General features: G+C 67.4%; 112 protein-coding genes and 1 pseudogene (1 of these 113 running past the window's edge). 68 read left to right on the top strand and 45 right to left on the bottom strand.

The features are described from left to right. Positions 1–348: the 5' portion of a DoxX family protein gene (locus ACFVVC_RS11645; protein WP_285243489.1), read on the bottom strand. It extends 87 nt beyond the left edge of the window; 348 of the gene's 435 nt are visible here — the first part of the coding sequence; the start codon lies at positions 346–348; the stop codon falls past the left edge of the window. A 107-nt stretch (positions 349–455) separates the two neighbouring features. Between ACFVVC_RS11645 and ACFVVC_RS11640 the strand changes: the two genes are divergently transcribed. From ACFVVC_RS11640 to ACFVVC_RS11630, 3 genes are all read left to right on the top strand, one after another. Beyond that, positions 456–1,808, top strand: coding sequence for an MATE family efflux transporter (locus tag ACFVVC_RS11640; protein WP_387452993.1), 1,353 nt, complete (start codon positions 456–458; stop codon positions 1,806–1,808). A 67-nt stretch (positions 1,809–1,875) separates the two neighbouring features. Beyond that, positions 1,876–2,466: a hypothetical protein gene (locus tag ACFVVC_RS11635; protein WP_387452992.1), complete on the top strand. Its 591-nt coding sequence runs from the start codon at positions 1,876–1,878 to the stop codon at positions 2,464–2,466. A gap of 99 nt (positions 2,467–2,565) precedes the next feature. Next, a complete protein-coding gene (locus ACFVVC_RS11630; protein WP_387452990.1) occupies positions 2,566–2,931 on the top strand; it encodes a hypothetical protein in 366 nt (121 codons plus the stop codon). A gap of 19 nt (positions 2,932–2,950) precedes the next feature. Here the strand turns inward: ACFVVC_RS11630 and ACFVVC_RS11625 are convergent, their stop codons facing one another. Beyond that, a complete protein-coding gene (locus ACFVVC_RS11625) occupies positions 2,951–3,496 on the bottom strand; it encodes a CGNR zinc finger domain-containing protein (protein WP_387452987.1) in 546 nt (181 codons plus the stop codon). A 71-nt stretch (positions 3,497–3,567) separates the two neighbouring features. Here ACFVVC_RS11625 and ACFVVC_RS11620 point away from each other — a divergent pair, with 71 nt between their 5' ends. Next, positions 3,568–4,596, top strand: coding sequence for a DMT family transporter (locus ACFVVC_RS11620; protein WP_387452984.1), 1,029 nt, complete (start codon positions 3,568–3,570; stop codon positions 4,594–4,596). Positions 4,597–4,693: 97 nt separating this feature from the next. Here ACFVVC_RS11620 and ACFVVC_RS11615 read toward each other — a convergent pair whose 3' ends face one another. Then, positions 4,694–4,960, bottom strand: coding sequence for a WXG100 family type VII secretion target (locus ACFVVC_RS11615; RefSeq protein ID WP_387452981.1), 267 nt, complete (start codon positions 4,958–4,960; stop codon positions 4,694–4,696). 213 nt (positions 4,961–5,173) lie between these two features. On the opposite strand from ACFVVC_RS11615, the gene ACFVVC_RS11610 reads away from it, so the two are divergent. Continuing rightward, positions 5,174–5,446 carry a DUF2277 domain-containing protein gene (locus tag ACFVVC_RS11610; RefSeq protein WP_387452978.1) on the top strand — a complete coding sequence of 91 codons (273 nt, stop codon included), beginning with the start codon at positions 5,174–5,176 and terminating at the stop codon, positions 5,444–5,446. 2 nt (positions 5,447–5,448) lie between these two features. On the opposite strand, the gene ACFVVC_RS11605 is transcribed toward ACFVVC_RS11610, so the two are convergent. The 6 genes from ACFVVC_RS11605 to ACFVVC_RS11580 form a co-directional block, all read right to left on the bottom strand. Beyond that, positions 5,449–7,722, bottom strand: coding sequence for a heavy metal translocating P-type ATPase (locus ACFVVC_RS11605; RefSeq protein WP_387452975.1), 2,274 nt, complete (start codon positions 7,720–7,722; stop codon positions 5,449–5,451). A 26-nt stretch (positions 7,723–7,748) separates the two neighbouring features. Continuing rightward, positions 7,749–7,988, bottom strand: a complete 240-nt coding sequence (locus tag ACFVVC_RS11600; RefSeq protein WP_387452972.1) for a heavy-metal-associated domain-containing protein — start codon at positions 7,986–7,988, stop codon at positions 7,749–7,751. Positions 7,989–8,037: 49 nt separating this feature from the next. After that, on the bottom strand, positions 8,038–8,388 hold the full coding sequence (locus ACFVVC_RS11595; protein WP_387452970.1) for a metal-sensitive transcriptional regulator: 351 nt from the start codon (positions 8,386–8,388) through the stop codon (positions 8,038–8,040). A 297-nt stretch (positions 8,389–8,685) separates the two neighbouring features. Then, positions 8,686–9,198: a universal stress protein gene (locus ACFVVC_RS11590; protein WP_387452967.1), complete on the bottom strand. Its 513-nt coding sequence runs from the start codon at positions 9,196–9,198 to the stop codon at positions 8,686–8,688. Between the two features lie 93 nt (positions 9,199–9,291). Next, positions 9,292–10,041, bottom strand: a complete 750-nt coding sequence (locus ACFVVC_RS11585; protein WP_387452964.1) for a class F sortase — start codon at positions 10,039–10,041, stop codon at positions 9,292–9,294. A 104-nt stretch (positions 10,042–10,145) separates the two neighbouring features. Beyond that, positions 10,146–10,922 (bottom strand): hypothetical protein, encoded by a 777-nt coding sequence (locus ACFVVC_RS11580; RefSeq protein ID WP_387452962.1) that lies wholly within the window; start codon positions 10,920–10,922, stop codon positions 10,146–10,148. A gap of 277 nt (positions 10,923–11,199) precedes the next feature. On the opposite strand from ACFVVC_RS11580, the gene ACFVVC_RS11575 reads away from it, so the two are divergent. From ACFVVC_RS11575 to ACFVVC_RS11565, 3 genes are read left to right on the top strand one after another with little or no spacing between them, the layout of a single operon-like run. After that, a complete protein-coding gene (locus ACFVVC_RS11575; RefSeq protein ID WP_387452959.1) occupies positions 11,200–11,400 on the top strand; it encodes a hypothetical protein in 201 nt (66 codons plus the stop codon). A 51-nt stretch (positions 11,401–11,451) separates the two neighbouring features. Beyond that, complete coding sequence (locus ACFVVC_RS11570; RefSeq protein WP_387452955.1) at positions 11,452–12,558, top strand: WD40/YVTN/BNR-like repeat-containing protein; 1,107 nt, start codon at positions 11,452–11,454, stop codon at positions 12,556–12,558. Further along, positions 12,551–12,838 carry a MoaD/ThiS family protein gene (locus tag ACFVVC_RS11565; RefSeq protein WP_285246456.1) on the top strand — a complete coding sequence of 96 codons (288 nt, stop codon included), beginning with the start codon at positions 12,551–12,553 and terminating at the stop codon, positions 12,836–12,838. The genes ACFVVC_RS11570 and ACFVVC_RS11565 overlap by 8 nt, the downstream gene beginning before the upstream one ends. 70 nt (positions 12,839–12,908) lie before the next feature. Here ACFVVC_RS11565 and ACFVVC_RS11560 read toward each other — a convergent pair whose 3' ends face one another. Both ACFVVC_RS11560 and ACFVVC_RS11555 read right to left on the bottom strand, forming a co-directional pair. Next, on the bottom strand, positions 12,909–13,145 hold the full coding sequence (locus ACFVVC_RS11560; RefSeq protein WP_018762891.1) for a hypothetical protein: 237 nt from the start codon (positions 13,143–13,145) through the stop codon (positions 12,909–12,911). A gap of 123 nt (positions 13,146–13,268) precedes the next feature. Continuing rightward, positions 13,269–14,495, bottom strand: coding sequence for a pyridoxal phosphate-dependent aminotransferase (locus ACFVVC_RS11555; RefSeq protein ID WP_387452951.1), 1,227 nt, complete (start codon positions 14,493–14,495; stop codon positions 13,269–13,271). Positions 14,496–14,650: 155 nt separating this feature from the next. Between ACFVVC_RS11555 and ACFVVC_RS11550 the strand changes: the two genes are divergently transcribed. Both ACFVVC_RS11550 and ACFVVC_RS11545 read left to right on the top strand, forming a co-directional pair. After that, positions 14,651–15,574 (top strand): AEC family transporter, encoded by a 924-nt coding sequence (locus ACFVVC_RS11550; RefSeq protein WP_387452948.1) that lies wholly within the window; start codon positions 14,651–14,653, stop codon positions 15,572–15,574. Between the two features lie 50 nt (positions 15,575–15,624). Beyond that, positions 15,625–16,713: an ATP-dependent DNA ligase gene (locus ACFVVC_RS11545; protein ID WP_387452945.1), complete on the top strand. Its 1,089-nt coding sequence runs from the start codon at positions 15,625–15,627 to the stop codon at positions 16,711–16,713. Positions 16,714–16,819: 106 nt separating this feature from the next. On the opposite strand, the gene ACFVVC_RS11540 is transcribed toward ACFVVC_RS11545, so the two are convergent. Beyond that, positions 16,820–18,139: an MFS transporter gene (locus tag ACFVVC_RS11540; protein WP_387452942.1), complete on the bottom strand. Its 1,320-nt coding sequence runs from the start codon at positions 18,137–18,139 to the stop codon at positions 16,820–16,822. Between the two features lie 230 nt (positions 18,140–18,369). On the opposite strand from ACFVVC_RS11540, the gene ACFVVC_RS11535 reads away from it, so the two are divergent. The 12 genes from ACFVVC_RS11535 (at position 18,370) to ACFVVC_RS11480 (ending at position 29,800) form a co-directional block, all read left to right on the top strand. Beyond that, positions 18,370–19,245 carry an IclR family transcriptional regulator gene (locus ACFVVC_RS11535; RefSeq protein WP_387452939.1) on the top strand — a complete coding sequence of 292 codons (876 nt, stop codon included), beginning with the start codon at positions 18,370–18,372 and terminating at the stop codon, positions 19,243–19,245. A gap of 165 nt (positions 19,246–19,410) precedes the next feature. After that, positions 19,411–20,292 (top strand): shikimate dehydrogenase, encoded by an 882-nt coding sequence (locus ACFVVC_RS11530; protein WP_387452936.1) that lies wholly within the window; start codon positions 19,411–19,413, stop codon positions 20,290–20,292. After that, positions 20,292–22,160 (top strand): bifunctional sugar phosphate isomerase/epimerase/4-hydroxyphenylpyruvate dioxygenase family protein, encoded by a 1,869-nt coding sequence (locus tag ACFVVC_RS11525; RefSeq protein ID WP_387452933.1) that lies wholly within the window; start codon positions 20,292–20,294, stop codon positions 22,158–22,160. The genes ACFVVC_RS11530 and ACFVVC_RS11525 overlap by 1 nt, the downstream gene beginning before the upstream one ends. A gap of 53 nt (positions 22,161–22,213) precedes the next feature. Then, positions 22,214–23,086: a protocatechuate 3,4-dioxygenase subunit beta gene (pcaH, locus tag ACFVVC_RS11520; protein WP_387452930.1), complete on the top strand. Its 873-nt coding sequence runs from the start codon at positions 22,214–22,216 to the stop codon at positions 23,084–23,086. Positions 23,087–23,090: 4 nt separating this feature from the next. After that, positions 23,091–23,648 carry a protocatechuate 3,4-dioxygenase subunit alpha gene (pcaG, locus tag ACFVVC_RS11515; RefSeq protein WP_387452927.1) on the top strand — a complete coding sequence of 186 codons (558 nt, stop codon included), beginning with the start codon at positions 23,091–23,093 and terminating at the stop codon, positions 23,646–23,648. A gap of 20 nt (positions 23,649–23,668) precedes the next feature. Then, a complete protein-coding gene (locus ACFVVC_RS11510; protein ID WP_387453453.1) occupies positions 23,669–25,120 on the top strand; it encodes a lyase family protein in 1,452 nt (483 codons plus the stop codon). Continuing rightward, on the top strand, positions 25,113–25,931 hold the full coding sequence (locus ACFVVC_RS11505; protein ID WP_387452924.1) for an alpha/beta fold hydrolase: 819 nt from the start codon (positions 25,113–25,115) through the stop codon (positions 25,929–25,931). Before ACFVVC_RS11510 ends, ACFVVC_RS11505 begins: the two co-directional genes overlap by 8 nt. After that, entirely contained in the window at positions 25,928–26,365 is a 438-nt protein-coding gene (gene pcaC, locus ACFVVC_RS11500; protein ID WP_387452922.1) for a 4-carboxymuconolactone decarboxylase, read from the top strand. The genes ACFVVC_RS11505 and pcaC overlap by 4 nt, the downstream gene beginning before the upstream one ends. Continuing rightward, entirely contained in the window at positions 26,362–27,576 is a 1,215-nt protein-coding gene (locus ACFVVC_RS11495; protein WP_387452919.1) for a thiolase family protein, read from the top strand. The genes pcaC and ACFVVC_RS11495 overlap by 4 nt, the downstream gene beginning before the upstream one ends. A 4-nt stretch (positions 27,577–27,580) precedes the next feature. Further along, positions 27,581–28,270 (top strand): 3-oxoacid CoA-transferase subunit A, encoded by a 690-nt coding sequence (locus ACFVVC_RS11490; RefSeq protein ID WP_387452916.1) that lies wholly within the window; start codon positions 27,581–27,583, stop codon positions 28,268–28,270. 1 nt (position 28,271) lies between these two features. Continuing rightward, the gene (locus ACFVVC_RS11485; protein ID WP_387452914.1) at positions 28,272–28,952 is read left to right on the top strand and encodes a 3-oxoacid CoA-transferase subunit B; all 681 of its coding nucleotides are present in this window, start codon (positions 28,272–28,274) and stop codon (positions 28,950–28,952) included. Positions 28,953–28,987: 35 nt separating this feature from the next. Continuing rightward, entirely contained in the window at positions 28,988–29,800 is an 813-nt protein-coding gene (locus tag ACFVVC_RS11480) for an IclR family transcriptional regulator C-terminal domain-containing protein (protein WP_387452911.1), read from the top strand. Positions 29,801–29,807: 7 nt separating this feature from the next. On the opposite strand, the gene ACFVVC_RS11475 is transcribed toward ACFVVC_RS11480, so the two are convergent. Then, complete coding sequence (locus ACFVVC_RS11475; RefSeq protein WP_387452908.1) at positions 29,808–30,242, bottom strand: hypothetical protein; 435 nt, start codon at positions 30,240–30,242, stop codon at positions 29,808–29,810. Between the two features lie 301 nt (positions 30,243–30,543). On the opposite strand from ACFVVC_RS11475, the gene ACFVVC_RS11470 reads away from it, so the two are divergent. Genes ACFVVC_RS11470 through ACFVVC_RS11455 form a run of 4 tightly spaced genes read left to right on the top strand, consistent with a single transcriptional unit; the run spans position 30,544 to position 34,469 of the window. Continuing rightward, positions 30,544–32,076: an efflux RND transporter periplasmic adaptor subunit gene (locus tag ACFVVC_RS11470; RefSeq protein WP_387452905.1), complete on the top strand. Its 1,533-nt coding sequence runs from the start codon at positions 30,544–30,546 to the stop codon at positions 32,074–32,076. After that, a complete protein-coding gene (locus ACFVVC_RS11465; protein ID WP_387452902.1) occupies positions 32,073–32,798 on the top strand; it encodes an ABC transporter ATP-binding protein in 726 nt (241 codons plus the stop codon). Before ACFVVC_RS11470 ends, ACFVVC_RS11465 begins: the two co-directional genes overlap by 4 nt. Next, positions 32,795–34,036 (top strand): ABC transporter permease, encoded by a 1,242-nt coding sequence (locus ACFVVC_RS11460; RefSeq protein WP_387452899.1) that lies wholly within the window; start codon positions 32,795–32,797, stop codon positions 34,034–34,036. The genes ACFVVC_RS11465 and ACFVVC_RS11460 overlap by 4 nt, the downstream gene beginning before the upstream one ends. Before the next feature lie 7 nt (positions 34,037–34,043). Beyond that, on the top strand, positions 34,044–34,469 hold the full coding sequence (locus tag ACFVVC_RS11455) for a hypothetical protein (RefSeq protein WP_387452896.1): 426 nt from the start codon (positions 34,044–34,046) through the stop codon (positions 34,467–34,469). A gap of 88 nt (positions 34,470–34,557) precedes the next feature. On the opposite strand, the gene ACFVVC_RS11450 is transcribed toward ACFVVC_RS11455, so the two are convergent. After that, positions 34,558–35,895 carry an MFS transporter gene (locus ACFVVC_RS11450; RefSeq protein ID WP_387452893.1) on the bottom strand — a complete coding sequence of 446 codons (1,338 nt, stop codon included), beginning with the start codon at positions 35,893–35,895 and terminating at the stop codon, positions 34,558–34,560. A 137-nt stretch (positions 35,896–36,032) separates the two neighbouring features. Between ACFVVC_RS11450 and ACFVVC_RS11445 the strand changes: the two genes are divergently transcribed. The 6 genes from ACFVVC_RS11445 (at position 36,033) to ACFVVC_RS11420 (ending at position 41,717) form a co-directional block, all read left to right on the top strand. Then, entirely contained in the window at positions 36,033–36,872 is an 840-nt protein-coding gene (locus ACFVVC_RS11445; protein ID WP_387452890.1) for a shikimate dehydrogenase family protein, read from the top strand. A gap of 90 nt (positions 36,873–36,962) precedes the next feature. Then, positions 36,963–37,745, top strand: a complete 783-nt coding sequence (locus ACFVVC_RS11440) for an IclR family transcriptional regulator C-terminal domain-containing protein (RefSeq protein ID WP_387452887.1) — start codon at positions 36,963–36,965, stop codon at positions 37,743–37,745. A gap of 116 nt (positions 37,746–37,861) precedes the next feature. Beyond that, a complete protein-coding gene (locus ACFVVC_RS11435; protein WP_387452884.1) occupies positions 37,862–39,043 on the top strand; it encodes a Re/Si-specific NAD(P)(+) transhydrogenase subunit alpha in 1,182 nt (393 codons plus the stop codon). After that, positions 39,043–39,351: an NAD(P) transhydrogenase subunit alpha gene (locus tag ACFVVC_RS11430; RefSeq protein WP_018762915.1), complete on the top strand. Its 309-nt coding sequence runs from the start codon at positions 39,043–39,045 to the stop codon at positions 39,349–39,351. Before ACFVVC_RS11435 ends, ACFVVC_RS11430 begins: the two co-directional genes overlap by 1 nt. After that, complete coding sequence (locus ACFVVC_RS11425) at positions 39,348–40,721, top strand: NAD(P)(+) transhydrogenase (Re/Si-specific) subunit beta (RefSeq protein WP_387452881.1); 1,374 nt, start codon at positions 39,348–39,350, stop codon at positions 40,719–40,721. Before ACFVVC_RS11430 ends, ACFVVC_RS11425 begins: the two co-directional genes overlap by 4 nt. Positions 40,722–40,796: 75 nt before the next feature. Further along, positions 40,797–41,717: a diacylglycerol/lipid kinase family protein gene (locus ACFVVC_RS11420; RefSeq protein WP_387452879.1), complete on the top strand. Its 921-nt coding sequence runs from the start codon at positions 40,797–40,799 to the stop codon at positions 41,715–41,717. Positions 41,718–41,735: 18 nt separating this feature from the next. Here the strand turns inward: ACFVVC_RS11420 and ACFVVC_RS11415 are convergent, their stop codons facing one another. From ACFVVC_RS11415 to ACFVVC_RS11390, 6 genes are all read right to left on the bottom strand, one after another. Continuing rightward, positions 41,736–42,461 (bottom strand): aspartate/glutamate racemase family protein, encoded by a 726-nt coding sequence (locus tag ACFVVC_RS11415; RefSeq protein WP_387452876.1) that lies wholly within the window; start codon positions 42,459–42,461, stop codon positions 41,736–41,738. Between the two features lie 8 nt (positions 42,462–42,469). Next, complete coding sequence (locus ACFVVC_RS11410; protein WP_387452873.1) at positions 42,470–43,894, bottom strand: amidohydrolase family protein; 1,425 nt, start codon at positions 43,892–43,894, stop codon at positions 42,470–42,472. A gap of 35 nt (positions 43,895–43,929) precedes the next feature. Then, positions 43,930–44,718: an aspartate/glutamate racemase family protein gene (locus ACFVVC_RS11405; protein WP_387452870.1), complete on the bottom strand. Its 789-nt coding sequence runs from the start codon at positions 44,716–44,718 to the stop codon at positions 43,930–43,932. Continuing rightward, entirely contained in the window at positions 44,715–45,398 is a 684-nt protein-coding gene (locus ACFVVC_RS11400) for a GntR family transcriptional regulator (protein WP_387452867.1), read from the bottom strand. Before ACFVVC_RS11400 ends, ACFVVC_RS11405 begins: the two co-directional genes overlap by 4 nt. A gap of 81 nt (positions 45,399–45,479) precedes the next feature. Beyond that, positions 45,480–46,835 carry an MFS transporter gene (locus tag ACFVVC_RS11395; protein ID WP_387452864.1) on the bottom strand — a complete coding sequence of 452 codons (1,356 nt, stop codon included), beginning with the start codon at positions 46,833–46,835 and terminating at the stop codon, positions 45,480–45,482. A gap of 176 nt (positions 46,836–47,011) precedes the next feature. Further along, positions 47,012–47,845 carry an ACT domain-containing protein gene (locus ACFVVC_RS11390; protein ID WP_387452861.1) on the bottom strand — a complete coding sequence of 278 codons (834 nt, stop codon included), beginning with the start codon at positions 47,843–47,845 and terminating at the stop codon, positions 47,012–47,014. Between the two features lie 156 nt (positions 47,846–48,001). On the opposite strand from ACFVVC_RS11390, the gene ACFVVC_RS11385 reads away from it, so the two are divergent. The 3 genes from ACFVVC_RS11385 (at position 48,002) to ACFVVC_RS11375 (ending at position 51,188) form a co-directional block, all read left to right on the top strand. Further along, positions 48,002–49,066 carry an FUSC family protein gene (locus ACFVVC_RS11385; RefSeq protein WP_387452858.1) on the top strand — a complete coding sequence of 355 codons (1,065 nt, stop codon included), beginning with the start codon at positions 48,002–48,004 and terminating at the stop codon, positions 49,064–49,066. Between the two features lie 69 nt (positions 49,067–49,135). Then, positions 49,136–49,879, top strand: coding sequence for an IclR family transcriptional regulator (locus ACFVVC_RS11380; protein ID WP_387452855.1), 744 nt, complete (start codon positions 49,136–49,138; stop codon positions 49,877–49,879). Between the two features lie 121 nt (positions 49,880–50,000). Further along, entirely contained in the window at positions 50,001–51,188 is a 1,188-nt protein-coding gene (locus ACFVVC_RS11375; RefSeq protein ID WP_387452852.1) for a 4-hydroxybenzoate 3-monooxygenase, read from the top strand. Between the two features lie 37 nt (positions 51,189–51,225). On the opposite strand, the gene ACFVVC_RS11370 is transcribed toward ACFVVC_RS11375, so the two are convergent. Continuing rightward, positions 51,226–51,765, bottom strand: a complete 540-nt coding sequence (locus ACFVVC_RS11370) for a TetR/AcrR family transcriptional regulator (protein ID WP_387452849.1) — start codon at positions 51,763–51,765, stop codon at positions 51,226–51,228. A 55-nt stretch (positions 51,766–51,820) separates the two neighbouring features. Between ACFVVC_RS11370 and ACFVVC_RS11365 the strand changes: the two genes are divergently transcribed. Next, positions 51,821–52,897 carry an FAD-dependent monooxygenase gene (locus ACFVVC_RS11365; RefSeq protein ID WP_387452846.1) on the top strand — a complete coding sequence of 359 codons (1,077 nt, stop codon included), beginning with the start codon at positions 51,821–51,823 and terminating at the stop codon, positions 52,895–52,897. On the opposite strand, the gene ACFVVC_RS11360 is transcribed toward ACFVVC_RS11365, so the two are convergent. Continuing rightward, the gene (locus tag ACFVVC_RS11360) at positions 52,836–53,270 is read right to left on the bottom strand and encodes an acyl-CoA thioesterase (RefSeq protein ID WP_387452843.1); all 435 of its coding nucleotides are present in this window, start codon (positions 53,268–53,270) and stop codon (positions 52,836–52,838) included. The genes ACFVVC_RS11365 and ACFVVC_RS11360 overlap by 62 nt on opposite strands. 67 nt (positions 53,271–53,337) lie before the next feature. Continuing rightward, positions 53,338–53,841, bottom strand: coding sequence for a GNAT family N-acetyltransferase (locus ACFVVC_RS11355; RefSeq protein WP_387452840.1), 504 nt, complete (start codon positions 53,839–53,841; stop codon positions 53,338–53,340). A 155-nt stretch (positions 53,842–53,996) separates the two neighbouring features. Between ACFVVC_RS11355 and ACFVVC_RS11350 the strand changes: the two genes are divergently transcribed. From ACFVVC_RS11350 to ACFVVC_RS11340, 3 genes are all read left to right on the top strand, one after another. After that, positions 53,997–54,512, top strand: coding sequence for a MarR family winged helix-turn-helix transcriptional regulator (locus tag ACFVVC_RS11350; protein ID WP_387452837.1), 516 nt, complete (start codon positions 53,997–53,999; stop codon positions 54,510–54,512). A 71-nt stretch (positions 54,513–54,583) separates the two neighbouring features. Continuing rightward, entirely contained in the window at positions 54,584–54,931 is a 348-nt protein-coding gene (locus tag ACFVVC_RS11345; RefSeq protein WP_387452834.1) for a hypothetical protein, read from the top strand. Next, entirely contained in the window at positions 54,928–55,860 is a 933-nt protein-coding gene (locus tag ACFVVC_RS11340; RefSeq protein ID WP_387452831.1) for a serine/threonine-protein kinase, read from the top strand. Before ACFVVC_RS11345 ends, ACFVVC_RS11340 begins: the two co-directional genes overlap by 4 nt. Here ACFVVC_RS11340 and ACFVVC_RS11335 read toward each other — a convergent pair. Together ACFVVC_RS11335 and purB are read right to left on the bottom strand one after the other, a co-directional pair. Continuing rightward, entirely contained in the window at positions 55,857–56,534 is a 678-nt protein-coding gene (locus tag ACFVVC_RS11335) for a histidine phosphatase family protein (protein WP_387452828.1), read from the bottom strand. The two genes, ACFVVC_RS11340 and ACFVVC_RS11335, sit on opposite strands and share 4 nt — an antisense overlap. Positions 56,535–56,672: 138 nt before the next feature. Beyond that, complete coding sequence (gene purB / locus ACFVVC_RS11330) at positions 56,673–58,115, bottom strand: adenylosuccinate lyase (RefSeq protein ID WP_387452825.1); 1,443 nt, start codon at positions 58,113–58,115, stop codon at positions 56,673–56,675. 168 nt (positions 58,116–58,283) lie between these two features. Between purB and ACFVVC_RS11325 the strand changes: the two genes are divergently transcribed. Together ACFVVC_RS11325 and ACFVVC_RS11320 are read left to right on the top strand one after the other, a co-directional pair. Next, on the top strand, positions 58,284–58,586 hold the full coding sequence (locus tag ACFVVC_RS11325) for a hypothetical protein (protein ID WP_387452823.1): 303 nt from the start codon (positions 58,284–58,286) through the stop codon (positions 58,584–58,586). Continuing rightward, a complete protein-coding gene (locus ACFVVC_RS11320) occupies positions 58,586–59,932 on the top strand; it encodes a hypothetical protein (RefSeq protein WP_387452820.1) in 1,347 nt (448 codons plus the stop codon). Before ACFVVC_RS11325 ends, ACFVVC_RS11320 begins: the two co-directional genes overlap by 1 nt. Before the next feature lie 27 nt (positions 59,933–59,959). Here ACFVVC_RS11320 and ACFVVC_RS11315 read toward each other — a convergent pair whose 3' ends face one another. Both ACFVVC_RS11315 and ACFVVC_RS11310 read right to left on the bottom strand, forming a co-directional pair. Beyond that, positions 59,960–60,859, bottom strand: a complete 900-nt coding sequence (locus ACFVVC_RS11315; protein WP_387452817.1) for a hypothetical protein — start codon at positions 60,857–60,859, stop codon at positions 59,960–59,962. 194 nt (positions 60,860–61,053) lie between these two features. Beyond that, positions 61,054–61,479 carry a phage holin family protein gene (locus tag ACFVVC_RS11310; RefSeq protein ID WP_387452814.1) on the bottom strand — a complete coding sequence of 142 codons (426 nt, stop codon included), beginning with the start codon at positions 61,477–61,479 and terminating at the stop codon, positions 61,054–61,056. A gap of 104 nt (positions 61,480–61,583) precedes the next feature. On the opposite strand from ACFVVC_RS11310, the gene ACFVVC_RS11305 reads away from it, so the two are divergent. The 5 genes from ACFVVC_RS11305 (at position 61,584) to ACFVVC_RS11285 (ending at position 67,154) form a co-directional block, all read left to right on the top strand. Further along, positions 61,584–62,702, top strand: coding sequence for a histidinol-phosphate transaminase (locus ACFVVC_RS11305; protein ID WP_387452812.1), 1,119 nt, complete (start codon positions 61,584–61,586; stop codon positions 62,700–62,702). Between the two features lie 150 nt (positions 62,703–62,852). Next, the gene (gene pdhA / locus ACFVVC_RS11300) at positions 62,853–64,085 is read left to right on the top strand and encodes a pyruvate dehydrogenase (acetyl-transferring) E1 component subunit alpha (RefSeq protein ID WP_387452809.1); all 1,233 of its coding nucleotides are present in this window, start codon (positions 62,853–62,855) and stop codon (positions 64,083–64,085) included. Further along, a complete protein-coding gene (locus ACFVVC_RS11295) occupies positions 64,085–65,065 on the top strand; it encodes an alpha-ketoacid dehydrogenase subunit beta (protein WP_387452806.1) in 981 nt (326 codons plus the stop codon). The genes pdhA and ACFVVC_RS11295 overlap by 1 nt, the downstream gene beginning before the upstream one ends. Positions 65,066–65,072: 7 nt before the next feature. After that, complete coding sequence (locus ACFVVC_RS11290; RefSeq protein WP_387452803.1) at positions 65,073–66,533, top strand: dihydrolipoamide acetyltransferase family protein; 1,461 nt, start codon at positions 65,073–65,075, stop codon at positions 66,531–66,533. Between the two features lie 3 nt (positions 66,534–66,536). Continuing rightward, positions 66,537–67,154 carry a phosphatase PAP2 family protein gene (locus ACFVVC_RS11285; protein WP_387452800.1) on the top strand — a complete coding sequence of 206 codons (618 nt, stop codon included), beginning with the start codon at positions 66,537–66,539 and terminating at the stop codon, positions 67,152–67,154. A 37-nt stretch (positions 67,155–67,191) separates the two neighbouring features. On the opposite strand, the gene ACFVVC_RS11280 is transcribed toward ACFVVC_RS11285, so the two are convergent. From ACFVVC_RS11280 to ACFVVC_RS11265, 4 genes are all read right to left on the bottom strand, one after another. Further along, positions 67,192–67,527 (bottom strand): hypothetical protein, encoded by a 336-nt coding sequence (locus ACFVVC_RS11280; RefSeq protein ID WP_018763688.1) that lies wholly within the window; start codon positions 67,525–67,527, stop codon positions 67,192–67,194. A gap of 157 nt (positions 67,528–67,684) precedes the next feature. Beyond that, on the bottom strand, positions 67,685–68,113 hold the full coding sequence (locus ACFVVC_RS11275; protein WP_387452796.1) for a universal stress protein: 429 nt from the start codon (positions 68,111–68,113) through the stop codon (positions 67,685–67,687). Positions 68,114–68,157: 44 nt separating this feature from the next. Beyond that, positions 68,158–69,450 carry a PLP-dependent aminotransferase family protein gene (locus tag ACFVVC_RS11270; RefSeq protein ID WP_387452793.1) on the bottom strand — a complete coding sequence of 431 codons (1,293 nt, stop codon included), beginning with the start codon at positions 69,448–69,450 and terminating at the stop codon, positions 68,158–68,160. Between the two features lie 141 nt (positions 69,451–69,591). After that, positions 69,592–70,149, bottom strand: a complete 558-nt coding sequence (locus ACFVVC_RS11265; RefSeq protein ID WP_387452790.1) for an NAD(P)H-dependent oxidoreductase — start codon at positions 70,147–70,149, stop codon at positions 69,592–69,594. Between the two features lie 121 nt (positions 70,150–70,270). Here ACFVVC_RS11265 and ACFVVC_RS11260 point away from each other — a divergent pair, with 121 nt between their 5' ends. From ACFVVC_RS11260 to ACFVVC_RS11235, 6 genes are all read left to right on the top strand, one after another. Continuing rightward, on the top strand, positions 70,271–70,882 hold the full coding sequence (locus tag ACFVVC_RS11260) for a TetR/AcrR family transcriptional regulator (RefSeq protein WP_387452788.1): 612 nt from the start codon (positions 70,271–70,273) through the stop codon (positions 70,880–70,882). A gap of 356 nt (positions 70,883–71,238) precedes the next feature. Then, on the top strand, positions 71,239–72,222 hold the full coding sequence (locus ACFVVC_RS11255) for an ABC transporter permease (RefSeq protein ID WP_387452785.1): 984 nt from the start codon (positions 71,239–71,241) through the stop codon (positions 72,220–72,222). A 2-nt stretch (positions 72,223–72,224) separates the two neighbouring features. Then, complete coding sequence (locus ACFVVC_RS11250) at positions 72,225–73,214, top strand: ABC transporter permease (RefSeq protein ID WP_018763682.1); 990 nt, start codon at positions 72,225–72,227, stop codon at positions 73,212–73,214. Continuing rightward, positions 73,211–75,448 (top strand): dipeptide ABC transporter ATP-binding protein, encoded by a 2,238-nt coding sequence (locus ACFVVC_RS11245; RefSeq protein ID WP_387452781.1) that lies wholly within the window; start codon positions 73,211–73,213, stop codon positions 75,446–75,448. The genes ACFVVC_RS11250 and ACFVVC_RS11245 overlap by 4 nt, the downstream gene beginning before the upstream one ends. A 52-nt stretch (positions 75,449–75,500) precedes the next feature. Continuing rightward, positions 75,501–77,216, top strand: a complete 1,716-nt coding sequence (locus ACFVVC_RS11240) for an ABC transporter family substrate-binding protein (protein ID WP_387452778.1) — start codon at positions 75,501–75,503, stop codon at positions 77,214–77,216. 120 nt (positions 77,217–77,336) lie between these two features. Beyond that, complete coding sequence (locus tag ACFVVC_RS11235; protein WP_387452775.1) at positions 77,337–78,398, top strand: Gfo/Idh/MocA family oxidoreductase; 1,062 nt, start codon at positions 77,337–77,339, stop codon at positions 78,396–78,398. Positions 78,399–78,469: 71 nt separating this feature from the next. Here ACFVVC_RS11235 and ald read toward each other — a convergent pair whose 3' ends face one another. Further along, positions 78,470–79,588 (bottom strand): alanine dehydrogenase, encoded by a 1,119-nt coding sequence (ald, locus tag ACFVVC_RS11230; RefSeq protein ID WP_387452772.1) that lies wholly within the window; start codon positions 79,586–79,588, stop codon positions 78,470–78,472. Positions 79,589–79,822: 234 nt separating this feature from the next. Here ald and ACFVVC_RS11225 point away from each other — a divergent pair, with 234 nt between their 5' ends. Continuing rightward, positions 79,823–81,043 carry a CdaR family transcriptional regulator gene (locus ACFVVC_RS11225; RefSeq protein WP_018763677.1) on the top strand — a complete coding sequence of 407 codons (1,221 nt, stop codon included), beginning with the start codon at positions 79,823–79,825 and terminating at the stop codon, positions 81,041–81,043. A 15-nt stretch (positions 81,044–81,058) separates the two neighbouring features. Here ACFVVC_RS11225 and ACFVVC_RS11220 read toward each other — a convergent pair whose 3' ends face one another. From ACFVVC_RS11220 to ptsP, 3 genes are all read right to left on the bottom strand, one after another. Continuing rightward, positions 81,059–81,793, bottom strand: coding sequence for an alpha/beta fold hydrolase (locus ACFVVC_RS11220; protein WP_387453450.1), 735 nt, complete (start codon positions 81,791–81,793; stop codon positions 81,059–81,061). Positions 81,794–81,876: 83 nt separating this feature from the next. After that, positions 81,877–82,299 (bottom strand): helix-turn-helix domain-containing protein, encoded by a 423-nt coding sequence (locus ACFVVC_RS11215; protein ID WP_387452769.1) that lies wholly within the window; start codon positions 82,297–82,299, stop codon positions 81,877–81,879. Between the two features lie 53 nt (positions 82,300–82,352). Further along, complete coding sequence (gene ptsP / locus ACFVVC_RS11210; protein ID WP_387452767.1) at positions 82,353–84,038, bottom strand: phosphoenolpyruvate--protein phosphotransferase; 1,686 nt, start codon at positions 84,036–84,038, stop codon at positions 82,353–82,355. A 159-nt stretch (positions 84,039–84,197) separates the two neighbouring features. On the opposite strand from ptsP, the gene ACFVVC_RS11205 reads away from it, so the two are divergent. The 6 genes from ACFVVC_RS11205 to ACFVVC_RS11180 all read left to right on the top strand — a co-directional run bounded on the left by ACFVVC_RS11205 (position 84,198) and on the right by ACFVVC_RS11180 (position 90,708). Further along, positions 84,198–84,926, top strand: a complete 729-nt coding sequence (locus ACFVVC_RS11205) for a TetR/AcrR family transcriptional regulator (protein ID WP_387452764.1) — start codon at positions 84,198–84,200, stop codon at positions 84,924–84,926. Positions 84,927–85,014: 88 nt separating this feature from the next. After that, complete coding sequence (locus ACFVVC_RS11200) at positions 85,015–87,069, top strand: PTS mannitol transporter subunit IICBA (RefSeq protein ID WP_387452761.1); 2,055 nt, start codon at positions 85,015–85,017, stop codon at positions 87,067–87,069. Continuing rightward, positions 87,069–88,232 carry a mannitol-1-phosphate 5-dehydrogenase gene (locus tag ACFVVC_RS11195; RefSeq protein WP_387452758.1) on the top strand — a complete coding sequence of 388 codons (1,164 nt, stop codon included), beginning with the start codon at positions 87,069–87,071 and terminating at the stop codon, positions 88,230–88,232. The genes ACFVVC_RS11200 and ACFVVC_RS11195 overlap by 1 nt, the downstream gene beginning before the upstream one ends. Positions 88,233–88,482: 250 nt before the next feature. After that, positions 88,483–88,974 (top strand): GNAT family N-acetyltransferase, encoded by a 492-nt coding sequence (locus tag ACFVVC_RS11190; RefSeq protein WP_387453447.1) that lies wholly within the window; start codon positions 88,483–88,485, stop codon positions 88,972–88,974. Between the two features lie 41 nt (positions 88,975–89,015). Beyond that, positions 89,016–89,453: a MarR family winged helix-turn-helix transcriptional regulator gene (locus ACFVVC_RS11185; protein WP_387452755.1), complete on the top strand. Its 438-nt coding sequence runs from the start codon at positions 89,016–89,018 to the stop codon at positions 89,451–89,453. Between the two features lie 28 nt (positions 89,454–89,481). Beyond that, entirely contained in the window at positions 89,482–90,708 is a 1,227-nt protein-coding gene (locus tag ACFVVC_RS11180) for an MFS transporter (protein ID WP_387452752.1), read from the top strand. A gap of 81 nt (positions 90,709–90,789) precedes the next feature. Here ACFVVC_RS11180 and ACFVVC_RS11175 read toward each other — a convergent pair whose 3' ends face one another. The 3 genes from ACFVVC_RS11175 to rraA all read right to left on the bottom strand — a co-directional run bounded on the left by ACFVVC_RS11175 (position 90,790) and on the right by rraA (position 94,729). Continuing rightward, on the bottom strand, positions 90,790–92,229 hold the full coding sequence (locus tag ACFVVC_RS11175; RefSeq protein WP_387452749.1) for a sugar porter family MFS transporter: 1,440 nt from the start codon (positions 92,227–92,229) through the stop codon (positions 90,790–90,792). Between the two features lie 212 nt (positions 92,230–92,441). Then, the gene (locus ACFVVC_RS11170) at positions 92,442–94,106 is read right to left on the bottom strand and encodes an MDR family MFS transporter (RefSeq protein WP_387452746.1); all 1,665 of its coding nucleotides are present in this window, start codon (positions 94,104–94,106) and stop codon (positions 92,442–92,444) included. A gap of 128 nt (positions 94,107–94,234) precedes the next feature. Next, positions 94,235–94,729 (bottom strand): ribonuclease E activity regulator RraA, encoded by a 495-nt coding sequence (rraA, locus tag ACFVVC_RS11165; protein WP_387452743.1) that lies wholly within the window; start codon positions 94,727–94,729, stop codon positions 94,235–94,237. Between the two features lie 116 nt (positions 94,730–94,845). Between rraA and ACFVVC_RS11160 the strand changes: the two genes are divergently transcribed. The 5 genes from ACFVVC_RS11160 (at position 94,846) to ACFVVC_RS11140 (ending at position 99,985) form a co-directional block, all read left to right on the top strand. Continuing rightward, positions 94,846–96,129 carry an MFS transporter gene (locus ACFVVC_RS11160; RefSeq protein ID WP_387452740.1) on the top strand — a complete coding sequence of 428 codons (1,284 nt, stop codon included), beginning with the start codon at positions 94,846–94,848 and terminating at the stop codon, positions 96,127–96,129. A gap of 136 nt (positions 96,130–96,265) precedes the next feature. After that, a complete protein-coding gene (locus ACFVVC_RS11155; protein WP_387452737.1) occupies positions 96,266–96,874 on the top strand; it encodes a TetR/AcrR family transcriptional regulator in 609 nt (202 codons plus the stop codon). Positions 96,875–97,160: 286 nt separating this feature from the next. After that, positions 97,161–98,360: an NADP-dependent malic enzyme gene (locus ACFVVC_RS11150; RefSeq protein WP_387452734.1), complete on the top strand. Its 1,200-nt coding sequence runs from the start codon at positions 97,161–97,163 to the stop codon at positions 98,358–98,360. A gap of 95 nt (positions 98,361–98,455) precedes the next feature. Then, a complete protein-coding gene (locus tag ACFVVC_RS11145) occupies positions 98,456–98,959 on the top strand; it encodes a DUF456 domain-containing protein (RefSeq protein ID WP_387452731.1) in 504 nt (167 codons plus the stop codon). Positions 98,960–99,001: 42 nt separating this feature from the next. After that, on the top strand, positions 99,002–99,985 hold the full coding sequence (locus tag ACFVVC_RS11140; protein ID WP_387452728.1) for a hypothetical protein: 984 nt from the start codon (positions 99,002–99,004) through the stop codon (positions 99,983–99,985). On the opposite strand, the gene ACFVVC_RS11135 is transcribed toward ACFVVC_RS11140, so the two are convergent. Beyond that, positions 99,982–100,623, bottom strand: a complete 642-nt coding sequence (locus ACFVVC_RS11135) for a LysE family translocator (protein ID WP_387452725.1) — start codon at positions 100,621–100,623, stop codon at positions 99,982–99,984. The genes ACFVVC_RS11140 and ACFVVC_RS11135 overlap by 4 nt on opposite strands. A gap of 106 nt (positions 100,624–100,729) precedes the next feature. Between ACFVVC_RS11135 and ACFVVC_RS11130 the strand changes: the two genes are divergently transcribed. Beyond that, entirely contained in the window at positions 100,730–101,185 is a 456-nt protein-coding gene (locus ACFVVC_RS11130; protein WP_285245686.1) for an Lrp/AsnC family transcriptional regulator, read from the top strand. Positions 101,186–101,192: 7 nt separating this feature from the next. Here ACFVVC_RS11130 and ACFVVC_RS11125 read toward each other — a convergent pair whose 3' ends face one another. From ACFVVC_RS11125 to ACFVVC_RS11115, 3 genes are all read right to left on the bottom strand, one after another. Further along, positions 101,193–101,846 carry a hypothetical protein gene (locus tag ACFVVC_RS11125; protein ID WP_387452722.1) on the bottom strand — a complete coding sequence of 218 codons (654 nt, stop codon included), beginning with the start codon at positions 101,844–101,846 and terminating at the stop codon, positions 101,193–101,195. After that, positions 101,843–103,336 carry a WXG100 family type VII secretion target gene (locus tag ACFVVC_RS11120; protein WP_387452719.1) on the bottom strand — a complete coding sequence of 498 codons (1,494 nt, stop codon included), beginning with the start codon at positions 103,334–103,336 and terminating at the stop codon, positions 101,843–101,845. Before ACFVVC_RS11120 ends, ACFVVC_RS11125 begins: the two co-directional genes overlap by 4 nt. A gap of 84 nt (positions 103,337–103,420) precedes the next feature. Further along, positions 103,421–103,888 carry an Lrp/AsnC family transcriptional regulator gene (locus ACFVVC_RS11115; RefSeq protein WP_387453444.1) on the bottom strand — a complete coding sequence of 156 codons (468 nt, stop codon included), beginning with the start codon at positions 103,886–103,888 and terminating at the stop codon, positions 103,421–103,423. A gap of 330 nt (positions 103,889–104,218) precedes the next feature. Between ACFVVC_RS11115 and gluQRS the strand changes: the two genes are divergently transcribed. Both gluQRS and ACFVVC_RS11105 read left to right on the top strand, forming a co-directional pair. Then, a complete protein-coding gene (gluQRS, locus tag ACFVVC_RS11110; protein ID WP_387452716.1) occupies positions 104,219–105,115 on the top strand; it encodes a tRNA glutamyl-Q(34) synthetase GluQRS in 897 nt (298 codons plus the stop codon). A gap of 9 nt (positions 105,116–105,124) precedes the next feature. Continuing rightward, positions 105,125–105,742: an HD domain-containing protein gene (locus ACFVVC_RS11105; RefSeq protein ID WP_387452713.1), complete on the top strand. Its 618-nt coding sequence runs from the start codon at positions 105,125–105,127 to the stop codon at positions 105,740–105,742. Here ACFVVC_RS11105 and ACFVVC_RS11100 read toward each other — a convergent pair. Both ACFVVC_RS11100 and ACFVVC_RS11095 read right to left on the bottom strand, forming a co-directional pair. Further along, positions 105,739–107,055, bottom strand: coding sequence for an ATP-binding protein (locus ACFVVC_RS11100; protein WP_285246375.1), 1,317 nt, complete (start codon positions 107,053–107,055; stop codon positions 105,739–105,741). The genes ACFVVC_RS11105 and ACFVVC_RS11100 overlap by 4 nt on opposite strands. Positions 107,056–107,180: 125 nt before the next feature. Next, on the bottom strand, positions 107,181–108,131 hold the full coding sequence (locus tag ACFVVC_RS11095; protein ID WP_387452710.1) for an L-lactate dehydrogenase: 951 nt from the start codon (positions 108,129–108,131) through the stop codon (positions 107,181–107,183). 87 nt (positions 108,132–108,218) lie between these two features. Here ACFVVC_RS11095 and ggt point away from each other — a divergent pair, with 87 nt between their 5' ends. Beyond that, positions 108,219–110,063, top strand: a complete 1,845-nt coding sequence (gene ggt, locus ACFVVC_RS11090; RefSeq protein WP_387452707.1) for a gamma-glutamyltransferase — start codon at positions 108,219–108,221, stop codon at positions 110,061–110,063. An 87-nt stretch (positions 110,064–110,150) separates the two neighbouring features. Here ggt and ACFVVC_RS11085 read toward each other — a convergent pair. After that, positions 110,151–110,543 (bottom strand): annotated as a pseudogene (locus ACFVVC_RS11085) (L-asparagine permease); the annotation flags it as partial.

Genomic DNA, 110,543 nt, shown 5'->3' with positions numbered 1-110,543 from the left:
GAAGGCTGCGGCGGCCAGGAGAAGGACCAGTTCGTAGCCTCCGTTTGCCGCGAAGACGCCGGCCGGAGCGTGGACAAGGAAGAGCGCCCCGAGCATGTCGAGGACCAGGAGCGCAGCCACCACGCGGGTGAGGATGCCCAGGATCAGGGCAGCACCGCCTGCCAGCTCGAGGACGGCGACGGCCGGGGCCATGACGTCCGCGGCGGGAACGCCCATCTTGGCGAAGGAGGCCTGGGTGCCGGCGATGGTCCATTCATTGAACTTCTGCCAGCCGTGGGCCGCGAAGAGGAAACCCAGGATGACACGCAGGACGGTAAGGGCAACTGTGGTCAGTCGTGACTGGTTCATGGATTCCACCGTTGCCCACATATTATTGAAGTGTCAACTAAATCCGGCCGATTGTGGGCTTTGTCATGCTCTCTCTCCAGGACATTGCGCCCGGTTAAGCTGGCACGATGCCAACAGAATCCGCCTCCGCCGCGACGGCCGCCCCCCGCAGCCATTCCCGGGAAATACTCCGCCTCGCCGTGCCCGCCTTTGGAGCCCTGGTTGCCGAGCCGCTCTTCCTGCTGGCGGATTCGGCCATAGTGGGGCACCTCGGCGTTGCCCAGCTCGCAGGCGTGGGCCTGGCCTCTGCGGTGCTGCAGACCGTCGTCGGACTCATGGTGTTCCTTGCCTACTCCACGACTCCCGCCGTGGCCCGCGCCATTGGCCAGGGCCAGGTGGGGAAGGCCCTGGCCGCCGGCCGCGACGGCGCCTGGCTGGCATTGCTCCTGGGCGTGCTGCTGGCGGTGGCAGGGTTCATCGCTGCGGAACCGATCGTCGGCCTGCTCGGCGCCGATGGCAGCGTGCGCGGCTTTGCCATCGACTACTTCCGGTGGTCCATGCCCGGACTCGTGGCCATGCTGCTGATCTTTGCCGGTACCGGTGTGCTGCGCGGGTTGCAGGACACCAGGACCCCGCTGGTGGTGGCCACCACCGGGTTCGGCGTGAATATCGTCTTGAATTTGTGGCTGGTGTACGGGCTGGGGCTGTCCGTGGTGGGTTCGGCGTTGGGCACCAGCCTCGCGCAGTGGGCCATGGCCGCCGTCTACCTGGTGATGGTGCGCAGGTATGCGGTCCACCACGGCGTCACCCTGGTGCCCAGCTGGCGGGGCATCAGGAGCATGGCGCGTGTCGGGTCCTGGCTGATGCTGCGCACCCTCAGCCTGCGGACGGCGATCCTGGCCACCGTGGTGGTGGTGACGGCGCAGGGTGAGGTCAACCTTGCCGCGCACCAGTTGGCCATGACCATCTTTTCCTTCCTGGCGTTTGCGCTGGACGCCCTGGCCATCGCCGCCCAGGCACTGATCGGCAAGGAACTGGGCGCCTCCAATGCGGCCACGGCCCGGGTGTTGACCGGGACCATGATCCGCTGGGGAGCGGGGTTCGGGGTGGTGACGGGGCTGCTGCTCGCCGCGGTGGCCCCCTGGGCGGGGGTCTTGTTCACCCCGGATGTCCAGGTGCAGTCGGTGCTCACCGTTGCCCTCTGGGTGCTGGCAGCGGGCCAGCCCCTCGCCGGGTATGTCTTCGTCCTGGACGGGGTGCTGATCGGTGCCGGCGACGCCCGGTACCTGGCGCTGGCCGGCCTGGTGAACCTTGCTGCCTACCTGCCGCTGCTGGCAGCGGTGGCTTTGTCCGGTGGCTCGGGCGCTGCCGGCCTGGGGTGGCTTTGGGCTGCTTTCGCCCTGGGCTATATGGCGGCGCGCGCCGCCACCCTGGGACTGCGCGCCCGGTCGGACCGCTGGATGGTGCTTGGTTCGGCCTGAATGCCCGGCTGGTCCCGCGGATGGGCGCCCGGTTCGAGCTTCCAGCTGCCCCCACTAAACTGGACCGGTGACGCAACCATCGACTCCCGCGGGCGCAGTTCCCGGAACCACCCCCCGCCCTGATCTCTGGAAGCCGGTCCTGCTCCGTTCCGCGGTGGCTCTGGTGTTCGGCGCTGTAACAGTTTTCTGGACCTCGCCGTCCGTTGAGGTTATGGGCTGGGCGGGAGGGCTCTACCTCCTGGCCGCCGGCGTCGTGTCCCTCCGGGCCATCCCGGCCGCCGGATTCGCCCGGAACTCGGCTCCCGGCAAGCTGCTGTCCGCAGCAGGGTCGGCGCTGGCCGGCGCCGGTGTGGCGGTGATCCTGCTCCACAGTGACCTGCTGTTTGGCGTCATCGCCGCCTTGGGACTGGGCGTGGCCGGGGTTCTCGAGCTGGCGTGCGGCCTGAAGCATCGGGGGCGTCACGTCCTGGCGCGGGACTGGATCGCATCCGGGGCAATCGGGATTGGGACAGCAGTCCTGCTGCCGTTCTTCATCAACCTTGGTGCCCATGCGCTGCTGGGCGTGGCCGGCGGCGGCGCGATTATTTCAGGTGTGCTGTGGGTGCTTTCCGGCCTGACGCTGCGCCACGATGCCCGCGCCGGTGCCGTCAAGCCGTAAACTAGGAAGAGCGCCCTTCTACTAGCTGTAGAAAATTTGGCGCTACACCGCAATTCGTGAACCAGGCCGGCCGTGTGCCGCCTGCAGGGAGGAACCACCGTGGCTGACCAGCATCCAGGAAAACCGCGCAAGCTGCGGACCTCGGTGAAGGGGCCGCTGATGTTCTCGGCATTCTGGGCCGTCGTCGCCTTCGTTGCCGTGTTGATCTTCGCCTCCGGCGGCAGCGCCCGCGCCCCCCGCTTCGATCTCGCGTTCACCGCGGCCGGCATCGCCTTCATCGTCACCCTGGTGGTGGCTGCCATGTTGTCCATGAGCTACAAGGAAAACGCTGAACACCTCGGCAAGGGATCGGGCGTGAACCTCAGTTCCGCACCCAAGCCCGGCCATGGTTTCGGTACTCCCACCACCCAGGACCCCGCGTCCCCCGAGGGTGACGCGGACGGCACCTCACGGCCCCAGGGGTAGTACCGCTGCGGCGGAACGCCTAACCCGCCGCTGCCTGCCTGGCACGGTAGGCGGCAACGTGCGCCCGGTTGGCGCAGTTTCCGGTATCGCAGTACCGCTTGGAGCGGTTCCGGCTCAAGTCCAGGACGGCAGCATCGCAGTCCTCCGACTCGCACGTCCGCATGCGGTCCATTTCCTTGCTGCGGATCACATCCGCCAGGGCCATGGCAGCCTCGGTGCTCATCCGGTCCGCCAGCGGGGCCTCGGGGGCCGTGGCATGCAGGTGCCAGTCCCAGCCGTCGTGCTTCATCAGCTGCGGAAGGGCGTTGGCGTCACGCAACAGCCGGTTGACGGTGTCCACGGCGGCGTCCTCACCCGCTGTCCACACCCCGGCCAGTAAGCCGCGCAACTGCCGGACGCTCCGCAATTCCGCGGCATCCCGTGTCCTGGCCCCGGAAAAGCCCTCGGCCGCCAGGAAGCTGTCCAGGTCTCCGACCGAGGTCAAGCCTTCCCTGCCGTTCGCGGCCGTATTGATCAGGTTCACCACCGTGCGGAGGGCCACCTCAGTGTCAGGGGCGAAAACCATGTTGACTCCTTACAGTGCCGAAGCGTACTGTCATGACCATTACCCCACTTTACTCCTGACAGGAGGCGACGGTGCCTGCCGCCACGAACCACACACACCCCCAAGGGCCCTTCAGGCGGCCCGGCTTCCTCGCTTCCGGGCTTGGCATCGCCCTCTTTTCCTCCGCTGTCTTCGGCCTGTCCGGGTCCTTTGCCAAAGTGCTCCTTGAGACCGGCTGGTCCCCCGGGGCGGCCGTCACCGCCCGCCTGACGGGCGCCGCGCTGATCCTTGCCCTGCCGGCGGTGGCCGCGCTCAAGGGCCGCTGGCACCAGTTGCGGGACAACTGGCTCACCATCGGGCTGTTCGGGCTGATCGGCGTGGCTGCCTGCCAGCTGTTCTACTTCAACGCCGTGGCCCGGCTGTCCGTCGGGGTCGCGCTGCTGCTCGAGTACCTCGCCCCGGTGATCATCGTCCTGTGGCTCTGGGCCGCAAGCCGGCGGCGCCCGCGCGCACTGACCTCCGGCGGGACGCTGCTCTCCCTGGCCGGGCTGGTCCTGGTCCTTGACCTCACCGGCGCCGTCAAGGTGGACCTGGCTGGGGTCCTGTGGGGCATGGCCGCCGCAGTCTGCCTGGCCATCTACTTCTTCATCACCGCAAAGGAAAACGACACCCTGCCGCCCATCGTCCTGGCCTCGGGCGGACTCCTGGTGGGTGCGGCCGTGATGTGGCTGGCGGGTGCCGCGGGTGTGTTCCCCATGGCATTCAGCACGGCGGATACCCGCCTGGGCCCCTGGACCATGCCATGGTGGGGGCCACTGGCGGGGCTGGTGGTGCTGGCCACCGTCCTGGCCTACACCTCCGGCATCATGGCGGCCAGGGCCTTGGGCTCCAAGGTGGCATCCTTCGTGTCGCTGACCGAGGTTCTGTTCGCCGTCGTCTGGGCGTGGCTGCTGCTGGGGGAGCTCCCGGGCGCCGTCCAGCTGCTGGGCGGCACGTTGATCGTCGGCGGCGTCATCCTGGTGCGGCTCGACGAGCTCCGCGCCCCAGCCGGGGAAGCGCCCCTGGCTCCCGTGCCGGCGTCGCCCCTGAAGCATGCGAACGACGTCGAACCCGTGCCGTAGCCGCTACCGTCCAACGGAACCTTCGCTTTAAAAGAAGAGGCCCGGGCACCTTCCGGTGCCCGGGCCGTTCCGGCGGCACGTCGTGCCGCCCAAGGCATCAGCCGTTCGAGGCCTGGCTCTGCTGCTCAGCGTTGCGCTTGGCCTGGTTGCCGGCGTCCTTCAGGGCCTCGGCAACCTTGGTCAGCATGGTGACGTGCTGCCCATCCCATTCGCCCTTGAACTTGTCCGCGTCCGGGCCCTTCCAGTCGGTCCCGTGCAGAAGCTTGGTAAGTGTGGATTTCTGCGTCTCGATCTCGGACGCCCCTGCCTGAAGCTTGCTGCCGAGCTGGCGAAGCTGCTCAACGTCTGCACCCCAAATAGCCATCAGTTTCTCCTAGTTAGAACGTGGATCCGAACCTGGTCGGCATCCCCAGCGGCCCCCCGGCTCATCCGGAAGATCCATTGCCTAAAACCTACCCCGGCCCGTAAAACGGTGTCGATGGGCAGCTCTGCCCATGCAGGCCTCCCCATGCCCCCGTGGTTGGACCATGAAAAAAAGGGGTCGATCCCAAGCGTTCGAAGAGCCTAGCATGGCGGTATGTGCCGGAATATTCGAACCCTTCACAACTTTGAACCGCATGCCACATCGGAGGAAGTCCATGCTGCCGCGTTGCAGTATGTCCGCAAAATCAGTGGCAGCACCAAACCGTCCAAGGTCAATGAGGAAGCCTTTGACGATGCGGTGCACGAGATTGCGCACATTACGCAGCACCTGCTCGATGCTTTGGTGACGCAGGCGCCGCCCAAGGACCGTGAGGCCGAAGCGGCCAAGGCCAGGGCGCGCGCGTCAGTGCGGTACGGGACCGCCTGAGCTCAAGGCCGCGGTGTGCCGAAGCTGCGCAACCGCAGCGAGTTGGCAACCACCAGGACCGAGCTGGCAGCCATTGCGGCCCCGGCAATCATCGGGTTGAGCAGGCCAAGTGCGGCCACCGGGATGCCCACCGCGTTGTAGAAGAATGCCCAGAACAGGTTGGTCTTGATGGTGGCCAGGGTCTTCCGGGACAGCTCGATGGCCTGCGCCACCTGGGCCAGGTCGCTGCCCATGACGGTCAGGTCTGCGGCTTCGATGGCGACATCGGTTCCGGACCCCATGGCAATCCCCAGATCCGCCTGGGCCAGGGCTGCGGCATCATTCACGCCGTCGCCGGCCATGGCCACCGTGGCACCCCCGGCCTGGAGTTTGCGCACCGCTTCGACCTTCCCTTCGGGCAGGACGCCGGCGTGGACATCGTCCGCGGCGATGCCGACGGCGGCAGCCACCCGTGCGGCGACGGCGGCGTTGTCCCCGGTCAGCAGGATGGGCCGCAGGCCCAGCGCCTTCAACCGGGCGACGGCGGCCGCGGAACCTTCCTTGACGGTGTCCCGCAGGCTGATGATTCCGGCCGGCGTGCCGCCCACCGCGACGCAGATGGCCGTGGCCCCGCTGTCCTCGGCGGCGGCCAGTTGGGCCCGGTGGGTGGCGTCCAGGAGGACGCCGTTCTGCGCCAGCCAGCCGCTGCGCCCCGCCAACACAAATCTGCCCTGCACGGTTCCGGACACCCCGCCGCCCGGGGCGGAACTGAACCCTTGCACGGGCGGCAGTCCGCCGTCGTCGTCCGTTGTGCCCGCAGGATCTGGGGCGGAAGCCGCAGCCGCCGCAATGGCGCGGGCCACCGGATGCTCGGAAGCGGCCTCGACGGCGCCGGCCAGCCGCAGGAGTTCGTACTGGTTGAAGCCGGGAAAGGCCAGCACGGCGTCCACGGACAAGGCGCCGGTGGTGACGGTTCCGGTCTTGTCCAGCAGGATGGTGTCCACGGTGCGCGTATCCTCCAGGACCTGCGGGCCCTTGATCAGCAGGCCCAGCTGCGCTCCGCGGCCGCTGCCCGTCAGCAGGCCGACCGGTGTGGCCAGGCCCAGGGCGCACGGGCAGGCAATCACCAGCACGGCGACGGCGGCGGTGAACGCCTGCCGAAGGTGGCCGCCGTCCGTGTCCGGACCGGCGAGCAGGAGCCACAACACGAACGTGAGGACGGCAATGGCCAGGACCACCGGAACGAAGACGGCACTGATGCGGTCCGCGAGGCGCGCGATCGGTGCCTTGCCGGTCTGGGCCTGGGATACCAGCCGCGCCATCTGGGCGAGGGTGGTCTGGGACCCCACCCGGGTAGCCCGGACCAGCAGGCGTCCCGAAGTGTTGATGGTGGCGCCGGTAACGCGGCTGGCCGGGGCTACCTCCACGGGGACGGACTCACCGGTGACCAGCGAGGTGTCCACGGCGGAGTCGCCGTCGATCACCACGCCGTCGGTGGCGATCTTCTCGCCCGGGCGGACCACCATGACGTCGCCCACCTGCAGTTGGTCCGCGGGGATCTGCTGTTCGCGTCCGCCGCGCAGGACCGTGGCGTCCTTGGCGCCCAGGTTCAGCAGGGCCTGGAGCGCGTCGCCGGCCTTGTGCTTGGCGTTGGCCTCAAGGTAGCGGCCAAGGAGCAGGAACGTGGTGACTACGGAAGCGACCTCGAAGTACAAGCCGCCGGACATGCCCTCCATGCCCGGGTGCTCCGTCATGCCGGGCTCGGCCAGCAGCTGCCAGGCCGAGAAAAGGTAGGCGGCGGCTACGCCGAGCGACACCAGGGTGTCCATGGTGGAGGCCAGGTGCCTGGCGTTGACTGCGGCCGCCCGGTGGAACGGCCACGCCGCCCAGGTGACCACGGGAAGCGACAGCACGGCCGCTGCCCAGCCCCAGTTGGGGAACTGGAACGCGGGAACCATGCTCACCAGGAAGACCGGCACGGTCAGGACGGCGGCGAGGAGGAGGCGTGGGCGAAGCTGGGCGGCTGCGTGCTCGACGTCGGTTTCCGCCGTGCGCGGCACGCGGACGCTCGCCGTGTACCCGGCGGCGTTGACCGTGTCCACCAGTTGCTCGTCGGTGATGCCGTCCGGGGCCGTGACATAGGCCTGCTCCAAAGGGAGGTTGACCGTGGCTGCCACGCCGTCGAGTTTTCCGAGTTTTTTCTCCACCCGGTTGACGCAGGAGGCGCAGGTCATCCCCTGGATATCCAGTTCCACCACGCGGGTGCCCGGCGGGTGCAGCAGTTCTTGGTGGCTCATGTCCGCTTTCCGGTCCGGGAGGGTTTTCAGGCCTCGTTGGCGACCATCAGGTAGCCGGCCTCAGCCACGGCCTCCCCGAGGTCCTGGGGCGAGAGGTCGCCGCTGGATGTGATGATCACGGTGGAGATGCCGCCGGCGTTGAGGTCCACCTTCACGGCTTCGACGCCGTCCAGCGCTTCGATTTCTTCGCTGACGGCGGATACGCAGTGTCCGCAGGTCATGCCCGAGACACTGATGGTGGTGGTGGCGGGGGAGGGGGTGCTCATGGCGTGCTCCTTCTTTCTGGCCGGCGGTGGCCGGCGTGGGGTTCTGTGGTCAGCGAAGCAGCCGGCCGATGGCGTCGGCGGCTTCCTTCACCTTGGCATCGATCGCCTCGGCGCGCGCGGCGGGGTCCGGTTCGGAGGCTGCGCCCACGACGCAGTGGCCGATGTGTTCCTCGACCAGGCCCAGGCTGACGGCGTGCAGGGCCTTGGTGACGGCGGAAACCTGGGTGAGGATGTCGATGCAGTACTTGTCTTCATCCACCATGCGGGCGATGCCCCGGACCTGGCCTTCGATGCGCTTCAGGCGCCGAAGATAGGCGTCCTTGTTCCCCGTGTACCCGTGCTGGGGTGTGGCATCGCCGGCCTGGTCCACCGCCACGGCTGCTTCTTCGGAAGGGTTCATATCCCTAAGCTATACCCCATGGGGGTATCACGCAAGTACCCCATGGGGGTATCAGATGTCGGCGGGATTCCTGCTGGCCGGCTACGAAAAGGGCACAAAAAAGCTCCGGAGTGCGTTATTGGGGGATACGCACTCCGGAGCAGCATTTGGGCAGTTTTCCCGTTTCCACTTCCGTGGAACCGGCCTGCTTCAACCAGCTTACTGGCTGGTAGGGCACCGCGCCAGCCGCGCGAATAACTACTTTCGCTTTACTTTAAGCGGTCGCCGTCCGGCCCAATTGCCCCTGCAATCCGCGGGTCACGGAGCGTCCTCATGGGCGGGCATCCGGTAGGGGACCACCAGGACCGGGCGGCTCTGGTGATGGCTGAGCCACCTGCCCGCCGTGCCGCTGAGGGCTTCCGAAAGGCGGTGCGAGAAGCCGCGTTCGGAGGTTCCCACGATAATCATCGGGGCGTCCAGTTCGGCGGCGAGCTGCCCCAGGGCGCGTGCCGGATCCCCGGCGAGCGTGCGGAGCGACCACTCCGGCGGCCCGCCGCCGGACGCTGCCTTGTCCACGGCAGCCTGGACCTGGGCCTTTAACTCCGTCGCAAGGCTCCGGATGTCGCTGTCATCATCCGGGTGCAGGGAAAGGCGGTGAGCGGAACGGGCAGGGTCCCACTCGACGAGGTAGCTGGCCTCATCCACGTAGGCGCACACCAGGGGTGCGGCCAGCCGGACGGCAAGGTTGGCAGCGGTCTGGAGGACCTCGGGGTGTTGGTTGGGCGTAACCCCCACCAGCAGCGGCGCACCGTTAGCGTATTCCCACGTCATGCTGCCATTGTCCGCCCACGGGGTGCGGCGTCAACAGGTACCTTCGGCCTGTCGCGCGGTGTGCTTCCGCTCCCCTGGTGCCGGTTCGGGAGGCTAAGCCGCTGCCGGGTACGCCGTGACCACAACATTCTTGCCCCACGGATCCTCGGTGAAGCAGCTGATCAGGACCAGCCGGTTGGGCACCATGTCCCAGACCGGGCTGTCCTTCAAGGTGGATTTCACGTAGGTGGTGACGCTGTCCACCTTGTAGGTGATGGTTCCGGCGGCGGTTTCCACCTCAATGCGGTCGCCCACGGCCGCCGCCGAACTGAGGTGGTTGAAAGGGGCGTCCGCGCCCTCCCAACTGTGGCCGATCACGTAGGTGGTGTTGCCGGAGCCCTTGCCCGGGATACCGAACGGCGTCAGCCAGTAGCCGTCCTTGGTGGCCGGGGGCTCGATGGTCCGGCTGGATTGGGCGGCGCCATCGAGGTCCAGGGGATGGATGGCCACATCGAAGTCAGCGGAGGGGTAGCGGATGTGGACGGGTTGCGCTGCGGCCGGAAGCTGGGGTCCGGCCGGGACTGCGGCCGGGGTTGCCTGGACGGGGGCGGGCGTGGCACCCGCCGTGCCTGTTACCGCGATCGGAACGTCGGCACTGCCGGACGCCACCGCGCCTGGAGTCAGGGGGGTTGAGACCGTGGCGTTCGCCTGGGATGGCACATGTCCCTGCTGGAACAGCGGACTGCCAAAGGTAATCGAGAGGAAGGCCACCACGCCGCAGGAGAGGATGGCCAGGTCGCCCCGGTTCAAGCGCCGCCACGGCCGCCGCTTGCGGGCAGCGTGCCGGCTCCGTTCCTGTGGCATGGCAATCCTCCTGCCGTTGGGTCGGTGTTGGAAGGAAGGCGTCCCGCCGGGCACTGGCAGGACGCCTTCCTTGTCACGGGGCCACCGGAAGCGGCCTGTACCGGCTAGCCGGCGGTGTTCACGGAGCGGGACCGGCGGCGGACTGCCACCGCGGCTCCAGCGGCCGCCAGTGCTCCCACGCCGGCAAGCCATGCCGGGCCGCCGTCCCTGGCGTCAACCGCTGTCTGGGCGTTGAAGCCCTCATTGGTTCCCACACTGACGGGGGCCGCCACCGGAGCTGCCTGGGCTGCAGCCTGCGGGGCCGCAGCAACCTGCTGGGCCGGAGCGGGCTGGGCCGGAGCGGGCCGGGCGGGCGCGGCCGCGGCGACGACGGGGGGCGTCACGACGGGCGGGGTCACCACGGGCTGGTCGACGACGACGGGCGGCGTCACGACGGGCGGGGTCACCACGGGCTGGTCGACGACGACGGGCGGCGTCACGACAGGTGGGGTCACCACGGGCGGATCGACGACGACGGGCGGGGTGACCACCGGTGGGGTCACCACCGGGGGAACGACGACGGGCGGGGTCACCACGGGGGGATCGACGACGACGGGCGGATCGATGACCTCACCCGGGGGCAGCGGCGCGCAATTGGCGACGTAGAGGATCTTTCCTGCGTTGGTCCAGTTCTTTCCCTGTGGAAGTTTGGGCGTCGGCGGGATGATGTCTTGTGCATGCTGGGCGTGTCCGCCAATCCCGTTGACGTTGAACGACAACGGCGACAGGCCGCTGCCGTCCCAGTGGCAGACCACCACCTGGTCGGAGGCCGCCATGGCAGGCGCTGTGAGGCTGAGCAGGCCCAGCCCCATCACCCCCAGTGTGGCTAAGGTGCGTTTCATGTTTTCTCCCCATATATATGTGTGAAACGGACCATGGTGAGGAAAGGCAGCGGTGGCGCCATCGGCCCCAGCAGCACGGTCAGCTTGCGTGAGTTTTCAGGCTAGGGGCGCCCCCGGAGGCAGTCGCGAGTAGCGGCTACTCGTCTTTTCCACTGACCGGGCAGCCAGGTTACTTGCGGGTACCCTAAAGGCGGCACGGCCCACCTGCTTCCGCTGCGAAGCCTTGTCCGCCACCTGCGCCGCGCCTAACGTTTTAAGTGACGCAGGGGAGGTGAACATGGAAATCTTCATGTGGTGGCTGGATCTGGACCTTGCCAGCAAGGAGTGGCTCCGGGAAAACCTCTACGCGGCGGAGCTGCCGCTGCCGGTGCTCCAAGGCATTGCCGAGGCCGGCGGACCCCACCCCGGCAATCCCGCGGCCGTCCTTGACACCGCCGACTGGGACTTCATCCAGACCCAATCCGAGTTCGTGGACTGAGGGCGCTGCCTGGTCCGGGAACCGTTGCGCCCTGATCCATCGGATGGTTGCATGGTGCGCATGGCAACGGCGCAAACATACCTCCTGGCGATCGGCACTAAAAAGGGACTGTGGCTGGCAACAAGCCAGGACCGGCAGGAGTGGTCCCTTGCCGGCCCCCACTTCCTGATGGCAGAAATCCCCAGCATCGGGATCGACACCAGGGAGGGCCGCACCAGGATCATGGTGGGAGTCAGCAGCCCGCACTGGGGTCCCACTGTGGCGCACACCGACGACCTTGGCGCCACTTGGACCGAGCCGGAGCACGGAGCCATCAGGTTTCCGGCGGACACCGGCGCAGCCCTGGAACGCGTCTGGCAGATCTACCCGGACGCGGAGTCACGCCCGGGCGTGGTGTGGGCAGGAGCAGAACCCATCTCGGTCTGGAAGTCCACGGACGGCGGCGAGCACTTCGAACTGAACCGCGGCTTGTGGGACCACCCCCACCGCAGCGAATGGGGAGCAGGCTACGGCGGGGCGGCGGCGCACTCGATCGTGGTCCACCCCGGAGGGGACACAGTCCACGTGGCCATGAGCACCGGCGGCGTCTACCGCTCGCTCGACGGCGGCACGTCCTGGGAAGCGCGCAACAAGGGCATCTCCGCATACTTCATGCCGGACCCAAACCCGGAGTTTGGCCAGTGCGTGCACAAGATCGCGGCGGACGCAGTGGTGGACGGGCGCCTTTACGCCCAGAACCATCACGGGGTCTACCGGACGGACAACAATGCCGAGAGCTGGGACTCCATCGCCGAGGGCCTGCCGGCCGATTTCGGCTTCGTCATGCTGGCCCACCCGCACAGGGCGGGGACAGCATGGGTGGTTCCGCTGAAGGCCGACGGCGAACGCATCCCGCCCGGGGGCAAGCTCGCCGTGCACCGTACGGACGACGCCGGGAACACGTGGACGAGGCTGGATGCCGGGCTGCCGGACAAGGAATACAACAGCGTGCTCCGGGACGCGGCGTCGGTGGACACCGCCGAGCCGGCAGGGGTGTACTTCGGCACCAGGGGAGGGACCGTTTACGCGAGTGCGGATGAGGGTGGAACGTTCACGGAAGTGGCCACCCATCTGCCGGACGTCCTGTGCGTGCGGGCGGCAGTGGTGGCCGGTGCCTGACATTTCGTTGGTGCTGCCCAGCGTCCTGCAGCCCCTGGCCGGCGGGCAGTCCGTCCTGACTGCACCCGCCGACGGGCCGGTGACGGTGGGAAAGCTCCTTGATGCGGTGGCTGCCGACTACGCCATCCTGGGCCGGCGGCTCCGCGACGAAACCGGCGCGCTGCGGCGGTTCGTCAACATCTACGTGGGTGGCGACGAGGTGCGGCGGCAGCAGGGCCTGGACACAGAAGTCGCGCCGGGCCAGGAGGTCCTGGTGATCCAGTCGGTGGCCGGCGGCTGAACGGCAGTGCCCGGGCAGCCTGGCGGCGGGCAGTCCTGACTGACTTCGCCCGCCGCCAAACGTCCGGTGCCTAGGCCACGCGCCACACGCTGCATTCGTCCGTATTAATGGCTTTCCGGACCCCCGTGATCCGGTCCAGGATCCACACCACGCCGATCCCGGGGGCGGTTTCCTGGACGCTGCCGCGGCGGATCACCACGTCGTCGTAGGAGGGCCCCACCGAGAGGCGGGCTTCGATTTCGTCACCGCGGTGGAGCTGGTCCAGTGCGCGGACTCTGGTTACATGCGTGGTCGCCTTCTTCAACATCGCGGGGCCTCCTGGCTGGAGCTGGTGCCGGCTCTTGCCTGCGTTAACCAGTGTGGGCGCGGATTGTTGCGTACCGGTTTCCTCGCGGTTAGGGCGCGGTTAGTTCTTCGCGCCGCGGCGGTTTCATGTCGTCGTTCCGCCCCGGTAGGCGGCCAGGAAGGTGGAAATCCTCCGGACGGCTTCCTCGATGTCCAGCACCGAGGGGAGGATCACGAAGCGGAAGTGGTCCGGTGCGGGCCAGTTGAAGGCCGAGCCGTGGGAGACCAGGATCTTTTGGTCCCGGAGCAGGTCCAGGACGAACTGTTCGTCGCTCCTGATGGGGTAGAGCTCCGGATCCAGGCGGGGAAAGAGGTACATGGCGCCGGACGCCGGCACGCAGGTGACGCCGGGGATGGCCGTGAGCAGCTTGTGGGCGAGGTCGCGCTGTTCCCGCAGCCGGCCGCCCGGTTGCACCAGGGCTTCGATGCTCTGGTAGCCGCCCAGGCAGGTCTGGATGGCGTGCTGGGCGGGAACGTTGGCGCACAGGCGCAGCGACGCGAGCAGTTCGAGGGCTTCGCGGTAACCGGCAGTGGCGGCCAGCGGCCCCGTGACGGCCACCCAGCCGGCACGGTAGCCAGGCATCCGGTAGGCCTTGGACAGCCCGCTGAACGTCAGGCAGCAGATGTCCTCGGCCACTGCCGCGGTATGGATGTGCCGGGCGTCCGCGTACAGCACTTTCTCGTAGATCTCGTCAGAGAACAGGACCAGGTTGTGCTTCCGGGCCAACGCCGCGAACTGTTCGAGGATGTGGCGCGGGTAGACAGCGCCGGTGGGGTTGTTCGGGTTGATGATCACGATGCCCTTGGTGCGGCGGGTGATCTTCGCTTCCACATCGGCCAGGTCCGGCCACCAGTTCTCCGCTTCGTCGCAGAGGTAGTGCACGGGTTTGCCGCCTGTCAGGGTCACGGCCGCCGTCCACAGGGGATAGTCCGGTGCCGGGACCAGGATTTCGTCGCCGTTCTCCAGGAACGCCTGCAGGCACATGTTGATCAGTTCGCTGACGCCGTTGCCGATCACGATGTCCTCGACGCCAATATTCATCAGGCCCCGGGTCTGGTAGTACTGCGAGATGGCGGTCCGCGCCGTGAAGATGCCCTTGGAATCGCTGTAGCCCTGGGCGCCGCGGAGGTGGTGGATCATGTCCACCACCACGGACTCCGGCGCTTCCAGCCCGAAAGGCGCCGTGTCCCCCAGGTTCATCTTGAGGATCCGGTGGCCCTCGGCTTCCATGTTCTTGGCCGCCTGCAGGATCGGTCCCCGGAGTTCGTACCGGACGTTCTGGAGTTTGCTGGAATGTTGCATGGCGCGCATGGTTGATTTTTTCACACACGCCGGTCCGCGGCGTGCGGCAGCCCACGTGGTGGACGCCTGCCGACCGCAGGCCACTTGTTCGATAAGTTGGGTACTTGTAGTCCCGCTGGTCCCGCACCGGGCCGCAGGCGCGGGACCGGAAGGAAGTACCTCCTATGGGCGGAGTGCTCGTTGGCCTCGCCGTGATCGGCGTCGTCATCGCCGTGGGTTACCTCGCTGCACGCTGCGGCCTGGGCGACGAACCCACCATCATGGCACTGACCCGTACCGCCTTCTTCATCACCAACCCGGTGCTGCTCTTCACGGTGGTGCTGAAATCGGACCTGTCAGTGGTCTTCTCCGCCTACGTGCCGCTGGCCGTGATCACGGCCGCCGCCACCGCGTTGCTGTACGTGGCAGCCAGCCGGATCTGGTTTCCGCGGCCGCTCGCCGAGACAGCCGTCGGCGCGATGGCAGGGTCCTATGTCAACGCCAACAACATTGGCATCCCCATAACGCTCTATGCGCTGGGGGACGCCACCCCCGTGGCCCCCGTGCTCCTGGTCCAGCTGCTCCTGTTCGCCCCCCTGGTCCTTACCCTGCTGGACCTGTCCGCCGCGGGACGGATCTCTCCCCGGCTGATGCTCACCCAGCCCTTCCGGAACCCCATGATCATCGCCTCGCTCCTGGGTGTGGTCCTGGCCGCGCTGCACCTGGAGCTCGCTGCCCCGGTGATGGCCCCGCTGACGCTCCTGGGCGGCGCGGCCGTCCCGGTGGTGCTGTTGGCGTTCGGGATGTCGCTGCGCGGAACCACCATGCTTCGAAGTGCCGGCCACACCCCCGAAATCCTCACTGCCACGGCATTGAAGTCCGCGGTGATGCCCATGGTGGCCTTCGTCGTCGGACGCTTCCTGTTCAACCTTGACCATCACATGCTCCTGGGCGTGGTGCTCATGGCGGCGCTTCCTTCCGCGCAGAACGTGTTCCTGTTCGCCAGCAAGTACGGCCGCGGCGTTGCCGTGGCACGGGAAACCATCCTGCTCTCCACCGCCGCCGCGGCACCGGTGCTGGTGCTGATCGTCTGGCTTTTGGCCGCCTGAAATCGTGCCGCCCTACCGGCCGGAGGCCCGGCCGGGCAAGAATGGGCGCTATGGAACTTCCCGTGATGCCGCCCGTCCCGCCCATGCTCGCCAAGGCCGTCAGCGGCATCGACGGGATTCCAGGAGGCGGGGACCTCAGCTACGAGCCCAAATGGGACGGCTTCCGGTCCATCATCTTCAGGGATGGGGACGACCTGGAGATCGGCAGCCGCAACGAGAAACCCATGACCCGCTATTTCCCGGAGCTGGTGGCCGCCCTGAAGGAGAACCTGCCGCCCCGCTGCGTGGTGGACGGCGAGATCATCCTGGTGGGCGCTTCCGGAGACCGGCTCGATTTCGATACCCTGCAGCAGCGCATCCACCCCGCCGCCAGCCGGGTGAAGCTGCTGGCCCAGCAGACGCCCGCCTCCTTCGTGGCGTTCGACCTCCTGGCCCTTGGCGATGACGACTACACCGGCAGGCCGTTCTCGGAGCGGCGGGCAGCCCTGGAGAAGGCGCTCGCGGGGAGCAGCGCGCCCGTCCACCTGACGGCAGCCACCACGGACAAGGACACCGCCGCGCAGTGGTTTGAGCAGTTCGAGGGGGCGGGGCTGGACGGCATCGTGGCCAAGCGCCTGGAGGGCCGGTACGAACCTGACAAGCGGGTGATGTTCAAGGTCAAGCACGAAAGGACCGCTGACTGCGTGGTGGCCGGCTACCGGCTCCATAAGAGCGGGCCCGACGCTATCGGTTCCCTGTTGCTGGGCCTGTACAAGGACGACGGCGGCCTGGCCAGCGTGGGCGTGATCGGCGCCTTCCCGATGAAACGGCGCAAGGAATTGTTCGACGAGCTCCAGCCGCTGGTGACAGACTTCGACCACCACCCATGGGCCTGGGCCAAGCAGGAAGAGGGCGAGCGGACGCCGCGGAACGCCGAGGGCAGCCGCTGGAGCGCCGGCAAGGACCTGTCCTTCATCCCGCTGCGGCCCGAGCTCGTGGTGGAAGTCCGCTACGACCACATGGAGGGCGAGAGGTTCCGGCATACCGCGCAGTTCAACCGCTGGCGGCCGGACCGCGACCCGGAATCCTGCACCTACGCCCAGCTCGAGGAGCCGGTGAACTTCGACCTCGCCTCGGTCCTGGAGACCGGCCGCCCGTAGCAGAGTGCTGCCGAAGCAGCCCATCTTTCACACAGGAAAGCCCGCCATTTGGGGGAATGGCGGGCTTTCCGGCTCTAAAACCGGGCCGGTTTGACGCTTTCGGCGCCTACTTCACGCCCAGCAGCCTGGTGGGGGTCCGGAAGGACTCCTTGGCGGTCATGGCGGAGACGGCGGCAACGGCGCAGATGATGCCGGTGAAGATGGAGATCTGTACCCAGCCGCCGGGCTGGATGCCGCCCATGGCCGCGACGATGGCCGGGGCGAAGCCTGCCATCAGGAAGCCGAGCTGCGTGCCGATGGCCAGGCCGGAGAAGCGGACCTTGGTGCTGAACATCTCGGCGTAGAAGGAGGGCCAGACGGCGTTGGCTGCCGCGTAGCCACCGGAGAAGTAGCCGATGGCGGCCAGGAACATCAGGGGGATGCTGCCGGACTCCAGGCTCAGCAGGAACACCGGGGTGAGGATTGCGCTGGCCACGGCACCGTAGATGAAGACGGGCTTGCGGCCGATCTTGTCAGCCAGCATCCCGAAGAGCGGCTGGGTGCCCAGGGCCACCAGGTTTGCGCCCACCACGAGCCATAGGGTGGTGGTGCCGTCGACGCCGGCCACGGTCTTGGCGTAGCTGATGGCCAGGGTGCCGAACACGGTGGACACGGCGGCGATGAACGCGCAGCAGATGACGCGGAGGACGTCGCGCCAGTGGCCCTTGAGCAGGTCGGCGACGGGCAGCTTGGCGATCTGGGCGGTCTTGCGGGCTTCCTCGAAGGCGGGCGGCTCGTGCAGGGTGCGCCGGATCAGGAACGCCACGACCACCACGACGGCGCTGAGCCAGAACGGGATGCGCCAGCCGATGCCGAACTTGATCTCGTCCGGCAGGGCCAGGACGGGTATGAAGACGAGCGCGGCGAGGATCTGGCCGCCCTGCGTGCCGGTGAGGGTCCATGAGGTGAAGAAGGAGCGGCGGTTGTCCGGGGCGTGCTCGAGTGTCATGGAGGAGGCGCCGGCTTGCTCGCCTGCGGCCGAGAGGCCCTGGCAGAGGCGGGCCAGCACCAGCAGGACCGGAGCCCACCAGCCGACGGTCCTAAAGTCCGGCAGGCAGCCGATCACGAACGTGGAGGCGCCCATCAGCAAGAGCGTAAACATCAGGACCTTGCGGCGGCCCACCCGGTCGCCGAAGTGGCCCAGGATGATGGCGCCCACCGGCCGGGCCACATAGGCGAAGCCGAACGTCGCAAAGGACATGATCGCCGCGTTGGTGTCGGCGTCGGGGAAGAAGACCTTGGGGAAGATCAGTGCGGCTGCGGAGCCGAAGATGAAGAAGTCGTAATACTCGACGGCGCTGCCGAGGAAGCTGGCAAGGGCTGCCTTCTTGGGCGTCCCGCCGGAGGTGAGGGCACCCGCCCCGGCGGACGGAAGTGTCTGGCTCATGGTGTTCCTTTGGTGTGACGACATTGTCGCGGATGGATCTGGTGGTCGCAGCCGCCGCTGCCTGGGTGCGGGCGGCGCGATGCGGCTGGAGTCCGGAAAGACCCGGCAATTTGTAGCCACATGGTGAGAGCTACTTTTGCGATACAGAAACTATGACTGTGAGGGCAGTCACTTGTCAAGAAAATACTCACGATCTAGAAATAGCTCTCACATTGTGGCAACATCGAGGCATGAGTGTGAACCAAACCACAGTGGCCGACGACGAACCCACTGTGCCTGGCCGGGCTGTAGCCGACCAGGTGCCCGTCAATGCCCTGCCGCCCGAACCCAAGGCCGCCACCAAGGCGGCGGAGCGCCCGGACATGGTGGGCAAGGCCCTTAGCCTGCTGGTCCTCCTGGGGGATGAACCCCGCGGGGCCAGCGCGGCCGAAATCTCGCGGCGTGCGGAGCTGCCGTTCAGTACCACGTACAGGTTGCTGGGATCGTTGGCGCGCGACGGCTTCGTTGATTATGAGCCGGAGGGCCGCCGCTACCACCTGGGCTTGCGGATCTTCCAGCTCGGCCAGCGGGTCTCCAACCATCACGGCTTCGCCGGCACCTCCCTGCCCATCCTGCGGCGGGTGACCGAGCGGACGGGTGAGGCCACCATCCTCAGTGTCCGCGACGGCCTCCACCACCTCACGGTCAGCAAGGTGGACGGTCCGCAGATCTTCCGCGTCACCAGCGACCCTGGCCACTTGGGCTCCCTCTCCACGACTGCCGTGGGGAAGGCCTTGGTGGCCTTCGCCGACGACGCGGAACGGGAGCGGCTGCTCTCGGAGCTTCCGCTGGAGGCCCTTACCGAACGTTCCATCACGGACCGCGACGCCTTCCGCAGGGAAGTCGATGAGGTGCGCCGCCGTGGCTACGCAGTCATGGATGAGGAGAATGAGGCCGGCATGCGCGCCGTGGCCGTCCCGGTGCTCAACAGCCAGGGGCACGCCTTCGCCTCGGTGGCCACGGCGGTCCCCGTTTTCCGCCTCAGCCTTGAAGAGCTGGAGGCGCACGTTCCGGTCCTGCAGGAGGCGGCCGCGGAGCTCGCCGACCGCCTTCCACAGCGCGGCTGACCGCCCCAACCGCGCCAATGACCCCCGGCGATCCATCAATATTGTTCGTATCTCGAACCGGAGTGCGCAAAGTGAACAAGTGCTGTACTGTAATCCCTATCACCGGACAAGCCGCTCCCCGCGTGGACGCAGCCCTTCGGTGCCGTTACCAAAGGAGCTGCACGGATGAGTAATCGAACTGAGTCCTACCTCGTGGGACTGGTCGGAGACGGCGTCATGCCTTCACTCACCCCGCCCATGCATGAACGCGAAGGGGACGTGCAGGGCCTGCGCTACCTTTACCGGCCCATTGACCTCCTCGAACTGGGCCTGTCCGGGGAATCCGTCGGCACCATCCTGCAGAGTGCACGCACCCTGGGCTTCAATGGCCTGAACATCACCCACCCCTGCAAGCAGCTCGTCCTGGAACACCTGGACGAGATCTCCCCGGACGCCCGCCGCCTGGGCGCCGTCAACACGGTGGTCATCCGGGACGGCCGCTTCATCGGGCATAACACCGATTTCTCCGGCTTCGCCGCCGCCCTGGCATCCGGACTCCCTGGAGCCCGCCTGGACCGCGTGGTGCAGCTGGGCGCCGGCGGCGCCGGATCCGCCGTCGCCTATGCCCTGCTCACGGCTGGCGTGCGGACTCTTGACCTGGTGGACATGGACCCCGCCCGCGCCGCAGCCCGGGCCGCCGAGCTGCAGGGTTTCTTCCCGGACAGCGCCATCATGGCAGGTACGCCGGCGGACCTGCCGCGGCTGATGCCGCTGGCCGACGGGCTGGTGCACTGCACCCCCGTGGGGATGGCCGCCCACCCCGGCCTGCCGCTGGACCTGGACCTGCTGGAGCAACGCCACTGGGTGGCGGACATCGTCTACCGCCCCATTGAGACCGAACTGGTCCGCGGGGCCCGCGCCAAGGGCTGCGAGGTCCTGGACGGCGGGCGGATGGCCGTGGGCCAGGCAGCGGACGCCTTCCGGATCTTCACCGGCCAGGACGCGGACCCGGACCGGATGCGGGCACACTTCCTGGAGCTTGTGGCCGCCGAGGAGGTGGCAGCCTGATGCGTACGGGAATTGCCACCGTCTGCCTGTCCGGCACGCTGAAGGAAAAGATGCAGGCCTGCGCCGTCGCGGGGTTCGACGGCATCGAGATTTTCGAGCAGGACCTGGTCACGTCGCCCCTCAGCCCCGAGGACGTGCGGAAAATGGCAGCGGACCTTGGCCTCGGCCTGGACCTCTACCAACCGTTCCGGGATTTCGACGGCGTCACCCCGGACCTGCTCAAGGCCAACCTCCGGCGCGCCGAAGCGAAGTTCAAGCTCATGTCCCGCCTGGGCATGGACACCATCCTCGTGTGCTCCAACGTTGCCACGGCCACCATCGACGACGACGGCCTGCGCGCCGAACAGCTCGCCGAGCTGGCGCAGCTGGCCGGGGACCACGGCGTCAAGGTGGCGTACGAGGCACTCGCCTGGGGCAAGTACGTCAACGACTACGAGCACGCCTACCGGCTGGTGGAGACCGTGGACCACCCCAACCTGGGGACCTGCCTGGACTCCTTCCACATCCTCTCCCGGGACTGGGACACGGCGCCGATCGAAAGCGTCAACCCGGAGAAAATCTTCTTTGTCCAGGTGGCCGACGCCCCCAAACTCTCCATGGACGTGCTGTCCTGGAGCCGCCACTACCGGGTTTTCCCGGGCGAGGGCCAGTTCGAGCTGGCAAAGTTCATGGGCCACGTGGTCCGTGCCGGGTACACCGGCCCGGTGTCCCTGGAGGTCTTCAACGACGTCTTCCGGCAGTCCGACGTGGACCGCACGGCCGTCGACGCCATGCGGTCGCTGATCTGGCTGGAGGAACAGAGCGCCAACTGGCTCGCCGACACCCCCGCAGCCGGCACCGCTCCCGGCGGTGGCGCGCCCCGCCGTCGTTATCCCATGGAACTGGCCACCCTGCCCAAGGTCAACGAACCGGCCGCCTTCAACTTCGCCGAGGTCAAAGCGGACAATACCGCGCAACTGGAGCGGCTCCTGGGCCAGCTCGGTTTCGCGTTCGAGGGGCGGCACCGCACCAAGGACGTCCAGCTCTGGACCATGGGCCATGCCCGCGTGATCATCAACGAACAGGCGGCCTCGCACGCCGAGCCCGCCATTGCCGCGCTGGGGTTCGACGTCGATTCACCCGTGATTGCCTCGGCCCGCGCCCAGCAGCTCAAGGCCCCCGTGGTGGCCCGCAAGGTGCAGGCCGACGAGGAAGTCTTCCAAGGCATCGCGGCCCCGGACTCCACCGAAATCTTCCTCTGCCAGGGCAGCCCGGACGGCACCGCCGCCTGGACCCGCGAGTTCGGCGAAGGCCTCGAACACCCGTCCGCGGGAGCCCGGGCCGTCATTGACCACGTGAACCTTGCCCAGCCGTGGCAGCACTTCGACGAAGCCGTCCTCTTCTACACCAGCGCCCTGGCCCTGGAGCCCCAGCCGTTCGCCGAGGTCCCCAGCCCCAGCGGCCTGGTGCGCTCCCAGGTCATGCAGACCTCCAACGGCGCGGTGCGCCTGGTGCTCAACCTCGCCCCGGTGCAGCAGGCGCACGGCCAGAAAACGTACCAGGAACACATCGCCTTCGCCGTGGACGACCTCGTGGCCACGGCCCGCGCCGCCCGCGACAAGGGCCTAGAGTTCCTGCAGATCCCCGCCAACTACTACGAGGACCTGGACGCCCGGTTCGACCTTGAACCCGGGTTCCTGGCCACGCTGCAGGAACTCAACCTGCTCTTCGACCGGGACGCGGACGGGGAATTCCTGCATTTCTACACCGCCACCGTGGGCAGCGTGTTCTTCGAAATGGTGGAACGCCGCGGCAGCTACGACGGGTACGGCGCCCCCAACGCCCCGGTACGCCACGCCGTGCAGTACGACTCACTGCACCGCACCTGAGCCAACCCAGACCACAGACACCACAAACCCAACAGATGAGAAAGGAGCCAGCCGTGCCGGAAGACATCACCGCAGAGCTGGAGTCGGAGGAACTCGTGCCCCCGGCCGAACCGAAGGCTGCCCACCAGCCACTGGACAAGGCCATCGAATCGCAGGCGGACCTCAGTGCAGAGATCAACGCCATCGGCGAGGCATACCAGCGGGCCCTCAAAGACGGCGGCCTGCCGGAGACCCAGCCGCGGCTGGACTACCCGCCGTACCGCAGCAGCATCCTGCGCCACCCCACCAAGAGCCTTCAGCACGCTGACCCCGAAACCATCGAGCTGTACTCGCCGGCGTTCGGGCACCAGGATGTGCACGCGCTGGAATCGGACCTGACCATCCAGCACAACGGCGAACCGCTGGGTGAGCGGATCATCGTTTCCGGCAAGGTCCTGGACGGCGACGGCCGTCCGGTGGCGGGACAGCTGGTGGAGATCTGGCAGGCCAACTCCTCCGGCCGCTACATCCACAAGCGTGACCAGCACCCGGCCCCGATCGACCCCAACTTCACGGGCATCGGCCGCTGCATCACCGGCCCGGACGGCTCGTACCGGTTCGTCACCATCAAGCCCGGCGCCTACCCCTGGAAGAACCACCTGAACGCGTGGCGCCCGGCGCACATCCACTTCTCGCTGTTCGGCACCGAGTTCACCCAGCGCATCATCACCCAGATGTACTTCCCCGGCGACCAGCTCTTCCCGCTGGACCCGATCTACCAGACCATCGTGGACCAGGACGCCCGCGACCGGCTGGTGGCCACCTATGACCACAGCCTCACCGAGCCCGAATGGGCGCTGGGGTACAACTGGGACATCGTCCTGACCGGGCCCAAGCGGACCTGGACCGAAAACGAGGCGCTCGGCGCAGAAGGTGACGAGGAGTAGGAAAATGGGCACCAAACTTGTTCCCACCCCGGGCCAGACCGTCGGGCCGTTCTACGGCTACGCGCTCCCGTTCGAAAAAGACAACGAGCTCCTGGCACCCGGCTCGCCCGGCTCCATCCGCCTCCAGGGCACCGTCTACGACGGCGCCGGCCACACCATCCCGGACGCCATCCTGGAAATCTGGCAGCCGGACGCCGGCGGCAACGTCGTCCAGCGCACCGGCTCCCTGGTCCGCGACGGCTACACCTTCACCGGCTGGGGCCGCGGCGCCGTCGGCAACTCCGGCGTCTTCACGTTCACCACGGTCAACCCCGGCCCCACCAAGCCGGGCGCGGCCCCGTTCATCTCCGTGGCGCTCTTCGCCCGCGGCCTGACCAACCGCCTGTTCACCCGCCTCTACCTGCCGGAGGACACCGAGGCCCTGGCCAACGACCCCCTGCTCAGCTCGCTGGATCCCGAACGCCGCAAGACGCTGATTGCCCGCCGCGACGCAGACGGCGGCCTCACCTGGGACATCCGCCTCCAGGGCGAGGGCGAGACGGTCTTCCTGGACTTCCAGTGACCAACGCCGCCCTGGGAGACATGCGCGGCTTCGCGGAAGAGGCCGACGCCGGGCTGCTCAGTCCCGTGTCAGCGTCACCACTGGTGGCAGCGCTGACAGGGGACCGGGCAGTGCTGGCAGCCATCCTTGCCGTCGAATCCGGCTGGGCCGCCGTGCTGGAAACGGCCGGCCTGGCGCCTGCCGGTTCCGCCGCCGTCGTCGCTTCCGCCGCTGAGGCGGGCCGTTACGACCTCGCCGATATCGCGCTGCGCGCCCAGGGCGGCGGCAACCCGGTGATCCCGCTGCTGGCCGACCTCCGGAAGCAGGCGGCGGTACTCGACACCGCCGGGGTTGGGGCCGGAAAGGCCGTCCATACCTCCCTGACCAGCCAGGACGTGCTGGACACCGCCCTCATGCTGCTGGCGCGGAACACCGTGCAGGCCGTACTGGCAGACCTGCATGGCACGGCGGCGGCGCTCGCGCACCTGGCGGAGCAGCATGCCGGGACGCTGTGTGTGGGCAGGAGCCTGACCCAGCACTCGCTCCCGTTCACCTTCGGGCTCCGGGCTGCGCAGTGGTTCCACGGCGTGGCGGCGGCCGGCCGGCAGCTGGCGGCCCTGGAGTTCCCCGTGCAGTTCGGCGGCGCGGCAGGAACGCTGGCCGCCGGAACCGTGCTGACTGACGGCACCCACGCCACACCGTTCAGTCTGGTCGACGCCTTGGCAGCACAGCTGGGCCTGGCCCCGGCGCCGGCTCCCTGGCACACCAACCGGCTGGCCATCACCTCGCTGGGCAACGCCTTGGCCGCGGTGTTGGACGCCTGCGGCAAAATCGCCGCCGACGTGCTGTTCCTCAGCCGCCCCGAAGTCGGGGAAGTCGCCGAACCGCGTGCGGCCGGCCGCGGCGTGTCCTCCGCCATGCCGCAAAAGCAGAACCCCGTGCTGTCCGTCCTGGTTCGCAGCGCCGCACTGCAGGCCCCCGGCCTGGCAGCCCAGCTGCACCTGGCCGCCGCCACCTTCAACGACGAACGCCCGGATGGGGCCTGGCACACCGAGTGGCCGGCACTCCGCCAGCTCCTGTCCCTCACCCTCGGCGCCGCCGGCCACCTCCGCGAACTGGCGGAAGGACTGCAGGTCTTCCCGGATGCCATGGGCCGCAACCTGGACCTCGCCGGCCCGCTGCTGTTGGCGGAGGGCATCAATGCCGCAATTGCCCCGCTGCTGGCGGAGAACGCCGGCCGCAGCGGCAAGCAACAGCTGCAGGACGTCGTGGACCGGACCCTGCGGGCACCGGCAGGGGAGCAGGCGGCAACCTACCGGAAACTGCTCCGTGAGGCCGTCCCCCCTGACGCCGTCCCGGACGCCCGGCTGGCGGAACTCCTGGACCCCGCCGGCTACCTGGGCCAATCGGCGGAGATTTCCCGCCGCATCCTGGCCGCCTTCCCTGAATTTGTTACCCGCACCCCCAACGCGAACGGAGCGTCCCGTGGCTAAACCGGCTGTCAAAGCAGCGCTGCTCTCACCCCAGCGGCCCCTGGGCGACCACCCCCTGCTGGTGGTGGGTCCGTCCCTGGGCACATCGTCCATCCTGTGGAACCGGGCGGCGTCCCTGCTCGGCAACGACTACGACGTAGTGGCCTGGGACCTGCCCGGGCACGGCGTCTCACCCGCGGCCACGGAGCCCTTCGACGTCGCGGCGTTGGCTGACGCCGTCGTGGATCTCGTGGATTCCATCGCCCCGGACCAAGCCTTCCACTACGCCGGTGTCTCGCTGGGCGGCGCGGTGGGCCTGCAGCTCGGGATCACGCACGGTGAACGGCTCAGGAGCCTCTCCGTGCAGAACAGCGGCGCGAAGATCGGCACCCCCGAGGCCTGGCTGGAGCGCGCCGAAACGGTCCGCACCCAGGGCACGCCCGTGATGATCCAGGGCTCCGCGCAGCGGTGGTTCGCCCCGGGCTTCATGGACCGCGAACCGGAGTTCAGCAGCCGGCTCCTGCATTCGCTGCGCGATGCCGACCGCTTCAGCTACGCCTTTTGCTGCGAAGCCCTGGCGGCCTTCGACGTGCGCGGTGAACTCGGCGGCATTACAGTCCCCACCCAGGTCATTGCGGGCTCGCTGGACGCCGTGGCCACGCCGGACATGGCGGACGAAGTGGCCACCGGCATCAGTGCCGGGGGCGGCACTGCCACCGCCGTGACGGTGGAGGGCATCTCGCACCTCGCTCCCGCGGAAGCACCCGCCCACGTCGCCGACCTGATGCGCAGCCTGATCAGCTGGGCCGAATCAAGGGAGGCCGCCAAGTGAGCGCCGGGCAGGCCGGCCCGGAGCGCCACGGCGTGGTCCAGCCCGGCGCCACCAGCCAGGAAATTTACGACGGCGGCATGGTGGTCCGGCGGGAAGTGCTCGGAGACGCGCACGTGGACCGGGCCAACGCCAACAAGGACGAATTCACTGAGGACTTCCAGGACATGATCACCCGCATTGCGTGGGGTGGCATCTGGACCCGGCCCGGGCTCCCGCGCCGGATGCGCTCCGCGGTGACCATCACCGCCATGGTGGCCCACGGCCACTGGGAGGAGCTGGCCATGCACATCCGTGCGGCCATCACCAACGGCCTCAGCAGGGACGAGATCAAGGAGATCCTGCTGCAGACCGCCATCTACTGCGGCGTTCCCTCCGCCAACACCGCCTTCAAAACTGCCCAGCAGGTCTTCAAAGAAATGGATGCCCCTTCATGAACCAGGCTTTTGTGTACGACGCTGTGCGCACCCCGTTTGGCAAGTTCGGTTCCGGTCTTGCGGGGGTGCGTCCGGATGATTTGGCGGCGCATGTGATCAGGGAGTCGGTGCAGCGTGCGCCGGGTCTTGATGTTGAGCGGATTGATGAGGTGGTGTTCGGGAACGCGAACGGTGCGGGTGAGGAGAACCGGAACATCGCCCGGATGGGCACGCTGCTGGCTGGTCTTCCGGTCTCGATCCCGGGGACTACGGTGAACCGGCTTTGTGGTTCGTCGTTGGACGCGGCGATCATCGCGTCGCGGCAGGTCAACGCCGGCGACGCCGACCTCATGCTCGTGGGCGGGGCGGAGTCGATGTCCCGTGCCCCGTGGGTGCTGCCGAAGACGGAGAAGCCGTACCCGGCGGGGGATATGACGCTGGCGTCCACGACGTTGGGGTGGCGGCTGGTAAACAAGGCGATGCCGAAGGAGTGGACCATCTCACTGGGTGAGGCGACCGAGCGGCTGCGGGAAAAGTACGGGGTGACCCGCGAGGCGCAGGACGAGTTTGCCGCCGCCTCGCACAATCTGTCCGCCGCGGCCTGGGATGAGGGGTTTTATGACAACCTGGTCGCCCCGGTCCCAGGGACTGATCTGGTGCGGGATGAGGGCATCCGTGCGGGTTCGTCGGCGGAGAAGCTGGCCGGGTTGAAGACGGTGTTCCGGACGGAGGACGGGACGGTCACGGCGGGGAACGCGTCGCCGTTGTCCGACGGCGCGTCCGCGGCCTGGATTGGCAGTGAGGCTGCCGCCGGGCTGCTGGGGCTGGATCCGCTGGCCCGGATCGCGGGCCGCGGGGCGCACGGGAATGATCCGCAGTATTTCGGCTACGCCCCGGTGGAGGCGGCGAACAAGGCCCTCGCGAAGGCGGGCATCGGCTGGGACCAGGTGGGCGCCGTCGAACTTAACGAAGCGTTCGCCGCGCAGTCCCTGGCCTGCATCAACGCCTGGGGGATTGACCCCGGAATCGTGAACGCCCATGGCGGGGCGATTGCGATGGGCCACCCGCTGGGCGCGTCCGGGACCCGGATCCTGGGCACCCTGGCCCGGTCCCTGCAGGCCTCCGGGCAGCGCTGGGGTGTCGCCGCGATCTGTATCGGCGTGGGCCAGGGCCTGGCCGTCGTCCTCGAAAACGTCACCGCCGCCCCGCCGGCAAAACCAGTGAAGGGCTAGGAAAATGCTGACTTTTGTTGATTCGGTCCGGGAGGCCGTGGCCGGGATCAAGGACGGTTCCACGGTGATGATCGGCGGGTTCGGCAACGCCGGGCAGCCGTTCGAACTGATCGATGCGCTGCTTGAGTGCGGGGCCACGGACTTGACGGTGGTGAACAACAACGCAGGCCAGGGCGACCAGGGCCTCGCCCTGCTGATCAAGGAAGGCCGGGTGCGGAAGATGATCTGTTCGTTCCCGCGGCAGTCCGATTCCTGGCACTTCGATGCCAAGTACAAGGCCGGGGAGATTGAGTTGGAGCTGGTGCCGCAGGGCAACCTTGCCGAACGCATCCGCGCCGCGGGCGCGGGGATCGGCGGGTTCTTCACCCCCACCGGGTACGGGACCATGCTGGCCGAGGGCAAGGAAACCCGGATCATTGACGGCCGCGGGCAGGTCTTCGAGACCCCCATCCACGCCGATGTGGCCCTGATCAAGGCCCTCAAGGCGGACGGGAAGGGCAACCTGGTGTACCGGAAGACGGCCCGGAACTTCGGCCCCATCATGGCCGCCGCGGCGAAGCACACCATCGTCCAGGTCGCCGAGATCGTCCCCACCGGCGGGCTGGACCCGGAGAACGTGGTCACCCCCGGGATCTACGTCAACACCGTCGTCAAAGTTGCCCGCAGCGGCAGCGCAGCAGAAAAGGTGGCCTGAGATGAGCCTCACCGAAACCAGCATCAAGACGTCCGAGACGCCCCTGGGCAGGGACGACCTCGCCCGGCTCGTGGCACGGGACATCGCCCCGGGCTCGTTCGTGAACCTCGGGATCGGCCAGCCCACCCTGGTGTCCAACTACCTCACCGAGGAACAGAACATCACCCTCCACACCGAGAACGGCATGCTCGGCATGGGACCCGAAGCCACAGGCGACGAGATTGACGAGGACCTCATCAACGCCGGCAAGATCCCCGTCACCGAACTGCCCGGCGCCTCGTACTTCCACCACGCCGATTCCTTCGCGATCATGCGCGGCGGGCACCTGGACATCTGCGTCCTGGGCGCCTTCCAGGTCTCCGCCACCGGTGACCTCGCGAACTGGCACACCGGGGCGCCCGGGGCGATCCCCGCCGTCGGCGGTGCCATGGACCTGGCCACCGGCGCGAAGGACGTCTTCGTCATGATGACCCTCCTGACCCGCGACGGCGCCTCCAAAATCGTCGAGGCCTGCACCTACCCCGTCACCGGCGTCGGCTGCGTCACCCGCGTCTACACCGACAAAGCCGTCTTCCTCACCGGCCCCCACGGCATCACCGTCCGCGAAACCTTCGGCACCACCCTCGAAGAACTCCAGGAACTGGTACCCGTCCCGCTGAAGGCCACGCCCGCCGCCGGATGAGCCCGAGCCGGTCACCGCACCTAGGATTGGTAACCATGATTGACGCCGTCCGCACAGACACCCAGGCCGCACCGCAGGCCAGCGACCAGTACGTCCAGTCGCTGGCACGCGGCCTGGCGGTGATCCGCGCCTTCGATGCCGACCGGCCGGTGATGACCCTCACCGAGGTGGCGGGCCGGACCGGCCTGACCCGTGCCACCGCACGCCGGTTCCTGCACACCCTGGTGGAGCTGGGCTACGTGCGGACCGACGGGAAGACGTTCGCGCTGACGGCCAAGGTGCTCCAGCTGGGGTACGCGTACCTTTCCGGCCTGTCACTGCCGCAGCTGGCCCAGCCGCACCTTGAGGAGCTCTCCCTGAAGCTGGGCGAGTCCACCTCCGCCGCCGTACTGGACGGTACGGACATTGCCTACATCGCCCGGGTGACCACCCGCCGCATCATGACCATCGGGATCACGGTGGGCACCCGCTTCCCGGCGTACGCCACGTCGATGGGCCGCGTGCTGCTGGCCCACCTGCCGGCGTCGGACCTCAAGGCCTACCTGGCGGCGGCCGAGGTCAAACCGCTCACCCCCCGCGCCCTGGGCAGCGTCCCGGAGTTGTTGGCTGTGCTGGAGACTGTCCGGGCCCAGGGCTGGTGCCTGCTGGACCAGGAGCTTGAGCTGGGCCTGATGTCCGTGGCTGCCCCCGTCTATGACGGTTCCAAGGTGGTCGCGGCGGTCAACGTGTCCCTGCAGGCCCAGTCGGTGGAGGCCAAACCGGACCGCAACGCCTACCTGGCTTCCGTGGCACAGGAAATCGTGGCGACGGCGAAACTCATTTCCGCCGACCTCACCGCCCGCGGTTAACGGGGCACTAGCTGGTCCGGGTCTGTGCGAACAGCCGGCGGAGTGTGACGAAGCAGCCCAGTCCGCTGAACAGCAGGGCCAGCAGGAAATCGCCGCCGTACCCGTCAACGAGTTCGCGGTTGGTAGCCAGGTTGAAGAGCAGGAGGTCCCAGGTTTCGGCATCCGCCAGCATGGTCAACGGAGAGCCGCCGCCAAGGAACTTCGCCGCGTCTACCAGCATGCCGCCCCAGAACGACAGCAGGACCGTCCCAACGGTCACAGCGGCGACAACCCAGGCGCCCCGCCGGCTGATCAATCCTCCTGTTCCCAGGACGTACAACCGGGCAGCCAGGGCAGCGGCGATGAGCGCGACGATGGAGGCCATCCAGCCCATGTTCCACAGCACCACCCACGCCACTACGCCAACGGGTACGGCCGCAAGGGCATAGACAGCCCCGCGCACCACATCTTCCCGCACGGCCGGCCGCGGCAGTGGGGACTGAAAATGGCCCGCAGGAGGTACCCACGCGTCGGAGGAACTCTGGCCGTATTGTGGGAGTCGAGCTCCATGCCCACCCTCCTGGCCGGACGGTGTGGCATCGAAATCTGCGCGCTCTGACATGGTTCCCCCAAGATGTGTGATGTGTAAATCCCGCCCATTGTCACACAGCCGCCCCCGGAGCGGGGCGACACAAAAGGTCCCCATTGCCCTGCTCCCACCATTTTCACGGCATTTCTTCAGGTGCCCCTTTTAAGGTCCAGCCATGACCTCAAAATCCCTTGTTATCAACCTGGGCCTGGGCGCCGTCATTCTTGGCCTCGGCGCAGGCACCTACCTCACGGCCACGGCGGCTGGCTCCACCACCCCGTCGGCGGCCGCGCGCACGGTAACGGTGGGCAAGGCGGCCATATCTTCGGTGGCCACAGCCTCGGGCAACGTCGCCCCGCAAACCACCACGGTGGTCAGCGCCCAGAACTGCAGCGGCGTGATCCAATCGGTGGCAGCTACCTTGGGCCAGCAGGTGACCGCCGGGCAGTTGCTGGTGTCCATTGATCCCACCAACGCCCAGAACGCCCTGAACGCGGCCCAAGCCCAGCTGGATTCGGTGACGGCACAGGCCAACCAGCAGCAGGTATCCGCCGCCGGGCAGGTGGCGACGGCGAACCAGACCCTGGTGAACGCCCAGCAGTCCGCCGGCCTGGACTCCTCCCAGCAGTCAGCTGCGGTTGCCGCGGCCCAGAAGGCCGTGGATGCCGACAACGCTGCCGTGACTGCCGCCCAGGCCGTGCCCGCCCCCACCCCGAAGCCTGCCAACTGGACTGACCCGGTGGCGGCGGCCCAGAACCAGCTTGCCAAGGACCAGGCCGCGCTGACCCAGGCGCAGAACCAGGCCGCCTCCACGCAGCTCAAGGACAAGCAGCAGGTTGCCTCCGCCACCACTGCCCTGGGCAACGCCCAAAACTCGGCGGCCTCGGCAGGGGGCACCAACGTCACCAGCGCCCAACTCGCGGTCGAAACGGACAAAGCGAACCTCGCCGCCTGCAACCTGACCTCCCCAGTGACCGGAACCGTCACGTCAGTCACCGCCACGGCCGGCGCGCTGACGGGATCCTCCTCGGGTTCCTCGGCAGCTTCCTCCGGAGCCACCGCCAGCGGTGGCACCGGAGCGGCCACGTCCACGTCTTCCGGGGCAGCGTCCTCCGTCGGCTCTAGCTCCGGCAGCGGCCTGGTCACCATCAGCGACACCGGCCACCTGCAGGTGGTTGCCGGGTTCTCCGAGTCCGATGTCACCAACATGAAGCCGGACCAGACGGCCCAGTTCACCTTTCCCGCCCTGGCCCAGGATCCCGCCGCCGCGCCGGTCACCGGCAAGGTTGTATCCATAGCCCAGACCTCAAGCACCACGAACGGCGTGGTCACCTATCCGGTGACCGTCTCCATCGCGAATCCGCCGGCTGGCCTGCGCCTGGGCCAGAGCGCCAACATTTCGGTCACCACCGCGACGGCCGACGACGCCTTGGTGGTACCCAGCCTCGCCATCACCACCACGGGGAACCGGCAGACGGCCAACGTCCTCAAGAACGGTACGCCGACGCCGGTGACGGTCACCACGGGGATCAGCGCCAACGGGCGGACCCAGGTCCTGACCGGGCTGGCCGACGGGGACCAGGTGGAACTTCCGGCCATTTCCAGCACGCTTGACACCAGCAGCACCACCACCGGCGGAGGATTCGGCGCCGGCGGCCTGGGCGGCGCGGGCACCCGCGGCGGCGGCACCCGGAACGGCGGCCAGTGACCGTGCCAGCCGTCATCGAACTCTCCGGCGTCAGCAAGGTCTACGGCAAGGGCGAGGCGGAGGTGCGCGCGCTGGACGCCGTGGACATCGCGATCGAACGGGGCGACTTCGTGGCCATCATTGGAGCCTCGGGGTCCGGGAAGTCCACCATGATGAACATCATCGGCTGCCTCGACGCGCCCAGCACCGGAAGCTACCGCCTGGACGGCATCAACACCCGGGAGCTGGACGAGTACCAGCAGGCCCAGATCCGCAACCGCAAGATCGGCTTTGTGTTCCAGAACTTCAACCTGATCTCCAGGACCCGGGCGGTGGACAACGTGGCCATGCCGCTCGCCTACGCCAGGGTGGGACGCCACGAGAGGCGCAGCCGCGCCCTGGCCATGCTCGATACCGTGGGCTTGTCCAGTCGAGCAGGCCACAAGCCCTCGCAGCTCTCCGGGGGCCAGCAGCAGCGCGTGGCCATCGCCAGGGCCTTGGTGACCAACCCCGTCCTCCTGCTGGCCGATGAACCCACGGGGGCGCTGGACTCGCGGTCCTCGGCCGAAATCCTGGACCTTTTCGGGAACCTGCACGCCAGCGGGCGGACCATCGTGATGATCACGCACGAAATGGATGTCGCTGAACGCGCCGGCAGGGTGGTGCGGATGCAGGACGGGCGGATCATCTCCGATGTCCGGCAGCAGCCGGTGCCCGCAGGAACTTTGGCGGTGGCGCAGTGAACCTCCTCGAATCTGCGCGCTTCGCCCTCACCGGGGTGGCCGCCAACAAGATGCGTTCCGTCCTCACCACGCTGGGGATCCTGATCGGCATCGCCGCCGTCATCATCCTGCTCGCGGTCGGCGCGGGGACCAGCAACAACATCAAAGCCCAGATCGCCAAGCTGGGCACCAACGTCCTGACCGTCAGCCGGTCCACCAGCGTGGGCGGCCGCAGCACCGGCGGGCAGGCCGGGGCAAGCCGCACCCGTAGCACCAACCTCACCCTCGAGGACGAGCACGCCCTCACGGACGCCGTCCTGGCCCCCGATGTGGCCCGCACCGCGCCGATCGTCCAGGCGCAGGGCGTCACCGCAACGTACACCAGCGCCACCCACTCCGTTGCCAGCTTCCTCGGGACCACGTCCTCGTACTTCGATATCACCAACAGCACCATGGCGTCCGGGGCGTCCTTCACCGAGGCAGACCAGCAGGCAGGGAACCCGGTGGCAGTCATCGGAAACACGGTGGCTAGCGATCTCTTCGGCACCACCACCGGTTCCGCCGTGGGCCAGACCATCCAGCTGAACGGCCAAAACTTCACGGTAGCCGGCGTTCTCGCGGTCAAGGGGTCCACCGGCCTGAACGATCCCGACGACATCGTGGTGGTGCCGTTCTCCGCCGCGCAGAACAAGTTCACCGGCTATGCGCCCACGCTGGCATCGATTACAGTGCAGGCGGCCTCCGCGGACGTCATGAACCAGGCGCAGAACGAGATCCAGATGATCCTGGACGCCCGCCACCACGTCGACTCCACCAACCGTGACTACCAGGTCCGCAACCAGGCGCAGATCCTCACCACCGCCACCAACACCACCCAGACACTGACCATCCTGCTGGGCGCGGTGGCTGCCATCAGCCTCCTGGTCGGCGGCATCGGCGTCATGAACATCATGCTGGTCACCGTGACGGAACGGACCCGGGAGATCGGCATACGGAAGGCCATCGGCGCGTCCAGGGGCAGCATCGTGACGCAGTTCCTGATCGAATCCCTGGTGATTTCGGTCATCGGCGGGGTGGCCGGGATCGCCGTCGGCTTTGCGGGCAGCGCGTTCCCCGTGCTCGGCGTCCAGCCCGAGGTGCAGGCCTGGACGGTCTGGCTGTCCCTGGCGGTGTCGGCCGTCATTGGACTGGTTTTTGGGGTCTACCCCGCCAACAAGGCCGCGAAGCTGCGGCCCATCGATGCCCTCCGCTATGAATAGGAAACCCGTGAACAGCTCCAGCCCATACAACCCGGACACCGACGCTGCCACCGAAGCGCTGCCCGCTCCCGTTCCCCTGACGGCCCCCGGCGAGGACTACGGGTCCTTCCCGGACCAGCCGGCCGACGTCCAGGCCGGCGACGAACCCTTCATTCCCAGGAAGCGGTACACGCCTGGCCGCACCACCAAAGTACTGGTCTGCGTACTGCTGGTGGTGGCTGGATTCTTCGGCGGCTCGATGGTGCAGAAGCAGCTTGACCTCGGCGCCCGGGCCGGCCGGACCAACGTAGGCAACTTCCAGGGAACCAATGGCCGCGCCGGGGCCGGTGCCGGCGACACCACCGGCACCCAAACGCCCGGCCAGGGCCGCCGCAACGGCACCAATGGTGCTACCGCCCCGGCCGCCGCGCCCACGGGTGCGGCCGGCCAGTAGGGCGTCCGGCCCGCAAAAGGTGGGGCCGACGGCGGGAGTTGGGTCCCGTCGTCGGCCTCATTTTGTGCGGGTCCGGGCAGTCCGGGGTCTACCTGACCGGGTTGCCGAGTTCCCGCAGCGGGGTCTTGGCGGTTTCGCGGGCCCACAGGGCTCCGGTGACGGCCAGGATGGATGATGCCGCGACAATCCAGGCGGCCGGACCCCAGTTGGCCTTCTCAGCACCCACGAGGGCGGTCCCCAGCAGCGGGGTGAAGCCGGCGCAAAGGATGCCGATCTGGAGGCCGATCGCCATTCCGGAGTAGCGGACCTTGACGTTGAACAGCTCGGAGAACCACGCCGGGTAGATCGCGTTGGACATGGCGTATGTTCCGGCGGTGATCAGGGTGCTGGTGAGGAAGATCATCGGGACGTTGCCGGTGGAGATCACCGAGAAGTACACGAAGATCATGGCGCCGGAGCCGAGGACGCCGGCGATGAAGATCGGACGGCGGCCATAGGTGTCGGACAACCGGGCCATCAGCGGCTGGCTGGCCATCGCCAGGACGTTTCCGAGGATGCTCACCCACAGCATGGTGGACGCGGGCACGCCCACGGACACGGCGTAGGCCAGGCCGAACGATTGCATGAAGGTGTTGGTGACCGTCTCGAAGGACATCAGCGCCACCTGGAAGAACTGCGCGGGATGGGTCTGGAACATCTTGGCAAACGGCAGCTTCACCAGTTCGCCATGGTCCTGCTCTTCCTCGAAGACCTCCGGTTCCTCCAGCGAGCGGCGCACCAGGTACGCGACGATGAGCACCACGATGGAGAGCCAGAAGGGGATCCGCCAGCCCCACGCGAGCCGGTCCGCCTCGCTCATGGCGGCCACGGGCAGGAACGCCAGGGAGGCGAGGACGATGCCCGCTGAAATGCCGCTCATGGAGAAGCTGGCGAAGAAGCCGCGGCGGCCCTCGGGGGCTTCCTCGGTGGACAGGGCCGAGGCGCCGGCGGTCTCCGCGCCTGCGGAAAGGCCCTGCATCAGGCGAAGCAGCACCAGCAGTGCAGGGGCCCAGTAGCCGGCGGCATTGAAGTCAGGCAGGGCGCCGATGAGGAACGTGGCGCTGCCCATGAGCACGAGGGTGAGTACCAGTGTGTTCTTGCGGCCGATCTTGTCACCCAGGTGGCCGAAGACGACGGCGCCGAACGGCCTGGCGACGTAGGCGACCCCGAAGGTTGCGAACGAGGCAAGCAGCGCGATGGTCGGGTCCCCGGCAGGGAAGAAGATCTTCGAGAAGACCAGGGACGCAGCGGTGGCGTAAATGAAGAAGTCGTAATACTCCAGGGCGCCGCCCAGGAAGGCGGCCAGCGCCGCCTTCCTGGCGCGCTTGAGGCGGCGTTGGGCGTCCGGCGTGTACTGGGCCTGGGAGCCTGCTGCGATGTCTGTCATGGGGGGTGTCCTTCCGCGCTGAAGGTAAGCGTGAATTCTCATTTTGTGCGCATACCGAACAAGTGTGCGATATGCGTTTGAATAGAGGATACTAGCCAGTGAGGCCAATCACAATGGCACTGCGCGAAAGGTGCGTCATGACGAATCCCCTTGTGGAGGCATCCCGCCTGGTCCTGATCGGGTCCGCTGCGTCCAGGGCCATGTCTCCCGATCTGTGGAACCCCGTCCTGCGGGAACTGGGCAATGGCTGGACCTATGAACCCTGGGACGTCCCTGCCGGCGGCGACCTGCTAAGGACCCGGGGCAGGCTTTTGGAGCCGGACATCCTGGCGGCCAACGTCACCATGCCGCACAAGCACTGGGCTGCAGAGGCCGCGGACCGCGTCACCGGCCCGGTCCGGCTGAGCGGTGCCTGCAACCTCCTGGTCAGGGAGGACCGGGAACTGGTGGGGCACAACACCGACATCACTGCAGCGGAGGTGCTGCTGGGCGGAACCTCGCACCGGCACGCACTGCTTCTCGGGGCCGGCGGAGCGGCCAGGGCGGCGCTGATCGCCCTGCGCGGAAACGTGGGTGCCGTGTCCATCACTGACCAGGACTCCCGAGCCGCCGAAGAGCTGACGGACCTTGGCCTGGAACTTGGCATCGATTCCCGGACCGTCACATGGCGTGCGGCGCAGGACCTCGCCGCCGGGGTATCCCTGGTGGTCAACGCCACCCCTATCGGCAAGGACAGCTCGGACGGTCCCGCGTGGGGCAGCGCCCCGCTGGCGCCGGACGCCGTCCTCTATGACTTCGTCTACGCCCGCCACGCCACCTCAAGCGTGGCCCGGGCCCGCGGCCTGGGCGTCCGCTGCATCGACGGATGGGACCACCTTCGGGAGCAGGCCGTGGCCATGGTCCCGCTGCTGGACCTGGACGGGCGGGTCCGCGGGCTGCTGCAGGAGACGCTGGAGGATCTCCGGGAAAGGTCCTGACAGCCGCCACCGATATGATCGGACAGGCGCTGAAGCCCGGCAAACCTGAGCGGTGCGCCACCGACGTCCGGAGAGGAAACCGCAACGCCCATGGAGGAGCAGGCAGGCTACTTTGTGAAGTCGGTGGAGAAGGCCTTCGACGTACTGCTCGCCTTCACGCCGGACCAGCCACGGCTCACCGTTTCCCAAGTGGCGGCCGCAACGGACATGACGCGCGCCTCCGCACGCCGGTTCCTGCTAACCCTGGCCGATCTTGGCTATGTCCGGGCCGAAGGGTCCGCTTTCGAACTGACCGCCCGGTCCCTCGACGTCGGCCGCTCCTACCTGGCCGGCCTCACGCTGCCCAGGGTGGCGGGGCCGCACCTGAAGGAGCTCGCGGAGCACCTGAACGAAACCACGGCCCTGTGCATCCTCGACGGCGGCGACGTCGTTTACGTGGCCTGCGTGCCCTCACCGCGCCTCCTGAGCGTTTCCATCACCGTTGGCACCCGCTTCCCGGCCTGGGCCACCTCCATGGGCCGCGTCCTGCTCGCCGGCCTGCCCGCCGCGCGGCTGGAGGACTATCTCCAGTCGGTCCAGCTGCACCGCTTCACCGACCGCTCCCTCGGCAGCGTCGAGGACCTGAGGGCCGAGGTGGAGGCGACACGCCGGAAAGGCTGGTCCATGGTCTCGCAGGAACTCGAGGAAGGCCTCCGCGGCGTGGCTGTCCCCGTGATGCGCGGACACGAGGTGGTTGCGGCGGCCAACGTTTCCCTGCAGACCCACCGTGCCGCCGCCCAGGACATCGAAGCAACAGTCCTCCCAGAACTGCTGGAAGCCGCGCGGCGGATCGCCCTGGATTACGGCGGGTCGGCGGGCGCTGCCGCGAGGTAACTGTTTGCCATCCAAGCCGGCCACCCTACTCCCGCCGCGGCGCGTAGGGCTCTAGACTCAAGCCAACTGCGTGCAGCAGAGCCGCTGCCACGCCCTTCAGGAAGAGGAGGCAGCGGGTGAAACTGGGCATTCCGCGGGAACGCCGGGAGGGCGAGCGGCGCGTGGCCGCCACTCCCGATACCGTCAGGCAGTTGACCGGAATGGGCCTGGACGTCCTGCTCGAAACCGGGGCCGGGACCGCCGCGGGCCACTCCGACCATGACTACCGGCAGGCGGGCGCGGAGATCGTCCCCGAACTGGATTACGGCGCCGTCGACTTCCTGGCCCACGTCCGCCCGCTGGACCCGGACACCGCTGGCGCCTTGAAACCGGGAGCCGTAGCCGTGGGGCTCGGGTCGCCGTCGTCCGAACTGCCCACGGTGCAGGCGCTCGCGGATAACGGGGTCACCTCCTTCGCCCTGGAGCTGGTGCCCCGCATTTCCCGGGCCCAGTCCATGGATGCGCTGACCTCGCAGGCACTGGTGGCCGGCTACCGCTGCGTGCTCGAAGCGGCCATCCGGCTGCCACGGTTCTTCCCGCTGTACATGACCGCCGCCGGGACCATCCCGCCGGCGCGCGTCCTGGTACTCGGCGCGGGCGTGGCGGGACTGCAGGCCATCGGGACGGCAAAGCGGCTGGGGGCGCGGGTGTTCGCCAACGACATCCGGCCCGCCTCCGCTGACGAGGTGGCCTCCATGGGCGGCACCTTCATCCGGCTGGACCTTGAAACGGCGGAAGCGGCCGGCGGCTACGCGCGGCAGCTGAGCTCCGATGCCGGCACCAGGCAGCGCCAGCTGCTGGCCCCGCACGTCGCCCAATCGGACGTCCTGATCACGACGGCGGCCGTCCCCGGCCGTCCCGCGCCCCTCCTGGTGACCCGCGAGATGGTGCAGGGCATGCGCCCCGGATCGGTCGTCGTCGACCTCGCCGCGGAGTCCGGCGGGAACGTGGAGGGATCCCTGCCCGGCCAGGACATCCCCATCCCCACCGCGGACGGGTCCGGGCACATCACCCTGGTGGGCCTGAAGGACCCGGCCTCGGCGATGGCATCCGACGCCTCCCGCCTGTACGCCAAGAACGTGGCCAACCTGCTGGCGCTGATGGTCCGGGACGGCGCGCTGGCCCTGGATTTCGACGACGAAGTGGTGGCCGGAGCCTGCCTGACCCACGATGGCGTGGTGCGGCACCAGCCCACCGCCGCACTGCTGGCCGCACGGACCGGCGCAGCCGCCACGGCACGGCAGGACGGAGGACTCTGATGGACGGGACAGCCCTGCTGACCATTACCGTACTGGCAGTGTTCGTCGGCTTCGAGGTGGTGTCCAAGGTCTCCAGCACCCTGCACACCCCGCTGATGTCCGGGGCGAATGCCATCCACGGGATCATCCTGGTGGGTGCCATCATCGTGGCCGGCCAGGCGGCGGACCCGTGGGTCCTGGCGGTGGCGCTGCTCGCGGTAGTCCTCGCCACCGCGAACCTGGTGGGCGGGTTCGTGGTGACGGACCGGATGCTGCACATGTTCCACGCGAAAAAGGATGCCGGGCAAGCCAAGGGCGGCAGCAAATGAGCATCCTCGATCCCGTCTGGACCGCCCTGCTGTACCTGGCCGCAGCGGTCTTCTTCATCCTGGCGCTGCGCGGACTCAGTTCGCCCCGCACCGCCCGCCGCGGAAACCTGGTGGGCGCCCTGGGTGCCGTGATCGCCGTCGTGACGGTCTTCCTGTCCGCCCGGCTCGAGAACATCCCGTGGATCCTGGGCGCGATCGCGGTGGGCTCCGCCGTCGCCGCCCCCGTGGCCCGGCGGGTCAGGATGACGCAGATGCCGCAGCTGGTGGCCCTGTTCAACGGGGTGGGCGGCGGCGCCGCGGCGCTGGTGGCGCTCCTCGAACTGGGCCACGCGGAGGACCCCTGGCTCCGCGTGGCCATCGTCTTCACGCTCCTGGTGGGGGCCGTTTCCTTCGCCGGCTCAGGCGTCACGTTCGCCAAGCTGCAGGAGCTGATGACCACCCGGCCCGTGGTGTTCCCCGGCTTGCCCGTGGTGATGTCGGTGGTGCTGCTGGCGGCGGTTGCCGCCGGCGTCGCCGTCGTCCTTTCAGGCTCGCTGCCCCTTGCGGTCCTGCTGCTGGTCCTGGGCCTCGCCGCGGGCATCCTGCTGGTGCTGCCCGTGGGCGGCGCGGACGTGCCCATCGTCATCTCGCTGCTCAACGCCTTCACCGGCCTGGCCGTCGCGGCGTCCGGCGTGGTGCTGGGCAACGTCCTGCTGGTGGTGGCCGGCACGCTGGTGGGCGCCTCCGGAACCATCCTCACCCGCGCCATGGCCGCGGCCATGGGCCGGAGTGTCGCGGGCATCATGTTCGGCGCCTTCCGCGGAGGGTCGACGGCGGGGTCCACGGCAGTGAGCGAGCGTCCGGTCAGGTCGTCCTCGCCGGAGGATGTGGCGGTCCTGCTGGGCTACGCCCAGCGGGTGATCATTGTTCCCGGCTACGGCCTGGCGGTGGCACAGGGGCAGCACACCGCCGCCGAACTGGCGCTGGCCCTGGAAGCCCGGGGCATCCAGGTGGACTTCGCCATCCACCCGGTGGCAGGCCGCATGCCCGGCCACATGAACGTGCTGCTGGCGGAAGCCAACGTGCCTTACGAGTCGCTCAAGGAAATGGGCGAGATCAACCCGGAGTTCAAGACCACCGACGTCGCCCTGGTGGTGGGTGCCAATGACGTGGTGAACCCGGCGGCCAAGACGTCTTCCGGGTCGCCGATCTACGGGATGCCCATCCTGGAGGTGGCGGAAGCGCGGCAAGTGGTGTTCCTGAAGCGTTCCATGCGTCCGGGTTTTGCCGGCATCGAGAACGAACTCCTGTTCGAGCCGCAGACGTCCCTGCTGTTCGGCGATGCGAAGGAGTCCCTTGCCCAGGTGCTGGGCGCCGTCAAGGCACTGTAGGCGCGGAACCGCAGCCGCTTCGGGTTACTCTTCTTTCAACAGCCTGCTTGCTTTCCACCCCCATCAGAGGACGCCATGACTGACACCAGCTCCACTTCCCCCAAACGTGCCGCCATCATTGTCAATCCTGCCAAGCCGGTGGACTTCGACGTGCGCGGCCTGGTGGCCAAGCACTGCGTCGAGAACGGCTGGGGCGAACCCATCTGGCTGGAGACCACCAAGGAGGACCCCGGCGTCGGCCAGGCGAAGGAAGCCCTGGCGCAGGGAGCGGACGTGGTCATCGCGGCCGGTGGCGACGGCACCGTGCGGTGCGTTGCCGAAGTCCTGTCCGGCGGCGACACCCCCATGGGCCTGCTGCCGCTGGGGACCGGGAACCTGCTGGCGCGCAACCTGGGCATGGACGTGACCGATTACGACGGCGCCATGGCCGGCGCCCTGACCGGTGCCGAGCGGAAGATCGACGTGGTCCGCGCCAAGCGGAGCGACCCGGACCAGGACCAGCTCTTCCTGGTCATGGCCGGAATGGGCTATGACGCGACCATCATGGGCGACACCAACGAGGACCTGAAGGACAAGGTGGGCTGGCTGGCCTACGTGGATGCCGGCATCCGGAACCTGCCCGGCAAACCCGTGAAGGCAACGGTCGCAATTGACGGGAAGACCGTGGTGCACCGCGGTGTGCGCAGCGTCATGGTGGGCAACTGCGGCAAGGTCCAGGGCGGACTGGAGATCTTCCCGGACGCGAAGATCGACGACGGCCTGCTGGACATCGCGGTCCTGGCACCCCACCACGGCAAGCTCGGCTGGCTGTCCGTGCTGGCCGGCATCATCGGCAAGGGCCGGAACCGGGATACGGCGGTGGAGTATTTCCAGGGCAAGACGGTTGAGATCACCTTGGAGCACAATGACGACTACCAGCTGGACGGGGACCACGAGGGCGAGGGCAAGCACGTGCTGATGAGTATCGAGCCGGGAGCCCTGACCCTGCGGATGTAAGCCCCAGGGGCAGGCCGGCTAGGCCAGGAGCCTGCCCCAGCGCGGATCAAGCAGCGGAGCACCCGCCAGTTTCAGGGCGTGCCACAGGGTGACCGCCACGGAATCAAGGACCGGAACGCCGGTGCTTTCCTCGATCTCGGCGGTGATATTGGCGCCGTAGAGGTTGGTGCACAGGTAGACCAGGGCGTCGGGTGCGGCGGCGGCGAGTTCCCGCGATCCCGGCAGCATCTCCGCGTCCGTGACCCTGGCGAACGACTCGTTGTCGCTGAGCCCGAGTGCCCGATGGTCCACGGTCTTAATGCCTTCGCGCTCGTAGGAGGCGATGACCTGGTGGTTCACATCGCCTGTATACGGCGTGAACAGGCCGATCCGTTCGGTGCCGAAGGCCCGGAACGCCTCAAGGTAGGCCAGCGTGGAGGTGGTGGCCGGGATGCCCGTGGCGCGGGTAATTTCGGCCGCCAGCTCCCGGTCGTGCGCCGAACCCAGCCACGACCCCGAGGTGCCGTTCCAGGCGATGACGTCCACGTCCGCCGTCGCCAGCAGCCGTGCGGCCTCCCGCATGACGGCGGGGTCGAACTGGCGGTTGGCGGAGTCGTCCAAGGCGATCCGGGTGACGGGGATGCGGGTGAAGTGGACCGTGACGTCGGTTCGGCCATCGAGGATCCGGTAGGTCTGCGGCTCCAGGCAGGTGTTGGAGGACGGCACGATCATGCCGATCCGACGGGGGCGTGTGGTTGCAGGCATGGGAACTCCTAGAGGGCGGCGGCGTGCGCCACGCCGGCGGGAAGGGACTGGTGCTCGCGGAAGCCGTTGCGGTTGATGAACCGGCCCGCGGCGCCGGGATCGTGGAAGCCGTCAGCGTCCAGCACCACCCGGCCGTTGGAAACCACGACGGCGGGCCAGCCGGTGAGTGCCATGCCGTCGAAGGGCGAGAAATCGGTCCCCATGTGCAGGGCGGCACCGTCCACCGTCCGTTCCTCGGCGGGGTCGAAAACCACCAGGTCGGCGTCGAATCCTTCGGCGATGCGGCCTTTGCCGGGGACCGCGTTGATACGGGCCGGGCCGGCGGCGAAGGCCTCGACGAACTGCTCCACGGAGGCTCCGGCGGACGTCATCGCGGTGAACGTGACCGGCATGCGTGTCTCCACTCCGGGCAGCCCGTGGGGCATGGCGCGGACGTCATCGGTCCGCTCGCGCTTTTGGGACAGGTCGTAGCAGGAGTGATCCGAGGACATGGTGTGGATGGCCCCGGATGCCAGCCGTTCCTTGAGCGCGGCGACGGTCTCGGCGCTGCGCATGGGCGGGCAGCAGGCGAACCATTCGGGAGTGGTTGAGGCGTAGACGGTGTCGTCCAGGGTGACGTAGTGGGGGCAGGTTTCGGAGTACGCCTGGAGCCCGCGCCCACGAGCCTCCGAGACGAGGTCCACGGACCCCGGCGTGGATTGATGGACAAAGTAGACGGGTGCGCCGGTGTATTCGGCCATGGCCAGGGTCTCCTGCACCGAGATCTCCTCGGCCAGCTCCGGCCGGGTCCGGTGCAGGTGCTCGATCCCGATCCGGCCGTCCTGGGCGTGCTGTTCGGTGCAGTCGGCGATGATGGGATCGTGTTCGGCGTGGATGTAGGCCAGGCCGTCCAGCCGGACCAGTTCCCGCATGACCTTCAGGATGGTGTCCCCGTCGGCCATGGTGGTGCCGCGGTTGGTGGTGTACATCTTCACGGAGCGGACGCCTTCGGCGGCAAGCTGCTCGAGCTGCCAGGGGATGGTTTCGTCCCAGGCGACCACTGCACCGTGGAGGGCGACGTCGCACCGGGATTCGGTGGCGAGTTCCTTCTTGTGCAGGACGGCGGCGAGCGGGGTTTCCTGGGCATCCCGGGGGATGCCGAAGTCGATGATGGTGGTGGTGCCGCCCCACAGTGCCGCGGTGGACGTGGTCCGGTAGTCGTCAAGGGTGCGGAAGCGTCCGGTGACCTGGGCGACGTGGCAGTGTCCGTCAACGCCGCCGGGGATGACGAGTTTGCCGGCGGCGTCGATGGTGCGGCCGGCGGCGGGGACCGGCTGGTCAACGTCGATGAGGGCGGCGATGCGGCCGTCCTGCACCACGATGTGGGCGTCCTGGCGGCCATGGCTGTTGACGATCGTGGCGTTGGCAATGGCAAGTTCTGGCTGGTGGGACATCGGTGTCCTCCTTGTGGGTGTGGTGGCGTCTGGCTTTAGGCGGCAGGCTGGGGCGCGCCGGCGTGCTCCTGGCGGGCCGCAAGGGCTGCGTCCAGGCTGCCGGAGAGGCCTCTTCGGTCCTTCGCCGGGGGAGGGGCGAACGCGCCGGCGCGGTGCGGTCCGGATTGCAGCCCGGCCACCGCTTCGGCCATGCGGATGCCGGCGGAGATGCCGTCAACCACCGGCACGGGGATCTGTCCCTTGAGGTCGCGGGCGAGCCCTGCCAGCGGGGCGCCGGCGAGGATGACGACGTCGGCGCCGTCCTCCGCCACGGCCTGCCGGCTGAGTGCCAGCAGGGTTTCCTTGAAGTCCTGCTGGACGGAGCCGATGCTGGTGAGGGAGTCGTTGATGGATCGGATGGAGGCCAGCCGGCCGGCGAGCCCGAAGCGTTCCACGCACTCGCGGTACCAGGGTTTGATCCGGTCCGAGATGGCGATGATGGAGAAGCGGTGGCCCTGCAGCGCCGCCGCGCAGAGTGCGGCCTCGGTGATGCCGATGACGGGGACGTCGGCCAATTCCTTCAAGGCGGGCATGCCGGGGTCGCCGAAGGCTGCCACCACGATGGCGTCAACCGGGTCCGTGCCGGGGCGGGTGTGCTCGGCGACGATTTCGGCGACGGCCCCGGCGGCGATGAGGGCTTCGAACCGGGTTTCGATGTATTCGACGCCGTGGCCGGCGGTCCGCACCAGCAGGTCGGTGCCGGGGGCGGCGGAGCGGTGCGCCTCGGATTCGATCAGGGCCGTGACGTCGGCGCTGATGTTGGGGTTGATGACCAGGAGTTTCATTTTCTCTTCCGGTGGAATTCTGGTTCGGTTTTCTGGAAGTCCTCGGGGAACTGTTCCCGGTACTTTCCGATGTGGGACGCGGATTGGGCGGCCGCGCGGTCGGGGTCTCCGCTGGCAATGGCGGCGTAGAGTTCCCGGTGTTCGCGGATCAGTTCGGGCAGGTCGCTGACGTGCCGGAACAGCCAGTGCATCCGGCCCTGCAGGGGTTCCAGGGCCGATTTGAGGAAGTTGTTGTCCGCAATCCCGGTGATGGCGTCGTGGAACTCGCTGTTGGAGCGGTGCGCTTCCATCACCGCTCCCTTGGCAAGGAAACCCTCTGCGTTGTCCAGCAGCCCCTTAAGGTAGGCGAGGTCCTCAGCGGTGGCCCGCCGCGCGGCGAGCCGGCAGGCCAGCACCTCGAGGGACTGGCGGACGTCGAAGAGGTCCTCGACATCCTTGGGGCTGAGGCTGCTTACCTCCGCCCCGCGGGCTCCGCGGTCGCTGATGAGGCCTTCCTGCCGGAGCATGCGGAGGGCTTCGCGGACCGGCAGGCGGGATACGGAGAATTCGGCGGCGAGGTCACGTTCCACCAGCCGCGTGCCGGGAGCGTAGTGTCCTTCGAAAATGCGGGTGCGGAGTGTGTCCCGGACGGTCTCGCGGAGGGGGCGGTCCTTGTCCTGGGTCTCTTCTGCGGTCAGCATGGTGCTCCATTTTCGATTTCTTGTATGGCACTGCTCCCGGCTGCGGGGGCGTGGTTTGCAGGTTTCCCTGCGAGGGCCAGCTTAGACAGGAAGCCGCTTGTTGTAGTTCAGGGTGAGGACCGATGCGCCCATGATCACCGCGGAACCCACGAAGTACAGCAGGGCCCAGGTGTAGGAGCCGGTGGCCCCGACGATCAGGCCGACGACGATGGGTGTCACGAAGCCGGAGATGTTGCCGCTGAGGTTCATGGCGCCGCCCAGGACGCCGGCATTGGTGCGTCCGCCCAGGATGGACGGGATGCTCCAGAACAGGCCCACCCAGCGCAGGAAGAACAGGACGAGCGAGAGCAGGACGACGGCGGTGGTTGAGTCCGGGACCACGGTGACGCCCACGAGGCCGGCGATCACGATGGCGCTGGAGATGCCCAGGAGGGTTCGCATCACCAGGTTTGCCGATGCACCGGACGCCCGCCATTTATCGGCAATGGTGCCGCCGATGATTTCCCCGACGAAGCCGGCGCCGAAGATGACCAGCGTGGACCAGCCGATGGTTTTCAGGTCAAAGCCCTTGGCCTGGGCCAGGTACAGCGGGCCCCAGGTCAGCAGGCCGTAGAAGACTCCGTTGAATCCCAGCCAGCCCAGGCACATGGCCCAGAAAGAACGGAACTTGAGGTAGGGGAGCAGGCCGCGCTTGCCCTTGCTGCCATCCACGGCTGCCTCGGCGTCCTCGGCGGCATGCGAGGCTTCAATGTAGGACGCTTCCGCTTCGTTGACCGCGCGGTGTTCCCGGGGGTTGTCGCGGACGTACCACCAGACGGCGAGTCCCATGAGGACGGTGGCGGCGCCGGCGATGACGAAGGACCAGCGCCAGCTGCCGGTGGTGGCAATGAGGCCGGCAATGATGATGCCGCCAAGCCCGGCACCCAGGGGTGCGCCGGCGTCCAGGATGGTGGCGCCGCGGCCGCGTTCGGACCGGTGCATCCATATGGCGTTGAGCTTGCCGCCGGCGGGCATTACGCCGGCTTCGGTCACGCCGATTCCAAGCCGGGCGATGAACATGCTCAGGAATCCGCCGGCCATGCCCGAGGCTGCCGTGGCGGCGCCCCAGCCGAGGCAGGATGCGGTCATCACCTTGCGCGGGCCGAACTTGTCGATCAGCCAGCCCACGGGAACCTGCATCAAGGCATAGGTCCAGAAGAAGGCGGACAGCAGCAGGCCCACCAGTTCGGGGGCGAGGTTGAATTCCTTTTGGATGATGGGCAAGGCCACGGAGATGGAGCCGCGGTCGATGTAGTTGACGGACACGAGGACCAGGAGCAGCAGGAAGAGCCGCCACCGGACGGAGCTGCGCCGTTGCAGGCCGTCCTTGCGGGGCGCGGTGGTGGGGGATGTGGATTCGGCGGATGGCGCCGTTGTTTCAGTGTTTGGGACGGACACAGCTTCTCCTTCACGGGGAAGTTCACGAATGGGGGAGATTCGATTTTGGGATCCCAAGTTGGGATCCCAAAAACAAAGTTAGAAGTGACTCCCGCCACTGTCAAGGGTTTGTGCCCGGCAGCTGCCCCTGGCCCCCTGCAAACGGATTGTGACTGGTGCCCGCACCGCCGGGACCGCTACAGGGAGGAGCCCGTACGGCGGTGGGACAGGGTTTCGGCCAGCTCGGCGAGCCGGTGGGCCCGCGCGGATTCGGCCGGGGTGAACGGTTCACCCGGCCGGGAGAAGGTGAGGGGCCCGTGCCAGGCCGTGGGGATCTTCAGGCGCGTCCCGTCGTCGGCCGGTGACCCGGCGTCCCGCGGCGGCACGATCTGCGCGTGCAGCAGCTCGGCCACCGCCAGGGGCAGTTCCTCCGGCGCGGCGGCGATCCGCGCCGCGAGGCTGAGCGCCTTCGTCTGTCCGTCCGCCATGGCCAGGGACGTGGTGGGCCATACGTGCGAACGGCTGCCGCCGCCGTCGTGCAGGGCTGCCAGCAGCTCGCGCTCGCCCACCTCGCCCGGGACCGCGAGGACGAATTCATCCAGGACCCCGTCCGGGGATGGGTGCACGTGCAGGCCCAGGATGTTGGCGTCCAGCCGGGCCAATGCCCGGGTCATTCTCTGCAGCGAACCGGGCTGGTCCGCCAGCAGTGTCCGTGCCCGCCACAGCGACGGGGCCGCCGCCAGTTGGCGGCGGTGCCGCAGCGCCGGCGCATGGAGCCAGCTGCGCAGGATCCTCGCCGCCGACGGTTCGGCCACCCAAATCACCAGGACTGTGGCGGTGAATGTCAGGACCAGCACCTTGGCCACGTAGGGAAGGTGGGTCTCCACTACCAGCGCGTGGACCAGCAGTTCGATGGGCAGCATTACGGCCACGTTGGCCACCGTGAGCCGCGCCTTGGGCGGTTCGGGCATCCGGCCGCAGACCTCGCAGCTCAGGTCGGCGGCGGGCGTGTTGTGCGGAGGGCGCTTCATGACTCAAGCATCACGGGGGGCTGTTTCGGCCGCGTTGCCTCCTGATTCCATTCATGGGAACGTGCCGGGCGTTCCCGGCGCCTCCACCGTAGGATTTAGCAGGAACGTCAGCGCGGCCGCCCGACACCACCCACCCCCAAGGAAGGCGCTGCCCACGTGAAGATGTTTGGCGAGATGTTCAGCATTGGTCCCGGCAACAAGGACCACCATCCTGCGCTCAGGTGCGCCGTCGGTGTGTTCGTGCCGTTGATTACCTTGGTGCTCCTGGGCCGGCTGGACCTGGCTATCTTCGCGTCCTTCGGGGCGTTCACGGGGATCTACGGCCGCGGCGAGCCGCACGCGGTCCGGTTCGCGCTGCAGTTGCGGGCCGGGCTGCTGATGCTGCTGGTGATCTTCCTGGCGGCGCTCGCGGCACGGATGGAATCCGCCTGGGGCCTTGACCGCTCCACCACCACCTGGCTCCTGGTCCTGGCCACCACCCTGGTTGCCGGGGCCTGCTCGGTGGCCATCTCCTGGCTGAGGCTTCGCCCCGCCGGTTCCCTCTTCCACATCTTCGCCTTTGCCGCCATCGCTTCCATTCCCAACCAGCCGCCGCTGGGGCAGGGGATGCTGGTGGCCGTCCTCACCACGGTGTTCGCCCTGCTCATCGGCTTCTCATCCCGGATCCTTCCCAGCCACCGCACACCCTGGACCCGGCCGGCCCCGATCCGCCGCACCCCCGCCGAGAAGCGCGCGGCCTGGCTCGAAGGCTTCGGTTACCTCGTGGCTGCCGGACTTGCCGGCTCGCTGGCCACGTGGGCCGGCAGCCGCCTGGGATTCGGCCACAACTATTGGGCCATGGTGGCAGCGGTGGTGCCCCTGGTGGGCCACAGCACGCGGCACCGGGTGCGGCGCGGCATCCAAAGGATCATCGGCACCGTCCTGGGCCTCGTGGTGCTGGCCGTCGTCCTGCTGCTCGGCCTGCAGCCCTGGCAGACGGTGCTCGTCATGGCGCTGTGCCAGTTCGGCGCGGAAATGTTCATCCTCCGCCAGTACCTGCTGGCCCAGGTGTTCGTCACGCCCCTGGCGCTGGTGTCAACACTGCTGGTGGCGCCGGCGTCGCCAACCCTTTTGCTGCGCGACCGCATCATCGAGACCGTCATTGGGGCCGCCGTCGGCATTGCCGTGGTCCTCGCCCCCGGCGCGTGGCGCCGCCCCAGGCAGGGTGCGACGCCGGCCTGACCGCCTTCCCTGCGCGGCCTCCACGCGGGCACGGTACGCTGGACTTCCCGTTGAACGGAAGGACTGGCGGTGGCAAACTCGAGCTCGGGCGACTCCGTGGTGGACCGGATTGTGCGACTGATCTCCGCCTTTCCCCAGGACGTGGGTGCCCTGCGGTTGTCTGAGCTCGCGGAGCGGGCAGGCCTTCCGCTGACCACCACGCACCGGCTGGTGGGGCAGCTGGCAGGGCACGGACTGCTGGAGACCGCGCCGGGTGGAACGGTCCGGCCCGGGCTCCGGCTCTGGGAACTGGTCAACCGCGCCTCACCCGCGCTGGCGCTCCGGCAGGCCGCCATGCCGTTCATGGAGGACATCCAGCAGGTGCTGAACCAGAACGTCAACCTGGCCGTGCTCGATGGCTGGGAGGCCCTCTTCGTGGAGCGCCTGTCACGGCGCGGCTCGGTGGCCAACCGGGCCCAGGTGGCAGGGAGGATGCCCATCCACATTTCATCCGCCGGGCTGGCGTTGATGGCCCACCAGGACCAGGCCCTGCAGGCCAGGTACCTCGCGGGGTTCGTCGACCCGGACGGCAAACTTTCCCCGGACGGCGTCCGGGCGCTGCTGGCCGAAACCTCCCGCCAGGGCTTCGCGCAGTTGAAGGGCGTGGTGGACCCGGACACCTGGGGAATCGCGGTTCCGGTCCTCGACCGCCGGAAGCGGGCGGTGGCGTCGCTGGGCGTGGTGGTGCCCCTGCAGGAGATGCGCCTCCAGGCACTGGTTCCGGCGCTGCAGACGGCTGCCCGGGGCATCGCGCGCGGCCTGGCCGGGGCCTGACTCGCACCGCCTTTCTGTTGAACGGAATTGCTGTAACGCCAGTCACCCCTGCGGGGCCACACTGAATGCCAGGCAACCACTCCGGCCCCACCCGGGCCCCGCAACGAAGCGAGACGCAGTCATGGCACGAAAGATCATCACCACGCAGGTAGCCATCATGGGCGGCGGGCCGGCCGGCCTCATGCTCTCCCACCTGCTGGCCACGGCGGGAATCGAGTCCACGGTGGTAGAGGTGCGCAGCCACGACGAAATCTCGCACACCGTCCGGGCCGGCATCCTGGAGCACGGCACGGTAAATCTCCTGGTGGACAGCGGGGTCTCGGACCGGGTGTTGCGCGAGGGGGACCGGCACGACGGCATCGAGCTCCGGTTCAACGGCGAGAGCCACCGCGTCGATTTCAAGGACCTGGTGGGGGAGTCGGTGTGGCTCTACCCGCAGACGGACGTGTTCCTGGACCTGGCAGCGCGCAGGAAGCACGACGGCGGCGACGTCCGCTACAGCGTCAGCGACACCTCGGTCCATGACCTGGAGGGCAGGCCGAAGGTCTGGTTCACCGATGCCGAGGGGGTGGAGTTCGAGATCCAGGCGGACTTCCTGGTGGGGGCGGACGGCTCGCGCAGCCACTGCCGCTTCCAGATCCCGGAGGCGCACCGCAAGTGGTACTTCCACGAATACCCCTTCGCCTGGTTCGGGATCCTGGCCGAAGCCCCACGCAGTTCTGACGAGCTGATCTACGCCAACTCCGCCAACGGCTTCGCCCTGATCAGCCAGCGCACCGAGACCGTCCAGCGGATGTACTTCCAGTGCGATCCCAAGGAAAACGTGGCGGAGTGGGATGACGAACGGATCTGGGCCGAATTCCGCGGCAGGGTCAACGGCAACGGGTTCGAGCTCACGGAGGGCCCGGTCCTGGAGAAGATGGTGCTGCCGTTCCGCAGCTTCGTCCACACTCCCATGCGCCACGGCAACCTGTTCCTCGCCGGGGATGCCGCACACACGGTGCCGCCCACCGGCGCCAAGGGCCTTAATCTGGCCATCAATGACGTCAAGGTCCTCTTCGAGGGGCTGGACAGCCACTACAACTCCGGATCGGGACACCTGCTGGACACGTACAGCGACCGCGCCCTGGACCGGGTGTGGAAGGCGCAGCAGTTCTCGTACTGGATGACCACCATGCTGCACACCCCCGCGGACGCTGACGACTTCTCCCGCGCCCGCCAGCTTGGCGAACTGAATTCCGTGGTTTCATCCCGGCACGGCATGGCCTACCTTGCCGAGGCGTACACCGGCTGGCCCGCCGCGTCCTAGGGGCACGGGAGGACGACGACGGACTGCCGGGTCCGCTTTACGGGGCCAGCAAGCGGCGGATCGCCGCTGCGGTTGCGGCGGGGTCGGGCTGCTGGTCCCGGCGGACGGTGAGCAGGTGCAGCAACAAGCCGTCGGCGTAATCGGCGACGTCCCGCGCCCGCCCTGCCGCGCCCGCTACTCCCAAATGTTCCAGGGCTTGCTCCAACCCGCCCACCAGCAGGTAGTGGCCGGCGGTCACCGCCTCGGGCCGGTCCAGCGAAAGGGCCAGCCGCGCCCGCGTGAGGCCGGCGTGCTGCCGGGCCAGGGCGAGCACCATGGCGGCCAGCTGGTCCGCCAGTTCCGGAATACCCGGCGGCGGTCCGGCGGGACCGGCCTCGCGCAGCAGTCCGGCATCAAGCTGCAGGAGGCGGTCCAGCGCGGCCTCCACGAGGGCTGCCCGGCTCCGGAAGTAGTTGGACGTGGTGCCTTCCGGAAGTCCGGCGGCGGCGTCGACGGCGCGGTGGGTCAGGCCTTTCATTCCCTTGTCCGCCACCACCCCCAGGGCGGCGTCCATCAGTTCCGTGCGGCGGTCAGGCATGCGCCCAGTGTAAGTGCCTCTTCCACGCCACTACAAAAGTAGTAGAATTGCCTGCATGGAAGCGATCTCGATCGTGGGCGGCGGCATCGCTGGCCTGGCCCTGGCGGCCTGCCTGGACCCTTCCCGTTACGAAGTGTCGATCTTCGAAAAGCGCCCCGAACTCCCCGCGGTGGGCACCGTGCTTGCCATGTGGCCCAACGCGCAGCGTGCGCTGGCGCGGGTGGGTGTCCTGGCCCGGGCGCGCGCGGTGAGCCCGGTACTGGGAAACGGATCCATCCGCAATGCCGCCGGCAAGCCCTGGGTTACCGTCCGCGGCGGGGAGTTGTTCGGAATTTCCCGGGTGGACCTGTTGCGGCTGCTGGACGGGGCCGTGCCCGGAACCGTCCGCAGGGTGGCTGCCCATGTTCGGCAATTGCCTCCGGGGGACGGGCTGCTGGTAGGGGCCGACGGGGTGCACAGCGTGGTCCGCCGCGAAGTGTGGGGTACAGCAACGGATGCCAGGCTGACTTCCGCCATCGCTGTCCGCGGTACTATTCCTTCCCCGGTCGAAACCGGCGCGGTGGGGGAGTACTGGGGACGGGGAGACCTCTTCGGCATTGCCGCCGCCCCGGGCGGAACCAACTGGTACGGGAGCTGGCGGTCCACGCTCGGCCCCACGGGAATAGACGTGGAAGAAGCGCTCACGCAGGCGCGGCGGCGCTTCGCGGGCCACGCTCCCGCCATCCGGCAGGTGCTGGCCACCGCGCGTCCGGAGCTTTCCCTGGCCCAAAGGATCTGGACTGTGCCTCCGTTGCGGTCCTATGTCCGCGCTGCGGCGGTGCTGGTGGGGGACGCGGCGCATGCCATGACGCCCAACCTCGGCCGGGGCGCCTGTGAATCGCTGGTGGATGCCGTGGTCCTGGCGGATCTGCTGAACAGCCTGCCGCGGGACAAGGCGCTCGCCGACTACGACCGACAGCGCCGGCTGCGTACCCGCGCCCTCAGTGTGGGGTCCGCGGCGATGATGCGGGTTTCCCTTGCTGAACGTGGCCAGCCGCTGCGTGACGGACTCCTCAACCTCGCCGCTTCGCTCAGTCCTGCTGCAGCGTATCCGTCAGGTGGTGGGTGGGGATCCGGTCCCGGTCGTAAGTGATCTCCGTGTAACCGTGCGGTTCGGGTTTGCCGGCGGCGTTCAGGTTCACGAAGACGATCTCTTCAATGGTGAGGATGCTTTGCCTGGTGATCATGTTGCGGACCTCGGCCCGCATGGTCAGCGAGGTCCGGCCAAACCGGGTGGCCGTGAGGCCCATTTCGATGAGGTCTCCCTGCACTGCGGAGCTGACAAAGTTGATCTCTGAGATGTATTTGGTGACGGCTCGGCCGTTTCCCAGCTGGAGGATCGCATAGATCGCGGCTTCTTCGTCGATCCACTTCAGCAGGCTCCCACCAAAGAGCGTCCCGTTGGCGTTGAGGTCCTCGGGCCTGACCCATTTGCGGGTGCGGAACGTGATGTCTGCTGTTTCCATAGGCTGAGGTTAGCCGAACGCGCTGCGGGCGCCCCCACTGTGACGGGCCCGCGGTGCCCGTCCGTTCCTAAGCCATGGCCGTGTGGGCGGCGCTGCGGGCGTTGATGCTCTTGGCGTAGCAATAGGAGTGCTGCACCCCGATATATGGCCCGAAATTCGGAATCGCGTCAAAGCCGGAGTTTTCGTAGAAATTCCTGCCGTCGGGCTGGGCGGATCCGGCTTCCGCCTTGATGCGAGTGATGCCCTGCTTGAAGGCCTCCGCTTCGAGTGCTGCCAGGATGGAGCTGGCGACGCCTGAACCACGGGTGTAGGGCAGCACGTAGAGCCGTTTGATCTCCGCCGTCGCCCCGTCCAGGAGCCGCAGCCCGCCGCAGCCCACGGGCTGGCCCGAGCCTTTGTCATACGCCACCAGGAAGACAGCGCAGTCGGCGCCCGACGGCGGCGGGCCGGGTTCGTGGTCGGGCCGGCCAAAGCGGGCGTCGAGTTCGGCCTGCTGCGCGCGGCGGAGATCGGCGCCCACGGGGTTGGACCAGGACACCTGCCTGATGTTCAGCCTGGGGTTTGTCTGCATATCTGCCTCGATTCGCCGGAGGGGTATGCCTGACAAGGCTAGGTGCCGGGGATTACGCGGGTGTTTCCTGGCGGTAAGCACCTGGATAACGCCGGTCCGCCGCTTGCAGGTAAGTTGCTTGGCAGGCTAGTTATCAGTTGGTCTAGAATGATTTTATGGTTTCTACGGGCAACGAGGGCTCCGGCTACTGGTATGGACCTGACGGGCAGCTGGACTACAGTGCCGCCGTGTTGAAGTCGCTCCGCGACTACCGGTCGGCTGAGACGGAAATACGCCGCACCACAAGGGACTCCATGGGCATGGGCGAAACCGACATCCTCGCCCTGCGGTACCTGCTGCGGGTGCAGGCAGCCGGCAAGAAAGTGGTCCCCAAGGACCTGAGCCAGTTCCTCAATATTACTAGCGCTTCCACCACGTCGTTGATCGACCGGCTGGTCGCCAGCGGCCATGTCCGGCGTGAAGCCCATCCCACTGACCGGCGCTCCGTGGTGGTCATCGCCACGGGGGAGTCGGACAAGGAAGTCCGCGAAACGCTGGGGGCCATGCATCGCCGGATGATGTCCGTCGCGGAAAGCCTTTCTGCCGAGGAAGCGCGCGTCGTGGTCGAGTTCCTGCAGCGGATGACGGAGGCCCTCGCTTCGCATGACGGGGAAAAGAAAAAGATTAGCTAGGCGGACTAGCTAGATCAACTAGTTATATGTAAGCTTACGATTGTTCCCCGATGCTGCTTCCCAACGGAGTCGTGAGTGAGTTGGTTACTTTCACCGAAGTTTCACCGCCTGATCCCCGCGACGATGCGGCCGTCCTGACCAGTTTCCACGTGATGCGACCGTCCCTGGCCGGCAATTCCGCGCCGCAGGGAAAGTCCGCGGTCCACTGTGGGACGGCAATGCAGTTGGTCACTCCCGCTGTGGGACCCGAGGGCGCCAGCTACACCTTCGCGCCCGTCCGCGGCGAAGGCATTGAACTTCCGCCCGTGTGGCGTTGCGGCTGCGGATTCCAACTCGATGCGTGGCCTGCCAGCGGTGCCCACAAACGAACAGCGGGTGCTTCCCGCCAGGGATCCTCCTCAACTGTCCTCCCGGCATGACCGCCGTCGGGACGGTGATGCCCGCGGCAGCCCAGCATCCCCCCGGTCCGGCCGCAGGCGTGGTGTTGGCCGGCCGGTACCGGCTGGGCGAACGCCTGGGCCGCGGATCCGCCGCCCAGGTCTTCCGTGCCGTTGACTTGGACGGCGGCCCCGATGCCGCCGTCAAGATCGCCACCGCCGGCCACCGGAAGCACCAGCAGCGGATCCATAACGAAGCGGCAGTCCTGGCCGGGCTTGACCACCCCTCCATCGTGAGGTTTATTGCCGGCGGCGTCATGCCTGCGGGCGGGCCCTCCGCCGGGCATGCCTTCCTGATCGAAGAACTGGCCCTCGGGACAAGCCTCGCGGAGGCCATTCGGATGCAGAGCCTGCCCCCGGCAGATATTGCCGTGTGGGCGCGCGGCTTCTTCGGTGCGCTGGCGCACCTTCATTCCAGGGGCCTGGTGCACCGGGACATCAAGCCGGCCAACCTGATGCTGAGCGGCCTGCGGAGGAGCCCGGTCCGCATTATCGATTTCGGAATTGCTGCGGCTGCAGGGTCTGCCCCCGAACCGGGGATCTCCTCGGGAACAGTGCATTACATGAGTCCCGAGCAGGCCTCCGGCCAGGTGGCGGACCCGTCGTGGGATGTTTATGCCATGGGCCTGGTCCTCCTGGAGCTCCTCACCGGGACCAAAGCGTTCCCGGGGACGGCGATCGAATCGCTCGTGGCCCGGACCCTGAGGTCCCCGAAGGTCCCGGACCACCTGGGCGACTGGGCCGTCCTGTTGCGCGCCCTGACCGCGATGGACGCCAGCGAGAGGCCGACGTCGGCGGACGCCGCCGCGATGGCGGCGCAGCTGGTCCCGGCGGTTCCGCGGGGCAACCAGGGCAACCCGTGCAGGACGCGGCGGATCTTCCCCGGCCGGCGGCACCGGCAGCAGCTCTAGGGAGCCGTGACGTCCCGGCCGGTCGGATCCTCTGCGGTCGGGTCGGCCAAGGCAAGGCCGCCTACCGGGCTGCCATCCCAGTGGATCAGGTGCCACCCGCCGTCCAGACTGCCTTCGACCGCCACGATTCCGGTGTTCGCCAGGATGTGCCGGGCCGCAAACTCGTGGCCTGCACCCCGGGCCCGCAGGCCGGCCCAGGTACGGATGGCGGCGCCGTGGCTGACCACGGCCGCCGTGCCGTGCTGTGCCCGCACCGCCCGCTCCACCACGTTCGCGATCGCAGCGTCGAAGCGGTCGAAGAAGGCGTGGCCGTCGGGTCCCCCCGGCATGCGCTGGTCCAGGTTCCCTGCGGCCCAGGAGATAACGGTCCCCATGTAGCGCTTGTGGGATTCGTGGTCCGTGAGCTTCTCCAGGGAGCCGGCCTCGATTTCATGCAGCCCATCGAGGACCTTGATATCCAGGGAGTGCAGCCGGGCCAGCGGGGCGGCGGTGATCTGCGTCCGGATCAGCGTGGAGGCGTAGAGTGCCCCGATGCGCTCGTTGGACAGCGCCCGTGCCATGGCCTCGGCCTGTCGTTCACCCAGCTCGGTCAACCCGGGACCGGGATGGTCGGTGTCCAGTTGGCCCAGGACATTGCCGGGGGTTTCGCCATGGCGGATCAGGAGCAACTTCATGGTTCCAGTTTCCCACCCGATCGGACACCGGTTCACGCACCGCAGCGGCAGCCCGGCACGCAAGCCGGGATACGACGACGGCGCCGGACCCTCCCAGGCCCGTCGCCGCCGTCGTACGCTCCTGCCCTGCTGCGGGCTTTACTTCAGGTGGTCCACCAGCTGGTCAGCGATGCCCGTGTACTTGCCCGGCGTGAGGGCCAAGAGCCGGGCTTCGGCCTCGGGGGACAGGCCCAGGCCCTGCACGAATTCCTGCATGCGGGCGGCGTCCACGCGGTGGCCGCGGGTGAGGTCCTTCAGCCGTTCGTACGGGTTCTCCATGCCTTCGACACCGGCGATCGCCTCGGCGCGCATGACCATCTGGATGGCCTCGCCCAGGACTTCCCAGTTGGTGTCCAGGTCGCCTGCCAGCACGTCCTCGGCAACGTCCAGGCGCTCCAGCCCCTTGGCAACGTTCGAGATGGCGAGCAGGGAATGGCCGAAAGCGACGCCGATGTTGCGCTGGCTGGAGGAGTCGGTGAGGTCGCGCTGCCAGCGGGAGGTGACCAGGGTGGAACCCAGGACGTCCAGCAGGCCGGAGGAGATCTCCAGGTTGGCCTCGGCGTTTTCGAACCGGATGGGGTTGACCTTGTGCGGCATGGTGGAGGAGCCCGTGGCGCCGGCAACGGGGATCTGCGCGAAGTAGCCGATGGAGATGTAGCTCCAGATATCGGTGCAGACGTTGTGCAGGATCCGGTTGAAGCGGGCGACGTCGGCGTACAGCTCGGCTTGCCAGTCGTGGCTTTCGATCTGGGTGGTCAGGGGGTTCCAGGTGAGGCCCAGCCCCTCAACGAACGACTTGGACACCTCCTGCCAGTCAGCACCCGGGACGGAGGCCACATGGGCGGCATAGGTACCGGTGGCGCCATTGATCTTGCCCAGGTATTCGGTCCGGGCGATGCGGTCCAGCTGGCGCCCCAGGCGGTGCGCGATGACGGCCAGTTCCTTGCCCAGGGTGGTGGGGGTGGCAGGCTGGCCGTGCGTGCGTGACAGCATGGGAACTGCGCGGTTTTCCTCTGCCATCGTGCTGATCTGCGCCACGAGCTTGCGGGCGGCAGGCAGCCACACGTCCTCCACAGCTCCCTTGACGCCGAGGGCGTAGGACAGGTTGTTGATGTCCTCCGAGGTACAGCCGAAGTGGACCATGGCGGTCAGGTTTTCGATGCCGATGGCGGGCAGGCGGCGCCCGATGTAGTACTCCACAGCCTTCACGTCGTGGACCGTGACGGCCTCGATCTCTGCGAGCTCGGCCACGGAGGCGGCGTCGAACTCAGTGACGACAGCGCGGAGCTGGTCCTGCTGTTCCGTGCTCAGCGGGCCGGCGCCTGGAAGGACGTTGTTGCTGGTCAGGTGGATGAGCCATTCCACTTCTACGGCCACGCGGTCCCGGTTCAGTGCAGCCTCGGACAGGTAATCGACCAGGGGCGCGACGGCGGGCTGGTAGCGGCCGTCGAGGGGTCCGAGCGCGATTTTTTCCGGCGACGTGGCGAGGGCCAGGCGTCCTGAGGGCGTACGGGTGTCAGCTGTGGCGGCAGTTTCAGGCATGTGCTGATTCTTTCACGAAGTCGGGCAGCGCCTTAAGCGGGCAGCGCACGTTACTTCTCCACATAGCCGACGGCGGCCCTTACCCGCCGCGTCCGGTGTCCCTACCGTTGGGATGGCAGGTGGTGGGGCGCGGGTATCAACAGCCCGGAAGGCAGGGCAGGAGAGGCCATGGGGAACGATTTGACGGACGGAATCTGGGGCAACGGGCTGGGCGTCAGCCTTGAAATTCAGGAACTGGGGCGAAGGGTGGCGCAGTGCTGTCACATGGCGGACGACGTGCTCGCAGGTTTCCAGGAGATCCAGTTGGCGAACTGGGAATCACCTGCCGGGCAGGCATACCGCGATTCGGTCAGCCTGCAGGCGGTGGCGGTCCGCAGGGCGCTTGACCGGCTGCGGGAGGCGTCTGCCGCGGTGGCCGCCCACGCCAGCGCAGCACTGACGGCCGAGTGCTCGCCGGGCAGCCGGTTCTGATGGCCGATGTGACACCCTCCGGTTCAGGAGGTCCCATCCACGTTTCACCACCGCCCCTGGACGGCATCCTGACAGTTTCGGGCGGGGTAGGTGGCATCACCGTGCAGCTGGAGGAACTGGAGACGGGTGCCGCCAAGCTGGATGGTCTCGCCGGCCGTCTCGCCGCCGTCGAGTCCGAACTTTTCGGCGCATGGCAGGACCTCGGTCCTTACCAGAACCAGCCGCGTTCCACGGGCACCGCGGCGCTGATCGCCGTGGGAGAGGCCAGGGATGCGGTGCAGAAAGTCCGTCTGGAACTGCAGCGGATCAGTGGGCAGGTGCGCAGCTGCCGCTGGGATTATGAAATCGCAGAATCGAATGCCCACATGCAGGGGAGGCTGGGCATGTCCCCTCCCGCGGTGGAGCTTCAGAAGCACATCGACTTTTGGCGCACGGGATTCCTCAACGGTGCCGCCACCGAAAAGCTGGTGGCGAATGCCATAACCGTCCTTCCCGCGATCAAGCCGGGGGTTGGATGGCTCGTCCCCTCCTTGCGCCCTGGGCCGGTGGCAGTCAGGCAGGAAGAGAGCGTGCCCATCCATCTCGATGCCACTCCCGCCGGCCTGCTTGAGCGGGTCCGGCTGATCGAGGAGCGCGGCAGCGGCTACATCGAAGTTATCGAGGTGGATACCGGCGGCGGCAAGGCGTACGTTGCGGTCATTCCCGGGACCCAGGTGAACGACGACGACGAAGGCACCAATCCGTTCGACCTCTCCGGCATTGTCGACGGCCTGGGCAGCAACTCCGAGCAGGTGAATGCCGCTGTCCTGCAGGCACTCCGGGAGGCGGGCGCCGAGCCGGGAGCGGACGTCGTGGCGGTGGGGTACAGCCAGGGTGGAATCCATGCCATGAACCTTGCGGCGGACAAGGAGTTCCGCAACGAGTACGACATGAAATATGTCCTGACTGCGGGATCGCCCATATCGCGCATAACGCCTCCCCCCGATGTCAGCACGCTCCACCTGGAACACCGCACGGACTGGGTGCCCGGCAGTGATGGCTTACCGAACCGGGACAGCAGGAACCAGGTCACCGTGACCGTGACCAATGACCTGTACGTGCGCGGGGGAGAAGACGCCGGCCTGGGACCCGGGCACAGCCTGACGGGCTATCAGGAAGCGGCAGCCCTGGTGGGTGCCAGCAAGGACCCGTCGCTGGCCCAGTCCACTGCGGTGCTGGGTGGTGTGCTGGGTGCTGGCGGTGTTGCTACTGCCACCCGCTTCTCCTTGTCAAAGCCCCCGCCGCCCCCTCCGTCCATGGACCGAAGGGATCCCTTTTCGGGAAATCCTCAACGGGGTGCAAAGTAGGCAGGTGTTTGCGGCCCCCGTGGCAGCTCAAGAGATCTGCGCGGCGTGCATCGCGGCGTGGGTATCGAGCGGTGCGGGCTCCGGCGGCGGGACCGGCAGCGGCGCCGCGGGGGCCGGGGCACCGGGGCACCGGTAGTTGTAGTCGAGGTCCCCGTCAGTGAATTGGGTCAGGGCGACCGTCCCGCCGGGCGTGAGGGGAGCGGCCCCGCACAGCTCCTGCGCAGTGGGAGTGGATTCCGCACCCGCCAGCCAGCTCTTAAGGCCTGAGAGGTTGCTTCCCGGACTGATGGCGCCGACGATTTCGCCGAATTGATACGCCGTGGAGTAGATCCCGACGTCCGCGCCCGTGCTTTTCAGGTATGCGGCCATGCCTTCCAGCTCGGCGGCGTTGGCGGCCTTGTCCCAGAGCCAGCTGTTCCCGGTTTCGACATCCAGCCACCACATGTGCCGCACCGCGCCGTCGCCTGCTTCTTTCAGGATCACGACGTCGTTGAAGGCCATGGCGTACCCGTGGACGTAGGCGCAGGCCGGGGATGCCGTGCCGTCGCACGCTCCGTAGGGGTTGCCCACGTCGTTGCCTTGGTACGGGTTGCCAGCCGGCCACCACAAGGATTCCACCGGCCCGGTTGCGGCGGTGTTCACATACACCGCTGCCGGAGTTCCTGCGGCGGCATCGGAAGTGCGGTCCGCCCAGCCCAGCTGGGAGGACAGGCACGGATTGACCGTGTCCGGCCGCCCGCCGTTCACCCCAACCACCGCGAAGGCCGGCGGTCCGGGCAGGCTGCCGCCGCATTGCGGCCACGAGATGTCGTTGCCGAGCACCGCCTCGTCGCCAGGCGCCGCCCCTGCTGCGACTGCCCCGTGTGCCGGGCCGGCCTGCCAGGCGAACAGCAGGCAGGCCGCAACCAGGATCCTTTTGGCCTTCACTGATGCCCCCGTTCCAGAAACTGACAGCGATGGGCCACTCGGCGGCCCAACTGGCAGCAGCCTAGGAGGCTGCGTCCCGCGGGTCATGGGTGGCCGGTACTGCAGTTTCGGCGGGTTTTAGCGGAGGCGCACCTGCCGTGTACTTGGTTCGGGCGTTACCCCTACTTGGGTGGGCAGGTCCCGGACGGCCGGGCTCAGCGCCGTCCGCCCGGGAGGATGCCCGCCACCAGGGAGACCAGGGATATGATGATGGCGGCCAGCACCGCGGTCCAGAAGAAGGAATCAATGGTGAGGTGCACGGGGGTGTAACTGCTGATCCATGCGGTCAGGTAAAGCATGGCGGCGTTGATGACGATGGCGAACAGGCCAAGCGTCAGGATGGTGATGGGCAGGGCCAGGAGCCTTACCAGTGGCCGCACAAAGGCGTTGACCACCCCGAAGATGAGGCCGATGAAGAGGTAGGCAAGGACAATCCCGATGGTGCCGGTATCCTGCGATATCCCGGACCGCGCCACCGCATCGGATGCCGCGGTGCTTGAGATGTCCATTCCCGGCAATACCCAACTGGCCACCCAGAGAGCTGCTGCGTTGACGATGACGCGAAGGATGAATGAACCCATGACACCATGCTTCCACATGGCCAGTGGGGCGGCTTGGGGTGTGGGGCTGGATTTCAGGGTTTGCCTCCCGGGTGCCTCCGGCAGCCGCGAAGTAGGCTGGAACCATGACCTCATCTGAGACCAGGGCAGGCGGAATCGCGCCGCGCCCGGTGCTGGACCGGCTGCCCCGTTACGCCGCAGGAAAACCGCCCGCCGCCGTCAGCGGACTTGCCAGTTACAAGTTGTCATCCAACGAGAACCCGCTGCCGCCGATTCCTGCGGTCCTGGAGGCGATCGCCAGGCAGGATGACTTCAACCGGTACCCGGATCCACTAAGCAGCAAGCTGCGGGCTGCGCTCGCCGGGTTCCTGGGTGTGCCGGCCGAGGACATCGTGACCGGCGCGGGAAGCCTGGGGGCCCTGGGTCAGATCCTCGCTGCCTTCGCCGGGCAGAATGAGGACGGCAAAGCCGATGAAGTGATCTATGCCTGGCGCTCCTTTGAGGCCTATCCCATCAGCGTCGGCCTTGCCGGTGCGGAAAGTGTGCGCATTCCCGTGCTGCCGGACGGCCGGCATGACCTGGACGCCATGGCGGCCGCAGTCACCGCCCGCACCAGGGTCATCCTCCTCTGCACACCCAACAACCCCACCGGACCTGCCCTCACGGCAGCCGAGACCGAGGCATTCCTCCGGTCCGTTCCCGCCGATGTGGTGGTGGTGATCGACGAGGCCTACCAGGAGTTCGTCAGGGCGGCAGATGCCGTGGACGGGATTGACCTCTACCGGAAATACCCCAATGTGGTGGTGCTTCGGACGTTCTCCAAGGCCCACGGCCTGGCAGGACTCCGAGTCGGCTACAGCGTGTCCCATCCCGAACTGACCCAGTACCTTCGGATCGCCGCCACACCGTTCGCGGTGTCCCAAATTGCGGAGCGGGCGGCAATTGTTTCGCTCGAGAACTACGGCCAGGTTGTGGAAAGGGTACAAAAGCTCGTCGATGAAAGGGCGCGCGTCACCACCGGCCTGCGGGATCTCGGCTGGGACATCCCCGATGCGCAGGGCAACTTCGTGTGGCTCGCCCTCGGTGCCGAAAGTACTGTATTTGCGGAGTTTGCCGGGACACGCGCCCTTTCCGTGCGGGCGTTTCCCGGCGAGGGTGTGAGGGTAAGTATCGGGGAGGCCGAAGCCAACACGCGTTTTCTCCAGTTGTGTGCCGACTATACAAAGGCGACGGCCAGTTCCTAGCACTTAACAAGTAGCCCTTCCGCTACCTACCGAAGATAAAGTTAGGATCAGTAAGCCAATGTATATGCCGCAAGCGGAATGTATTCCTTTTGCGGCATATATCCCAGCGACATTTGCATTGCATCCGGATGCGGCAAGCAAGGAGACGGTATGGGCACTCATCTGCCTTCCACCGAGTTCGACGGAACAGCGGTAGACGACCAGCGGGAAGCTGATGCTGAAGCTGTCTTGGGCGCGCCCGCGGCCCACATGGTGCAGCTGCTCGGCCCCGACGGGAAGCTGGGCGCCGATCCGGTGTTCAGCAGCTACGCGGACAAACTCACCCCGGACGCGCTGCGCGGCCTGTACGCCGACATGGCCGCGATCCGCCGGTTCGACGTCGAAGCCACCGCCCTCCAGCGCCAGGGCCAGCTGGCATTGTGGGTGCCGCTCACGGGCCAGGAAGCCGCGCAGATCGGCTCAGGCCGTGCCAGCCAGCCACAGGACTACATCTTCCCCACGTACCGCGAGCACGGCGTAGCTTTGACCCGCAACGTGGATCTTGCGGAACTGCTGCGGCAGTTCCGCGGAGTCTCCAACGGCGGCTGGAACCCCAAGGACACCAACTTCCACCTGTACACGCTGGTCCTGGCCGCACAGACTCTCCATGCCGTGGGCTACGCGATGGGAATCCAGCGCGACCAGAAGCTCGCCGCCGCAACCGGAGGTGCAGGCAAGCAACCGGACGCCGCCGTGATCGCCTACTTCGGCGACGGCGCCAGCTCCGAAGGGGACGTCCACGAGTCCATGGTGTTCGCCTCCTCCTACAACGCCCCGGTGGTGTTCTTCTGCCAGAACAACCACTGGGCCATCTCCGTGCCCACCAACGTCCAGACCCGGGTCCCGCTTTCCAACCGGGCCAAGGGGTACGGCTTTCCGGGCATCCGGGTGGACGGCAACGACGTGATCGCCGTGCACGCGGTCACCGAGTGGGCGCTGGAGCACGCCCGCCAGGGCAACGGGCCGGTGCTGATCGAGGCCTTCACGTACCGGGTGGGGGCGCACACCACCGCCGACGATCCCACCAAGTACCGCCAGTCCGCCGAAGAGGACGCATGGCGGGCCAAGGATCCGCTGGCGCGGCTGGAGAAGTACCTTCGTGCCGAAGGGCTGGCGGATGACGACTTCTTCGCCAAGGTCAAGGCCGACGGCGACGAGCTCGCCTCCTACGTCCGGCGCACCGCCCACGACCTTCAGGACCCGGACATCCGGCAGGCGTTCGCCAACGTGTACGCCGAAGCGCACCCGCTGGTGGCCGAGGAACTGGCGTGGTTCGAGGAATACAGCGCAGGATTTGCCGGCGAGGACGAGTCCGCCGGGCACGCAGCAAAGGCAGGCCACTGATGACCACCATGACCATCGCGAAGGCCATCAACGAAGGCCTCCGCGCCACGCTGGCGGCCAACCCCAAGTCGCTCCTGATGGGCGAGGACATCGGCCCCCTAGGCGGGGTCTACCGGGTAACAGACGGACTGATCGGCGAATTCGGCCCCGACCGGGTCGTGGACACGCCGCTGGCCGAGTCCGGGATCATCGGCACCGCGATAGGCCTGGCCCTGCGCGGGTACAGCCCGGTGTGCGAGATCCAGTTCGACGGCTTCGTCTTCCCCGGCTTCAACCAGATCACCACCCAGCTGGCCAAGATCCATTCGCGCAGCAGCGGCAACCTCAGCGTGCCCGTCGTCATCCGGATCCCCTACGGCGGCGGCATCGGCTCCATCGAGCACCACTCCGAGTCCCCCGAGGCGCTGTTCGCGCACACGGCCGGCCTGCGCATCATCACCCCGTCCAACCCGCATGACGCCTACTGGATGATCCAGCAGGCCGTGGAGTGCAAGGACCCGGTGATCATCTTCGAACCCAAGCGGCGCTACTGGCTCAAGGGCGATGTGGACGTGCAGGGTCCCGGCCCCTCGGAAGACCCCTTCAAGGCCCACGTCCTTCGGGAGGGAACCGACGCCACCGTGGTCGCGTACGGCCCCCTGGTGCCGGTGGCTTTGGCGGCAGCGAATGCCGCGGAGGAGGACGGCAGGAGCCTTGAGGTCATCGACCTCCGGTCCATCTCCCCGATCGATTTCGACACCGTCACCGCGTCCGTCTTGAAGACCGGCCGGTTGATCGTCGCGCACGAGGCTCCCACGTTCGGCGGAGTGGGCGGCGAGATTGCCGCCAGGATCAGCGAGCGGGCGTTCCACTCCCTCGAGGCGCCGGTAATCCGCATCGGCGGTTTCCATATGCCCTACCCCGTTGCCAAGGTGGAGGAAGACTATCTTCCGGACATCGACCGCATCCTGGAGGCGCTGGACCGCGCCCTCTCCTACTGAGGACACCATGACCCTTAACAAGTTCAACCTGCCGGACGTCGGCGAGGGCCTTACCGAGGCTGAAATCGTTTCCTGGAAGGTCAAGCCGGGCGACGCCGTCGCCATCAACGACGTGATCTGCGAGATCGAAACCGCAAAGTCGATCGTGGAACTGCCGTCCCCTTTTGCCGGGACCGTCAGCGAGCTGCTGGTGGAGGAGGGCGTGACCGTTGACGTCGGCACGGCCATCATCAGCGTCAGCGACGAAGTCTCCGGCGATCCCACTCCTGCCGATGTCCGCGCGCCGCAGGCCCCGGCGCAGCCGCTGTATGGCAAGCTCCCGGTGGACGCGGCAGAAGAGCCGCCAGCGGCCGGCAGCGGGAGCTCCCCCGCGAATGCTCCCTTGGTGGGTTCCGGACCCAAGGCCGACGCCGTCAAGCGGCGTCCGCGCAAGAACCCACCCGCCGCTTCGGTGACGGTTAACGCTCCTGAGGTCGAGCCGGTGCAGCCGCGGACGCCCGCTGAGGTGACCGGCGGGGAATCTGCCGCCGTGGACAACCGCCCCACGCTGGGCGGCACCATCACTGGCCTGGTCAACCGGGTCCTGGCCAAGCCGCCCGTCCGCAAGATCGCACGCGACCTCGGCATCGACCTCGCAGATGTGGTGGCCACCGGTTCCCGTGGTGAGGTCACGCGCGAGGACCTGGTCAGCTACCAGGCGCAGCGCGACGAGGAATTGGACAAGGCTGATGGCTTCTGGGGCAAGGCCGGCAAGCCGCAGGACCAGCGCGTGGAGCGTATCCCGGTCAAGGGCGTCCGCAAGGCCACGGCCAAGGCGATGGTGGAATCGGCCTTCGCGGCTCCGCACGTCAGCATCTTCGTGGACGTCGACGCCAGCCGCACCATGGAATTCGTGAAGCGGCTCAAGGCCTCCCGCGATTTCGAGGGCATCAAGGTATCCCCGCTCCTCATCCTGGCCAAGGCTGTTATTTGGGCCGCCGCCCGCAACCCCAGCGTGAACGCGTCGTGGGTGGACAACGAAGACGGCAGTGCCGAGATCCAGGTCAAGCACTTCATGAACCTGGGCATTGCGGCCGCCACCCCGCGCGGTTTGATGGTGCCGAACATCAAGAACGCCCAAGACCTGTCCCTGAAGGAACTGGCCCTGGCGCTGAACAACCTGGCCACCACGGCCCGGGCCGGGAAAACCCAGCCCGGGGAAATGCAGGGCGGCACGCTCACGGTCACCAACATCGGCGCCCTGGGCATCGACACCGGAACGCCCATCATCAACCCGGGCGAGGTGGCCATCGTCGCGTTCGGCACCATCAAGCAGAAGCCGTGGGTCCTGGACGGCGAGGTGATTCCGCGGTGGATCACCACGCTGGGCGGATCCTTTGACCACCGCGTGGTGGATGGTGATTTGTCCGCCCGCTTCATGGCCGACGTCGCGGCCATCCTGGAAGAGCCCGCGCTCCTCCTGGACTAGGCCGTGCCCGTCAACACCGTGCCGCTGCGGGCGAAGAACCGCGCGGCCACCTGGGTCACGGAGGTACTCCAGCCGCCGGTGGTGGTCAGCATCCAGCTGTTGATCAGCCCGCTGGCCGAGCCGGGGTTTCCGGGAACCATCGGCTACGGCGCACTCGCGGCATTGTTTGTCTGCGTGCTTCCGCTGATCGTGCTGCTGGTCCTGGTCCGGCTGGGCAAGGTCACGGACCACCACGTGAGCGACCGCAGGCAGCGCGCGCCCGTGCTCCTGATGGCGCTGGCATGCATCGCCGTCGGACTGCTGGTCCTCGCAGCGGCAGGTGCGCCGCACAGTGTGATCGCCATGGTCCTGGCGGTGGTGGGCGGCGTCGCGGTGCTGGCCGCGGTCAGCCCGTTCTGGAAAATGAGCGGCCATGCCGCTGCCATATCTTGCGCCGCCGTCGTATCGGTGCTGATGCTCGGTGCCGCCTGGGCGCCGCTGCTGGTGCTGGTACCTGCGGTCTGCTGGTCACGCGTTGTGCTCCGGGCGCATACCCTGGCCCAGGTGGTGGCCGGTGCGCTTTTCGGCGGAGTGGTGATGGCCGGGATCTGGTGGCTGCTGCGCGGCTGGCTCGTGGGCTGAATGCCCGTCCCGGGGACGGGGGAGGGCGGCGTGCGGCCTAGTAGGCGGCGTAGGCCGTGAAGGCTTCGAGTACGGCCGGGTCGGCGCTGGTGCCGAGGAACACGGTGGCGGCCGTCATCAGCCCTCCCAGCAGGGCGGCCGCACCGGCCCAGGCGCTGAGGAGTTTCCAGTCTTCGCGCAGCACGCTCCGCACGGTCTGCGGCAGCTGCAGTCCGGGGGCGATCAGGTTGGGCGCGCTGTCCAGGCTGCCGTCGTCGAGCAGTGCCACCACCCTGCCGTTGCTGCGGTCCACCCGCATGGAGGAGATGTGGTTCCCGTGGCGGGCCAGGAGGATGTCGTGGCCGACGAGCTGACGGCGCTGCAGAGTAATCAAGGGAGGCCTTTGCTGGAGGTGGATTGGACGTGTCCACGCCTTTGGGGGCCTATCCAATTTTATCGCTGCGGGCCGCGCCGGACCGCCGTTTCGGCGGTGAGAACGGACACCCCCCGCAGCGATGTCCGCCACCACGGGGAGTGTCCGCCGTTACGCCTCAGTCGGCGTCGTAGGTGTTGGCGATGTAGACATCGCAGGGCGCGTTGTGCGCCACGCTGTTGGCCACGCTGCCAAGGACCCGGCCGATTCCGTGCATCCGCCGGTTTCCCACCACGATCATGCGTGCGTCCACACGGACGGCTTCCTTGATGAGGGCGTCCGCGGGCCGTCCGCGTGCGGCCGAGTACGTCACCGTGATGTCGCGGCCCAGGGATTCGGCCACGGTCCGGGCAACCTGCTCGGCGGCATCGGCGTCGGATACGATCCAGCGGTCGCTGCCGCTGCCGAACACCTCCGTCTTGTCGCTGTCGAACGCCGACACCACGTGCAGCGAGGCGCCCAGCGCCGCGGCCAGGTCCTTTGCCGATTCGGCCGCCTTCTTTGCCGTCGCGCTGCCGTCAACTCCTACAACGATGATTCCACCCATATACATGCTCCTCTGCTCGGTCTTCGGCACTCGTGAGCCTTACGCTACAGCGCCGCAATCGCTTCCTGAAGCACCGGCGCCAATCGGCGGACGCCCTCTGCGATGGCGTCCGGGGGAACGGCGCTGAAGGCGAGCCGCAGCTTGTTGGACGGCTCGTCCGACGGCGTGAAGGCGGCTCCGGGGATGAACACCACGCCGGCGTCGATTGCCTTGTGCAGCAGCGGATAGGTGTCCACGCCCTGGGGCAGCGTCACCCAGACGAAGAAGCCACCCTCCGGGCTGGTCCAGGTGGTTCCGGCCGGCATGTACTCCTCGAGGGCGGCCAGCATGGCCCGGCACCGTTCGGCGTACAGGCCGCGGTAGGTTTCGATCTGGCCCTTCCAGTCGTACTCGCGCAGGTACGCGGAGACCAGCATCTGGTTCAGGGCCGGCGGGCAGAGGGTGACGGACTCGGCGGCCAGGTAGTAGCGCCGCTGCAGGTGTTCCGGGACCAGGGCCCAGCCGATCCGCAGGCCGGGGGCGAAGATCTTGGAAAACGAGCCCAGGTAGATGACGTCGTCGGGGTTGGCGGCGCGCAGGGGGGCCAGCGGTTCGCCCTCGAAGCGGAGGAGTCCGTAGGGATTGTCCTCAAGGACCAGGATATTCGCCCTGCGGCATATATCCACCACCTGCTGCCGGCGTTCCTTGGCCAGCGTGATGCCGGAGGGGTTGTTGAAGTTGGGAATCGTGTACAGGAACTTGATACTTTTGCCGGCAAGCTGGAGGGCTGCGATCCGCGCTTCCAGCAGCGCCGGGACCAGGCCGTGCTGGTCCATCTCCACCGTCTCCACCTGGACCTGGTAGGCCTCGAACGTGTTGAGCGCCCCGACGTAGGTGGGGTCCTCCACCAGGACAACGTCGCCGGGATTGCAGAAGAGTTTGGTGGCCACGTCCTGTGCCGACTGGGAGCCTGCGGTGATCACCACGTTCCGTGGGTCTGCATCCAGGATGCCTTCCGCGGCCATGACTTCGCAGATCTGTTCCCGGAGCTCCCCGGTGCCCTGGCCTGCCCCGTATTGGAGTGCCGTCAGCCCGTCGTTGGCGATGATTGCGGCCGCCGTGTCCGCAAGCCGGTCCAGCGGGAGCGACTGCAGGTAGGGGCTGCCGCCGGCCAGCGAGACCAGGCCAGGGCGCAGCGAAATGTCGAAGACATCCCGGACGGCTGACTGGCGGATGTTCGCCGCCCGTTCCGAGAAGAGCTCCTCGTGGCGGTGTGCCGAGGTGGCGGCGCGCTCAATCGCATCGATGGCCTCCGCGGGCAGCGTACCGGCGGACGCGTCAAGTGTTTCGTGGGTCACAGAGCCAGAATACAGCCAGGTGTTGCTTGAAGGGCAACATCTGTTGATTCCTTATTTACGGCGGCGAGGCGGGCGCCTCCCGGAACGCGGGTGCCCGGCACGCCTGAGGCGTACCGGGCACCGGAAGGGCAGTTGGCTGCCTTAGGCTGCCGGGGTGGAAGCGGCGAGGGTGTCGAAGATGCCCTTGATCTGTTCCACAACCTCTGCGTCGTCCTTGGGGTGGACTTCGGCGAAGCGGACCATGGAGCCCGGCACGGCAAGCTTGACGTCTTCCAGGATCCGGGCGCCGGCGATGCCCGCGGCCTTGCGGGCCTCGTCCTGGGCCCAGACGCCGCCGTACTGGCCAAAAGCGGTTCCGACGACGGCGGTGGGCTTGCCCGCCAGCGCGCCGGCGCCGAAGGGGCGGGACAGCCAGTCGATGGCGTTCTTCAGCGTCGCGGGAACGGTGCCGTTGTATTCCGGCGTGACCAGCAGGACCGTGTCGGCCTCCGCGGCTGCGGCGCGCAGGGCGGCGGCTGCGGCCGGCACCTGGCCTTCGATGTCGATGTCCTCGTTGTAGAAGGGGATGTTGCCCAGGCTCTCGTGGATCACGACATCAACCTGCTCCGGTGCGTTGAGCTGGATCGCTTCCGCCAGCTTCTGGTTGGTGGACTCGGCGCGGAGGCTGCCGACGAGGGTCAGTACTGTGCTCTTGGTCATGGGAACTCCTGGCTAGGGGTGCGGCGGGGGGCCGCGATCGGTGAAACGTCAGGCTCAGGGAGCCTTCACCAGACTAAACGGACCGCGGTCCGCTTATATTCCCCATGGCTACACTGTCTTTGTGAGTTCCATCCCAGTGCGGCCGGGAATGACACCGGTGACGGCCGCGGAACGCAGCGATGCTGCCCGCAACCGGGAGCGCCTCCTGCTCGCTGCCCGTGACCTGATCGAACAGGGCGGCGCCGCGGCGCTCACCATGGACCGCCTGGCGGAGCATGCCGGAGTGGGCAAGGGCACGGTCTTCCGGCGTTTCGGCAGCCGTGCGGGACTCATGCTGACCCTGCTGGACGACTCCGAGGCCGCTTTCCAGGCGCGCTTCCTGTTCGGGCCCCCGCCCCTCGGGCCGGGAGCTGCGCCCCTGGACCGGCTGATTGCCTTCGGTGCCGAAAGGATCGCCTACGTCGTCGAGTACGGGGATCTGGTCCTGGCGGCCGGGAACGCCTCCCGGGGCAGGTTTGAAGTCCCGGCGGCGGCCCTCTGGAACCAGCATGTGGAGATGCTGCTGCGGGCCGGTGGTGTCGAGTCCCTGGAACCCGGGCTGCTGGCCGGGTCCCTGACGGCGGCCCTGGACCCCGAGCGGCTCCTGCACCTCATCCGGGAGCACGGCGTCACGAAGGAACGCCTGGCTGCATCATGGCGCGAACTTGTCACACGCGTGGCAGGCGGAGCGTAGATTACGCGGTGGAACGCGCTTCCGTCCAGTCAAGCCAACTTCACAGAACTATTCATAACGATCTGATACGGCCCGCGGGATTTCGGGGGACTACTGCGCTTCCCGGGTTAATGCTTGTGATAGTTTCCTCTGGAATGTGACCCGCAACATAGTCCACCAGGGCAAGCCCCAGAGGCGGCGGGAGGCCAGCTATCCGCTGGCCGCAGGTCCCGGGGAGGCCGGCACAACCCGTGCTCGCCCGGGGAAAACGGAAGGATCCAGCAGTGATGGTAGATGTGGGCGGCATGGCATACCAGCGGACACCGGAGTGTTTTTCCATCCAGCACACGGCGGCGCCGCGGAAGAAATAGCCCCCCATGCTCAAATACCTCGCCAAGCGCGGCATTACCTACGTGGTGATGATCTTCCTCACCACGTCCGCCGGCTACTTCCTGGCTGTCAGCTCGCTCAAGCCGGCACTCCTCGAGCAGGAGCGCATCCCCCGGCCCACCCCCGAACAGGTTGCCAACTCCATGCGGCTCAAGGGCCTGGACCCGGACCTCAGCCCGTGGGAGCGTTACGTTGACTGGCTCACCGGCATCGTCACCCGCTGGGACTGGGGCCGGAGCCCCAACGGCGCCTACATCAACGCCGAGTTCGGGGACCGCGTCTGGATCTCCTCCCGCCTCTTCCTGGCCTCGATCATCCTCACCCTTGTCATCGGCGTCGCCCTGGGCGTGTACTCGGCGGCGCGGCAGTACAAGTTCCAGGACCGGGTCATCACGTCCTACAGCTACCTGGCCTACATTGTGCCCGCACCCATCGCCTACTTCCTGGTGCAGCTGGGTGCCATCAACATCAACGAAACCGTCGGTGACCGGATCTTCTTCGTCACGGGCATCTCCACCCCGGGTGTTGCCCCGGGCTGGCCGCAGTTCGCCGACCTGATGGCGCACTACGTGGTGCCCACCGTGGCCATCACCCTGGTGGGCTGGGGCGCCTACCAGATCGCCCAGCGGCAGTACTTGCTGGACAACGTCAATGCCGATTTCGTCCGCACCGCCAGGGCCAAGGGCCTGAGCCGGAACCAGGCCATCGCACGGCACGCGCTCCGGGTTTCCTTCATCCCGGTGGCCCAGAGCATCGCCTTCACCATCCCGGCCATCTTCGCCGGCGGCTTCTTCGCCGAGAAGATTTTTGCCTGGCCCGGCGTGGGTTCCTGGAGCATCGACGCCATCTCGCTGCAGGACGTCAATGCCGCCACCGCCACGCTCGCATACGGCTCCGTGATCTTCGCCTTGGGCGCCATCCTGGCGGACTTCGCCACCACGCTTGTCGACCCGAGAGTGCGGGTGCAGTAGCCATGACAAACCTGAACGCCGTTGACCCGGCAGCCGTGGCGCAGGACGCGCACCTGGAAAGCGCGGACGTCGTCATTGGCAAGTCCACCATCATCATCCGCCGGTTCCTGCGCAACAAGACCGCCGTGACGGGCCTGGCTATCTTCGTTGCCCTGACAGTCTTCTCGTTCATCGGGGGATTCTTCACCCAGTGGGACAAGGAGACCATCGACCCCTTCAACATCGGGATGCCGCCGTCCGGCGAGCACTATCTCGGCACCTCGCAGGCGGGAATCGACCTCTACGCCATGACGGTGGAAGGAACCAGGATCTCTATCCTGATCGGCCTGGTGGTGGGCCTGGTGTCGGTGCTGATCGCCGCCGTCTACGGCTGCAGCATGGCCTACTTCGGCGGCAAAGTGGACAAGGTCATGCTGTTCATCCTGGAAGCGCTGATCATGATGCCGGCGCTCCTGGTGGTGGCTGTTGCCACCAGCGGCGGAGGGGCCGGCCTCAAACGCGACCTCCCTTCATGGCTGCTTCTGATCATCGTCCTGCTGGTGTTCAGCTGGATGGGAACCGCCAGGTTGATCCGGTCCATGTCCATGTCCCTCATGCAGCGCGACTTCGTCAAGGCAGCCCAGTACATGGGCGTCCCGCCGCGCCGGATCGTGTGGCGGCACCTGGTGCCCAACATCGGCTCGCTGCTGATCCTGGACATCACCCGCGGGGTCACCGCAGCCATCCTGGCCGAGGTCGCCTTCTCCTTCATCGGCATCGGCATCAAGGTCCCGGACGTGAGCCTGGGCGTGCTGATCGGTCAGGCCACGTCCCAGGTCTCAACCTTCCCGTGGATGTTCTGGGTGCCGTTGACCGTGATGTTCCTGCTGACCGGCTCGCTGGCCATGATGAACGACGGCCTGCGCGACGCCTTTGACCCCAGCTCCACTTCCAGCGGCAAAGCCAAAAAAGCCAAAGCCCGGACTATCCGTGCGGAGAAGAAGACGCCATGAGCAGCGAAACCACCACCGGAGCCACGGACCCGTCGCGTTCGATCATTGAGCGCCTGCACGTGGCAGGGCTGCACGCTCCCGGCGACGCCGTCCTGTCCGTCCGCGACCTGAACGTCCGGTTCAATACGGAAAACGGCGTTGTGCACGCCGTCCGGGGTATCGATTTCGACCTGCTGCCCGGCCGCACCCTGGGAATCGTCGGGGAATCGGGTTCCGGCAAATCGGTCACGTCCCTGGCCATCATGGGCCTGCTCGCGCCGACGGCGGAGGTCACCGGGTCCGTCCGGCTCAAGGGCCGTGAGTTGCTCGGGCTGAGCGATAAGGCCATGTGCGAATACCGCGGCAACGAGCTCGCGATGGTCTTCCAGGACCCGTTGTCATCCCTCACCCCGGTGTTCACCGTGGGCACCCAGATCATCGAAGCGCTCACCATCCACAACCCCGCGATGAGCAAAAAGGCCAAGGAAGCCCGCGCCGTCGAACTCCTGGCCATGGTGGGAATCCCCAGCCCCAAGGACCGGCTCAAGGCCTTCCCGCACGAATTCTCCGGCGGCATGCGCCAGCGCGTGATGATCGCGATCGCCATCGCCAACAACCCGCGCGTCCTGATCGCGGATGAGCCGACGACGGCACTGGACGTCACCATCCAGGCCCAGGTCCTCGAGGTGCTGCACAAGGCGCAGGAGGAGACCGGCGCCGCCGTCGTCATGATCACCCACGACCTGGGCGTGGTGGCCGGGATGGCCGATGACATCATGGTCATGTACGCGGGAAAGCCGGTGGAAACCGGGGCCGTGGACCACATCTACTACAACCCGCGGATGCCCTACACGATGGGCCTGCTCGGGGCCGTTCCGCGCGTGGACGTGGCCGAGAAATCCTCGCTCGTGCCCATCGAGGGGATGCCGCCGAACCTGATCCACAGCCCCACCGGCTGCTCGTTTGCGCCCCGCTGCCCCCTGGCATCGGACGCCTGCCTGGACGGTGAACCTGCCCTGGAGCCAGTGGACGGCGATGGACTGCACCGCGCCGCCTGCATCAAGTCCGGCTCGCTCGGCGGCACGGTGGACGTGCTCGATGTCTTCGCCGCCCCGCCGGTACCAGTCTCCCGCTTTGACGCCATCCCGCGGGCGGAACGGGCCACCGTCCTGCAGCTCACCGACGTCCGCAAGCACTTCCCGCTGACCAGGGGCGCCCTGATCAAGCGCAGGATCGGCACCGTCAAGGCGGTTGACGGGCTGAGCTTCGACATCCGCGAGGGCGAATGCTTCTCCATCGTGGGCGAGTCCGGCTCGGGAAAGACCACCACCCTGCTGGAAATCATGGAGTTCCACCCGGACCAGGACGGCGAGGTGGTGATCGGCGGCCTGAGCAACAAGCAGGCGGCCGATGCCAAGACCAAGGGCAAGATGCGCCGCGAACTCCAGATGGTCTTCCAGGACCCCACAGGTGCCCTGGACCCGCGTTTCACCGTCTACGAGGTCCTGGCCGAACCTTTGCAGAACGCGGGCATGGACCGGACGGCCATCAAGAAGCGGATCATGGAGCTGATGAAGCTCGTGGGTTTGCAGCCGGACCACGTCAACCGTTTCCCCAACCAGTTCTCCGGTGGACAGCGGCAGCGGATCGGGATCGCCCGGGCCCTGGCCGTGAACCCCAAACTGGTGGTCCTGGACGAGCCTGTCTCCGCCCTGGACGTATCGGTCCAGGCCGGCGTCATCAACCTCTTGGACCAGCTCCGCGCGGAACTGGGGCTGAGCTACCTGCTGGTGGCCCACGACCTGTCAGTAGTTCGCCACATTTCCAACCGCGTGGCCGTGATGTACCTCGGAAAGATCGTGGAGATCGGGGCTGTGGACCGGGTTTTCGACAATCCCCGCCACCCCTACACCCGTGCCCTCCTGTCCGCCATCCCGGTCCCCGACCCGCAGCTGGAACGGACCCGCGAACGCATCATCCTCCAAGGCGACCTGCCGTCCCCGCTGCAGGCCCCCAAAGGCTGCAATTTCGCCACCCGCTGCCCGGTCTTCGCCGCATTGCCGCCCGCGAAGCAGGAAAAATGCCTCACCCTCGAACCGCTCCTGGAAGCCGCAGCACCCTCGGCGGCCGTGCAGGCCCTGCAGCAGGCTCCCGTGCCTGCGCCGGACCAGCAATTCGCCTGCTTCTACCCGGACGGGGAAATTGATGAGGACATGCTGGTGGTCCATGAACCGGCGGACCACCTTGCACCCTAGGATTTTTTCGACCCCACCCGCACCACCACTCGCACCAATCGAAGGGAAAACCATGAGGAAACTGAACAGGATCGGCGGGGCAGCAGCCATTGCTGCCGCCCTGACGCTGACGGCCTGCGGCGGTGGCGGTGCCAGCGGCCCCGAAACAGCCAAGGGGCAGGAGGCAGGCAGCGACCTGTCCAAGCTGATCAGCATCAACGAGAAGCCGGCAGCCGACCTCCAGCAGGGCGGCAAGGTTACCCTTCCACTGGGCAACATCGGCCCTGACTTCAACGGCTTCTCCAACAACGGAAACAGCGCGGACAACTCCGCCCTGCAGATTCCCATGAACCCGGTCGCCATGAACAGCGGCGGCATCGGTGGCTGCTGGAAGGTGGACTTCAAGGGCAAGGTCACCCCGAACACCGACTTCTGCGAGTCGGTGAAGAGCGAGGTGAAGGACGGCAAGCAGACCATCACCATCGAGGTCAACCCCAAGGCCACCTACAACGACGGCACCCCGATTGACGTCAAGGCCTTCAAGAACACCTGGAACATCCTCAAGAGCCCGGACGCCGGCTACGACATCGTCAGCTCCGGCGCCTACGAATTCGTCGATTCCGTTGAGGCCGGCAGCAGCGACAAAGAGGTCATCGTCAAGACCTCCCGTCCGGTCTTCCCGGTCGACTCGCTGTTCTTCGGACTGATCCACCCCGCCGTCAACACCCCTGAAATCTTCAACAACGGCTTCAACGGCAACATGCACCCGGAGTGGATGGCCGGCCCGTTCAAGCTGGACCAGTACGACACTGCGGCCAAGACCGTGACCCTGGTGCCGAACGACAAGTGGTGGGGCCAGAAGCCGGTCCTCTCCAACGTCGTCTTCCGCCAGCTGGAAACCAGTGCGCAGATCGCGGCGTTCAAGAACGGTGAGATCGATGCCATGTCCGCCAACACCATCTCGCTGTACAAGCAGCTGGACGGCACCAAGGATTCAGACATCCGGCGCGGCCAGCGCCTCTTTGCCGGTGGCCTGAACCTCAATGCCCAGCGCATCACCGATGTCAACGTCCGCAAGGCCATCTTTACCGCGGTGGACCGCGAAGCCATCCGCAAGGTCCGTTTCAACGGGCTGAACTGGGAGGAGCCCAGCTCCGGTTCCATGATGCTGCTGCCGTTCTCCGAGTACTACCAGGACAACTACCCGGTCAAGGAAACCGGCCCCGACGCCGCCAAGAAGGTGCTCACCGACGCCGGCTACACCGCCAACGCCAGCGGCGTCATGGAGAAGGACGGCAAGCCCGCTTCCTTCAAGATCAGCAACTTCGGTGACGATCCCACCACCCTGGCCGTGGCACAGACCCTGCAGAAGCAGCTCCAGGCCGGCGGCATGGATGTGGGTATCGACCAGCGGGCCTCCGCTGACTTCGGCAAGGTCCTGGGCAGCCGCGAGTTCGACTTGAGCATCTCGGGCTACACCGTGGGCCCGGATGCCACCGACGCCGTCAAGCAGTACTACGACTCCAAGGTCAACGAGAACAAGCTGGGTGACGCCGATCTGGACAAGAAGATCGCCGACCTCGCCTCCATCGAGGACAACGCAGCGCGCAACAAGGCTGCCATGGACGTGGAGAAGGAGCACATGGCGAAGTACTACTCCATGGGCGTGGTCTTCAACGGCCCGCAGATCTCCTTCGTCCGCACCGGCCTGGCCAACTACGGCCCGTCGCTCTTCCAGAGCACCTCGCAGGTCCCGGACTGGACCACCATCGGCTGGGTCAAGAAGTAACCACCCCGGCCGCGGTGTAGCCGCACGCCACGAAGCCGGCATCCCTGGCCACCAGGGGTGCCGGCTTCGTGTTTGTCCGGCCCGGTCTAACACTGCGCACCCCGGGGTAGCGTAGTTTCCATGACCGGAACTGAAGGCGACCCGCGCACCATCCGCACCGCCGTCGTCGGCTACGGGCTGGCCGGGAGCGTGTTCCACGCCCCGTTGCTGGCAGCCAACGGCAGCTATTCGCTGGACGTCATTGCCACGTCCGACCCCGGACGGCAGGCGGCTGCCTCGTCCCGGCTTCAGGGGGCGGACGTGGTGCGCGACGGCGCCGCTGTCCTTGGGCGGGCAGCTGACCTTGACCTGGTGGTATTGGCGACGCCGCCGGACACTCACTATCCGCTGGCGAAGGCGGCCCTGGAGGCTGGACTGGACGTGGTGGTGGACAAACCGTTCGCGGTGACCAGTGCGCAGGGGCAGGAACTGGTTGAGGCGGCACGGCAATTGGGCAGGGTATTGACGGTCTTCCACAACCGACGGTGGGACGGTGATTTCCTGACCCTGCGGAAACTGCTGGCCGCCCGGGCCCTGGGCGAGGTGGCCAGGTTCGAGTCCCGGTTCGAGCGCTGGCAACCCACCATCGCCAAGCCTTGGAAAGCACGGGCCACCGCCGCGGACGGGGGAGGGGTACTGTTCGACCTTGGCAGCCACCTGGTTGACCAGGCGCTGCAGTTGTTCGGTCCCGCCACGGTGGCCCACGCCGAGCTGACGGCGCGCCGGTCCGATGAGCGGGCGGATGATGACGTCTTCCTGGTCCTGCGGCACGAATCGGGCGTGACCAGCCACCTGACCATGAACATGATGTGCGCGCAGCAGGAGCCGCGCTTCCGGCTGCTCGGTTCGGTGGGCGGGTACCTGAAGAACGGCGTGGATCCGCAGGAGCCCTACCTCGCCGCAGGCGGCAGCCCCCTGGACGCCGCGTACGGGCAGGAAGGTCCGGAATGGGCGGGTCTGCTGGGCCGTGACGGCCACCTGGACGCCCTGCCCACCGAACGGGGAGCCTACCCGGAGTTCTACCGGATTCTGGCGGAGAAGATCCTCGACGGCGGCGTAAGCTCGCCGTTGCCGGCTCCCGTAGACCCGGAAGACGCCGTCGAGGTCCTGAGAATCATTGAAAAGGCACGCGAACTGGCCTAAAACCGTCGATTGCTCCGTAGATGCCGTTTGGAGGGCTCAAAAGGACAAGTACGGAGCAATCGATGAAGGGCTTAGGCGGAGACCAGGTCGTGCCAGTCGGAAACCAGGGGCAGGTTGTGGGCTTCGGACACGGAGTGGTGTGCCACGTGGCCGGCGGCGATGTTGAGTCCGGCGGCCAGTGCGGGGTCGCGGTCGAACGCGGCCTTGACGCCCAGGTTGGCCAGGGACACGGCGTAGCGCAGGGTGACGTTGGTCAGTGCGTAGGTGGAGGTGTTGGGCACGGCGCCGGGCATGTTGGCCACGCAGTAGAAAATGGTGTTGTGCACCTTGTAGGTGGGTTCCTGGTGCGTGGTGGGGTGCGTGTCCTCGAAGCAGCCGCCCTGGTCCACGGCGATGTCCACCAGGACGGAGCCGGGCTTCATCCGGGCCACGAGGTCGTTGGTGACCAGCTTGGGGGCCTTGGCGCCGGGGATCAGGACGGAGCCGATCACCAGGTCGGCGTCCACTACTGACTTTTCGATCTCGTACTTGTTGGAGGCAACCGTCTTCAGCCGGCCCTGGTACTGGGCGTCGAGTTCGCGGAGCCGGTTGATGTTGATGTCCAGGATGGTCACGTCTGCACCCAGGCCCAGGGCCATGGCGGCGGCGTTGGTTCCGGCCACGCCGGCGCCCAGCACAACCACCTTGGCGGGGCGGACGCCCGGGACGCCGCCCAGCAGCACGCCCTTGCCGCCGGCCGGTGCCATCAGCGAGGTGGCGCCCACCTGGACGGACAGGCGTCCGGCCACCTCGGACATGGGTGCCAGCAGCGGCAGCGTGCGGCCTTCCTGGACGGTCTCGTAGGCGATCGCGGTGACGCCGGAGTTGATGAGCGCCTGCGTCAGTTCCGGCTCGGCCGCGAGGTGCAGGTAGGTGAAGAGGATCAGGCCCTTGCGGAAGCGGTGGTATTCGGCCTTGACCGGTTCCTTGACCTTCATGACCATGTCGGCGCGGGACCAGACGTCGTCAGCCTCGTTCACGATCTCGGCGCCCGCGATCGCATATTCCTCGTCGGTGATTCCCGAGCCCAGCCCGGCCCCGCGCTCCACCAGGACGGTGTGTCCGTGGGTGCGGAACTCGTGGACGCCGGCAGCGGTGATGGCTACGCGGAATTCGTTGTTCTTGATCTCTTTGGGGACGCCGATGATCATCGTCTGCTCCAAGGTGTGGTCCCGGCATGCCGGGAAAAGTGGAAGGATTTTCGTGTTTCAACGATAAATCCGCCTGTGAGCCAGACGACACGAAGCGGGCGGAAGCCTGCGGACTGAGCCGCGTCATTCCGGGGTTTTTGCCATTCCAAGCTCGACAACTGTCGAGTCCTGAAGCGTCAGGTGTCGCCTCGTGTTGGTTCGTGGGACCGGCTCGTCAGGCAGTAGTGTGAGCCCATGCAGCAGCAGGGTGTGGAACAACTCGTCGAACAGGTGGCGCAGAAGCTTGGCCGCGGCTTATCGCTTGAGGACCTGGACGGCCTGCTGCTCGCCTACAGCTCCAACCAGTCCCACGCAGACCGCGTCCGGGTGAATTTCCTGCTAAGCAAGAAGGTCCCGGCGGATGTCAGCGCCTGGCAGCTGTCCCACGGGATCGCCACCGCCGTCCGGCCGGTGGTGATTCCGGGGAACCCGGACCTGGGCATGCTGGGCCGGGTCTGCGTCCCGCTCATGGTCCGGGGGTTCCGCGTGGGCTATCTGTGGGTCCAGCAGGACTCGGCAGAGGAAAGCCCGACGGCGATCCTCACCCAGTTGCCGGGCGTCAACCACGAGCTTGAGCTGCTCTCCGGGCTCCTGCTCGACTCGAACACGGCGGAATCCGAATTCCGGCGGGGCAGGGAGCGTGAGTTCCTGGCAGCCTGCGCCGGGGAACCCAACGCGGTGGCGGCGGTGGCGGGCTGGAAGGAAGTCCAGGGCCGCGGCCCCTGGCAGATGGTCACCATCCTCGACGCCGACGGCTGGGCCAGCGGGCCGGACCCCATCGCATCGGCCCTGATCCACCGTTCAACGGCGCTGCAGGCGACTGTGGGTGTGGATGCCGCGCTCTTCAGTGCCGGCACCGAAACCCATTCGGTGGTGCTGTTCCGCGAATCAACGGGCCGGGCCAACCACGCCCAGGTGCTGGTGCACTACCAGCTGGAGCTGGCCAAGCGCTCTGGCCGGCCGGTCCACCGGATCATCCTGGGGATCAGCGAGGGTTTCGCCAGGACGCGCCAGCTCGCGGAGGCCTACCGGCAGTCCCGGCTGGCAGCCCAGGCGGCCGCCGTCGACCCGCAGCTGGGGGAGCTGGTGGACTGCCGTGCCACCGGCGTCTACCAGCTGCTCGCCTCGGCCGGCGGGGGAGTGGGCGCGTGGGCGGACTCCGGGTCCGTGTACTTCCGGATGCTCGAGGACCACGACCGCAACGGCGAGCTCATCCCCGTCCTGGAGCTGCTGTATGACAATGACGGCTCCGTCCAGGACGTGGCCACCCGGCTCCACCTGCACCGCAGCAGCATCTACAACCGGCTGGGGCGGATCCGTCAGCTGCTGGGGGTGGACCCGCTGAAGGGATTGCCGCGGCTGGAACTGCACGCCGCGCTCAAGATGCGGCGCTGGGCGGCAAGGCCCAGGATCTGACGCCAGGATTCCGGGTTAGCGGGAGGCTGCCCCGGCGAAGGACCGGATGGCGTCCGCCACCTGCCGTGGGCGCACATGTTGGACCACGTGGCCTGCCTGCGGTATTTCCACGAAACTTCCCTGCGCCACGGCCTGGGCGAGCCGAATGCACCACTCCGGCCCGGCCACCTGGTCATGGTTGCCACGCAGGACCAGGACGGGCACATTGATGCCGGCCAGCCGCCGTTCCGTGGGGTAACCCATCATCACCGGCACCTCGGTGAAGTACCAGCGCGGGCCGCAGCGGAAGTAGTCCGTGAGCACAATCCAGTTGGACGAGGCACTTTCCCGGAGCAGCGCGTCCAGGGAGAGGGCCACGCCCTGCCGCAGGACGCTCCGGTGCCGGGAGTCCACCACGGGTCCCATCAGGACCAGCCGGCGTGCCCGTTCGGGTGCGTAGAGCGCGGCCTCGATGGTGAACTGTGCGCCCATTGAGTGTCCCACCAGGATGTAGGAGTCGATGCCGCTTGCCTTCAGTGCCTGGGCGATGAAGGCGCCGTAGTCCGCCGCGGAGAGCTGCCTGCCAGGCCGCGGGGTGCCGGCGAAACCCGGCAGGTCAAGGGAGTAGGTGGGGGCGCCGGCCAGTTCGTCGTGCAGGCGGCGAAGGTAGCGGTGGGAGACGCCGATGCCGTGGATGAGGACATACGCCGGTCCGGCAGGGTTGCCTGCGGCGTCCTGCCCGGGCGCGGGAGTGCCGTCAGCCCAGAGCAGCCTGCCCGTCACGCCGTTGGCGGCCACCTCCGTTGAGTGCAGCCTGGCGACTTTCCGGCTCCCTCGGCCGAGGTGAAACCGCACTACTCTGCCTCGCCGGCGTGGCCGGCGGCGGCCTTGTCCTGATGGCGCTTCTGGTCCTCAAACTTCTGGTGCTCCAGCCACGCCATGATGTCAGCCTGCCGGATCCTGCGGTGCGAGCCGCGGTACTCCACCGGGATCTCGCCGCGGTCCGTCATGTTGCGCAGGTAAGTGTGCGAGATCCCCGCCAGTTCCGCCGCCTGGGAGGTGGTCAGCATTTCCTCCACGCTGCCCACGGTCACCGTTTCGCCGCGTCCCAGCCGTGCCAGGAGATCCACGACGGCGTCCCTCGCCTGGGCGGGCAGGCGGTGGACGGTGCCGTCCACGAAGACGGTGATGTCGTTGCTGTCCTCCAGGGCGCGCGCAAGGCTGCCGGCCTCGCCTGCGGGCAGGCCGGCCGTAACGCGGGGGGCTATCAATGCCATGGAGGTAGCCTATCCCGCGTCCGGGTGACCGCAGGCCGGCCGGTTCTTCCGGATCAGAGCCCCAGTTCCGCCAGGACCGGCAGTTTCTCCCGTACCCATGCCCGGGCTTCCGTGGCGCTCGGTGCGGAGAGGGCGAGTTTTGCCAGTTCCTGGGCCTCGGAGAGGGTGACCGTCTTCAGGACGGCGGCCACCGCTGCGAGCGAGCGGGCCGTCATGGACAGGGTGGTCACGCCAAGGCCGGTGAGGACGACGGCGAGGGCGGGGTCAGCGGCAGCCTCACCGCAGACGCCTACGGGCTTGTTGTGGCCTTCGGCCCTGGATCCTTCCACCGTGAGCCCGACGAGGCGCAGGACCGCAGGCTGCCACGGGGTGTTCAGGTTGGCCAGGGGGCCGAGCTGGCGGTCGGCGGCCATGGCGTACTGGGTGAGGTCATTGGTGCCCAGGCTGGCGAAGCCCACTTCGCGGAGGATCGCTTCGGCGGTGAGTGCGGCGGAGGGGACCTCCACCATGACGCCGGGGGTTTTGATGCCGGCGTCCGCGCACATGGAGGCGAAGCGCGCGGCTTCCTCGGCGGTGGAGATCATCGGGGCCATGACCCAGACGTCCGCCTCGGACTGCTGCTGGGCCAGGGCGATGGCTTCCAGCTGCCGGTCCAGGACGCCGGGGGTGGTGAAGTCGGTGCGGTAACCCCGGACCCCGAGGGCCGGGTTGGGTTCCGTGGAGTCGGTCAGGAAGGGCAGGGGCTTGTCGGCGCCGGCGTCCAGCGTGCGCAGGACCACTTTCTTGCCGGGGAAAGCGTCGAAGACGCTCTTGTAGGCCGCTGCCTGTTCCTCCACGCTGGGTTCGGTATCGCGTTCCAGGAAGCAGAACTCGGTGCGGAACAGGCCCACGCCCTGCGCTCCGAGCTTCGCGGCGGCTTCGGCGTCCTTGCCGCCGCCCACGTTGGCGAGCAGCGGCACCAGGTGGCCGTCCGCCGTCGTGCCCGTGCCGTTGAATTCTGCCAGCAGGGATGCCGTGGCAGCCCAGGCCTCGGCTGTCGCCCGGAGGGTCTCGTCCGGGTCGGAGGTGATGTTTCCGGCGGCGCCGTCAACGTACACCTCGGTGCCGTCCGCGAGTTCGTCAACGCCGACGGCGGCAACTACTGCCGGCAGGCCCAGGGACCGGGCGATGATGGCCGTGTGCGACTGGGGGCCGCCCCCTGCGGTGACCAGCGCCAGGACCTTGTTGGGGTCCAGCGTGGCAGTGTCGGCCGGTGCCAGGTCCTCGGCCACCAGGACGAACGGGGTGTTGGAGGCGGGGATGCCCGGCGCGGGAACTCCGCGGAGAGCCGCGACGATCCGGGCCCTGACGTCAAGGACGTCCGTGGCACGTTCGGCCATATAGCCGCCCAGGTTGTGAAGCATCTCGGAAACCGAGGAACCGGACTCCCAGATGGCGCGTTCGGCGGAGGTCCCGCGGGCCACAAGCTTGGCCGCGCCCTTGATCAGCATGGTGTCCTTGGCCATCAGCGCGGTGGCTTCCAGGACTGCCTTGCCGTCCCCCACGGCATGGGTGGCCCGGTCCTTCAGTTCGTCATGCACGGCCTGGGCCGCGGCCTTCAACGCTGCAGTCGCTTCTTCGGCAGTGGTACCGGCCGCCAGCTGCTCGCCGGCGGGCGGCTCGCTGATTGGTTTGGGCATCTGGCGGATGGTGCCGATGACGCGGCCCGGACTGACGCCTACTCCTGGGAAGTTCTGCACTGAAGGTCCTCATTCTCTGCCGGTAGACAGGCCCGCCAAGTTCTCCGGCGCCGTGCCGGGCTGCCGGTGGACTGCTACGTCCAGGGCAGGAAACGTGCCTGAAAAAATTGTATGTGATTCAGTTCATATAGCAACGCTATAGGTGCTAGGGTAGCGGTTATGAGTTTGGATGGCCAGCTTCCCCCCAAAATGCGGCTGCTCCGCGCAGCCGCGGAGTTGCTGGCAAATTCGGCGGGAGCGCCGGTGTCCACCCGCCAGATCACCCAGCTGGCGGGCGTTTCGGCGCCCACGCTGTACCACCACTTCGGTGACAAGGAAGGTCTGTTCGACGCCGTCGTCGCCGCAGGGTTTGAGGAATATGTCGCGGGCGAAAGGGATTTCGCCCCTTCCGGACAGCCGCTCGAGGACATCCGGAGAATGTGGGACAACCACGTCCAGTTCGGCCTGAACCAGCCCGAGCTGTACCTGGTGATGTTTGGCAACATCCGCCCGGAAAGCCGGCCCGCCATCGTGGCGGACGCCGAGGCGCTGATGGAAGAGATGCTGAACAAGGCAGCGGCGGCGGGCCAGCTGAACGTCCAGCCCAGGGAAGCGGCCAGGTCCATCCTGGCGGCCAACGTGGGCGTGACGTTGATGCTGATTGCGGAGTCCGTCGCCGAAAGGAACCTCGAATTGTCCACCATGACCCGGGACGCCATGATCTTCGCGGTGTCCGCCGAGCCCGCCAGCGGCCCGGCCGCGGGCAGCACCGGAAAGTCCTCGGTGGTGGTGGCCGCGATCGCACTGAACGCCGCACTTCAGGCCTCGCACTCTGACCAGCTTTCCAGCTCGGAACTCAAGCTCTTCCTCGAATGGCTGCACCGGATCTCCACCAGCACCGCCGGTTAAGCCCCAATCAGCGCATTACCCAGCACTACGTCGTCGTAATCATTCGGACCATCCTGCGGAGCAGCAGGAATGACGGTTAGGAAATCACATGGCAACAGAGACAGTTGCAAAACCCCGCACCAGCGCGCGCGTGCACGTCCAAAAGTTCGGGACATTCCTGTCCGGCATGATCATGCCCAACATCGGTGCGTTCATCGCCTGGGGCATCATCACCGCCCTCTTCATTGAGAAGGGCTGGCTGCCGGTGCCGCAGCTGGGTGGTTTCGGCGAGACCGACGGGAAGCCCAACATCGGCCTCGTCGGCCCCATGATCACCTACCTGCTGCCCCTGCTGATCGGCTACACGGGCGGCAAGATGGTCTACGACGTCCGCGGCGGCGTGGTGGGTGCCATCGGCACCATGGGTGTGATCGTCGGTGCCGGCATCCCCATGTTCATCGGCGCCATGATCATGGGCCCGCTGGGCGGCTGGACCATGAAGAAGATCGACATGCTGTGGGACGGCAAGATCCGCCCCGGCTTCGAGATGCTGGTCAACAACTTCTCCGCCGGCATTTGGGGCGCCTTGCTGGCCCTGCTGGGCTTCTACGGCATTTCACCGCTGGTGACCGCCTTCAGCACGGCCGCCGGCAACTTCGTCCAGTTCCTGGTCCACAACGGCCTCCTGCCGCTGACCAGCATTTTCATCGAGCCGGCCAAGGTCCTGTTCCTGAACAACGCCATCAACCACGGCGTGCTCACCCCGCTGGGCGTGCAGCAGTCGCTGGAGCAGGGCAAGTCCATCCTCTTCCTGCTGGAAGCCAACCCCGGTCCCGGCCTGGGCCTCCTGCTCGCGTACGCGTTCTTTGGCCGCGGCGCCGCCAAGGCCTCGGCCCCCGGCGCAGCCATCATCCAGTTCCTGGGCGGCATTCACGAGATCTACTTCCCGTACGTCCTGATGCGTCCGCTGCTGATCCTGGGTACCATCGCCGGCGGCATGACCGGCATCGCCACCCTGGCCATCACCAACTCCGGCCTCGTGGCGCCGGCCGCGCCTGGCTCCATCTTCGCCGTCCTGGCACAGACCTCCCGCGACAGCTACTTCGGCGTGATCCTTTCGGTGGTGCTCGCGGCCGCCGTGTCCTTCCTGGTGTCCTCCGTGATCCTGCGCACCACCAAGCACAGTGACGAGGCGGACCTCGGCGACGCTACCGCCCGCATGGAGGCCATGAAGGGCAAGAAGAGCTCCGTTGCCTCAACCCTCACCGGCGCCGGCGCGGGAACTGCCGCCGGTGCGGCCGCCAGCCGTGGCGGGGTAGGCGTCCTGGCCGGTCCGGTGCGCAACGTGGTGTTCGCATGCGACGCCGGCATGGGCTCCAGCGCCATGGGAGCCTCGGTGCTGCGGAACAAGATCAAGGCCGCCGGGTTCCCCGACGTCAAGGTCACCAACGCCTCCATCGCCAACCTCACCGACAGCTACGACGTCGTGGTGACCCACCAGGACCTCACCGAGCGCGCCAAGCCGGCTACGTCCAGCGCCGTGCACTACTCCGTGGACAACTTCATGAGCAGCCCGCGATACGACGAGATTGTCGAGCTGGTCCGCGAGAGCAACACCGAGCGCGATGGCTCGGCCGACGCCGGCGCCACCCACGGTGCGCACGCCGCCGAGGCACCGGTGGACGCTGCGCCCGCTGCCGCGGCAGGAACTGCGGCTTCCACTGCCGGGACCTCCGAGATCCTGGCCCGGGAGAGCGTGGTCCTGACGGGTTCGGCCACCACCCGGGACGCCGCCATCGACGAAGCGGGCAGGCTGCTGCTGGCCCGCGGCGCCGTGGATGAGGGCTACATCGCCGCCATGCACGAGCGCGAGGAATCGGTGTCCACCTACATGGGCAGCTTCCTGGCCATCCCGCACGGCACCAACGCCGCCAAGGACCACATCCGCAAGTCCGCGGTGTCCGTGATCCGCTACCCCGAAGGCATCGACTGGAACGGCAAGGAAGTGAAGTTCGTGGTGGGTGTCGCAGGCATCAATAACGAACACCTGCACATCCTGTCCTCCATCGCCAAGGTCTTCACCAACAAGGACCAGGTGGCCCGGCTTGAGGCTGCCACGTCCGAGGATGAAGTCCTGGAGCTCTTCGGAAAGGTCAACGCATAGTGAAGGCAGTACATTTTGGCGCCGGCAACATCGGGCGCGGCTTCGTGGGCCTGCTCCTGCACGATGCCGGCTACGAGGTGGTGTTCGCGGACGTGGCCGAGGAACTGATCACCCGCCTGGCCGCTGCGGACAGCTACGCGGTCCACGAGGTGGGGGAGAACCCCGCAGTGCGGACGGTGGACAACTTCCGGGCGCTGAACTCCAACGCCCAGGAGGCTGAGCTGGTCGCGGAGATCGCGACGGCGGACATCGTCACCACGGCGGTGGGCCCGCACATCCTGAAGTTCGTGGCGCCCGTGATTGCCAAGGGCATCGTGGCCAGGGAACCCGGCCGGGAACCCTTGCAGGTGATGGCTTGCGAGAACGCCATCAACGCCACGGACATCCTGGCCAAGGAGGTGGCCGCGCAGCCGGGGGCCGCCGCCGGGGCCCTGGACGGGAAGGTGGTGTTCGCGAACACCGCCGTGGACAGGATCGTGCCCAACCAGGAGCCCGGCCAGGGCTTGGACGTCACCGTGGAGACCTTCTATGAATGGGTCATCGACCGGACCGCCTTTGGCGACTCCGCCCCGGTGATCCCCGGTGCCACCTTCGTGGACGACCTCTCGCCCTACATCGAACGGAAGCTGTTCACCGTGAACACCGGGCATGCCTCCGCGGCCTACCTGGGGTTTGAGGCGGGGCTGGAGAAGATCTCCGACGCCATGGCGGACCAGGATGTGGCCGAGGACGTCCGGGCGGTGCTCGAGGAGACCAAGCAGCTCCTGGTGGCCAAGCACGGCTTCAGCAACGACGAGCAGGAAGCCTACGTCCAGAAAATCCTGGTCCGGTTCTCCAACCCGTATCTGCCGGACACCGTCAACAGGGTGGGCCGCGCGCCGTTGCGGAAGCTGAGCCGCCACGAGCGGTTCATCGGCCCGGCGGCGGAGCTGGCAGAACGCGGCGTGGTGCCCGAGGCCCTGCTGGGTGCCATTGCTGCAGCGCTGCGCTTCAACGATCCCGCAGATGCCGAGGCCACCGAGCTCGCGGACATCCTCGGCTCCGCCAGCCCGGCTGACGCCACGGCCCGGATCACCGGACTCGAACCGGGCCACCCGCTGTTCAACGCCGTCGCCACCCTCGTGGAAGAGCGGCAGGCGGAACTGGCAGGCACGCCCGCCTGACGCACCCCCGGCACGCGCCATCACAACGACGCCGGCACCCACTTCATTCCAGTAGTGGGTGCCGGCGTCGTTTGTCTTACTGCGCTATCAAACCCCCGCTCACCTTTGGCAGTTCTTTCCCAAACCCCCGCTCACCTTTGGCAGTTCTTCCCCAAACCCCCGCTCACCTCTGGCAGTTCTTCCCCAAACCCCGGCGCAGATCCTGTGACAAGCTGGGCAGGTGATCCCTCCTGAAGATGCCGCGCCCTGTTTGCTCACCGCCGACGTCGACCGCGGTACGTTCCGCCTTCGCCTCGCCACCCCCGCAGACCTCCCGGCCATGGTCCGGCTGCTCGCCGACGACGCCATGGGCGCCGGCCGCGAGACCTCGCGGGACATGGAGCCTTACCAGCGGGCCTTTGACGCGATCGACGCCGACCCCGCCCACCTCTTGATTGTTGGCGAGACAGTGCCGGCGGGGGACCAGGCCGGGCCGGTGGTGGCCACCTTCCAGCTCAGCTTCCTTCCCGGCATCTCCCGGCAGGGTGCGTGGCGCTCGCAGCTCGAGGGCGTCCGCGTTGCCGCGTCCCTTCGCGGGCAGGGCCTTGGGAAGCTCATGGTGGGCTGGGCCATCGCGGAGTCCCGGCGCCGGGGCTGCACCCTGATGCAGCTGACCACGCACCACAGCCGCTCCGCGGCGCAGCGGTTCTACGAGCAGTTGGGCTTCGAGGCCAGCCATGTCGGGATGAAGTTGACGCTCTGAACCTTGACTGTTAGGTGCCCTAAATGTTAGGCTACCTAACGATGAACGACGATAACGCACTCCAGGAACTTGCCAGCGGATTCCGCGAAGCCCTCCGCCACAGCGTCTACCTGGTCCGGCGCCTCGACGCCGACGGTGAACTCAGCGCCGCCCAGCTCAGCACCCTCAAGATGCTGCTCGACGAGGGCCAGCGCGTCGGCGAGATCGCCCGCAACCTCGGGGTCCGCGTCCCCAGCGCCACCGAGCAGATCATCAAGCTCGAACGCGCCGGGCTGGCCCGCCGCGAGCCGGATCCCAAGGACTCCCGCGCCGTCAGGGTGATCCTGACCCCCGAGGGCCGGGACGCCGTCGACTCGGCAAACCGGCGCCGCAACCAGGTGATGGCAGACATCCTGAGCACCCTCAGCGACCAGGACCGCAAAGCCCTGGCAGACGCGCTGCCGGTCATCGACAAGATCAACGCTTCCCTCCAGAACTGAACCAGTGACGAATTTAGGAGTACCCTCCATGGACGGCCAGCTCGCAGACACCCTGCCGGCACCAGAAAACACCCTGCAGGCCGAAAAGGCCTCATTCCTCAAGCAGCCGAAGGCGGTGTGGGCCACCGCCCTCGCCGCAGTGTTCGCCTTCATGGGGATCGGCCTGGTGGACCCCATCCTCCCGGCCATTGCCACCAACCTGCAGGCGAGCCCCAGCCAGGTCTCGCTGCTGTTCACCAGCTACTTCCTGGTCACCGCCCTCGCCATGCTGATCACCGGGTTTGTCTCCTCCCGGATCGGCGGCAAGCGGACGCTGCTGATCGGCCTGGCCGTCATCGTCGTCTTCTCCTCGCTCTCCGGCCTGTCCGGCAGCGTCGGTGAGCTGGTGGGCTTCCGCGCGGGCTGGGGATTGGGCAACGCCCTGTTCGTGGCAACGGCACTCGCTGTCATCGTCGGTGTCGCCAGCGGCGGAGCCGGGACCGCGATCATCCTCTACGAAGCGGCCCTGGGTCTGGGTATCTCGCTTGGACCGCTCTTGGGCGCCCTCCTGGGCGGCTGGCAGTGGCGCGCACCGTTCTTCGGCACCGCCGTCCTCATGGCGGCCGCCTTCATCGCCCTGATCGCCTTGCTCCCCAAGACTCCACTGCCCGAGCGCAAGGTCCGCCTGCGCGATCCCCTGCTGGCACTGGGCCACAAGGGACTGCGGACGACGGCGGCGAGCGGCCTGTTCTACAACTACGGCTTCTTCACCATCCTGGCCTTCACCCCGTTCATCCTGGGCATGAACGCCTACGGAATCGGCGGCGTCTTCTTCGGCTGGGGCGTGGCCGTGGCCATTTTCTCCGTCTTCGTGGCACCGCCGCTGCAGGCCCGCTTCGGCGCCGTCAAGGTATTGACCGGCACCCTGTTCCTGCTCATGCTGGACCTGGCCGGCCTGGGCTTGGCGGCGGGGCACTCGGTGCCGGCCGTCGTCGTCCTGGTGATTGTTGCCGGTGCCCTGCTGGGCGTCAACAACACCATCTACACCGAACTGGCCATGGGTGTTTCCGATTCGCCCCGCCCGGTGGCGTCCTCCGGCTACAACTTCGTCCGCTGGATGGGCGGCGCACTGGCCCCGTTCGCGGCTGCGCAGCTCGGTGAGCACTTTGGCCCGCAGCTTCCCTTCTTTGCTGGCGCGGCGGCCATGGTGGTCGCCATCCTGATAGCCCTCGGCGGCCGCTCCTACCTCTCCTCGCACGAACCGCACGTCGTGTAAGCGGCCGGACAACAAACAAACCCTCCATCACGCCAGGTGATGGAGGGTTTATTTGTATTCCGGCGAAAGCTGAAGAAGCGGTCAGGCCTTCTTGGAGCCCTTGGGCACGAACAGCGTCTCTGCCTGCTCCAGGGACATCCCGTTGGTTTCCGGCACCTTGAACATGACAAAGAAGAAGGACGCGGCTGCGAACAGCGCGTACATGGCGTACGTCAGGGGCAGCGAGCCGGCGGCCATCACCGGGAAGCTGAGGGTGATCGCGAAGTTGGCCACCCACTGCGCGGCAGCTGCCAGGCCCAGGGCCCGGGCACGGATCCTGGACGGGAAGATCTCGCCCAGGAGCACCCACACCAGCGGCCCCCAGGACGCGCCGAAGCTGATCACGAACACGTTGGCTGCCACCAGCGCCACCGGACCCCAGGCGCCGGGGAGGCTAGTGTTCTCGCCGCTTCCAGTTGCCGAGGAGAACGCGAGGGCCATGGCACCCAGGGACACGGCCATGCCCACGGACCCGGTGAGGAGGATGGGGCGGCGCCCCACACGGTCCACCAGGGCGATGGCCACCAGTGTGACCATGATGTTGGTGACGGCCGTTGCCACGGAGATGGCCAGGGAGTCCTTCTCCTGGAATCCCACGGCCTTCCACAGGGTGGTGGAGTAGTAGAAGATCACGTTGATGCCCACGAACTGCTGCAGCACGGACAGGATGATGCCCACCCACACCACCGTCTGCAGGCCAAAGGTCTTGCCGCGGAGGGAACCCTTTTGTCCGGCCAGCTTGTCCTCTTCGATGGCTTCCCGGATGTCGCGGATGTGCCGGTCGGTGTCCTCTGCGGGCGCGATCGAATCGAAGACCTTCCGGGCCTGGTCCTCCTTGCCCTGGAACACCAGGAAGCGCGGGGATTCAGGCAGCGTGAAGGCCACCCAGCCGTAGACGACGGCGGGAACGGCCGCGGCAAGGAACATCCACCGCCAGGCTTCGATGCCGAGCCAGAACGACTGGTCCGCGCCGCCGGCAGTCGTGGCCAGGAGCGCATCGGAAAGCAGGGCTGCGAAGATACCGGTGGTGATGGCCAGCTGCTGCAGGGAGGCCAGGCGTCCCCGGACCTTTCGCGGTGAAATCTCGGAGATGTAGGCGGGGGCGATCACCGATGCCAGGCCGATGCCCAGGCCGCCCACCAGGCGCCAGAAGATCAGGTCCCAGACGCCGAAGCAGAAGCCCGTGCCTACAGCGCTGACCAGGAAGAGCAAGGCGCCCAGCTTCATGGCGGGAATGCGGCCGTAGCGGTCCGCCACCTTGCCGGCCAGGAAGGCCCCTGCGGCGCAGCCCAGCAGGGCGATGGCCACGGCGAAGCCGGTCACGGCCTCGGACAGGGCGAATTCTTCCTTCATGGCGTCCACGGCGCCGTTGACCACGGACGAGTCGAAGCCGAAGAGGAATCCACCCACCGCCCCCGCGAGCGCCAGCCAGATCACCCGCCGCGGAATCCGGGTGGTTGTCTGCTCCTGTGCAGTGGGCATGGTTCTCCCTGGTGTTGGGGGCTTTATGGATGCGGTGCGGACGTCGTCGGCTGCGGTACCGGCCAGAAGGGCCGGCGCACACGCGCTAAACAGTGTGGCACGTCACCGCCGCAGGTTCCACTTGGCGGCCCCGCCCCACAACTCGCCCCACAACGAAAAACGACGACGGCGGGCCACGCCGCCGTCGTCGTTTGTTCTGTGCGCTTCCGGGCCTAGTGGGCCGGGATCTGCATGTCGTCCTTATCCTGCGGGGAGGCTTTCTGGTCCGTCAGCTTCTTCCGCGGCAACGCAAAGCTGATGAGGAACGCCAGGCCCGTCAGGGCAGCAGCGGTCAGCATCACGGTGTCGATCGAGGTGGCGAAGCCTTCGGTGATGGGCCTGGTCAGGGTGGAGTTGGCGGTGTGCAGCCAGCTGGTGTCGTTCAGCGAATCGTTTGAGGCGCCGTTCTTGAAGAAGTCATACAGCTTGGCGTTGGCAGGATCGGAGGCGACGGCCGGGTCCTTCAGGACGGCGAGGTAGGCAGGATCCGTCGTGGCGCTCTTCATGCCGTCGGCGATCCGGCTGGCAGCCAGGCTGAAGAGCATGGAGATGAACACGGCGGTCCCCACGGCGCCGCCCATGGAGCGGAAGAACGCCGCAGAGGAGGTGCCCACGCCCATGTCGCGCGGCGGGACGGAGGTCTGCATGGCAAGGGTGAGGGGCTGCATGCAGAAGCCCAGGCCGATGCCGAAGAACACGGCGATGACGCCGGGAACCCACAGCCCGGTGTCCACGCCCAGGGAGAAACCCATCACCAGGGCGGCAGCGGTCAGGATGCCGGTGCCCATGATGGGGAAGATGCGGAACGTCCCGGACGCGGAAATGGTGCGGCCGGCGGTGATGGAACCGAACAGGATGCCCACCGTGAAGGTGATCATCATCAGGCCCGCCTGCGTGGGGGTGAGGCCCTTCACCAGCTGCAGGTACATGGGGAGCATGGCGATGGCGCCGAACATGCCGATGCCGATGATGAAGTTCAGCAGCGAGGACAGCCCGAACGTGACGTTGTGGAAAAGCCGCAGCGGGATCAGGGCGTAGTCGCCGGCGCGCTTTTCGGCGAGCAGGAACCAGGCAATGCCCACGACGCCCAAGCCGTAGCAGAGGAAGGAGTTGACCGAGGCCCAGCCCCAGGAGCGGCCCTGTTCGGCCACCAGCAGGAGCGGAACGATGGCCACCGTGATGGCCGCGGCGCCCCAGTAGTCGATCTTTTGCTTCAAGTGCTTCGCGGGCAGGTGCAGGAACAGGAACACCACGGTCAGGGCGGCGAGTCCGATGGGGATGTTGATGAAGAAGACCCAGCGCCAGCCGTCAAAGCCCAGGATGTTGGCGGAACCGGCGAACGCGCCGCCCACCACGGGACCGAGCACCGAGGAAATGCCGAAGACTGACATGAAGTAGCCCTGGAACTTGGCACGGTCCTTGAGGGAGACGATGTCGCCGATGATGGTCAGCGCCAGTGCCAGCAGACCGCCCGCGCCGAGGCCCTGGATGCCGCGGGCAACAGCCAGTTCGGTCATCGAGTGCACCGAGCCGGCGTAGAGCGAACCCACCAGGAAGATGGCGATGGCCGTCAGGTAGAGCGGCCGGCGGCCGAAGATGTCGCTCAGCTTGCCGTACAGCGGGGTGCTGACGGTGGACGTGATCAGGTACGCGGTGGTGGCCCACGCCTGCAGCGAGAGCCCGTCGAGATCGTTGGCGATGGTGTAGATGGACGTTGAAACGATGGTCTGGTCAAGGGATGCGAGGAACATGCCAAGCATCAGGCCAACCATTACCGTGACGATCTGGCGTTGCGTCAGTGTTTCTCCGGCGCGGGGCGCGGCAGAGGCTTTAGACATGGGGGGCTCCAGGGGAAGAAAAGGATATAAGCAGCGATAGTTGCTTTCAGTAACTATCTTACTCGCACTTTTTATTCCCCGCCCTGCCAACTTTCTGCGGCTGCCCGTTGCCGGGTTGGGCCCCCTGCCTAGGCCTCCACGAGGATGCCGTCGGGGTCGCACCAGATGGCCACCCCCGGGCGGATGGTGACGCCATCGATCACCACATCCACGTCAACCTCCCCGGTGCCCGCCTTCAGGCTCTTCTTCGGGTTGCTGCCGAGTGCCTTGACCCCAAGTTCCAGCCGGGAAAGTGCCTCGCGGTCCCGGATGGCGCCATTGATCACGACGCCGGCCCAGCCGTTTGCCACGGCGCTTTCGGCGATCATGTCCCCCATCAGGGCCGTCCCCAGCGATCCGCCGCCGTCCACCACCAGGACGGCGCCGTTCCCCGGGGAAGCGAGCGTCGACTTCACCAGGGCGTTGTCCTGGAAGCACCGGATGGTCCGGGCCGGGCCGTGGAAATGCGACCGGCCGCCCAGGGACTGGAACTGCAGGGAGATCGATGCCAGTTCGGAGCCGCGCTCGTCATAGAGGTCTGCAGTGTTCACGGCGGCGCTTTCTGCGGGGGTGGGTGCGCTCATCTGTTGCTCCTTGATCTTCAGTGACGGGGCGGCCGGGGCGGTGCCCGGCGGCCAGGTACGGCCCACGATAGTCTGATTCCCACCGCCAACCGGCCGCACCAGGGGGAGCCAAGCCAATGAGTCTGTCCAAGAAGCCGCCGCTGCCGGGCGGCGCCTCCCCGGAACGTGCGACGACGGCGCTTGCCGAGCCGGTGCAGAAGGTCACTGCGCGGTGGGTCACCGGCCTGGTGCTGGTGAATGTGGGCATCAACGCGGCCTTCTTCGGCCCGATCAACGTATTTATCGGCCAGCAGGCCATCAGCATTGACGCGCCCAGCAAGGAAGCCATCCTTTCCCTGGTGACGGCCTGCGGTGCCGCAGTGTCCCTGGTGGCCAACCCGCTCTTCGGCGCCCTCTCGGACCGGACCACCTCGCGCTTGGGCCGCCGCGCCCCGTGGGTGCTGGCAGGTGCCGTGCTGGCGACGGCGGCCCTGCTGTCCATGTCCTTCTCGGGTGCTGTGGCGCTCATGGTGCTCTTCTGGTGCCTGGTCCAGCTGGGCGCGAACGCCGCGTACGCCGCCATCACGGCCGCCGTCCCGGACCGGGTGCCCGTGGCCCAGCGCGGCGGAGTGGGCGGGCTTGCGGCGATGGGCCAGACCCTGGGCATCCTCACCGGCGCCGTCTTCGGGGCGGTGGTCACCGGCAACTTCATGGTGGGTTACTGGCTGTGTGCCGCCGCCCTGCTGCTGTCCGTCCTGCCGTACCTCTTCCACCGGAACGATCCCGCCCTGCCGAAATCGGACCTGGAGGCTTTCCGGATCGGCAGGTTCCTGCGCGGCTTCTGGATCAGCCCGTTGCGGTATCCGGACTTCGCCTGGGCGTGGCTGACGCGTTTCCTGGTGAACGTGGGCAACCAGCTCACCATCGTCTACCTGCTTTTCTTTTTGCGGGACGTCATCGGCTACCCGGATCCGGCCACCGGGGTGCTGGTCCTGACCGGCATCTACGCGGTGATGGTGATGGTCACCGCGGTACTCGCAGGTCCCTGGAGCGACAAGGTGGGCCGGCGGAAGCCGTTCGTCATCGGCTCGTCCGCCACGATCGCCATGGCCGGGGCCATCATGGCGTTCTTCCCCGTGTGGCCGGGCGCCCTCGCCGGGGCGGCGGTCCTGGGCATCGGGTTCGGCGCCTACCTCGCGGTGGACTTCGCGCTGCTGACCCAGGTCCTCCCGTTCGCCGCCAGCAGGGGCAAGGACATGGGCGTCATCAACGTGGCAAACTCCCTGCCCCAGGTGGTTGCACCGGCCCTGGCGCTGGTGGCCGTGACGTATGCGGGCGGCTACCGGACACTGTTCCTCACGGCTGCCGTCATCGGGCTCCTGGGTGCTGTTTTCGTGGTCAAGATCAAGGGCGTGGACTGACCGCAGGCGGCGGAAAGTAAGCCCGCTGACCAACCTGCTCCGCGTGGTTGCCGTATAGTTGAACCGGGCTGCAGGGTGGTATGGAAATGGGGGCACTCCTGGCCGCAGTCCCCTAAAACACAACCCCGGAATGCTGATGCCCGAGACTTTTTCAGACCATCCGCCCATGGCCGCCCGGCCTTCCGCTCCCCGCCAGCGCCTCCGCTACGCGCGGATCCTCGATACCGCCGCAGGGTTTGCCCGCAAGGGGCTTGACGCCGTGGAACTGTCCGAGGTCGCAGAAAAAGCCGACGTGCCGCTGGGCACGCTCTACCGGTATTTCCCGTCTCCTACGCACCTTATGCTTGCCCTCTTCCGGCAGCAGCTGGACGAGCTGCAGGCCGGCGCCCGCGGATCGTCCCCGCGTTTCCGCGGCCGTGCCCTGTCCGGCCTGGTGATGGAGATTTTCCATATGCGGGTCATGCAGCCCGCCGTGGAGCAGTGTTTGAGCCGGGGTGTCTACCTGCCGGAGCGGGACACCACCGAGCTCCTGCGCGAGATCGACGCGCTCAGCGAGAAGCTCGTTGCCGGCGCCTGCGGCGATGCGGTGGGCGCACGGGTCCTCCTGCTGACCGTCACTGGTCTGGTCCAGTCCGTCCGGAACCGCCGCCTCTCCCTCTTCGAGGCCGAGGAAGCCCTCAAAAAGGCGTGCGGAAGGCTGACTCCGGAGGCCGAATCCGGATTAACAGTGACCAAAACTGCGTAACTGGTCTAGACCAATAGGTAAATAAATACGCCATAATGCAGTGATCTGAATCACTAAACTGCCAGATTAAACGTTTTGCCATGGGAGAAGGCGTTTTATGCCGTTCCGGCGGGCCAGTCGGGGGTGCCTACCATGGTCGCACTGGAGCGGCAGGGCGGAAACACCCCCGGCGTTCCCCTGGACCCGCCACCCTTGGGTTTCCTGTCGCACTACTTCCCCCGCTGGGCCCGGCCGGGTTCCAGCTCCATGTGCCGTGCGCCCACGGCGAGCACCAGGAGACAACGACGTGTCCATTGACGCAGTTACCGCCACCGACAACTCAGCAGCAACGGCCCTGACCGACGACGAAATCTTCGGCGCGCACCAAGGCGGCAAGCTGTCCGTGACCAGCACGGTTCCGCTCTCCAACAAGCGGGACCTGTCCATCGCCTACACCCCCGGGGTAGCCGAAGTCAGCCGCGCCATCCACGCCAGGCCTGAACTGGCCCGCACCCTCACCTGGGCCGAGCGCCTGGTGGTCGTGGTCAGCGACGGCACAGCCGTCCTGGGCTTGGGCAACATCGGCGCCAGCGCCTCCCTGCCCGTCATGGAAGGCAAATCGGCGCTCTTCAAGACCTTCGGCGACCTCGACTCCATTCCGCTGGTCCTCAACACCACCGACGTGGACGAGATCGTGGAGACCTTGGTCCGCCTCCGCCCCAGCTTCGGCGCCGTCAACCTCGAGGACATCTCCGCACCCCGCTGCTTTGAGCTCGAGGAAAAGCTGATCGAGGCCCTGGACTGCCCCGTCATGCATGATGACCAGCACGGAACCGCGGTGGTGGCCCTGGCAGCCCTCACCAACGCCGCCAAGGTGACCGGCCGCGGCCTCGAAGGCCTCAAGGTGGTGGTATCCGGTGCAGGCGCCGCCGGCATCGCCGTCGCCGAGATCCTGCTGGCCGCCGGCATCACCGACGTCGTCCTGCTGGACTCCCGCGGTGTCATCAACAGCAGCCGCGCCGACCTCGCGGCCGATACCGCCAGCAAGAAGGCGGACATCGCAGCGCGCAGCAACCCCCGCGGCATCACCGGCGGCCCCGCCGAAGCGCTGGCCGGCGCGGACGTGTTCATCGGCGTCTCCTCCTCCAAGCTGGCTGAGGAACACCAGGCCCTGATGAACCAGGACGCCATTGTGTTCGCCCTGTCCAACCCGGACCCCGAAGTCCTGCCCGAGGTAGCCGTGAAGTACGCCGCGGTGGTGGCCACCGGCCGCAGCGACTTCCCGAACCAGATCAACAACGTCCTGGCCTTCCCTGGTATTTTCCGCGGCGCGCTGGACGCCGGTGCACGCCGCATCACGCCGGCCATGAAGCTGGCTGCCGCCCGCGCCATCGCGGAGCTCGCTGCCGAGGACCTGTCGGCCGACTACATCGTGCCCAGCCCGCTGGACCCCCGCGTCGCCCCCGCGGTCACTGCGGCCGTCGCCGCGGCGGTGGAAGCGGAGTAGGCCCGCGCCTGGTGTCAGGCAACGACGGCGGTGCCTCCTTCGCGGAAGGAGGCACCGCCGTCGGGCGCTTAAGGAGCGCCCCTAGACTGGGGACCATGACCTCCGAAACCGTGGTGACCATCCTGTGCGGCCTGGGAATCCTGGTGGGCGTGGCCGGCACCATCATCCCCGTCCTTCCCGGCAGCGTCCTGGTAGGCATCAGCCTGTTGGCCTGGGCCATCTGGGGCGGCGCCGGCACCGTGGGATGGGTGGTATTCGCCGTGGCCATGATCTTTGTTGCCGCGGGCATGACCGCCGGCGCCGTGCTCACCGGCCGGAAGCTCAAGCAGCACGCCATCCCCAGCCGGAGCGTCGTGGTGGCGCTCGTGGCGGCCGTTGTGGGGATGTTCATCCTTCCGGTGCTGGGACTCTTCATTGGTTTTGCCGCCGGCCTGCTGGTCAGCGAGTTCCTCCGCACCAGGGATTTTCCGATGGCGGCCAAGTCCAGTTGGGCTGCCCTGAAGGCCACCGGCCTGGGGATGCTCGCCGAGTTCGGGCTGGCCTGCCTGGCCGCCAGCACCTGGGTGGTCGGAGTATGGATTACGGCAGCCGGCCGCTGACCGCCCGGCGGGGCCCCACCCCTTCCCGGTTAGCATGGAACGATGAGCGCCGGGGACACCGCACCGATCTACTGGGACAGCCGCGACCTCACACCGTTCGGGCACGCGCAGCTGCGGACCCCGGTCCACGACCTTGCCGGCGGAGTGGGCGGCCTGCTCACCGGAGTGCTGGGCGGACGGAACCCGGCCCTGCTGTCCATCGACGGCGAGGTTCCGAGGCTTAAACGGTTGCCGTCTAAACCCGCCAAAGCCGTCCACGAGGCGGTCTTCACCAGCCGCGAACCCGAACGGCTGATCTACCTGGCACGGACCTACCCCGGCTGGGCCGGGCTGTGCTACCTCATGGCCGGCCTGCTCGAGTACAAGCACGGCGGTTACCTCCGTGCCTCCGAACTCCTGCAGCGCGGCCTGACCACCAGGAACGATGAGGAAGCCAACCGCTACTCGTCCACCTACCTCACCAGGATCCTCACCCGGATCGAATTGGCCGAACGGGTGGAAATCCCCGTGCTGTTCAGCGAGGAGTCGGTGTTCCTGGCCCTGGCCCACTCGCTGCGCGAGACAGGCCGCACGGAAGCTGCCCTGGACGCCCTGGCGGGGTTGCCGCCGTCACTCCCCATGGCCCTGGCCCGCTGCTCCCTGGCCCTGGCCCTGGACCTGGGCCGGAGCCGCACCGTCATCGACTGGACGGAGGGCTTGCTGAATGCCGACGACCTCTCCGCGGCCCTGCTCCTGGTCCGTGCCCGGGCGCTGCGCCGGGAAGGGCGGCTGGATGCGGCGCACCAGGCCATCGCCGAGGTCCTGCGCCGCCGCAAGACCCACCTGGCACTCCGCAACGACGCCCTGACAGACCGGGCACTGCTGGTGTTGGAGTCAAGCCGGCGGTCCCTGAACCCGCGCGACTGGGGACGCCGGCGCGTGGACCCGGAGCCGCAGCGGGAAATCGGGGCGCCGGTGCCCATCCGCAAGGACGAGGAAATGCGGCGGATATGGGAACAGGACTGGAAGGAACTCAGCGGGGACTAGGCGCGGCCGGCCAGGAAGGGCACCAGCTGTTCACCGAGCAGCACGGCACCCAACGCCACCATGATGATGCCGCTCGCAAGGGTCACTACGCGCGCGGCGCCTGGCCGGCTCTGCAAGAGCGTCCTCGAGAGAAGTGCCACCGCCGTGTAGACCAGCCCCGCCAGGGCCACGAACGTCATTCCCAGCAGTCCCGACTGCACCGGCACCGGCAGGGAGGCGTCCGCGCTGACGAACTGCGGAATCAGCGCCACATAGAACAGCAGCCCCTTGGGATTGATCCCGCTGGTGCCCATGCCCTGCAGGAAGGTGCGCAGCTGCGTTCCGGAGCCGCCTGCCGCCGCGGCGCCAAAGCTTGCGCCCCGCCAGGAGCGGAGAGTCCCAATGCCGAGCCAGAGAAGGTAGGCCGCGCCCGCGAGGGTGATCCAGCCCAGGAGGCCGGGCATGCCGGCCAGCAGGGCCGCCAGGCCGGCCACCAGCAGGACGGTGTGCAGGACGTAGCCGCCGCAAAGCCCCGCCACCGCCGGCACGAAACTGCGCTGCCGGAGGCCGGCCGCGATGGTGTAGGCCCAGTCCACTCCCGGCGTGCAGGCCAGGGCGGCGGCCACCACGATAAAGGCGAGGAACAGCTGGGAATTCACGGGGTTCTCCTGTCGACGGTGTCTCAAGAGCAACCATAGGGAGAATGACGCCATAAGTGCTGTCCTGTTTTCGCCCGCCCCGCGGTGAGGGCAGTATGTTTATTGCGTGATAGATCGAATTGACAGGAATATTTTGCGGTACCTCCAGGAGGATGGCCGGATGACTGCCACGGCACTTGCCGCAAAGGTGGGCCTGACGGTGGCGCCGTGCCACCGCCGGCTGCGTGACCTGGAGCAGTCCGGCGTGATCCGCGGCTACAAAGCGGACATCGACCCGGCCGCCGTCGGCCTGGGCTTCGAGGCGATCGTGTTCGTCACCCTGCGGCAGGTTGACCGTCCCACCATGGAAATCTTCGAGAACAGGGTGGCGGACAACCCCAACATCGTGGAGGCGCAACGGTTGTTCGGTTCCCCCGACTACCTGCTGAAGATCATCGCCGCGGACCTGCCCGCCTACCAGCGTTTTTACGACACCGAGCTGACATCGCTCCCGGGGGTGGAGCGGCTGACGTCGACGCTGGTGATGAAGAACCTGAAGTCCAACGCCGGTCCACCGGTATAGCGGCTGCCTAGGGTTTGCCCGTGGCGGCGATACCGGCCTCAGCCTCCGGGGTGTAGTACTTCCCGGCGAGCTGCACGGAGTAAATGAAGGTCATCCGGCCGGTGTCGTGATTGGAAAGGATCTCGGCTGAAAAAACTGTCCCGGTCTTGTTGCCCATTCCGGGATTCCACTGTTCCTTGCCTGACCCGTCCTTGAAGTCCGACCCAACGGGTTCGGCGTCCTGGAGGATGACGAACCCCAGTTCATCCGCCGCCCGCCTGATTTCGGCATTGGCGTCCCGGGCGTCAGGGTAGTTGATGAAAATGTCGATGTGGTCGACGATGTTGTCCGCCCCGGGACGGATCCGGATGGTATCCGTACGCATTTCAACCACGCCGTGGGGTGTGGTCATGGTGACGTCAATCAACCTGCCGGAGTCAGCTGCCACCAGGGCTCCGTCTGATCCTGCCGGGAAGCCGAGCGCGGACATGTCCATGGGAAGGCTGGTGAAGTCGAAGACCGCTTTCCCGCTGCTCTTGATGGCATCGATGCCTTCCGGGGTGAACTGGGAATTGCCGTTGGCCACGATCTCGTCCTTTTCGTTTGAATGTGCGTCGGGGAACGTGCCGCAGCCGCTCAACAGCGCCGCGAGCAAGGCCGTGAGGACAAATCGCAGCTTCACGGGGCACCCACAGCCTTGCGAACGTCCTTCGGCACCATCCGGTACTCCTCCACTCGGTCAGGCATGGGTTTCACCATCTCACCGTAAGGGTCCTTCTCTCCGTGCAGCCAGTTCTCGTAGGCGCCGAGGGTGTCCTGGTCGATGAGGCGCCACCGATCCTCCCGGACAGAGATGTTGCCGTGATGGACATCGATGCCGACCGGCGGGAACCTGCTGATGTCAACGTACGGGGTCGCCGCAGGGAACTGCTCGTAGTAGGACTTCGCCCCTTCGATACTCGGTTCACCCAGCACCGTCATGGCCTCGGTAAAGACCGTTCCGGTGGTGCGCCCGCGGATGTTGTCGTAGTCATCGGCGATGACGTAGTTCTGCTCCTGGTCCGCCATGTTGAGCGACGCCTGGTGCAGGACCGTCTTCTCGGCAGGCGAGAGGTGGTGGAAGCCCTCCGGGCCCGGATACGCCGGGACAGAATCAATGCCGGCCCACGCGTCATTCATTCGAGTGCTCACCAGGCCTGCTGCCTCCATGCGCTGGATCTCCGCCAGGCCGCCTTGCTGGTAGGCAAAGTGCTGTGATCCGATGTCCGTGAAGATCTCCTTCTGCATGTCCAGGAAGGTGGTTTCGTAGTACTGCAGCTCAGAGGTGCTGAACTCCGCCAGCGCGGCCAGCGCTGCGCGCTTCACCGGATCTCCGCCTGACAACAGTGGAGTGATGTCCCGGCCGGCCTCCGCCATGTGGTGGAGGAAGGCGATGTCTTCAAAGCCGGCGATAAAGGTTGGCCCCACCTGGTTGGCCATGCCGATCCACTCCATGCGGGGATCGCCCTTATATAGCTCGGCGTAAAAGGCGTAGACCTTGTAGATATCGGCGCGGTTGTAGTCAACACCCTTGGATGGATCCCAGTGGTTGGGGTCGATCCCGGCCTGCCGCATGGCGGATTCGGCCCAGTACTGCTGGAGGAACTGGCCGTAGGCGTTGACCTTGCCGCCCGGGCCGGTCGGCCGCAGGGCGCCGGAGTCCACCAGGCCGTCCAGGATGCCTTTCGCGGCATCGGCATTGGCCTGGTTCTGCCGGACCCAGTGCCCGAATTCCACGGACTTCAGGTAGGCATCGCGTTCCGCAGGAGTCATTCCGTTGAGTTTGTCCGTCAGCTCCCGGGCGGCGTCGTCAGGCGACGACGTGCCGCCACCGCCTGCACCTCCCGATCCACCGCCCGCCGGGCCGTTGCTGGCCCGGTCCTGCTCGTCGGCATTCTGCAGCAGCGCCTTGGATGCGCTGCGAACGCCGGCTGCCGCCGCCCTCAGCGTCCGTGCGTGGGAGCCGTTCCAGTCGCCGCGGAAACGCTCGCCGTCACTGCCCTTCCAGCTCGTGGAGGCAATGGAGCCGCCCAGTTGCTGCCCCAACTGCTCAAGCCGGCCGGCGCCCCTGGCCAGTTCCTGTGCCAGCTGGCGCAGCTGTGCGACGTCCGCGCCATAGAAGTTTCCCGCCATTTTTCCCCCAGTGGATCTTTCGCTGCCAGCCTAGCCGTAGTGGCTGACCGGCGGCGATGGGGAGAGCTGCCCTGTGGGCGCCGGCTACCCCTGCCCGTCATGGAGCAGCCCGGTGGTCCGGTACGGGATGACCTCGCGCAGGAACATGCTCGTGGAGGTGCGGACAATGCCGGGGCAGAGGCGGATTTCCTCGGACACCCGGTAGAGGTCGTCAGGGCTTTTGGCCACCACGCGGATCAGCAGGTCAGTGTCCCCTGCGGGGGCATGGCATTCCAGGACTTCAGGGATCTTGCGCAGCGCAGCGATGGCCTCGTTCAGATGGCTCTGGTCCAGTTCTGCGCTGACGGCGGCGGCCACCCCGCGGCCGAGTGCGGTGGGCAGGACCCGGCTGCTGTTGGGGCGGAGGGCGCCGGAGGCGGCCATCCGCTCCAGGCGCGACTGGACGGTACCGCGGGCAAGGCCCAGTTTCTGCGCAAGCACCATGATCGGTACCCGTGGATCGTCATCAAGCGCGGCCAGGATGCGCCGGTCGGTCGAATCGAGTTCCTGCAATCTGACCACTTCCTGCGTTGTGATGAGCTTCGAATTAGTCAATTTGACTACGTTTGATTGCTCCGGTTGCGCCTACTGTAGGTCATCTGCTGAAATCATGGCAATAAGGGATGCAGGCTACCGCCGCGGTCCCGCAGGCTACAGGACCCCCGGCACACCACCCGGTCCCTGGACCAGGCTTCCCGCAAAGACGCTGCCGCAGATTGACTCTTGTTCACACCAATGTCATTCCGCATCACACGGCAAGAGCCCCTGAGCTACCGACGTCGGCATTCCCCGAAGTCATCGGTAGCTGAGGGGCTCTTGTGCTGTTCCGCTTAGGGTGGATCCATGAGTTCCGCAGGACGTTTCGCCCCCAGTCCCTCCGGTGACCTGCACGTCGGAAACCTTCGGACCGCCATCCTCGCCTGGCTCTTTGCGAGAGCCTCGGGGCGGGCGTTCCTCCTTCGGGTGGAGGACCTGGACCGCGCCCGCGCCGGATCAGAGGCGGGACAGCTGAGGGACCTCCAGGCCGTCGGCGTGACCTGGGACGGCGGCGTGGTGCGGCAGACGGAGCGCGCGCCCCTCTACGCCCGGGCCATTGCCGGGCTGGAGGAGGCGGGGCTCACCTACGAGTGCTTCTGCACCCGCCGGGAAATCCAGGAGGCCGCCTCCGCTCCGCACGCGCCGCAAGGCGCCTACCCGGGGACCTGCCGCAACCTGGACCGGGCGGAACTGGAGTTCAAGCGCTCCACCCGGCCCGCGGCCCTCCGGCTGCGGGCGGACGTCGCCGAATTCACGGTCCATGACACCCTGCACGGCGAGTTCACCGGGGTGGTGGACGACCTGGTGCTGCGCCGCAATGACGGTGTCACCGCCTACAACCTCGCGGTGGTGGTGGACGATGCCGAGCAAGGCGTAGACCAGGTGGTCCGCGGTGACGACCTCCTCCCGTCCACGCCGCGGCAGGCCTACCTCGCGTCCCTGCTGAATATTCCTGTTCCGGAATATGCCCATGTGCCCCTGGTGGTAAACCGCGACGGCGCGAGGCTGGCGAAGCGCGACGGCGCAGTAACCCTGGCGGACCTGGCAGCGGCCGGGGCGGACGCAGCCCGGGTCCGGGACACCCTCCTCGATTCCCTGGGGCTTCCGCCCGGACCCTTGGCGAAGGCCCGGGCGTCCTTTGACCCCCGCTCGCTCCCCGTGGAGCCATGGACATGGCAGGGCGTGCCCGGGGCGGGCGCGTAGGCTGGTCCCATGCCAGAAACAGGAAGCGCGGACGCGAGCCTCCAAGGGCCGAGATTCACGGTGGAGACTGCCAAGGTCCTCGCCGAAGTTGCCCACAACCGCCAAAAGGACAAACTCAAGCGGCCGTACCGCGAGCATGTCCTCGCCGTCGGTGACGCCCTGGCCGATTTCGACGACGACATCCGGATCGCCGGCTACCTCCATGACATCGCGGAAGACACCCCGATCACCCGGCAGGCGCTGCTGGACATGGGCGTCTCCGAGCGCGCTGTGCGGATCATCGAGCGCGTCACCAAACGGCTGCACGAGAACCCGGACGACTACCAGGCCGGAATCCGTTTCATCGCCGAGGACCATGACGCGACCCTGGTCAAAATTGCCGACAACGCCCACAATTCGCTGCCCGAACGGGTGAAAGCACTCGCGGACAAATGGCCCGACAAGCCGCCGGTCACCCGCTACGACGACGCGCGGCCGGTGCTGTACGCAGCAGTTCCGGTAGAGGAAACCCGCAAGATCCTGGCCCGGATCAACCCCTGGCTGCTGGAGGAATTCGACGCCATGCTGGACGAGGACGACGACACCGACTACGAGAACCTCTCCTACGACGACGTTTCCGGGGATTAGACCCGGCCCAGCGAACCGATGTCCTCCAGGAAGTCCGCCTGCACCTCCGCGCTGACGGTGGTGCGCGTTTCGCCGATCGCATCCAGGTAATCCTGGGTGGACGGCCCTTTCCGCACCGCCTCGCGTACCGAAACGTCACCGCCTGAAGCCAGCCCGCCGTCGTCGTACACCGCCTTTTCCAAGGCCCGCTGGGAGGCGCTCCGGGCGGCGTACTCGATGTCCGCCGGCGAAAACCCTTCGGTGCGTTCCACCAGCAGCTCCACATCCACGGCGTCCACCACGGCCGCCGGGATGAACCGCTGCCACATCGCCTCACGTGCCTGCCGGTCCGGCAAACCGATGGGAATCACGTAGTCGAACCTGCCGTGGCGCAGGAAGGCGGAGTCCAGCGCGCGGATGAAGTTGGTGGCGCACACCAGCAGCCGGCCGGGCTGTTCGCGGAATGCCGGAATAATCTTCAGCAGCTCATTGGTCACGCCCTGCAGCGGCGACGGCGGATCACCGGCCCGCTGGGACGCGATCTCCTCCACCTCGTCGATGAACACCACGGCATGCTCCAGCTCCGCGATCTCCAGGAAAGTCTCCCGCAGCGCACCGGCCAGGCCCTGGGGGTCGCCCGCAAGCCGGGACGGGAACACCTCGACGAACGGCCACTCGAGCCGGGATGCGATGGCCTTCGCGAAAGTGGTCTTGCCGGTACCCGGCGGGCCGAAGAGGACGACGGCGCGCGGCGGCACCACGCCGAATTCATCCGCCAGGTCCGCCTCGGCCAGCGGGAGCACCAGGCGGCGTTCCAGCAGCTCCTTTTCCTTGCGCATGCCGGCCACGTTCTCCCACAGGTCGCGGGCCAGGACGCGGCCGCCCAGCTGGCCCAGGGCCCCCAGTTCCTGGCGCTGCACCGGAATGGTGCGCTCGAAGTACCGCAGGTTCTTCTTCAGCGCGAACCCCCTGCCCAGGAAGGCCTCCACCCGGGTTTCGGACTCCGGCATCAGCGCGGAGAGCTTGTTCAGCCCGTGCGGGGCCATGCGGTTCTCGACGGCGGCCAGCAGCGAGGTGCCGATGCCGCGGCCGCGGTATTCGGGGAGGGTGGCAAGGAACACGATCCACCCTTGGTCGTGCGCGGCGCGTCCGACGGCGGCACCCACCACCTGGTCGCCCTGCACCGCCACCACCGCATGGTCCTTCTCGCAGGACGCGAGGACCTCGGAGAGCGCATACACGGGTTCGACGTTGTTCGCCTTCAGTGTCTCCCAGAGGTGCAGGATTCCGTCGAGGTCCGCCGAGTGGAAATCCCTGATCCGCCAGTTGGTCATGGGTTGCTCCTGTTGGTTCGTCGTTGAGCCAGTGTGGACATCTCAGGTGAGCATATGCGAAGCGCGGAGCGGGAGGGGTTGCGGCGGCGTTGCATGACGCCGGCCGCCCGCACGCCTGGCTCCGCTCAGATCCCCAGCCGGTCCATGGTGTTCCGCAAGGTGTCAGCGGAAAGCTGCAGGGCTGCCAGTTCGCCGCTGTCCATGGGTGTGTCCAGGACCCGGTGTACCCCGCCGCGGCCCACCACGCTGGGAAGTGACAGGGCCACTCCCGAGATTCCGTACTGCCCGGACAAGACCGTGGAGACGGGGAGGACGGCATTGTCGTCCCGCAGCAGCGCCTCCACGATGCGGGCGCCTGACAGGCCGATCGCGTAGTTGGTGGCCCCCTTGCCGGCGATGACCTTGTACGCGGCCTGCACCACGTCCCGGGCCGTGGCGGCCAGGTTGTCGGGCGTGAAGATCCGCTCCCCGCCGGCCGTCCAGTCGCGGATGGGGACCGGCCCGATCGTGGCACCGGACCACAGCGGAAATTCGGTGTCGCCGTGTTCGCCCACCATGCTGGCGTGGACGCTGCTCACGGAAACGCCTGCCTGGCGGGCCAGCAGCCACCGCAGCCGCGAGGTGTCCAGGACCGTGCCGGAGGAGAAGATCCGTTCCGGGGGCAGCCCGGAGATTCGCTGCGCGGCCACTGTCAGGACGTCGCAGGGGTTGGTCACCAGGACGTAGACAGCGTCCGGTGCCCGCTCAAGCAGCGGCGGCATCAGCTGTTCAAGGATCCGGACGTTGGTGCCGGCCAGGTCCAGGCGGCTCTGGCCCGGGTCCTGCTTGGCGCCTGCGGTAATCACCACGACGTCGGCGCCCTCCGTGACGGCGATGTCCCCGCCGCCGGCCACCGTTGCCGATGCCGCGGCGAACTGGCTGCCATGGGCAAGGTCCAGGGCCTCCGCCTCAGCCTTGGGCGCATTGACGTCGAACAAGGCGATACTGCTTGCCGAGCCACGGATCAGCGCGGCGTAGGCCAACGACGTGCCCACGCTGCCGGCCCCCACCACTGCGAGTTTGGATCCACCTGGCATGGTGCCCTTCCTTCCGGAATCGTTGAGACTGTCCTACCCGAAGAGTAGCGTGGCCCACATCACACGAACCCCCACTTAGGAGCCACCATGCCACATTTCGGACGCCGGCTCGCTGCTGTTACTGCGGCGCTGGCCATCGGCGTGTGCACCGGGGCCATCAGTCCCGCTGCAGCGGACCCCCGCCAGACCGACAAGAATCCCACGGCCACCGGGTACGGCGGCGCGGTCAGCACGGTGGACCCGGAAGCGTCGGCAGCGGCCATCGAAGTCCTCCGGAAGGGCGGGAACGCGGTGGACGCCGCTGTTGCCGCCGCTGCCACGCTGGGCGTCACCGAACCCTACAGTGCCGGCATCGGCGGGGGTGGCTATTTTGTCTACTACGACGCCAAATCCGGGAAGGTCAGCACCATTGACGGCCGCGAAACGGCGCCGGCGGGAATTACCCATGATGCCTTCATCGATCCCCAGACCGGCAAGCCCTACCCGTTCACCCCGGAACTGGTCACCAGCGGCGTCTCCGTGGGGGTGCCCGGCACCCCGGCCACGTGGGAACGCGCGCTGGAACGCTGGGGCACGATTGGCCTGGGGGAGGCTCTGAAGCCGGCCATCAAGGTAGCGGACCGAGGTTTCGTGGTGGATGAGACATTCCGCAACCAGACCCGGGACAACCAGAAGCGGTTTGCGGCGTTCACTTCCACCAAGGACCTGTACCTCCAGGGTGGCAAGCTGCCGGAGGTGGGGTCAGTCTTCAAGAACCACGACCTCGCGGACACCTACCGGCTGCTGGCACGCAACGGCATGGACGCGTTCTACAACGGCCCGCTGGCCAAGGAGATCGCCAAGACCGTGCAGACGCCTCCGGTGGATCTGACCATTGACAAGAAGGACCGGCTCCCCGTCCCTCCAGGCTCCATGACGGCGGAGGACCTGGAAAACTACAAGGCCGTGGACCAGGACCCCACCCACGTGAACTACCGCGGCTATGACGTCTACGGCATGGCCCCCTCCAGCAGCGGCGGCACCACCGTCGGGGAGTCCCTGAACATCCTGGACGTCTTCGATCTGCCGGCCTTGAAGGCCGACCAGCCAGCCGTCCTGCACCACTACCTCGAAGCCAGCGCCCTCGCGTTCGCCGACCGCGGGAAGTACGTTGGCGATCCCGCCTTCGTGAAAGTCCCGACCAAAGCCTTGACCGATCCCGTCTTCGGCAAGGAACGCGCCTGCGAGCTGGACCCAACCCATGCCGCAACCAAGCCGGTCCTGCCCGGCGACGTGACCTCCTACGACGGCACCTGCCCGGCCGGCCCGGCTGCGGCCGCCAAGGAGAAGGACACCGAAAACATCTCCACCACCAACATGACCGTCTCGGACAAGTGGGGCAACGTGGTGGAGTACACGCTCACCATCGAGCAGACCGGCGGGTCCGGGATGGTGGTTCCCGGCCGCGGCTTCCTGCTCAACAACGAGCTCACGGACTTCTCCACGGTGTACAGCGCCACGGACCCCAACCGGATCGAGCCGGGCAAGCGCCCGCGGTCTTCCATGTCGCCCACCATCCTGCTGGAGGACGGGAAGCCGTTCCTGGCACTGGGCTCCCCGGGTGGCTCCACCATCATCACCACGGTGCTGCAGACCCTGGTTAACAGGATCGACCTGGGTATGAGCACCCCGGACGCCATCGCCGCGCCGCGCGCGTCGCAACGGAACACGGCCAGCGTCACGGCCGAGCCTGCCTTCATCGACAAGTACGGAACTGCCCTGACGTCCCGCTTCGGCCACACCCTGACCCCGTCCGGCGACTCCTTCACCTCCGCCTCGGAGATCGGGGCGGCGACCGCCATCGAGTTCCTCAAGGACGGCCGGACGCTTGCGGCCGCTGAGCCGGTCAGGCGCGGCGGTGGCTCAGCCATGGTGGTCAAGCCGTCACAGTAGGCCGGCATTAAACGTCCGACGGCGGCACCCGGGTTCTGGAATTCGCAGAACCCGGGTGCCGCCGTCGGCGGTCCAGCCCTGGGGCAGTTACTTCTTGAAGGCGTCAGCCGGCGCGTTTGCGACTACGGGGGAGGTGCCGGTGTAGCCGTCGCGGGTTTCGGCGATGTGGCGGATGCGGGTGCGGCAGGCGTACCAGCCGGCGATCATGAGGATGGAGGCGATGGCGGTGACGAGCATGGTCAGGGGGGAGTCGATGAAGACCATGATGAGGACGCCGATGAGGAAGAGGAGGGAGAGGTAGCCGGTGTAGGGTGCGCCGAACATGCGGAAGGTGGGGCGTTGGACCCAGCCTTTGTCGGCCCAGAGTTTGAGTTGGATTTGGCACAGGACGATGGTGGCCCAGGTCATGATGATGCCGACGGAGGCGATGTTGAGGACGATTTCGAAGGCGTCGGCGGGGACGAGGTAGTTCAGGGGGAC

Source organism: Pseudarthrobacter sp. NPDC058196 (assembly GCF_042882685.1).
Classification (GTDB): domain Bacteria; phylum Actinomycetota; class Actinomycetes; order Actinomycetales; family Micrococcaceae; genus Arthrobacter.
The sequence above is the reverse complement of the archived record's forward strand: the minus strand, read 5'-3'. Positions and strand labels throughout refer to the sequence as shown.

What these genes read in the sequence shown, in the direction of transcription:
- ACFVVC_RS11640 (WP_387452993.1), top strand. Translation starts at nt 456, where the DNA reads ATGCCAACAGAATCCGCCTCCGCCGCGACGGCCGCCCCCCGCAGCCAT.
- ACFVVC_RS11625 (WP_387452987.1), bottom strand. Translation starts at nt 3,496, where the DNA reads ATGGTTTTCGCCCCTGACACTGAGGTGGCCCTCCGCACGGTGGTGAAC.
- ACFVVC_RS11615 (WP_387452981.1), bottom strand. Translation starts at nt 4,960, where the DNA reads ATGGCTATTTGGGGTGCAGACGTTGAGCAGCTTCGCCAGCTCGGCAGC.
- ACFVVC_RS11610 (WP_387452978.1), top strand. Translation starts at nt 5,174, where the DNA reads ATGTGCCGGAATATTCGAACCCTTCACAACTTTGAACCGCATGCCACA.
- ACFVVC_RS11605 (WP_387452975.1), bottom strand. Translation starts at nt 7,722, where the DNA reads ATGAGCCACCAAGAACTGCTGCACCCGCCGGGCACCCGCGTGGTGGAA.
- ACFVVC_RS11600 (WP_387452972.1), bottom strand. Translation starts at nt 7,988, where the DNA reads ATGAGCACCCCCTCCCCCGCCACCACCACCATCAGTGTCTCGGGCATG.
- ACFVVC_RS11595 (WP_387452970.1), bottom strand. Translation starts at nt 8,388, where the DNA reads ATGAACCCTTCCGAAGAAGCAGCCGTGGCGGTGGACCAGGCCGGCGAT.
- ACFVVC_RS11590 (WP_387452967.1), bottom strand. Translation starts at nt 9,198, where the DNA reads ATGACGTGGGAATACGCTAACGGTGCGCCGCTGCTGGTGGGGGTTACG.
- ACFVVC_RS11585 (WP_387452964.1), bottom strand. Translation starts at nt 10,041, where the DNA reads ATGCCACAGGAACGGAGCCGGCACGCTGCCCGCAAGCGGCGGCCGTGG.
- ACFVVC_RS11580 (WP_387452962.1), bottom strand. Translation starts at nt 10,922, where the DNA reads ATGAAACGCACCTTAGCCACACTGGGGGTGATGGGGCTGGGCCTGCTC.
- ACFVVC_RS11575 (WP_387452959.1), top strand. Translation starts at nt 11,200, where the DNA reads ATGGAAATCTTCATGTGGTGGCTGGATCTGGACCTTGCCAGCAAGGAG.
- ACFVVC_RS11570 (WP_387452955.1), top strand. Translation starts at nt 11,452, where the DNA reads ATGGTGCGCATGGCAACGGCGCAAACATACCTCCTGGCGATCGGCACT.
- ACFVVC_RS11560 (WP_018762891.1), bottom strand. Translation starts at nt 13,145, where the DNA reads ATGTTGAAGAAGGCGACCACGCATGTAACCAGAGTCCGCGCACTGGAC.
- ACFVVC_RS11555 (WP_387452951.1), bottom strand. Translation starts at nt 14,495, where the DNA reads ATGCGCGCCATGCAACATTCCAGCAAACTCCAGAACGTCCGGTACGAA.
- ACFVVC_RS11550 (WP_387452948.1), top strand. Translation starts at nt 14,651, where the DNA reads ATGGGCGGAGTGCTCGTTGGCCTCGCCGTGATCGGCGTCGTCATCGCC.
- ACFVVC_RS11545 (WP_387452945.1), top strand. Translation starts at nt 15,625, where the DNA reads ATGGAACTTCCCGTGATGCCGCCCGTCCCGCCCATGCTCGCCAAGGCC.
- ACFVVC_RS11540 (WP_387452942.1), bottom strand. Translation starts at nt 18,139, where the DNA reads ATGAGCCAGACACTTCCGTCCGCCGGGGCGGGTGCCCTCACCTCCGGC.
- ACFVVC_RS11535 (WP_387452939.1), top strand. Translation starts at nt 18,370, where the DNA reads ATGAGTGTGAACCAAACCACAGTGGCCGACGACGAACCCACTGTGCCT.
- ACFVVC_RS11530 (WP_387452936.1), top strand. Translation starts at nt 19,411, where the DNA reads ATGAGTAATCGAACTGAGTCCTACCTCGTGGGACTGGTCGGAGACGGC.
- ACFVVC_RS11525 (WP_387452933.1), top strand. Translation starts at nt 20,292, where the DNA reads ATGCGTACGGGAATTGCCACCGTCTGCCTGTCCGGCACGCTGAAGGAA.
- pcaG (WP_387452927.1), top strand. Translation starts at nt 23,091, where the DNA reads ATGGGCACCAAACTTGTTCCCACCCCGGGCCAGACCGTCGGGCCGTTC.
- ACFVVC_RS11510 (WP_387453453.1), top strand. Translation starts at nt 23,669, where the DNA reads ATGCGCGGCTTCGCGGAAGAGGCCGACGCCGGGCTGCTCAGTCCCGTG.
- ACFVVC_RS11495 (WP_387452919.1), top strand. Translation starts at nt 26,362, where the DNA reads ATGAACCAGGCTTTTGTGTACGACGCTGTGCGCACCCCGTTTGGCAAG.
- ACFVVC_RS11490 (WP_387452916.1), top strand. Translation starts at nt 27,581, where the DNA reads ATGCTGACTTTTGTTGATTCGGTCCGGGAGGCCGTGGCCGGGATCAAG.
- ACFVVC_RS11485 (WP_387452914.1), top strand. Translation starts at nt 28,272, where the DNA reads ATGAGCCTCACCGAAACCAGCATCAAGACGTCCGAGACGCCCCTGGGC.
- ACFVVC_RS11480 (WP_387452911.1), top strand. Translation starts at nt 28,988, where the DNA reads ATGATTGACGCCGTCCGCACAGACACCCAGGCCGCACCGCAGGCCAGC.
- ACFVVC_RS11470 (WP_387452905.1), top strand. Translation starts at nt 30,544, where the DNA reads ATGACCTCAAAATCCCTTGTTATCAACCTGGGCCTGGGCGCCGTCATT.
- ACFVVC_RS11450 (WP_387452893.1), bottom strand. Translation starts at nt 35,895, where the DNA reads ATGACAGACATCGCAGCAGGCTCCCAGGCCCAGTACACGCCGGACGCC.
- ACFVVC_RS11445 (WP_387452890.1), top strand. Translation starts at nt 36,033, where the DNA reads ATGACGAATCCCCTTGTGGAGGCATCCCGCCTGGTCCTGATCGGGTCC.
- ACFVVC_RS11440 (WP_387452887.1), top strand. Translation starts at nt 36,963, where the DNA reads ATGGAGGAGCAGGCAGGCTACTTTGTGAAGTCGGTGGAGAAGGCCTTC.
- ACFVVC_RS11430 (WP_018762915.1), top strand. Translation starts at nt 39,043, where the DNA reads ATGGACGGGACAGCCCTGCTGACCATTACCGTACTGGCAGTGTTCGTC.
- ACFVVC_RS11425 (WP_387452881.1), top strand. Translation starts at nt 39,348, where the DNA reads ATGAGCATCCTCGATCCCGTCTGGACCGCCCTGCTGTACCTGGCCGCA.
- ACFVVC_RS11420 (WP_387452879.1), top strand. Translation starts at nt 40,797, where the DNA reads ATGACTGACACCAGCTCCACTTCCCCCAAACGTGCCGCCATCATTGTC.
- ACFVVC_RS11415 (WP_387452876.1), bottom strand. Translation starts at nt 42,461, where the DNA reads ATGCCTGCAACCACACGCCCCCGTCGGATCGGCATGATCGTGCCGTCC.
- ACFVVC_RS11410 (WP_387452873.1), bottom strand. Translation starts at nt 43,894, where the DNA reads ATGTCCCACCAGCCAGAACTTGCCATTGCCAACGCCACGATCGTCAAC.
- ACFVVC_RS11405 (WP_387452870.1), bottom strand. Translation starts at nt 44,718, where the DNA reads ATGAAACTCCTGGTCATCAACCCCAACATCAGCGCCGACGTCACGGCC.
- ACFVVC_RS11400 (WP_387452867.1), bottom strand. Translation starts at nt 45,398, where the DNA reads ATGCTGACCGCAGAAGAGACCCAGGACAAGGACCGCCCCCTCCGCGAG.
- ACFVVC_RS11390 (WP_387452861.1), bottom strand. Translation starts at nt 47,845, where the DNA reads ATGAAGCGCCCTCCGCACAACACGCCCGCCGCCGACCTGAGCTGCGAG.
- ACFVVC_RS11375 (WP_387452852.1), top strand. Translation starts at nt 50,001, where the DNA reads ATGGCACGAAAGATCATCACCACGCAGGTAGCCATCATGGGCGGCGGG.
- ACFVVC_RS11370 (WP_387452849.1), bottom strand. Translation starts at nt 51,765, where the DNA reads ATGCCTGACCGCCGCACGGAACTGATGGACGCCGCCCTGGGGGTGGTG.
- ACFVVC_RS11365 (WP_387452846.1), top strand. Translation starts at nt 51,821, where the DNA reads ATGGAAGCGATCTCGATCGTGGGCGGCGGCATCGCTGGCCTGGCCCTG.
- ACFVVC_RS11360 (WP_387452843.1), bottom strand. Translation starts at nt 53,270, where the DNA reads ATGGAAACAGCAGACATCACGTTCCGCACCCGCAAATGGGTCAGGCCC.
- ACFVVC_RS11355 (WP_387452840.1), bottom strand. Translation starts at nt 53,841, where the DNA reads ATGCAGACAAACCCCAGGCTGAACATCAGGCAGGTGTCCTGGTCCAAC.
- ACFVVC_RS11350 (WP_387452837.1), top strand. Translation starts at nt 53,997, where the DNA reads ATGGTTTCTACGGGCAACGAGGGCTCCGGCTACTGGTATGGACCTGAC.
- ACFVVC_RS11340 (WP_387452831.1), top strand. Translation starts at nt 54,928, where the DNA reads ATGACCGCCGTCGGGACGGTGATGCCCGCGGCAGCCCAGCATCCCCCC.
- ACFVVC_RS11335 (WP_387452828.1), bottom strand. Translation starts at nt 56,534, where the DNA reads ATGAAGTTGCTCCTGATCCGCCATGGCGAAACCCCCGGCAATGTCCTG.
- purB (WP_387452825.1), bottom strand. Translation starts at nt 58,115, where the DNA reads ATGCCTGAAACTGCCGCCACAGCTGACACCCGTACGCCCTCAGGACGC.
- ACFVVC_RS11325 (WP_387452823.1), top strand. Translation starts at nt 58,284, where the DNA reads ATGGGGAACGATTTGACGGACGGAATCTGGGGCAACGGGCTGGGCGTC.
- ACFVVC_RS11320 (WP_387452820.1), top strand. Translation starts at nt 58,586, where the DNA reads ATGGCCGATGTGACACCCTCCGGTTCAGGAGGTCCCATCCACGTTTCA.
- ACFVVC_RS11310 (WP_387452814.1), bottom strand. Translation starts at nt 61,479, where the DNA reads ATGGGTTCATTCATCCTTCGCGTCATCGTCAACGCAGCAGCTCTCTGG.
- ACFVVC_RS11305 (WP_387452812.1), top strand. Translation starts at nt 61,584, where the DNA reads ATGACCTCATCTGAGACCAGGGCAGGCGGAATCGCGCCGCGCCCGGTG.
- pdhA (WP_387452809.1), top strand. Translation starts at nt 62,853, where the DNA reads ATGGGCACTCATCTGCCTTCCACCGAGTTCGACGGAACAGCGGTAGAC.
- ACFVVC_RS11295 (WP_387452806.1), top strand. Translation starts at nt 64,085, where the DNA reads ATGACCACCATGACCATCGCGAAGGCCATCAACGAAGGCCTCCGCGCC.
- ACFVVC_RS11290 (WP_387452803.1), top strand. Translation starts at nt 65,073, where the DNA reads ATGACCCTTAACAAGTTCAACCTGCCGGACGTCGGCGAGGGCCTTACC.
- ACFVVC_RS11275 (WP_387452796.1), bottom strand. Translation starts at nt 68,113, where the DNA reads ATGGGTGGAATCATCGTTGTAGGAGTTGACGGCAGCGCGACGGCAAAG.
- ACFVVC_RS11265 (WP_387452790.1), bottom strand. Translation starts at nt 70,149, where the DNA reads ATGACCAAGAGCACAGTACTGACCCTCGTCGGCAGCCTCCGCGCCGAG.
- ACFVVC_RS11255 (WP_387452785.1), top strand. Translation starts at nt 71,239, where the DNA reads ATGCTCAAATACCTCGCCAAGCGCGGCATTACCTACGTGGTGATGATC.
- ACFVVC_RS11250 (WP_018763682.1), top strand. Translation starts at nt 72,225, where the DNA reads ATGACAAACCTGAACGCCGTTGACCCGGCAGCCGTGGCGCAGGACGCG.
- ACFVVC_RS11245 (WP_387452781.1), top strand. Translation starts at nt 73,211, where the DNA reads ATGAGCAGCGAAACCACCACCGGAGCCACGGACCCGTCGCGTTCGATC.
- ACFVVC_RS11240 (WP_387452778.1), top strand. Translation starts at nt 75,501, where the DNA reads ATGAGGAAACTGAACAGGATCGGCGGGGCAGCAGCCATTGCTGCCGCC.
- ACFVVC_RS11235 (WP_387452775.1), top strand. Translation starts at nt 77,337, where the DNA reads ATGACCGGAACTGAAGGCGACCCGCGCACCATCCGCACCGCCGTCGTC.
- ald (WP_387452772.1), bottom strand. Translation starts at nt 79,588, where the DNA reads ATGATCATCGGCGTCCCCAAAGAGATCAAGAACAACGAATTCCGCGTA.
- ACFVVC_RS11225 (WP_018763677.1), top strand. Translation starts at nt 79,823, where the DNA reads ATGCAGCAGCAGGGTGTGGAACAACTCGTCGAACAGGTGGCGCAGAAG.
- ACFVVC_RS11215 (WP_387452769.1), bottom strand. Translation starts at nt 82,299, where the DNA reads ATGGCATTGATAGCCCCCCGCGTTACGGCCGGCCTGCCCGCAGGCGAG.
- ACFVVC_RS11205 (WP_387452764.1), top strand. Translation starts at nt 84,198, where the DNA reads ATGAGTTTGGATGGCCAGCTTCCCCCCAAAATGCGGCTGCTCCGCGCA.
- ACFVVC_RS11200 (WP_387452761.1), top strand. Translation starts at nt 85,015, where the DNA reads ATGGCAACAGAGACAGTTGCAAAACCCCGCACCAGCGCGCGCGTGCAC.
- ACFVVC_RS11185 (WP_387452755.1), top strand. Translation starts at nt 89,016, where the DNA reads ATGAACGACGATAACGCACTCCAGGAACTTGCCAGCGGATTCCGCGAA.
- ACFVVC_RS11180 (WP_387452752.1), top strand. Translation starts at nt 89,482, where the DNA reads ATGGACGGCCAGCTCGCAGACACCCTGCCGGCACCAGAAAACACCCTG.
- ACFVVC_RS11175 (WP_387452749.1), bottom strand. Translation starts at nt 92,229, where the DNA reads ATGCCCACTGCACAGGAGCAGACAACCACCCGGATTCCGCGGCGGGTG.
- ACFVVC_RS11170 (WP_387452746.1), bottom strand. Translation starts at nt 94,106, where the DNA reads ATGTCTAAAGCCTCTGCCGCGCCCCGCGCCGGAGAAACACTGACGCAA.
- rraA (WP_387452743.1), bottom strand. Translation starts at nt 94,729, where the DNA reads ATGAGCGCACCCACCCCCGCAGAAAGCGCCGCCGTGAACACTGCAGAC.
- ACFVVC_RS11160 (WP_387452740.1), top strand. Translation starts at nt 94,846, where the DNA reads ATGAGTCTGTCCAAGAAGCCGCCGCTGCCGGGCGGCGCCTCCCCGGAA.
- ACFVVC_RS11155 (WP_387452737.1), top strand. Translation starts at nt 96,266, where the DNA reads ATGCCCGAGACTTTTTCAGACCATCCGCCCATGGCCGCCCGGCCTTCC.
- ACFVVC_RS11145 (WP_387452731.1), top strand. Translation starts at nt 98,456, where the DNA reads ATGACCTCCGAAACCGTGGTGACCATCCTGTGCGGCCTGGGAATCCTG.
- ACFVVC_RS11140 (WP_387452728.1), top strand. Translation starts at nt 99,002, where the DNA reads ATGAGCGCCGGGGACACCGCACCGATCTACTGGGACAGCCGCGACCTC.
- ACFVVC_RS11120 (WP_387452719.1), bottom strand. Translation starts at nt 103,336, where the DNA reads ATGGCGGGAAACTTCTATGGCGCGGACGTCGCACAGCTGCGCCAGCTG.
- gluQRS (WP_387452716.1), top strand. Translation starts at nt 104,219, where the DNA reads ATGAGTTCCGCAGGACGTTTCGCCCCCAGTCCCTCCGGTGACCTGCAC.
- ACFVVC_RS11105 (WP_387452713.1), top strand. Translation starts at nt 105,125, where the DNA reads ATGCCAGAAACAGGAAGCGCGGACGCGAGCCTCCAAGGGCCGAGATTC.
- ACFVVC_RS11100 (WP_285246375.1), bottom strand. Translation starts at nt 107,055, where the DNA reads ATGACCAACTGGCGGATCAGGGATTTCCACTCGGCGGACCTCGACGGA.
- ACFVVC_RS11095 (WP_387452710.1), bottom strand. Translation starts at nt 108,131, where the DNA reads ATGCCAGGTGGATCCAAACTCGCAGTGGTGGGGGCCGGCAGCGTGGGC.
- ggt (WP_387452707.1), top strand. Translation starts at nt 108,219, where the DNA reads ATGCCACATTTCGGACGCCGGCTCGCTGCTGTTACTGCGGCGCTGGCC.